The organism is Myroides odoratimimus (assembly GCF_030326305.1).
Lineage (GTDB): Bacteria > Bacteroidota > Bacteroidia > Flavobacteriales > Flavobacteriaceae > Flavobacterium > Flavobacterium odoratimimum_A.
In genome coordinates this window covers 57,672-156,926 of sequence record NZ_JACAKB010000001.1, presented here as the reverse complement: position 1 = coordinate 156,926, position 99,255 = coordinate 57,672, and the positions used below count along the sequence as shown (strand labels likewise).

Annotated in this window: 89 protein-coding genes and 3 tRNA genes (1 of these 92 cut by a window edge); 33 read left to right on the top strand and 59 right to left on the bottom strand. The window is 34.8% G+C overall.

Going from position 1 to position 99,255, the window contains the following annotated elements:
- Positions 1-546: 546 nt before the first annotated feature.
- From HX049_RS00740 to HX049_RS00715, 6 genes are all read right to left on the bottom strand, one after another.
- Positions 547-1,662: a Fic family protein gene (locus HX049_RS00740; RefSeq protein ID WP_006260539.1), complete on the bottom strand. Its 1,116-nt coding sequence runs from the start codon at positions 1,660-1,662 to the stop codon at positions 547-549.
- 195 nt (positions 1,663-1,857) lie between these two features.
- Positions 1,858-3,087: a site-specific integrase gene (locus HX049_RS00735; protein WP_006260538.1), complete on the bottom strand. Its 1,230-nt coding sequence runs from the start codon at positions 3,085-3,087 to the stop codon at positions 1,858-1,860.
- A gap of 240 nt (positions 3,088-3,327) precedes the next feature.
- Positions 3,328-4,140 carry an energy transducer TonB gene (locus HX049_RS00730; RefSeq protein WP_286413413.1) on the bottom strand — a complete coding sequence of 271 codons (813 nt, stop codon included), beginning with the start codon at positions 4,138-4,140 and terminating at the stop codon, positions 3,328-3,330.
- A gap of 174 nt (positions 4,141-4,314) precedes the next feature.
- On the bottom strand, positions 4,315-4,608 hold the full coding sequence (locus HX049_RS00725; protein ID WP_286413412.1) for a helix-turn-helix domain-containing protein: 294 nt from the start codon (positions 4,606-4,608) through the stop codon (positions 4,315-4,317).
- A gap of 36 nt (positions 4,609-4,644) precedes the next feature.
- Positions 4,645-5,103, bottom strand: coding sequence for a hypothetical protein (locus HX049_RS00720; RefSeq protein ID WP_286413411.1), 459 nt, complete (start codon positions 5,101-5,103; stop codon positions 4,645-4,647).
- A 26-nt stretch (positions 5,104-5,129) separates the two neighbouring features.
- On the bottom strand, positions 5,130-5,492 hold the full coding sequence (locus HX049_RS00715) for a hypothetical protein (RefSeq protein WP_286413410.1): 363 nt from the start codon (positions 5,490-5,492) through the stop codon (positions 5,130-5,132).
- A gap of 171 nt (positions 5,493-5,663) precedes the next feature.
- Between HX049_RS00715 and HX049_RS00710 the strand changes: the two genes are divergently transcribed.
- Both HX049_RS00710 and HX049_RS00705 read left to right on the top strand, forming a co-directional pair.
- Positions 5,664-6,701: a hypothetical protein gene (locus tag HX049_RS00710; protein ID WP_286413409.1), complete on the top strand. Its 1,038-nt coding sequence runs from the start codon at positions 5,664-5,666 to the stop codon at positions 6,699-6,701.
- Positions 6,698-7,252, top strand: coding sequence for a DUF7691 family protein (locus HX049_RS00705; protein ID WP_286413408.1), 555 nt, complete (start codon positions 6,698-6,700; stop codon positions 7,250-7,252). Before HX049_RS00710 ends, HX049_RS00705 begins: the two co-directional genes overlap by 4 nt.
- Before the next feature lie 262 nt (positions 7,253-7,514).
- Here the strand turns inward: HX049_RS00705 and HX049_RS00700 are convergent, their stop codons facing one another.
- Together HX049_RS00700 and HX049_RS00695 are read right to left on the bottom strand one after the other, a co-directional pair.
- Positions 7,515-7,802 (bottom strand): DUF7695 domain-containing protein, encoded by a 288-nt coding sequence (locus HX049_RS00700; RefSeq protein WP_286413407.1) that lies wholly within the window; start codon positions 7,800-7,802, stop codon positions 7,515-7,517.
- 721 nt (positions 7,803-8,523) lie between these two features.
- Positions 8,524-9,114, bottom strand: coding sequence for a cytochrome b/b6 domain-containing protein (locus HX049_RS00695; RefSeq protein ID WP_286413406.1), 591 nt, complete (start codon positions 9,112-9,114; stop codon positions 8,524-8,526).
- A gap of 329 nt (positions 9,115-9,443) precedes the next feature.
- Between HX049_RS00695 and HX049_RS00690 the strand changes: the two genes are divergently transcribed.
- The 3 genes from HX049_RS00690 (at position 9,444) to HX049_RS00680 (ending at position 10,806) form a co-directional block, all read left to right on the top strand.
- Complete coding sequence (locus HX049_RS00690; RefSeq protein ID WP_286413405.1) at positions 9,444-10,172, top strand: hypothetical protein; 729 nt, start codon at positions 9,444-9,446, stop codon at positions 10,170-10,172.
- Between the two features lie 137 nt (positions 10,173-10,309).
- Positions 10,310-10,684 (top strand): DUF983 domain-containing protein, encoded by a 375-nt coding sequence (locus HX049_RS00685; protein ID WP_006257459.1) that lies wholly within the window; start codon positions 10,310-10,312, stop codon positions 10,682-10,684.
- Between the two features lie 51 nt (positions 10,685-10,735).
- Positions 10,736-10,806 (top strand) — tRNA-Trp (locus tag HX049_RS00680).
- 65 nt (positions 10,807-10,871) lie between these two features.
- Here the strand turns inward: HX049_RS00680 and HX049_RS00675 are convergent.
- Positions 10,872-11,747: an AraC family transcriptional regulator gene (locus tag HX049_RS00675; protein ID WP_286413404.1), complete on the bottom strand. Its 876-nt coding sequence runs from the start codon at positions 11,745-11,747 to the stop codon at positions 10,872-10,874.
- A gap of 246 nt (positions 11,748-11,993) precedes the next feature.
- Between HX049_RS00675 and HX049_RS00670 the strand changes: the two genes are divergently transcribed.
- From HX049_RS00670 to HX049_RS00640, 7 genes are all read left to right on the top strand, one after another.
- Positions 11,994-12,287, top strand: a complete 294-nt coding sequence (locus tag HX049_RS00670; RefSeq protein ID WP_286413403.1) for a hypothetical protein — start codon at positions 11,994-11,996, stop codon at positions 12,285-12,287.
- 7 nt (positions 12,288-12,294) lie between these two features.
- Positions 12,295-12,678 (top strand): hypothetical protein, encoded by a 384-nt coding sequence (locus tag HX049_RS00665; protein WP_286413402.1) that lies wholly within the window; start codon positions 12,295-12,297, stop codon positions 12,676-12,678.
- 3 nt (positions 12,679-12,681) lie between these two features.
- Entirely contained in the window at positions 12,682-13,830 is a 1,149-nt protein-coding gene (locus HX049_RS00660; protein ID WP_286413401.1) for a glutathionylspermidine synthase family protein, read from the top strand.
- 82 nt (positions 13,831-13,912) lie between these two features.
- Positions 13,913-14,485, top strand: a complete 573-nt coding sequence (locus HX049_RS00655; protein WP_286413400.1) for a pentapeptide repeat-containing protein — start codon at positions 13,913-13,915, stop codon at positions 14,483-14,485.
- A gap of 67 nt (positions 14,486-14,552) precedes the next feature.
- Positions 14,553-16,883, top strand: a complete 2,331-nt coding sequence (locus HX049_RS00650) for a hypothetical protein (protein ID WP_286413399.1) — start codon at positions 14,553-14,555, stop codon at positions 16,881-16,883.
- A 24-nt stretch (positions 16,884-16,907) separates the two neighbouring features.
- A complete protein-coding gene (locus tag HX049_RS00645; RefSeq protein WP_286413398.1) occupies positions 16,908-17,657 on the top strand; it encodes an SDR family NAD(P)-dependent oxidoreductase in 750 nt (249 codons plus the stop codon).
- A gap of 72 nt (positions 17,658-17,729) precedes the next feature.
- A complete protein-coding gene (locus HX049_RS00640) occupies positions 17,730-18,380 on the top strand; it encodes a WG repeat-containing protein (RefSeq protein WP_286413397.1) in 651 nt (216 codons plus the stop codon).
- 171 nt (positions 18,381-18,551) lie between these two features.
- Here the strand turns inward: HX049_RS00640 and HX049_RS00635 are convergent, their stop codons facing one another.
- Entirely contained in the window at positions 18,552-20,429 is a 1,878-nt protein-coding gene (locus HX049_RS00635; protein WP_286413396.1) for a TonB-dependent receptor plug domain-containing protein, read from the bottom strand.
- 178 nt (positions 20,430-20,607) lie between these two features.
- On the opposite strand from HX049_RS00635, the gene HX049_RS00630 reads away from it, so the two are divergent.
- Positions 20,608-22,197 carry a L,D-transpeptidase family protein gene (locus tag HX049_RS00630; protein WP_286413395.1) on the top strand — a complete coding sequence of 530 codons (1,590 nt, stop codon included), beginning with the start codon at positions 20,608-20,610 and terminating at the stop codon, positions 22,195-22,197.
- Between the two features lie 59 nt (positions 22,198-22,256).
- Here the strand turns inward: HX049_RS00630 and HX049_RS00625 are convergent, their stop codons facing one another.
- Positions 22,257-23,000: a murein L,D-transpeptidase catalytic domain family protein gene (locus tag HX049_RS00625; protein ID WP_286413394.1), complete on the bottom strand. Its 744-nt coding sequence runs from the start codon at positions 22,998-23,000 to the stop codon at positions 22,257-22,259.
- Positions 23,001-23,192: 192 nt separating this feature from the next.
- Here HX049_RS00625 and gpmI point away from each other — a divergent pair, with 192 nt between their 5' ends.
- Positions 23,193-24,710, top strand: coding sequence for a 2,3-bisphosphoglycerate-independent phosphoglycerate mutase (gene gpmI / locus HX049_RS00620; RefSeq protein ID WP_286413393.1), 1,518 nt, complete (start codon positions 23,193-23,195; stop codon positions 24,708-24,710).
- A 53-nt stretch (positions 24,711-24,763) separates the two neighbouring features.
- Here gpmI and HX049_RS00615 read toward each other — a convergent pair whose 3' ends face one another.
- On the bottom strand, positions 24,764-25,342 hold the full coding sequence (locus tag HX049_RS00615; RefSeq protein ID WP_286413392.1) for a Crp/Fnr family transcriptional regulator: 579 nt from the start codon (positions 25,340-25,342) through the stop codon (positions 24,764-24,766).
- Between the two features lie 92 nt (positions 25,343-25,434).
- Positions 25,435-26,625 carry a pyridoxal phosphate-dependent aminotransferase gene (locus HX049_RS00610; RefSeq protein ID WP_286413391.1) on the bottom strand — a complete coding sequence of 397 codons (1,191 nt, stop codon included), beginning with the start codon at positions 26,623-26,625 and terminating at the stop codon, positions 25,435-25,437.
- 114 nt (positions 26,626-26,739) lie between these two features.
- On the opposite strand from HX049_RS00610, the gene rsmG reads away from it, so the two are divergent.
- Complete coding sequence (gene rsmG, locus HX049_RS00605) at positions 26,740-27,369, top strand: 16S rRNA (guanine(527)-N(7))-methyltransferase RsmG (RefSeq protein ID WP_286413390.1); 630 nt, start codon at positions 26,740-26,742, stop codon at positions 27,367-27,369.
- Between the two features lie 35 nt (positions 27,370-27,404).
- Here the strand turns inward: rsmG and HX049_RS00600 are convergent, their stop codons facing one another.
- The 8 genes from HX049_RS00600 to map form a co-directional block, all read right to left on the bottom strand.
- Positions 27,405-28,277 carry a universal stress protein gene (locus tag HX049_RS00600; RefSeq protein WP_286413389.1) on the bottom strand — a complete coding sequence of 291 codons (873 nt, stop codon included), beginning with the start codon at positions 28,275-28,277 and terminating at the stop codon, positions 27,405-27,407.
- 2 nt (positions 28,278-28,279) lie between these two features.
- Positions 28,280-29,869 carry a BCCT family transporter gene (locus tag HX049_RS00595; RefSeq protein WP_286413388.1) on the bottom strand — a complete coding sequence of 530 codons (1,590 nt, stop codon included), beginning with the start codon at positions 29,867-29,869 and terminating at the stop codon, positions 28,280-28,282.
- A gap of 367 nt (positions 29,870-30,236) precedes the next feature.
- A complete protein-coding gene (gene pruA, locus HX049_RS00590) occupies positions 30,237-31,862 on the bottom strand; it encodes an L-glutamate gamma-semialdehyde dehydrogenase (protein ID WP_286413387.1) in 1,626 nt (541 codons plus the stop codon).
- A gap of 783 nt (positions 31,863-32,645) precedes the next feature.
- Positions 32,646-33,041 (bottom strand): Co2+/Mg2+ efflux protein ApaG, encoded by a 396-nt coding sequence (gene apaG / locus HX049_RS00585; RefSeq protein ID WP_286413386.1) that lies wholly within the window; start codon positions 33,039-33,041, stop codon positions 32,646-32,648.
- A gap of 52 nt (positions 33,042-33,093) precedes the next feature.
- Positions 33,094-34,344, bottom strand: a complete 1,251-nt coding sequence (locus tag HX049_RS00580) for a DUF5103 domain-containing protein (RefSeq protein ID WP_286413385.1) — start codon at positions 34,342-34,344, stop codon at positions 33,094-33,096.
- 15 nt (positions 34,345-34,359) lie between these two features.
- Positions 34,360-35,040, bottom strand: coding sequence for a hexitol phosphatase HxpB (gene hxpB, locus HX049_RS00575; protein ID WP_286413384.1), 681 nt, complete (start codon positions 35,038-35,040; stop codon positions 34,360-34,362).
- A gap of 109 nt (positions 35,041-35,149) precedes the next feature.
- On the bottom strand, positions 35,150-35,914 hold the full coding sequence (locus tag HX049_RS00570) for a class I SAM-dependent methyltransferase (protein ID WP_286413383.1): 765 nt from the start codon (positions 35,912-35,914) through the stop codon (positions 35,150-35,152).
- A gap of 16 nt (positions 35,915-35,930) precedes the next feature.
- Positions 35,931-36,749 carry a type I methionyl aminopeptidase gene (gene map, locus HX049_RS00565; RefSeq protein ID WP_006257485.1) on the bottom strand — a complete coding sequence of 273 codons (819 nt, stop codon included), beginning with the start codon at positions 36,747-36,749 and terminating at the stop codon, positions 35,931-35,933.
- 142 nt (positions 36,750-36,891) lie between these two features.
- On the opposite strand from map, the gene HX049_RS00560 reads away from it, so the two are divergent.
- Together HX049_RS00560 and HX049_RS00555 are read left to right on the top strand one after the other, a co-directional pair.
- Complete coding sequence (locus tag HX049_RS00560; protein ID WP_286413382.1) at positions 36,892-38,163, top strand: acetyl-CoA hydrolase/transferase family protein; 1,272 nt, start codon at positions 36,892-36,894, stop codon at positions 38,161-38,163.
- Between the two features lie 92 nt (positions 38,164-38,255).
- Positions 38,256-38,987: a pirin family protein gene (locus tag HX049_RS00555; RefSeq protein ID WP_286413381.1), complete on the top strand. Its 732-nt coding sequence runs from the start codon at positions 38,256-38,258 to the stop codon at positions 38,985-38,987.
- 51 nt (positions 38,988-39,038) lie between these two features.
- On the opposite strand, the gene HX049_RS00550 is transcribed toward HX049_RS00555, so the two are convergent.
- The 11 genes from HX049_RS00550 to HX049_RS00500 form a co-directional block, all read right to left on the bottom strand.
- Positions 39,039-39,980: a pseudouridine synthase gene (locus tag HX049_RS00550; protein ID WP_286413380.1), complete on the bottom strand. Its 942-nt coding sequence runs from the start codon at positions 39,978-39,980 to the stop codon at positions 39,039-39,041.
- Positions 39,981-40,058: 78 nt separating this feature from the next.
- Positions 40,059-40,982: a geranylgeranylglycerol-phosphate geranylgeranyltransferase gene (locus tag HX049_RS00545; RefSeq protein ID WP_286413379.1), complete on the bottom strand. Its 924-nt coding sequence runs from the start codon at positions 40,980-40,982 to the stop codon at positions 40,059-40,061.
- A 66-nt stretch (positions 40,983-41,048) separates the two neighbouring features.
- Positions 41,049-41,987, bottom strand: coding sequence for a mevalonate kinase family protein (locus tag HX049_RS00540; protein ID WP_286413378.1), 939 nt, complete (start codon positions 41,985-41,987; stop codon positions 41,049-41,051).
- 72 nt (positions 41,988-42,059) lie between these two features.
- On the bottom strand, positions 42,060-42,413 hold the full coding sequence (locus HX049_RS00535) for a cysteine-rich CWC family protein (protein WP_286413377.1): 354 nt from the start codon (positions 42,411-42,413) through the stop codon (positions 42,060-42,062).
- 6 nt (positions 42,414-42,419) lie between these two features.
- The gene (locus HX049_RS00530; RefSeq protein ID WP_286413376.1) at positions 42,420-43,853 is read right to left on the bottom strand and encodes a COG3014 family protein; all 1,434 of its coding nucleotides are present in this window, start codon (positions 43,851-43,853) and stop codon (positions 42,420-42,422) included.
- 15 nt (positions 43,854-43,868) lie between these two features.
- Positions 43,869-44,462 carry a penicillin-binding protein activator LpoB gene (locus HX049_RS00525; RefSeq protein WP_041888725.1) on the bottom strand — a complete coding sequence of 198 codons (594 nt, stop codon included), beginning with the start codon at positions 44,460-44,462 and terminating at the stop codon, positions 43,869-43,871.
- Between the two features lie 41 nt (positions 44,463-44,503).
- Positions 44,504-44,905: a hypothetical protein gene (locus HX049_RS00520; RefSeq protein ID WP_235280504.1), complete on the bottom strand. Its 402-nt coding sequence runs from the start codon at positions 44,903-44,905 to the stop codon at positions 44,504-44,506.
- A gap of 60 nt (positions 44,906-44,965) precedes the next feature.
- Positions 44,966-46,051 carry a diphosphomevalonate/mevalonate 3,5-bisphosphate decarboxylase family protein gene (locus HX049_RS00515; RefSeq protein ID WP_286413375.1) on the bottom strand — a complete coding sequence of 362 codons (1,086 nt, stop codon included), beginning with the start codon at positions 46,049-46,051 and terminating at the stop codon, positions 44,966-44,968.
- A gap of 384 nt (positions 46,052-46,435) precedes the next feature.
- A complete protein-coding gene (locus HX049_RS00510) occupies positions 46,436-48,784 on the bottom strand; it encodes a TonB-dependent receptor domain-containing protein (RefSeq protein ID WP_286413374.1) in 2,349 nt (782 codons plus the stop codon).
- A 979-nt stretch (positions 48,785-49,763) separates the two neighbouring features.
- Positions 49,764-50,243: a PH domain-containing protein gene (locus tag HX049_RS00505; protein ID WP_286413373.1), complete on the bottom strand. Its 480-nt coding sequence runs from the start codon at positions 50,241-50,243 to the stop codon at positions 49,764-49,766.
- 1 nt (position 50,244) lies between these two features.
- Positions 50,245-51,468 (bottom strand): NAD(P)/FAD-dependent oxidoreductase, encoded by a 1,224-nt coding sequence (locus tag HX049_RS00500; RefSeq protein ID WP_286413372.1) that lies wholly within the window; start codon positions 51,466-51,468, stop codon positions 50,245-50,247.
- Between the two features lie 125 nt (positions 51,469-51,593).
- On the opposite strand from HX049_RS00500, the gene HX049_RS00495 reads away from it, so the two are divergent.
- Together HX049_RS00495 and HX049_RS00490 are read left to right on the top strand one after the other, a co-directional pair.
- Entirely contained in the window at positions 51,594-52,145 is a 552-nt protein-coding gene (locus HX049_RS00495; RefSeq protein ID WP_286413371.1) for a hypothetical protein, read from the top strand.
- Between the two features lie 9 nt (positions 52,146-52,154).
- Positions 52,155-52,565: a hypothetical protein gene (locus tag HX049_RS00490; protein WP_286413370.1), complete on the top strand. Its 411-nt coding sequence runs from the start codon at positions 52,155-52,157 to the stop codon at positions 52,563-52,565.
- Here HX049_RS00490 and HX049_RS00485 read toward each other — a convergent pair.
- The 10 genes from HX049_RS00485 to HX049_RS00440 form a co-directional block, all read right to left on the bottom strand.
- Positions 52,562-52,735, bottom strand: a complete 174-nt coding sequence (locus HX049_RS00485) for a hypothetical protein (RefSeq protein WP_006262708.1) — start codon at positions 52,733-52,735, stop codon at positions 52,562-52,564. The genes HX049_RS00490 and HX049_RS00485 overlap by 4 nt on opposite strands.
- On the bottom strand, positions 52,722-53,432 hold the full coding sequence (locus HX049_RS00480; protein ID WP_286413369.1) for a carboxypeptidase-like regulatory domain-containing protein: 711 nt from the start codon (positions 53,430-53,432) through the stop codon (positions 52,722-52,724). The genes HX049_RS00485 and HX049_RS00480 overlap by 14 nt, the downstream gene beginning before the upstream one ends.
- Positions 53,433-53,505: 73 nt before the next feature.
- Entirely contained in the window at positions 53,506-54,219 is a 714-nt protein-coding gene (locus tag HX049_RS00475) for a M949_RS01915 family surface polysaccharide biosynthesis protein (RefSeq protein ID WP_286413368.1), read from the bottom strand.
- Positions 54,220-54,230: 11 nt separating this feature from the next.
- The gene (locus HX049_RS00470; RefSeq protein ID WP_286413367.1) at positions 54,231-54,959 is read right to left on the bottom strand and encodes a YqjF family protein; all 729 of its coding nucleotides are present in this window, start codon (positions 54,957-54,959) and stop codon (positions 54,231-54,233) included.
- Between the two features lie 128 nt (positions 54,960-55,087).
- Complete coding sequence (locus tag HX049_RS00465) at positions 55,088-56,095, bottom strand: TQO small subunit DoxD (RefSeq protein ID WP_286413366.1); 1,008 nt, start codon at positions 56,093-56,095, stop codon at positions 55,088-55,090.
- 107 nt (positions 56,096-56,202) lie between these two features.
- Entirely contained in the window at positions 56,203-56,592 is a 390-nt protein-coding gene (locus tag HX049_RS00460; protein ID WP_286413365.1) for a hypothetical protein, read from the bottom strand.
- 80 nt (positions 56,593-56,672) lie between these two features.
- Entirely contained in the window at positions 56,673-57,173 is a 501-nt protein-coding gene (locus tag HX049_RS00455) for a hypothetical protein (RefSeq protein WP_286413364.1), read from the bottom strand.
- Positions 57,174-57,184: 11 nt separating this feature from the next.
- Entirely contained in the window at positions 57,185-58,126 is a 942-nt protein-coding gene (locus HX049_RS00450; protein WP_286413363.1) for a hypothetical protein, read from the bottom strand.
- A 468-nt stretch (positions 58,127-58,594) separates the two neighbouring features.
- Entirely contained in the window at positions 58,595-59,515 is a 921-nt protein-coding gene (locus tag HX049_RS00445) for a GYDIA family GHMP kinase (protein ID WP_286413362.1), read from the bottom strand.
- A complete protein-coding gene (locus tag HX049_RS00440; RefSeq protein ID WP_286413361.1) occupies positions 59,515-60,831 on the bottom strand; it encodes a hydroxymethylglutaryl-CoA reductase, degradative in 1,317 nt (438 codons plus the stop codon). The genes HX049_RS00445 and HX049_RS00440 overlap by 1 nt, the downstream gene beginning before the upstream one ends.
- A 213-nt stretch (positions 60,832-61,044) precedes the next feature.
- Here HX049_RS00440 and HX049_RS00435 point away from each other — a divergent pair, with 213 nt between their 5' ends.
- The 8 genes from HX049_RS00435 to HX049_RS00400 all read left to right on the top strand — a co-directional run bounded on the left by HX049_RS00435 (position 61,045) and on the right by HX049_RS00400 (position 75,504).
- Positions 61,045-63,210, top strand: a complete 2,166-nt coding sequence (locus tag HX049_RS00435) for a S9 family peptidase (protein ID WP_286413360.1) — start codon at positions 61,045-61,047, stop codon at positions 63,208-63,210.
- 83 nt (positions 63,211-63,293) lie between these two features.
- Positions 63,294-65,066 carry a peptide MFS transporter gene (locus HX049_RS00430; RefSeq protein WP_286413359.1) on the top strand — a complete coding sequence of 591 codons (1,773 nt, stop codon included), beginning with the start codon at positions 63,294-63,296 and terminating at the stop codon, positions 65,064-65,066.
- A gap of 38 nt (positions 65,067-65,104) precedes the next feature.
- Positions 65,105-66,643 (top strand): peptide MFS transporter, encoded by a 1,539-nt coding sequence (locus HX049_RS00425; RefSeq protein ID WP_006257525.1) that lies wholly within the window; start codon positions 65,105-65,107, stop codon positions 66,641-66,643.
- A 189-nt stretch (positions 66,644-66,832) separates the two neighbouring features.
- Entirely contained in the window at positions 66,833-67,627 is a 795-nt protein-coding gene (locus HX049_RS00420; protein WP_286413358.1) for a GLPGLI family protein, read from the top strand.
- Positions 67,611-70,244 (top strand): hypothetical protein, encoded by a 2,634-nt coding sequence (locus HX049_RS00415; protein ID WP_286413357.1) that lies wholly within the window; start codon positions 67,611-67,613, stop codon positions 70,242-70,244. Before HX049_RS00420 ends, HX049_RS00415 begins: the two co-directional genes overlap by 17 nt.
- A 368-nt stretch (positions 70,245-70,612) precedes the next feature.
- Positions 70,613-72,256, top strand: coding sequence for an MFS transporter (locus HX049_RS00410; RefSeq protein ID WP_041888673.1), 1,644 nt, complete (start codon positions 70,613-70,615; stop codon positions 72,254-72,256).
- 667 nt (positions 72,257-72,923) lie between these two features.
- On the top strand, positions 72,924-75,032 hold the full coding sequence (locus tag HX049_RS00405) for a peptide MFS transporter (RefSeq protein WP_286413356.1): 2,109 nt from the start codon (positions 72,924-72,926) through the stop codon (positions 75,030-75,032).
- A 19-nt stretch (positions 75,033-75,051) separates the two neighbouring features.
- Positions 75,052-75,504, top strand: a complete 453-nt coding sequence (locus HX049_RS00400; protein ID WP_286413355.1) for a thioredoxin family protein — start codon at positions 75,052-75,054, stop codon at positions 75,502-75,504.
- Between the two features lie 5 nt (positions 75,505-75,509).
- Here the strand turns inward: HX049_RS00400 and HX049_RS00395 are convergent, their stop codons facing one another.
- The 5 genes from HX049_RS00395 to surE all read right to left on the bottom strand — a co-directional run bounded on the left by HX049_RS00395 (position 75,510) and on the right by surE (position 80,495).
- Complete coding sequence (locus tag HX049_RS00395; protein WP_286413354.1) at positions 75,510-77,537, bottom strand: ComEC/Rec2 family competence protein; 2,028 nt, start codon at positions 77,535-77,537, stop codon at positions 75,510-75,512.
- A gap of 142 nt (positions 77,538-77,679) precedes the next feature.
- Positions 77,680-78,300: a C40 family peptidase gene (locus HX049_RS00390; RefSeq protein WP_286413353.1), complete on the bottom strand. Its 621-nt coding sequence runs from the start codon at positions 78,298-78,300 to the stop codon at positions 77,680-77,682.
- A 23-nt stretch (positions 78,301-78,323) separates the two neighbouring features.
- Complete coding sequence (gene lpxB, locus HX049_RS00385) at positions 78,324-79,448, bottom strand: lipid-A-disaccharide synthase (protein ID WP_286413352.1); 1,125 nt, start codon at positions 79,446-79,448, stop codon at positions 78,324-78,326.
- Positions 79,449-79,727, bottom strand: a complete 279-nt coding sequence (locus tag HX049_RS00380) for a hypothetical protein (RefSeq protein WP_286413351.1) — start codon at positions 79,725-79,727, stop codon at positions 79,449-79,451.
- Positions 79,728-80,495, bottom strand: coding sequence for a 5'/3'-nucleotidase SurE (surE, locus tag HX049_RS00375; protein ID WP_286413560.1), 768 nt, complete (start codon positions 80,493-80,495; stop codon positions 79,728-79,730).
- A 341-nt stretch (positions 80,496-80,836) separates the two neighbouring features.
- Here surE and HX049_RS00370 point away from each other — a divergent pair, with 341 nt between their 5' ends.
- The gene (locus HX049_RS00370; RefSeq protein WP_286413350.1) at positions 80,837-83,071 is read left to right on the top strand and encodes a carboxy terminal-processing peptidase; all 2,235 of its coding nucleotides are present in this window, start codon (positions 80,837-80,839) and stop codon (positions 83,069-83,071) included.
- A gap of 1 nt (position 83,072) precedes the next feature.
- On the top strand, positions 83,073-84,158 hold the full coding sequence (locus tag HX049_RS00365; RefSeq protein WP_286413349.1) for an ABC transporter permease: 1,086 nt from the start codon (positions 83,073-83,075) through the stop codon (positions 84,156-84,158).
- A 223-nt stretch (positions 84,159-84,381) separates the two neighbouring features.
- Here the strand turns inward: HX049_RS00365 and HX049_RS00360 are convergent, their stop codons facing one another.
- The 4 genes from HX049_RS00360 to HX049_RS00345 form a co-directional block, all read right to left on the bottom strand.
- Positions 84,382-85,272: a glycoside hydrolase family 25 protein gene (locus HX049_RS00360; protein WP_286413348.1), complete on the bottom strand. Its 891-nt coding sequence runs from the start codon at positions 85,270-85,272 to the stop codon at positions 84,382-84,384.
- A 66-nt stretch (positions 85,273-85,338) separates the two neighbouring features.
- Positions 85,339-86,178 carry a mechanosensitive ion channel family protein gene (locus HX049_RS00355; protein ID WP_286413347.1) on the bottom strand — a complete coding sequence of 280 codons (840 nt, stop codon included), beginning with the start codon at positions 86,176-86,178 and terminating at the stop codon, positions 85,339-85,341.
- A gap of 358 nt (positions 86,179-86,536) precedes the next feature.
- Positions 86,537-86,618: transfer RNA gene (locus tag HX049_RS00350), tRNA-Leu, on the bottom strand.
- A 185-nt stretch (positions 86,619-86,803) separates the two neighbouring features.
- Positions 86,804-86,885: transfer RNA gene (locus HX049_RS00345), tRNA-Leu, on the bottom strand.
- Between the two features lie 131 nt (positions 86,886-87,016).
- On the opposite strand from HX049_RS00345, the gene HX049_RS00340 reads away from it, so the two are divergent.
- Complete coding sequence (locus tag HX049_RS00340; RefSeq protein WP_286413346.1) at positions 87,017-88,405, top strand: dipeptidase; 1,389 nt, start codon at positions 87,017-87,019, stop codon at positions 88,403-88,405.
- Between the two features lie 66 nt (positions 88,406-88,471).
- Here HX049_RS00340 and HX049_RS00335 read toward each other — a convergent pair whose 3' ends face one another.
- Together HX049_RS00335 and HX049_RS00330 are read right to left on the bottom strand one after the other, a co-directional pair.
- Positions 88,472-89,182, bottom strand: a complete 711-nt coding sequence (locus HX049_RS00335; protein WP_286413345.1) for a hypothetical protein — start codon at positions 89,180-89,182, stop codon at positions 88,472-88,474.
- A gap of 169 nt (positions 89,183-89,351) precedes the next feature.
- A complete protein-coding gene (locus HX049_RS00330) occupies positions 89,352-90,275 on the bottom strand; it encodes a helix-turn-helix domain-containing protein (RefSeq protein WP_286413344.1) in 924 nt (307 codons plus the stop codon).
- 126 nt (positions 90,276-90,401) lie between these two features.
- Here HX049_RS00330 and HX049_RS00325 point away from each other — a divergent pair, with 126 nt between their 5' ends.
- Complete coding sequence (locus HX049_RS00325) at positions 90,402-90,707, top strand: cupin domain-containing protein (protein ID WP_286413343.1); 306 nt, start codon at positions 90,402-90,404, stop codon at positions 90,705-90,707.
- 44 nt (positions 90,708-90,751) lie between these two features.
- Here HX049_RS00325 and HX049_RS00320 read toward each other — a convergent pair whose 3' ends face one another.
- Positions 90,752-92,002: a glycosyltransferase gene (locus tag HX049_RS00320; protein ID WP_286413342.1), complete on the bottom strand. Its 1,251-nt coding sequence runs from the start codon at positions 92,000-92,002 to the stop codon at positions 90,752-90,754.
- Between the two features lie 199 nt (positions 92,003-92,201).
- Here HX049_RS00320 and HX049_RS00315 point away from each other — a divergent pair, with 199 nt between their 5' ends.
- Positions 92,202-92,783, top strand: a complete 582-nt coding sequence (locus HX049_RS00315) for a tRNA-(ms[2]io[6]A)-hydroxylase (RefSeq protein WP_286413341.1) — start codon at positions 92,202-92,204, stop codon at positions 92,781-92,783.
- Positions 92,784-92,836: 53 nt separating this feature from the next.
- On the opposite strand, the gene HX049_RS00310 is transcribed toward HX049_RS00315, so the two are convergent.
- The 4 genes from HX049_RS00310 to HX049_RS00295 form a co-directional block, all read right to left on the bottom strand.
- On the bottom strand, positions 92,837-93,301 hold the full coding sequence (locus HX049_RS00310; protein WP_286413340.1) for a hypothetical protein: 465 nt from the start codon (positions 93,299-93,301) through the stop codon (positions 92,837-92,839).
- Between the two features lie 43 nt (positions 93,302-93,344).
- Positions 93,345-94,139, bottom strand: a complete 795-nt coding sequence (locus HX049_RS00305) for a DUF4261 domain-containing protein (RefSeq protein ID WP_286413339.1) — start codon at positions 94,137-94,139, stop codon at positions 93,345-93,347.
- A 222-nt stretch (positions 94,140-94,361) separates the two neighbouring features.
- A complete protein-coding gene (locus HX049_RS00300) occupies positions 94,362-94,988 on the bottom strand; it encodes a DUF6266 family protein (RefSeq protein WP_286413338.1) in 627 nt (208 codons plus the stop codon).
- Positions 94,989-95,292: 304 nt separating this feature from the next.
- The gene (locus HX049_RS00295; RefSeq protein ID WP_286413337.1) at positions 95,293-96,372 is read right to left on the bottom strand and encodes a hypothetical protein; all 1,080 of its coding nucleotides are present in this window, start codon (positions 96,370-96,372) and stop codon (positions 95,293-95,295) included.
- A gap of 448 nt (positions 96,373-96,820) precedes the next feature.
- Between HX049_RS00295 and HX049_RS00290 the strand changes: the two genes are divergently transcribed.
- Positions 96,821-98,395, top strand: coding sequence for a hypothetical protein (locus HX049_RS00290; protein ID WP_286413336.1), 1,575 nt, complete (start codon positions 96,821-96,823; stop codon positions 98,393-98,395).
- 313 nt (positions 98,396-98,708) lie between these two features.
- Here HX049_RS00290 and HX049_RS00285 read toward each other — a convergent pair whose 3' ends face one another.
- Positions 98,709-99,255: the 3' portion of a hypothetical protein gene (locus HX049_RS00285; protein ID WP_286413335.1), read on the bottom strand. The gene runs 428 nt beyond the window's last position; the window shows 547 of its 975 coding nt (coding positions 429-975); its start codon lies off the right edge, out of view; it ends in the stop codon at positions 98,709-98,711.

The window sequence follows — 99,255 nt, the reverse complement described above, 5'->3', positions numbered from 1 at the left end:
ACTAACTACTTTGACTACAAAAAACAGCACTTTTATGTAAGCAAAAAATATTGATTACAATTTTTGAAGACTAACTACTTTGACTACAAAAAACAGCACTTTTATGTAAGCAAAAAATATTGATTACAATTTTTGAAGACTAACTAGTTTGATTACAAAAAATAACACTTTTATGTAAGCAAAAAATATTGATTACAATTTTTGAAGACTAACTAGTTTGATTACAAAAAATAACACTTTTATGTAAGCAAAAAATATTGATTACAATTTTTGAAGACTAACTAGTTTGATTACAAAAAATAACACTTTTATGTAAGCAAAAAATATTGATTACAATTTTTGAAGACTAACTACTTTGATTACAAAAAACAACACTTTTATGTAAGCAAAAAATATTGATTACAATTTTTGAAGACTAACTAGTTTGATTACAAAAAATAACACTTTTATGTAAGCAAAAAATATTGATTACAATTTTTGAAGACTAACTAGTTTGATTACAAAAAACAGTACTTTTATGTAAACAAAAAATATTGATTACAATTTTTATACTCTAACTAATTTCATTAAAGGTTCAAAAGAATACATCGCAGCTCTACGCCCTGATGATTCTTCTCTTAAAACTAAATAGCCATTATCAACTAATTTTTTAATCATTAGTACTGCTGTTGCATTCGGGATCTTTGTTGTACTAACAAATTTATTATTTCTAAATACTGGATAAGTAAATATAAAATCAAGTATCTCTATATTCCATTTTGAAGATAGTAACTCAGAGAATTCAGTTTTTGTAGTTTCGTACAAACTCTTTATACTCTCAGCTATTTCTAAATTTTTAATCGCTTGATTTTCTACTGCTTTTAAGAAAAAAAGAATCCATTCATTCCAATCCTTTGTTTTGGAAACATTACGCATTTGTTCTATATATTCATCTTTATTTTCTTCAAAATATCCACTAATATAAAAATGAGGTTCTGAAAGAATTTTTTCTCTCCATAAGTTCAGCGTAATTAACATTCTTCCAATTCTTCCATTTCCATCTTTAAAAGGATGCAATGCTTCAAACTCCAAATGCATAATAGCAGTTTTAATTAACGGAGGAAAATCACTATTTTCTAGAAACTTAAAAAGCTGCTCTAATCCATCAACTAGATTTTCAGGCCTAATAGGAATAAACTGAATTTCTCTTTTTAACCTATCTGCCAAATAATTTTGTTCTTTCTTAAATTCACCAGGAGATTTATTTGCTCCTCTACCTAAATATAACAACTGTTGATGCATTTGCTTAAGAAAGCTTAATGAAAAATCATAGCCACTTTCAAGTGCACTTTGAGCATTTTTCAAAGCACGTTGGTATAAGATAGTTTCTATTACATCGGTTTTAGCAGTAGTGATATCCTCACCTTCATGATCAGCCTCATATTGAAGTATCTCATCCATTGTGCTAATTGTACCTTCAATTCTAGAAGATATTACCGCCTCCTGATTTCTTAAAGGAGCTAATAAAATTTCAGTGTTATGTAGGTTTTTTAACATTTGATCAAAACGTGCCAATGCATCAGTAGCCCTCACTAATTCTTGAATAAAAAGAGCATAATCAATACTCTTTGGAGGAAAAACACCATAATGATAATCTACCGCTTTCTCTAAATTATAATCCATACATTTTTATTTTGATTACAAAAATAAAAATAAAAACAAAAACAAAGATGTTTGATTACATAAATATAGATATTATTGTAATCAAAATATTTTTTATTAAATTATAATGTAAAACAGAAACAGATAAATCTCTATTAAAAATCAAATAAGCTTCCCTCTTTACAAAACACGCTTTATCAGTCCCCACAAACATAGTTAAAACAAATTCTCAAATGCCTGATCAAGCTCTTCTCTATTAAAATCCTCTACATAAGCTTCAGTAGTTTTAATAGATTGGTGCCCAAAGGCCTGTTTAAGCATATATAAGTTCACCCCTTTTTTTAATGATAGAGTAGCGAAAGTATGACGAGCTGTATAAAAGGTAATCTTTGTTTTAATCCCACATTCCTTTGCAATGATATTTAACTGCTTATTATAATAATCCCTAACACTACTTTTTCGTGCTCTTAGTTCTTCTTTAGTATATAGGCTTAGATCTTTATCCAGGATTGAAAAGATGTAATCTGTATCAAATGGCCTATAGATTCTGAAATAGTTTAAGATAGTATCCAAGTCTTTATTCTCTGGTATCTTTACATTAATAGCCACGCCTGTTTTATTTCGGATATAACTAAAACGATTAGAATTTATATCATCCCATTTTAATTCAGCGATATCAGTAAAGTTCATTCCTCGACAAAAGAAACTAAATAAATAAGTATACAACACCTTAGCTCCTTCAGTATTTTCTGAAAAGTCATAATCAAGTAGCAGCTGTAACTCTTCTTTTGTAAGCGCTTTTTTTATCTTGGTAGATTTCAACTTAGAAATCACATAGTCTCTAAATGGATAATTCTCCAAAGATGCTATTTTTGATTTAATAGCAGAATTATAAATAGCACGTATATTACGCATATATATACCTATTCCTCCATTTGTACAGCCTCTTGATCTTAAGTCTGCTTCAAAGGCTACTAAAAAAGAATAATCAATTTGTGAAAACTCATATTTGATCACCCCAGGCTTAAAACGTTTTAAAGCCTTTAATGAATCATTATATGAACTTGCTGAACTAACTTGACCTGCTTCTTTGAATTGCTCAATCCTATTTTGAAAAAAAGCAACAAATTTTACAATCTCAACCTTCTCTGGTCGAAGTAGAGAATCAAATACTTCAAGTGTAAATTCTTTTTCTTGTTCAATCATCAAATCCAATACTTTTGACGCATCTTGTTTGAGCGTACTTAATATTCTATTGGCTTGTAAAAAATTCGGGAACTTAGAGGTAAACTCCCCCACTTTTGCATTCCAAAATTTAGGTGCAGTACTGTAAGGTGTTTTATAGAATTTAGACCTCCTATTAATAGTAACTCTAAGATTAATTGGGTAAGTTCCATCACTTAATTTTGTCTTTTTTAATACAATTTTTAAACTCGTTTTCATCATAAATAATTTTAAAGTACAACATACGTACAACAAATCGGTACTTATCGTGCAAATAGATGAAACAAAAATATTTTAAAAATTTTACAACTAACTAAAAATCAGTTAGTTTGAAACAAAATGCAATTAAATACAACATTCATTTCTCCGGCTCATAATCAGTAAGTCCCTGGTTCGAGCCCAGGTGGGACCACAAAATAACCCCTCATTACCTTGGTAGTGAGGGGTTTGTTTTTTTAGGGGTTAATTCCTTTCCATTCCTATCAACATATAGATATCATCTTTCACAGGTATACCATTCACCCTAGTCGGAAGCCATTTAGCTAGAGACTGTACCATCATGGTCAATTCCTTAGTACTGAGCTCTATCTCTTCCACTAAATTAGTAAGTATAATATTGCTCAACTCCCCTGACTCATCTATAGATATATCTAGTCTTAATGCATACTCTCTTCCTGCTACATAATACTTAGTCTTCATAAACGCTTCTCTAAAGAGCTCCTTAAAACTATCCGTACCACACTCTGCCATTGTATAGCTTATATATCCATACCCACTCTCATCCGCTAATTCACGCCATCTCATAGGCACCTCTGTCTTGCGCATTATAATCGGTAAAGTGAATCGACTGCGTACTTTATTATTATTCTGTATAGCAGGCTTCCACCTATTCACAGTACTCATCGTGCGCGCAGCCTCTACCCCTAAGCCATAGCCAGGATCACGTACAACCATAATATCAGAGAAACTCCCATCTGCCTCTACCACAAACTGAAGAATACACTGAAATGCCCTCTGCCTATCTAGACCTTCTATCGCCTCCTGTGATATCATAAAACGATTTGTAAACTCATATTCAAAACTGCCCATACCCCTTACAGGTGAAGCTCTCACTTGTACAGCTACATAAACATAGTTCGGATCCTGTTGCGGATTATTAGGCACAGTATTAGACTTAGATACTTCCGGGATTATGACCTCTGTTGTTGTATTCTCTTGAGCATACCCCATACAACTAAGACATAAAACACTTATTATCCATATTATATTCCTCATAAGCAATATTTTTTATACAGAGAATTACAAATAGCATAAAACTCTTCACTAATTTACTTAAATACTTCTAAAATACCACATTGACATTAACATTTTACTCCTCTACAATTATATACCTACTAGGTATAAAACATTATGTTTCTACCCTATCCCTAAACAATACTCTCTACCGATTTAATTACTATTATCTACAAAAAGACTTATCGTCATTCCTAACGCATTAAATACTTTCAACAAAACACTTATCTTCACATCAACAAAATCACTTTCTATTCTCTTAACTTGTGCTTTAGACACTCCTGCTAGATGGGCAAGTTCTTTCTTGGTCAAGCCTTTTGCTTTGCGCAACTCATATACCCTCACTCCAAGCCTCCCTATTTCTACTCGTGCCTCAAAAAGATCGCGCTCTTTTGTACCCTTTTTACCTATATGCTCATCTATGATTTGATCTAATGGAAATGTTTTCATCTGATTCAGAAATTAAACTTTTATACTTTTACTACTCTATCTCTTAAGCTCAGCTAATACTGCCACTTTAGCCAGGACAGTTTTACCCCATTCCACATCATCTGTATCCACTATTATGGTATTAAATCCATACTTATCTCCTTCTCTATGTACACCTAGAGAATCATCTACATGAATATCTATCCCAAACTCAGAAGGTAGTTTAGACACACTTTTGCTCTTACTTCCTAATCTTTTTTCATGTAGCTGTTGATTAATGATACAGTCTATAGATATTCCATAGCTCCAAAACATCAATCTTATTTTAAAGGCACTCCTATAAGATGTAGTATAGACATAAATCTTATGTCCGTTATTTCTCAGCTCTTTAAACAACGCTATAGTACCTAATCTTACCCTTTCCACACCGAGTATCTTTGCCCATATAGGTTCTACTTCTAAGGGGAACCTCACATTCGATATTATAGTATCGTCTAGATCAAATGATATTATCATTGGTTTTCTTTCTACATATTAACATTCTACCCATAACACACCACCGCAGTCGAATGACTGAAAGTCGCCTCATAATACTTAACTACACCACTAGATACTACCTTCAGATATAGCTTATTAAATACCATATTTTCAGCATGCATCCTACCTATATTTAAGAACTTGGGATCTCTGAAGTTATCATTATAATCCTTGAGTATAAACTCATCAAACTCTTTAACAGTAAGTGGTTGTATGCTTTGTATAGCAGGTGATATAAGCACCTCTTTCACTATCGTAAATTCATAAACATATATCTTATCTCCTTGCTGAAGTTTAAAGCTCCATACCTCACCAGAATCCATCGCTTTAAACTCTCCAAGCCCTTTTTCATTGACATCTATCACCATCGGTTTTTTTTATAATAGACTTCGCTTGCACACTTCCTATAGAAAGAATGAATATCAAAAAAAATATAAATCTTCTCATACTATATTAATTAGTAAGCAATTTAAGCAATTCTCTATTACAACAATCTTTTAATTATCACTACCTTTATTACTTACTAAAAAATTAAAACAGTGAAACAGTACTTATTCATTCTTCTAATAACACTCAGCTCTCATACAGCAATATCTCAAGATAAATATCCGGATCTATTAGAAAGAGATGACATAGAAATGTCTATTGATGATTATAAAAAATATTCAAAAAAAGAATACTACAGAGAGTACATATACATTTATAAACATACTATTTCCAAAAACAGTAAAGCGGATATAGGTGCTCCGAATGAAGTTGATTTACCTTGGAATCTTATAAAAAACTTTAATCCTCAAATCTTTTTTGAAACTGCAGTAAAGACAATATCTCTTACTTCATTAGAAAATGATAAATACACGTTTAACATCACTGTTCCTTTAACTCAATCTGAAAAAGAGGAACAAAGAAGGACAGGTGGAATTAAAACTAAGACCACTTTAGCAGATTTACTGTATATCAAAATATTATCTAGTAATCTAACAAATACAACCACTAAACAGACCATTGTATTAGATGATCATTTAATTCGATCTACAGGAAATTGGTTTCCTCAAACAAATCCTACCCATCAAAAGTATCTTTATTTTAATTATCTAAACAATATCAAAGACATTAAAGGCAACGTCAAAGTACAATTAATAATGCCTACTAATTATGAGATAACCGAAATAACAAAAGATCAAATAGCTAAAGAAATACAAGTCAATAAAGACCTAAGAATAAAGCTTCTTGCGTTTGAAGATAATATTATACACTTCGAAGTATTAGACAATAAAGAGTTGAATCTAGATATCACTTATAACAATGACTATGGTGGAGGGTCAAGTAATACTGTAATAGATAAACAACTATATGATTTTTATCGTCTGAATACAGGACTACCATACCCTGATTTTGAAAAAAAAGCTACAGAATACTACAACGATCTAGAAGATAAAGAAGTAGATGAAAACAAAGTATATATGTATCGTCTAACAAACAAAGTAGAAAAATTCTATCTATACCAAATAGATGAGGCAACTCAACTAATGAATGAGAAAGAACTAACTTTAAATTATAAAACTAACATACAATGAGTTATTCTGTACAAAGCTATCTAACAGACAAAACAAAAATACAACAAGTCTATGGTTGCAAGGATTTGACTTTATATAACGAGTTATGTGAGGCGTTCCAAGATCAACTAGACGAGCACTCTGACTACTTCGATAATGAACTAGAACCGCATAGTATCACCTTCGTAGACATACTACTCGACATCATCAATGGAGAGATTCAATACAATGAATTAACGTTTGCGTATGGTTATGTATACGAGCTGTTGTGTGAGCATTATGGAGAAGTGTTTTATCCTACCTCTGATGAATATTCCACACCTTACTATGAAACTGTGGAAACTGAACTAACAAGCAAAGCATTTATTCCGATTCCCTTCTCAGAGGACTTCCCTTCAATATACAGTATCGCTATAGAAGATTTAGATAAAGAAGTTACTCCATTCATCGAAAATTACAGAAGAAAAAAAGAGATTGATGAAGAGACATACACTCTTGAACAAGAAGACTTCCTATACGCCTTTGAGTTGGCAAAAAAACAAAACAAAGACTTAGTTTTCTTCTTATATTAAAAATAAAGAATATATACAATCTATCATATCAAAAAACAGAACCAATAATTCCAAACCATGCCGTGTTTTTTGTATCTTTGCGGTCTAAGGTGTCCCGTTATTCTGAAATACGCTTTAACGCTGCACTTAAAAAAAAGAAATCACAACCTCGGACTTGCTCCGAGGTTTTTGTTTTTTATACAACACTTTTCTATATCATTCCAAACTAATTTCTGTCTTGAATACTTTTAATAAATTAAAAGTCAAAACCTTAAAATTTATTTTACCAAAAAACTTGTACCTCAGTATAGTCTAATACTTCATCTATTCCAAGATAATCGCATTTACACTGAACAAAGTCATATTTATGTGTAGAAGTCATTACTTCTTCACACTTAGGACACATACGCTGATTCTTTGCTAAACCTATCTCTTGGTATATTCTCTCAACTTCCGCAAACTTAGCCTCATCTTCATCACTAAGCTTACTATTTTCTCTTAACAATTGAATAAAAGGGTCTATTTCAATTTTATCCTTAGTCATATAATCTTGAACACAGATATTTATCATTTCATCTACTGATGTATCTGAATATTTATTAATACCTCTCTCTAGGTTCTTTCAGATACATCCTATTTCACAACTTAAAGAACGCATTTCTTTATCAGTATAATATCTATTTTCCTACTGATAAAAACAATATTCTCTACCTATTTAATTACTATTATCTACAGAAAGACTTATCGTCATTCCTAACGCATTAAATACTTTTTAGCAATTCTCTATTACAACAATCTTTTAATTAATACATACCAACAAATTAAAATTTATAAACCAACACACCACTTTTGAATTCCATTCTTACCAATACAATAAGAATGTTCCTCTTGCACTCTCTAGGGGTTTGCTAGGAGATTCCTTGGGCTTTCCTTGCCCAAAAGGCGTTTTTGTCGAAGAAAGGTGCAAGAAACCCTCAAGCAATCCCCTAGCAAGTCTGAACAAAACTATCTTTAATACATCCATAAATATGGATAAGAAATAAAGTTACTACGTGATTCTTTTTAAATACGGCATCCCTTATCTACACTAGAAAACTTATTTTCAATTTAAGTTTTGTTCGGGGATGGTTCGGGTCATGTTCGGTAATCCTTCGGTAAAAAGGGTGTTTTTCCGAACAAAATCAAAACAAACCAATGATTTAGAATTATAAAAAAAGCATCTGTATGACTACAGATGCTTTTCAACAAAACACATTTACACTAACCTAATATATCATTAGACAGCTCTATAGTTATAGGTCGTACTTACTCTTCCCATTGATCATGCGAGAGACTATCCCATTATCTGAACTCAGCTCAGCGAATAGCACCCCGATAAAATGAATAACTAAATACGTTATAAAATAATATATAGAACCAAAATGAATACTCTTTATTTCATTATTATAAGCTGTCTCAATATCTAACTCTAAGACAAGACCTGTAACTAGCGAGATAACCACACAAACATAGAACAGCAAGTATATGATAGCTCTAATACGTAGATTAAGTGTAATACCTCCCTTAAATGGATTTAAGAACGGTACTCTACCCATCATCCCTAATATAATTCTGATGAACACTAATCCCATCAAGGCATAGCCTAGATACACATGCCACTCCCACAGAGGAGCACGTATACGCTTCGCCAGTACGACAGCCTTCTCCTTAGTCATATTTACATCCTGAGAAGTGGAGTACTCCATGATGATCTCACTCATCTCCTCTTTATTTAACCAGCTATATCGCAGCAGTATAGTGATAAGCATCCCTAACATTACGAATGCTATACTCCAGTGCAAAAACCGAAATGCCAAGCTATAGCAATCACCTCTCATTCTCATTTTAATATTTTTAATAAAATTAAATTACCAAATATGTTAATTTAAATTAATTATAATAATCAAATATAGAAATAACAATTAATATCTTCTAAACAAAAGTGAACATAATTTTAAAAAAGTAAAAAAATAAGTTTTCTATACAATATCAAATAATCCAAAACGTTATATAAATAGCTAATAGAATGCAGAAAAAATGGATTAACTCTATTATGTCTATTTTTTAAAGTATGTTTGTTAGTCTGCAATATTTTTTTGAAATAAAATATTAATATTTATCTTAAATTTGCAGAGTGAAAAACAAATTGTTATTGAATCAAAAATAAATTGGAATGAAAAAGATATTACTCTTGTTTGTAATACTAATGTCAATTAGTACTTCTTATGGTCAGCGAAAATCTAAAAAGCAGGAAGAACCTGTGAAAAAGATTGAGTACCTAGACATTGTTCAAATTCTATCAAATAAAGATGAGCTTAAATTAACTCAACAACAGGTAGGAGCCTTGACAATCAAAAATGAATACATTAAGCGTGACTTACAGAACCTGAATTCTAAAACAAAGATGCAGGAAGTAGAGAAGAACATGCACCAACGCCAACTATTCGCTGGTTATAACCACTTCGTGAATAGAACACTAAATGAAGATCAGTTAGAAAGTTGGAATGTAATTAAAAAAGAAATAGCTGCTGGTGAAGAAGAAAGCTCTGATCTAAAAACAGAGATGGCTGCACTAGACTCAGCTTATAAGGCAGAACTAAAAGAGGTATACAGAAAGTATAGTAAAGATCGTAAATTATACTACGCAAGTAGAAATATAGTGAGAAAGCAATACGATGCTGATAAGCTACGTATCTACAAAAAATACAATCAAGCAGTAGAAGAAGAAGGTGAAGAAGGTGATAAAGTATTAACACTAGAAGAAATCGCAAACTTATATAAAGAATACGACGATTACTACAATGAACCGACACAAGCTAATCCATTAGAATACTTAGATGTAAAAGAAGAATATTCTAATGAGACAGAAGAAATAACAACAGAAGAAGAAGGAGAGTATTAATCTCCTTCTTTTTTTTTGTACTATTTAAATACTTTAAGGTACTTTAACAGTCAAAATGTCTGAATAATACCAAAATACAAGTGTATTAAGCGTAAAGCTTTCAGTTTTTTTAAGTTACTTTGCATAAAAATTAAATTATGTCTTATATCAGCAAAGTTATTAGTGGAAAATGCCCTAACTGTGGTAAAGAGCACATATTCCATGACAAAGGAAATCCGATTACATTTAAGATGCCAAAAATGACGAAAGAGTGTGGATCTTGTGGGTATAACTTCCATAGAGAAACAGGATTTTATTTTGGGGCTATGTATATGAGTTATGCACTTACAGTTGCTGAAATGGTAACCGTGATGGTGCTTCGTCTTATCATCAATCACTTATTCGATTTGAATATCACAATGTTACATGCATTTATTGCAATTGTATTTGTAATATTTATTCTATGGACATTTAATTATCGCTTATCTCGAATCATGTGGTTAAATTTATTTTATAAAAAAGATGAGCAATAGTCTAGGTTTATTAAAATAAAAGTTATTATATTTGCGCCACCTAACAGAGAAACGGGTGTAGTTCAAGGGTAGAATAGCGGTCTCCAAAACCGTTGATGGGGGTTCGAATCCCTCCACCCGTGCAGCGTAAAAAAAGCTCCTTAATATTACATTAAGGAGCTTTTTGTTTTTATACTGTATTTATATTTTACACATACTTTTTAAGAAACTCTTTTGGAGAGATACCTGTTCTCTTTTTAAACACCTTAGAGAAGTATGAATAATCATCGTATCCTAGCATTGTAGCGATCTCACTAAAGCTCTTGCCGGTATAGATAAGCATGCGTTTAGCCTCTAAGACGATTCTGTCTATAATGATATCAGTAGTAGTCTTGTCTAATAATGTCTTACAGACGCGATTTAAATGCTTTTGTGTCATATTCATCCATTCTGCATAGACTGCGGCAGACTTCTCTGTCCGAAAATTCTTTTCTAATAAATTCTCGAAGTGATGTAGATGCTGATTATACTGCAAGTTGGGCACTGCTGTAAAAGAGTTTCCTTCTAATAATTGTCTATTGCATTCTATATAGAATAGTGAAGCTAGATTCACTAGAGAGAAGTTCTTCTTCCAGTTGGGTTGGCTCACCTCATCCGTCATTCTCTTCATCAGACTCTCTACTAGTACACTGCTCTCTTTATTCAATAAAAACCCGTTGGGATAGTATGCTGATCTAAATACAGGATATTCGCGTATCGTCTCTCGGACAAAGAACAAATCAAAATACTCTTGAGTGTGAAAAAAGATATAACCATCTATATCCTCTGATAAGATCCAACTATGCGTCTGCCCTGGCGCTAACATAAACACCATACCAGGCTGTATCTCATAGCTCTGAAAATCTATCTCGTGGGTTCCACTCCCCTTTGTAAAAATCATACAAACGTAGAAATCATGTCGATGTGGTTTTTCCACATGATCGTGATTTGTAATAAGGTGTTGTGGTATCGTATTAGCATAAAAATCAGCTCCTTTAACCTCCTCAGTCAAATCTCGCATTTGTAAAATAGTAATATCTTTCATCAATCAAATATATGGTCAAACAAAAATAGCATTTTTAGTTTACACTAAATAATTCTTATGCTAATGGCTTATGTCCTAGCTGCCACTCTACTCTATGTATTTAAAAAACAAATAGACTCTATAATGCGCTAGTATACACTTGATCAAGAGCTAAGCGTGAATAATATCCAAAAAGTCTACTGTACAACAAACAAAGTTTTGAGTAAACTTTACTATCTTTAGCACTCGTTAAAATAAATAATTGTTATGAAATATATTCTACCTATTCTTATGGTACTAGGACTAGCCTCATGTGGAGGTGGTGAATCTAAAAAAACAGATCTTGAGACTATCGATAAACAGTCTGCAAGAGAAGTAACGATCAAATCTGTAGTAGCAGGAGATAGTATCCTACATATCACAAGTCAAAAAATATGGGCGAATGGTCAACTAGTAACACAAAAGACGGACACAATCAAAACTGCAAAAGAAGTAAGCGCATGGGGAGATACTAAGCCTACTTCTCTAGTAAAAGTGCCGATTTATGTAACTGTAGAATAATAATATCATGAATAGAAAAAGTAGTAAAGCAGTGAGTCTAGTACTTATCACAGCAGCATTAGCTTCATGCTCTAAGACTCCTGATAAACAAGAAGAACAAGAACAAGCACAGAAAGTATATATGAGAGCAGATAGCTCTGCACCTTATACAGATGTGACTGAACAATATAATCAACAACGCCATCACAGTGGAGGTGGTATGGGTAGTGCGCTACTATGGTACATGGCCTTCAGACCACTAATGGGGGGAGGTATGGGATATGCTAGTAATGGATTATCTCACCAAGCTAATGTAGGTACGAATACGTCTAAATCTAATGCTGTAAAGACACATAAGTCAGCTAGAGGAGGTTTTGGGAATACTTCTAAGTCATCTACTGTTAGTTCATAATCTATGAGAATAAAATACCTAACAGCTGATGCAAATTGGCAAAAGAGATTAGAGGACAACGGATTTGGATTTCACACAGATGAGAACAATGTCCCTTATTGGATAGAACACTACTATTACAGTATAGAGCCGGCATTTGCTGACGAGATATACAATGCTACTACTGAGCTATGGCAGATGTGCTTAGAAGCAGTAGATCACGTGATCACACATAATCTATTTGATCAATTTCAGATTCCGATATTCTTTCACGATCATATAAAGCAGTCATGGGAGAATGATGCTCCAAGTATCTACGGTCGTTTTGACTTTGTCTACGATGAGAAAAAACAACAACTAAAAGTATTAGAGTTTAATGCGGATACTCCTACTTCTCTTTATGAAACAGGAGTGACGCAGTGGCAATGGATGCAACATTACTTCGGTGAACGCAAAGACCAATTTAATTCTGTACACGATCAATTAATCGCTTCATGGCGTGATCTAAAGCCTTATCTAAAAGGGGATACCCTGCACTTCAGTTGTATGCGTGAGACCTTAGAGGACCTAACGAATATAGAGTACCTAAGAGACACCGCTATACAAGCTGGTATCAACACGAAGCTAATCTTCATAGATGATATCGGATGGAATGGGGTAAACTTTACAGACCTAGAAGAAGAGACGATAACTGATATATTTAAACTATATCCGTGGGAATGGTTAGTATATGAGCCATTTGCGCTACATATACCGAATGACGAAGCACAGGCGAACTGGATAGAACCGTCATGGAAGATGATCTTATCTAATAAGGCTATCATGGCTGTACTGTGGAAGCTGTATCCTAACCATCCATTGCTACTAGAGACTTACTTCGATACACCTAACGGGATGCGAGACTATGTAAAGAAACCTTTACTCTCAAGAGAAGGTGCTAATGTAACGCTATACCAACACGGAGCTATCGTAGAGGCTACTCCGGGAGATTATGGAGAAGAAGGCTATATCTGTCAAGAGCTAGCTCACTTACACCAAGAATCTACAGGATATTCTATCATCGGGAGCTGGATCATAGGTCAAGAGTCATGTGGTATTACATTCCGAGAAAGCAACAATCGAATCACAACAGACAAAAGCAGATTTATACCTCATATCATAGAAGAATCATAAGGATAAATCTTTATAATATTATATCTTGCTACCGTATATGGATGAGTTCTATATACGGTAGCTAACTTTTAACACTAGACAGATGACACCAGAATTTATATACGACAAACAATACAGCAACACTGTATTTAACTATAATGATATCTCATTTAAAGAATTTGAGAATTGTAAGTTTAAAAACTGTGATCTGAGCGCTTGTTCATTCTTAGCTACTCTTTTTATAGACTGTGATTTTATAAACTGCAATTTTAAAGATGCAGAGGTAAACTATGTCGGACTGCGCAATGTCAACTTTACAGCTTGTAATTTTACGCGTGTAAACTTCGCCATGATAGACCAGACTATATTTGAATTTACCTTTACAGACTGTAACTTAGAATTAACTCAATTCTATGGTCTAAAGCTTAAAAAGCAACTGTTTTCTAACTGTAGTTTGATCAGTGCTGATTTCTCTGATACAGATTTGAGTATGGCACTGTTTGACAACTGTAACTTACACCGTGCAGTATTTCACAAAGCCAATGCTGAGAAAGCGGACTTCTACACGAGTTATAACTATGATATAGACCCGCAGTTCACTAAGATTAAAAAAGCAATATTCTCTATGGACGGATTAGCTGGTTTACTAACAAAGCATCAATTAGTCTTAAAGTAATTCATAATAATTACAAAAACATAAAGATAAATTAGTACTTTTAAGTATTAATTTATCTTTAATAAAAATGAAATTATCAAAACGTGTCAAAATCCTTTTAATAGTTGGTATCAGTCTACTAGGGCTATACCAGATAGGGAGGTATGCATTAAACCGTTTTATATATAAGCACTTACCAGAGATTATCGCAGAGAAGAATGATACTCCTTATGATCTAGCGTATGAGGACATCAGTTACTACCCTGCCTTAAGAAGACTAACTGTCTCTGGAATCACAGTGACTCCTAAAGATACTATCACTCACCCTAATCTTACTTATATCAGTGCAAGACTAGATAAAATAGTGATTCAAGGGGTAGCTATCAAAGAACTACTACAGAACAAGAATCTACGTGCAAACAAAATCAAGCTGAGTCATCCTAGTATAGTGATGATTAAAGGAGATAGTGTAGTACAAAAGCAAGCTAAAATAAAGGTAAAGAATGATATAGATATTGAATCTATTATCGTAGAGCATGCTCATGTCTTAATAAAAGACAGAAAGAGTAATACAAGACTAAATGAGGTCTATAACTTCAATGCAACAATCAGAGGAGTACATTTCGGTGAAGAGGTCATAGAAAAGGCTATTCCATTTAGTTATGACTCTTATGTGATGACTACAGACTCTATCTATAGCAAACTGAATGAGTGGCATAAGTTCACCATCGGTAAGATTATCATAGAACCGACTGCTTTAGAGATGCACCAGCTATCTGTAAAGCCCTTCTCAGAGACTATCGAGTCAAAAGAACTAGCTAAGAACTTGTTGTCTGTAGATATCCCACAGCTAAAGCTGACTGGGACAGACTGGGGGTATAGAAACGAACAAGACTTCTACCTCGACATTGCTTCTATAGAGACGGACTCTACAGCAATAAATATCAAGAATAATAAACTCAAACAAGATATCAAAGTAGCAGAAAAACAACCTGCTAAAAAAACTAAAAAGCAGAAAAAACAAGAGATAGCAGCGGTATATGATACATTACCTGCGCTTGTGCCATTTGCCTTAAAGATAGGTGATATTAAGATTAATAAATTATCACTAGACGCTTTAGATACTTGGAATACTTCTAAGACCAATATCGTCTTAACGGATATAAACAATAAGGTAGGAGAACAACTAAAAGTAGCTAAAATAGCGATAGACTCTCCTGTTATCACCTATACTCCTAATGATGTAAAAAGCAAGCCTAAGACTACTGCTAAGCTACTGTCTGACTATATCACATTAGATTCATTAGTACTGCGCAAGGCTGCTTTCCAAATACACGATAGAAAGACAAATAGCAGTAGCCTAAAAGTGAATAATATCAATGCTGTGATAACAGATATCCGTATTGATAAAAATACTGGTGGAAAGAAGATTCCTTTTACTTATGGCAAGACAACATTATCTTCTGGAGCGATTACATACGATACGAAGAAATATTATGATATAAGTGTAGACTCTCTATCTATCGACAATAAGGAGCTAAAACTGGCTAACTTCACTATGAAGCCAAAGTACTCTAGAAAAAAGACTGTAAGCATGTTTAGATATGCAGATGATATCTTCACACTGCATGCCAAAGAGATAGCTTTAAAGAATTATAACTATGACTTCGATGCCAAAGGAACTCTAATGTTTAAAACAGAACAGATCAACATCAATCAACTTGATGCTAATATCTTTAGAGATAAGGCTCCTACATTCAATATGAGTATCAAGCCCATGTTTAGTAAAAAACTAAGAGATCTAAAATTCGGGCTAGAAGTAAATAATGTTGCAATACGCAACTCTAAGTTAGTCTATGAAGAGACTGACCCTAAGGCAGTAGCTCCTGGTAAAATTATGTTCCACAACTTCAATGCGACTATTAAGAATGTATATAGTGGATATGGTGTGACTAAAGTACCTACTACTACGATAGCTGTCAATGCGAGGTTTATGAATGCTGCTCCACTGCGTGTGGACTGGTCTTTCAATGTACTTAACAGACGAGATAACTTCAATATACAAGGAAAGATTACAAACTTCCCTGCTAATTCTATGCGTCCGTTCTTACAGCCGTATGTCAAGGCTAATACAGAGGGTAGTATAAGTCTAGTTACTTTTAATTTCTCTGGTAATAGTACTTCTGCTACAGGAACCTATGGTATGAGATATGAAGACCTAAAGGTGACTATATATAGGAAAGATGGGCAGCAAAAGAAAAAGTTCTTATCTGCTGTAGGGAATATGTTTATCCGCAAGAGTACTAAGGATGAAATCAAGACAGTTAATATTAAAAAAGTAGATAGAGTTCAAGAAAAGTCTTTTTTCAATTATCTTTGGTTATGCATAATGCAAGGTTTAAAGCAAACCGTCTTATAGTACAACACCACAAAACAAAAAGATATGAAAACAGCATTCATTACAGGAGCTACATCAGGTATAGGAAAAGCAACAGCACGAGCGTTAGCTGCTAATCACAGACTAATCTTGTGTGGAAGAAATAAAGAGAACTTAGCAGCCATAGAGCGTGAACTAGCAGAGCAGACAGAAGTGATAACACTAATCTTCGATGTGAGTGATAAAGAAGCTACCTTTAAGGCAATAGCCTCTCTTCCTACTGCATGGCAAGATATAGATGTGCTTATCAATAACGCTGGAAATGCTCACGGATTAGCTACTTTCCAAGAAGCTTCTCTAGAAGACTTAGAGGCTATGATAGATATCAATGTAAAGGGAATAATCTATGTGACTAAAGCTATTGTTCCTCTTATGATCAAAAGACAGTATGGACATATCGTCAATCTATCTTCTATAGCAGGGAAAGAGTCTTACCAAAACGGTACAATCTACTGTGCTTCTAAAGCTGCTGTAGAAGCATTCTCTAAAGGACTGAGATACGATCTCCTATCAGATGGAATTAAGGTAACTAATGTAGCTCCAGGAGCAGTAGAAACAGACTTCTCACTAATCCGATTTAAAGGAGATAGCGACAGAGCAGCAAAGGTATATGAAGGGTATACTCCATTAGTAGCAGACGATATCGCGAATGCTATAGCCTATATCGTCAACCAACCTGAACATGTACAAATAGCTGATATTACAGTATTTCCAAAGGCTCAAGCTGGTGCAACAACCATTCATAAAAAATTGTAAAAATTATCATATTAATCATCCCAAAACTAATACATTTGCAGAGGAATTACAGTATGTTAATCTTCTATTAGAATGAAACAAATCTTAGCAATAAGTCTCTTATTAGGACTGAGTTGCACATCTAGTTGGGCTTATAAAAGTACCTACTCACACATCAATGTACAGTTAGAGGAAAGTGTAAAACTAGACACCGTCTATCTTGACTTAAAAAATGATCCAGACTTTAAGTTTCAAAACAACTTAAGATGGTATCAGGATAAGAAGTTAGAATTGTTCGGAATCAAAACCAATAAGAATGAAATTTTCATTGAGCCTCTTTTCTATCAGATAGAATCTTTTATAGAAGGAATATCTATCGTGTCTATGGACAACTTCCAAGGCGCTATAAATGATAAAGGAGAAGTGATTATTCCTTTTGCTTATGAAGAGCTACAGACAAGTAGTGAGTACAAAATAGCTTTCTTAGAAGGTGGTAAATGGGGATTCTTCAACACAGAAGGCAAAAAGGTTATTTCTGCCCAATATGATTATGTAGGAAGCTACTCTGATGGATTAGCCTTAGCCTCTAAAGACCAGCTGTTCGGTTATATCGATCATAAAGGAAGAGTCGTGATCCCATTTCAATACGACTACGCTAGTAACTTCGAAGATGGACAAGCACAAGTAGAACTAAAGTTTCAATCTTTTACTATTGATAAAAAAGGAACTAAGGTATCTTATTAAAATAAAAAACGGTAAGCTGTACAAGGCTTACCGTTTTTGTATACTAGAATTTCATAGCAAAAAAGCGTATTCTAAGTATTTGTAATAATTGATTCATACTATTGAAACTACCCCCACGATAATCAAAATAATATGTAGTCTTCTGAAAACTCTAACTAACCAATTTATATACTAAAGTCCATTAAACTTCACTCCTAACATAAACCATCTACCAGGCATAGGTACTGCACCTGCCTCTATATAAGTAGTATCAAATATATTCTGAGCATCTAAGTAAATACTATATTTCTTTAGATTATAGTTAACTCTTATGTCTGTAATCCAATAATTCTTATAACTGATACGCTCATTAAAGCGATTAGCCAGTGTAGCACTAAGGTTATTGTAAGTATAATTCACTGTTCCTACTAACTGGTGCTTTAAACTCTCTATCGCATACTTAGAGATCTTATCTTCTCCTTTATTCTCTACTTTAGGAGATAAATAAGTATATGATAATCCTAGATCCCAATAAGACTTCTCTGATCCTAGTTTATACTTTAATGCTGTATTAAATCCTTTAGTCTTATTCTTAGAAGCATTATATGGTTGATATGGCACTGTTGTATCTACTCTTATCCAATCGATAAAGTCATCAATATCTCTATAAAAAGCAAAAGCCTCTGCTCTAAATCCTTTATTGACATACTTCCCTCCTAATTCTATCTGATAAGCTTTTTCAGGTAAGAGGTCTGGATTACCAATATTACCAGGGCGCTGATCTAAATATAAATCTGTAAAAGAAGGTATTCTACTTGCTGTACCTGCATTAAACATGGCTTTCCAATGTTCGTTAAAAGTATAACTAGCGTCTATCCCTGGGAAAACTTCCCATCCATACTTCGTATTATAATTAACATAAGCCCCTAGATTTACATCTAGTCGATCAAAGAACTCACGTTGTATCTCAGCGTACAACCCGTAGTTACTCTTGCTGTGATCTCCGATATTAGTAGAGTTAATCTCTTCATACCTCATCTCTCCTCCAAAAGATATCTTACCAAAATCTGCTAAGTACTCTCCTCTAATATTACTAGTAATCGCATGTGAGTAATGACGGCTACGTGCCTTACTTAATTCATGCCTGAAGTAACGATAATCATCAAAGTTATATCTGTAAGCTACACTAGGCATTAATGTAAAACGATCACTTAAATAATGACGTGAACTCAGATTTATCATTGATGTAGATACTACTTCTTTTGATTCTTTATCTCCAGGAGCTGCGTAGAATCCATTTGCTCCAAAAGAACTTCTAGCATGACCTGCTAGTACCATAATAGCATTATTCTCATTAGGCGTGTAGTTCCCTTGATAAAAGATTTTATTATTGTGAAAAGCAGTGTTATAACGGGTACCATTACCTGAATCATGGCTACCGAATAACATATGATTGTCTTTTTTTCGTACAAGCGTACCTCCTAATTGAATACCTCGGTTATTAAACAACTCTCCATGATCGCCCTCTTTATCTTTCTTAAAACTACTTCCGATATATGCATTAGCAAAAAGACCGTCTTTCTTAGGGTTCTTTGTTACGATATTTACTACCCCAGTCAGACTGTTCACACCATATAGACGAGCAGAAGGTCCACGTACTATCTCTATGCGTTCAATCGCCTCTAGTGGAATTGGCACGTTAAGACTATTATGTCCTGTCTGTGGATCCGAAATCTTTTGTCCATTAAGCAACAATACATTCTGCTCAAAGCTTCCTCCGTCAATACTAAAGTCAGATTGTGTTCCAAATGGGCCTCTTTGACGAATATCAACACCAGTAGCATAAGTTAATAATTCATTAATAGACGATACAGGTAATTGTTTTATCTGTTCTTGATTAATAAATGTAATATTTCTATTCTTCAGCGAACTTGGCAATTGTAATCGCTGATTATAGATTACTATTTCTTCTATTTTATCTTCAAGGGGATTCTCTGTCTTAGTTTGTCCTTGCGCTTGTACAGTAAGAAAAGTACTTAACAAGGTTAAAATGACATAATTATTCTTCATTCCAGATAGTTTATTTATGCAAAACTATTCTTATTCCACTCATAGATGCTAGTCCACTTTTAAAATAACAGCTAGTCCGGCCTACAGTACTCTACAACACGGTTTCTAGAACATTTTAAGAATAAACAACAAATTATTCACTATATTATATTAAATTCGCATTATAATATATAAAAACATGAAAAATTTAATCTTCAGTTTTTTGAGTATACTCGTCCTTACCTCTTGTAAAAAGGCAGATACTATGGCAGGAACTTTGATTCTCAATGATACCATCAAGGTAGACCCTATTGAGGATCAAATAAAGATACACATCGATAGTGCATCGATAGTCAATCTTCCAAAGGACATTCAAAAGTTCTATGTAGAAAACCTATACCAAATCGGTTGGGGAAGAACAAGTAATAGAGAGCAACTCATAAAAGTACTTGACGAAGCGTACTTAGATGGAATCAATAACTCAAAGTACAATACTGAAAAAGTTCATCAATTACACAAAGAGTATAAGAATCTATCAGACTTAGATAAAATACAAGCAGACTTTCTGTTTACTAAAGCATTTTTTAATGCTAGTAAAGATTTGTATAACGGAGTACAGAACCCTAGAAGATTATACAATGACTGGGATATGTTTCCAAAAGATCTGAATACAGCTGCTACAATGCAACTCGCTTTAAGTAGAGGAACAATACAAACTACGTTTGATAGTTTAAGATCACCTCATAAAATATATGCTAATCTTAAAAACAAATTAGCAAGCTTATATAAACTGAATCAAGATACAATCAAAGCTGTCACAGCTAAGTATAAGCTAAATGACACAGTACCAGAATTAGTAAATATAAAGAAGCATTTAGATTTTTTAAACTACTATCCTGATAGCCTATCAAAAGATTTTATCAATAATGAGGGAGTCATAACTGCTTTAAAACAAATTCAGAAAAACAGTAAACTAGTAGAGAACGGTATTGCAGATAAAAAAACGATAGAAGCAATCTTAAAAGAAGAAGCTACTATAAAAGAAAAACTAATAGTCAATCTAGAAAGATGGAGATGGTTCCCTAGAGACTTAGGTGATAACTATATTTTAATCAATATCGCTGATTATAGTCTAGTTGCCGTAAAGTCAGGTGATACAATAAAACAACACAAGGTAATCGTAGGTACGACAGGTCGTAAAACTCCTATCCTAAGTTCTGTTCTAAAGACAATTGTGATCAATCCAACATGGACAGTTCCTCCTACTATTCTAAAGAATGACTTAACACCTAAAGCTAGTGCTAACTTAAGTTACTTCTCTAATGCTAGATTTACAATCTACGATAAAAGTACAGGAAAAGTTGTAGCTCCAGAGGATTGGGATTCTAGTAAGGCATCTTCATACAGATATGTACAGAAAGCTGGTGTAGGAAACACATTAGGTCGTATTAAGTTTATGTTTGACAACAATCATGCAGTGTACTTACACGATACACCTAATAAAGCAAATTTCAGCAGAACACAAAGAAGTTTAAGTTCTGGATGTATACGTGTAGAAGATCCTTTTGACTTAGCACAGTTTGTATTTGATATACAGCAAAATGAAATCTCTCAAGAAGAAATAAAAAAGATTCTTGATTCTCAAAACACTAAAAATATTACAACTAGTAAAGAGGCTGTACACATCCACCAACTATACTGGACTATCCAAGTAGCTAACGATGGTAAAATAACTCAATTTAGAGATGTCTATAAATTTGATAACGATTTATACACTAAACTACAATAACAAAAAAACACCCATTAAGATTTCACTCTTAATGGGTGTTTTTCTTTATATAAAAGGTCTTAAACAAATTTTGACTTTAACTCATACTGATTACTCGGATAATAAATAAACAATAGAGATTTATCTTTAATCATTTCGATTAAATCATCATTAACTTCAACAGGCACAGCTGGGCAACCATAACTACGTCCCAACTTTCCTTGAGCACGTACTAAATCAGGTGAAGCATAATCCGCTCCATGGATTACAATCGCTCTTTCTCTAGCTTTATCATTAATACCTGCCTCTAATCCATCTAGTCTAAGAGAGAATCCATTTCTTCCATTATACGTCTCTCCTGTTGTATAAAATCCTAAACTACTCATATGAGAATTAACACGATTAGAAAATGTAGTAGCGTATTCTTCTCCAGTCTTCTTGCCATGTGCTACTAATGATTGTAGTAAAACAGCATTCTCTTTCATATCAATAACCCATAGACGAGGCTTAGCTGATGATAAACTAAAGTCAACTATGGTTAACTTTTCGTTCTTAATCTTACCAGCCTCTAACATCTTATAATAGCCTTTCAGCGCTGCAGTATACACCGCTCTAGCAGGAGCATTATAATGATTTAACTCTAAACTAGAATACAAACTCTTAGCCGTACTTTCAAAACTATATTCTTCAGAATCTACTGTATTATCAACAGCTTTTTCAATAACATTTGTATAATCATTCGACGTTGGTAAAGTATTACTTCCTACTACATTCCCAAAAAATGCCATTGAGGCAAATAACCAATAAAAATTCTTTTGTTTCATATAACCTTCTCATTTATAGTCTTTAATTCTAATTTTAGAAACGTAAATTTAAAAAAAATATTATACGACCAAAGGAATTTTTACTAATAAAAGTATTATACCCCATTATTTCAAGAATCAAACATGGCCTTTTTTGAATAAGTATGCGTAAATTTGTATAACACAACTAATAATATTTAAAGTTTCACTATTATGAATAAAAAAGTAATATTAATGATTCTAGATGGCTGGGGACAGACTCAAGATCCTAATGTATCGGCTATCGAGCACGCAAATACACCATTTATAGACAGTCTATATACTAAATATCCAAACACTTTTGTTCTTACGGATGGACTAAATGTAGGTCTTCCAAAAGGTCAAATGGGTAACTCTGAAGTAGGCCACATGAATCTTGGTGCTGGTAGAATCGTCTATCAAGACCTTGTAAAAATAAATATGGCAGTAGAAGATCAGACTATTGCTAAAGAACCTGCATTACAAGCAGCATTCGAATACGCTAAGACAAATAATAAAAAAGTACACTTCTTAGGACTACTATCTGATGGTGGTGTACACTCTCACGAGCAACATTTATATGGGCTAGTAGATGCAGCATCTGCAGCAGGAGTAACGAACATCCGTGTTCATGCCTTTACAGATGGACGAGATGTAGATCCTAAATCTGGTGCAAAACACGTACAACAATTAGAAGATAAACTGAGCCTATCTAATGCTAAACTAGCTTCTGTAATTGGAAGATACTACGCAATGGATAGAGACCAACGCTGGGAAAGAGTAGCAAAGGCTTACCATCTGTTAGTAAATGGTACAGGTATTCACTCTACTGATGCAGTAAAAAGCATTGAAGCAAGTTATTTAAATAATGTGACTGATGAGTTTATTGAACCTATCGTAATGGTTGATGAAAACAATCAGCCTATAGGAAAGATTGAAAATGACGATGTAGTAATCTTCTTTAACTTTAGAACGGATAGAGGAAGAGAATTAACTCGTGTATTATCTCAAGAAGATCATTCAGATCATGACATGAAGAAACTTGACTTGTACTTTGTAACGCTTACGAACTACGATGATACTTATAAAAATGTACATGTAGTATATGATAAAGAGAACTTACACAACACATTGGGTGAAGTACTAGAAAAACATGGCAAAAAGCAGATACGTATTGCTGAGACAGAAAAATACCCACACGTGACTTTCTTCTTCTCTGGTGGTAGAGAACTTCCATTCGATGGAGAACAGCGTATCTTATGTCCTTCTCCTAAAGTAGCTACTTATGACCTTAAACCTGAGATGAGTGCTTATGACCTTAAAGATGCACTTATTCCCGAGCTTAAAAAAGGTGAAGCAGACTTCGTATGTCTAAACTTTGCTAACGGAGATATGGTAGGACACACAGGTGTGATGGAAGCTGCTATCAAGGCATGTGAAGCAGTTGACCAATGCGTAAAAGAAGTAATCACAACTGCTCTTGATAATGGATACACAACTATCGTATTAGCAGATCATGGTAACTGTGAGGTAATGATTAACCCTGATGGTACTCCTAACACAGCACATACTACTAATCCTGTGCCAATCATTATCGTAGACAATGATATCAAAGAAGTAAAAGATGGTGTATTAGGAGACTTAGCTCCTACTATTCTAAAACTAATAGGTATACCTCAACCAGAGGAGATGACTAGACACTCTCTAGTATAATATACAAAAAAGCCACTCGATGAGTGGCTTTTCTATTTTATATCAATAGACATTTACTTCCCTATAAGCATCTTTTTCTTCATTTTACTAAAAAACTCAGGAGTAACCCCTAGATAAGAAGCAATTTGCTTCTGTGGCAGACAATACTTTATCTCAGGGAAACGCTCTAAAAAGCGTGTGTAACGCTCTTCTGCAGGTAGCGATAAGTTATCCATCAGTCGTTGTTGTGTAGCTACTAGCGATCTCTCTATTAAAACTCTAAAATAACGTTCTATCTTAGGAACTCTATCAAATAGAGCTAACTGATGATCTCTACTCAAACTCATTACTATCGCATCTTCTACTACTTCTAGATAAGAGTTGCCTGGTTTTTGAGATAAATAACTATACATATCAGCTATCCACCATCCTGAAGCTGCAAAGCTAACAGTGTGTTCTACTGCTTGATCATCTAGACAATAGTTACGTACAATACCTGAAACTACAAAAAAAGAATTAACACATACCTCTCCTGCACTTAACAACTTTGTTTTAGCTGGATAGCGAGTAACTGTAAACGACTCTAAAACAATCTGTTGCTCCTCTTTAGTTAAAGAAACATGTTTTGCAAAACTCTGTAATAATATATCCACGATGATGAACTTTTATAAAGTATAAAAATAAGGAATAATGTTCATGATAACTAAAAAAGCCTTATTTCTAAGGCTTTTTTAACTATTATAACTTACGCTAATGCTTCTTTAATTCTTTTGAATGCTTCGATTAATTGATCTTCACTAGTCGCATACGACATACGTATACAGTCAGGATTACCAAATGCCACACCTGTTACAGTAGCTACGTGTGCTTTCTCTAACAGATACATAGATAGATCATCTGCATTATTAATCTTTACATCTTGAAGTGTCTTTCCGAAGAAAGAAGATACATCAGGGAACACATAGAATGCTCCTTCTGGTACATTAATCTTAACTCCTGGAATCTCTTTTAATAATCCTACTACTAAATCTCTTCTATTCTTGAATGCTGCAACCATATCTTTTAATACACTAGGGTCAGCTTCTACAGCAGTTATAGTAGCACGTTGTGCAATACTATTAGCACCAGAAGTTACTTGTCCTTGCATCTTAGTACACGCCTTAGCGATAAACTCAGGAGCACCGATATATCCGATACGGTATCCCGTCATAGCGAATGCCTTAGCAATACCATTTACAGTAATAGTTCGGTCAATTAAATTACCGATAGTTCCGATACTGCAGTAATTTCCAGTAAAGTTAATATGTTCATATATCTCATCTGACAAGATAAAGATATTTGGATATTTCTCTAATACTTTAGCTATAGCTTCGAATTCTTCTTTGCTATACACAGAACCACTAGGATTACATGGTGAGCAGAACCATATCATCTTCGTCTTAGGAGTGATAGCAGCTTCTAGTTGTTCAGGAGTAATTTTAAAATCACTCTCTATACTTGTAGACACTTCTACAGGAGTACCTTCAGCCATCTTAACAATCTCTGCATAACTCACCCAATATGGAGCAGGAATTACTACCTCATCACCAGGATTAATCATGACATGAGCTACATTGTATAATGACTGTTTAGCACCAGTAGACACAACGATCTGACTTGGTGAATAATTTAAATTATTATCTCTCTTAAACTTATTGCTTATTGCCTCTCTTAGTTCTTTATATCCTTCTACCGGTGGATATTTACTATAATTATCTTTTACAGCCTGAATAGCAGCTTCTTTGATAAACTCAGGAGCATTAAAATCTGGCTCACCTAGACTCAAACTAATTACGTCTACGCCTTGTTCTTTTAACTCTCTTGCTTTCGCAGCCATTGCTAATGTCTGTGAAGTAGTCAAATTGTTTATTCTATTAGATAGAAATTGGTTGCTCATCTTGTTGTGATTTTAATGAAACTTAATCCCAAAGGTAATTATTATATCTCTATTAATCTGTGTTATCTTTTATTTATTCACGATAAAAAGCCTACTTTTGTCAAAATTTACGACATGGAAGAAATCTTAAAATATTTCCCTAATTTAACTCCTGAACAGATTGCTCAATTTGAGAAATTGGAAGAAGTATATACGGATTGGAATGCTAAAATTAACGTTATTTCACGTAAGGATATACATGAGCTATATACGAAGCATGTATTACATTCACTAGGAATCGCTAAGGTTATGGAGTTCCTACCTGGAGCTAACATACTGGATGTAGGTACTGGTGGAGGTTTCCCTGGTATTCCTTTAGCTATTTTATATCCAGAAACTAACTTTTACCTAATCGACATTATCGCAAAGAAGATACGCGTAGTTAATGAAGTAGTAAAAGCCCTAGATCTAAAAAACGTTAAAGCAGAACAAAAACGTGCCGAAACTATAGACGAGAAGTTTGACTTCATCGTGAGTAGAGCTGTTACGAATATGCCTGACTTCGTAGAGTGGATTAGACATAAAACGAAGAAAGAAAACAAGCATGAGTTTGACAATGGTATATTATACCTAAAAGGTGGAGACTTAACAGAAGAGCTTAAAGATTTCCCTAAAGCTGTTCAGTTTGACCTAGCTAATATCTTCTCAGATGAATTCTTTGAAACGAAAAAAGTGGTGTACTTACCCTTAAAATATAAAGGATAAAAGAAAGGGCTGTCTTATAGACGGCCCTTCTTCTTTTATTTACTATGCTTAACGAATAATAAGCAAGTATTCGTATTTCTGTGTAGCAAATGGTTTGCCACACTACCTAAGAATATCTCTTTAAATCCTGTAGTACCCTTCACTCCTAATATCAGCATATCCGCTTTTTTACTACGCGCATAAGCTATCAAAGAAGCTGAGATATTGCGTTCTCCCGCAGGCACTATATCAATATCAGAATAAGTAGCGTACTTCTTATTCCACTTCTCCTGTTTTTCTTTAATATCATCCTTCGTTACCTTCTCTAATTCTCTATTTGTCATCGTTGGGTAGAATCCCATATAAGACTTAGAAATATGTACCGCAGAATGCTCTATCTTTTGCCCCTTCGAGTTGTTTTTAAAACGATCTGCCCACATCATAATATCATTAGTATATCGAGAGAAGTCTATCGCATCAATCACTGTAGTGATAGGCACTTTAAAAGTATCTGGCACTAATAATAGTGCTGAAGGGAATATACGTACCAGCTTATCAGCTAGTGCCCCGGTACCTTCTAGTTCTTGTTTATTACCTAAAACCATCAGATCATACGAAGATTTCTTAGCAATGTTCATAAAAGCAATCTCTGTATAACTTTCTACAGTAACTAAAATCTCAAAATCATAACTCACTCCTGCTTCTGTGAAATACTGCGTAAGCTTATTCTTAATCTTCTCCTTAATAACGACAATACTTTCTGGTTTAAGCAATTCTTTAGGTAACTCACCTACTTTAAGATTGTGTACATAGGTTACTCTATTTATATCTAAGATTTGGTCTAGTACCTGCATATACTGCAATAGATATTGATCCATTGTAGACAAGTCTAAACCAACTATTATATCTAATTTTTTATTTTTATCCATCCTTATTTGCTTTGAGGTTCATCTAATAGTTCTGCTATAATCTCTTTATAGCTCTTTTCTTCTTTTGACTTAGCCTTCTTAGACGATTTAGCTAACTCTTCTTTTAACCCTTTTTGTAGACTATAACACATCACTAGAAGTATCACTGCAAAAGGCAATCCTGTAATAATAACTGCTGTCTGTAAGGCATCAAGGCCTCCTCCCCATAATAATACGATAGCAATAATCCCTTGTGCAAAAGACCAAAACACTCTCTGCCATACAGGAGACTCTCCATTACTACCTGAGGTAATATTATCCACAACTAACGAACCTGAATCAGAAGAGGTAATAAAGAAAGAGAAAATCAAAATAATCGCTACAATAGAAAGGAACTTAGTAAAAGGGAAGTTCTCTAAGAATACAAATAATGCAGTAGATACATCAGCTTTAACCGCCGCTATCATCGTTACATCACCTGATAGAATAGTGTGTAATGCACTACCTCCGAATACATTCATCCATAATAAGGTAATCAACCCTGGTACGATCAACACCCCTAATACAAACTCTTTCACTGTACGTCCTTTAGAAATACGAGCAATAAAACTTCCTACAAAAGGTGACCATGCTATCCACCAAGCCCAATAGAATATAGTCCATACATTCTGCCATCCAGAGCCTAAGTAGGTATCATTCCATGTACTTATATCTATAAAATTAGCTAAGTATGCTCCTGTATTTTCTACATAGCCTTTCATGATAAATAGAGTTGGCCCTAGAATAAAAATTAGCAACATAAAACTGGCTGCTATATACATATTAGCGTTACTAAGTATTTTAACCCCTTTATCTAATCCTGAAAAAACAGAAATAGTAGCGATACCAATCACAAATAGAATAATCCCAGCTTGCATCATAGGACTTATCTCCCATCCATATAAGTATTCTAAACCTGCTGTAATCTGTATTACTCCTAATCCTAAAGATGTAGATAATCCAAATACTGTGGCTAATGCAGATAATATATCTATTATGTGTCCCCACCATCCATGTATTCTCTCTCCCCAGAATGGATAAAAAAGAGATCTAAATGTCATTGGCAATTTTCGGTTAAAAGCAAAAAAAGCCAAGGCCAAACCAACCATTGCATAAATACCCCACGCGTGTAATCCCCAGTGCAAACTCGTAAATTGCATCGCTTGTACAGCGGCTTCTATATCAGTATCTACTGGTCTAGGAGTATTAAAGAAATGAGATACAGGCTCGGCAATACTAAAGAACATAATACCAATTCCCATACCTGTACTAAACAGCATGGCAAACCAAGATGCCTTGGTAAACTCTGGTTCTGCATCATCCCCACCTAGCCGTATCTTACCGAACTTACTAAAAGCTAGATAAATAGCAAATATTAAAATAACATTCACTGTCACAACAAAGAACCAACCGAAGTTAGAAGTTACCGCTAATTGGGCAGCAGGAAACCACACCCCTACCTTTTCAGGAAAAAGGACACAGGTTAAGATTAAAGCTACTATTAATAATATTGAGGTAATAAAAACTGGTGGGTTAATCACCAAATTTTTGTTATCAAGTAATTTTTTAAACATGAGTTATACTATTTAAATTAATAATTATAACCCAGTACTTTAAAGATAAAAAAGGATCATTTTTCAGTAATCGAAAAATAATAAAAGCAAAAAGATAATAGTTTTTACTCAGTCGTTTTATAAGTGTTATTGGTAAATAGTGTTCTCTTAAAAACGATCCTAATAAAAAGGGACTTTTTTCTGCATTCGAAAAAAGATAAAAGCAAAATAGATAGTGTATTCTTACTTAGTAGTATATCCTGAACAACTCTTATCATGTCATTCATCATCGGTTATACATTCCCAATAAAAAGCACTGAATTGTATTCTAGTGTTAATTAAAAAAGGCGGTTAACTCTTTTGCAACCGCCTTTTTATTATAATTTGATTATCCTAAGAAAGGATATTTATAATCAGTTGCAGGAACGAAAGTTTCTTTAATCGTTCTTGGTGATACCCAACGAAGTAAGTTAAGGATAGAACCCGCTTTATCGTTAGTACCAGAAGCTCTAGCACCACCGAATGGTTGTTGTCCTACTACAGCACCTGTTGGTTTGTCATTGATATAGAAGTTACCAGCACAGTTTACTAATGCTTCTGTAGCCTCTACGATAGCGTAACGACATCCAGAGAAGATAGCCCCTGTTAATGCATAGATAGAAGTCTCATCCACTAATTTTAATGTTTCAGACCATTTAGCATCTTCATATACATAGATAGTTAATACAGGACCGAATAACTCAGTTTCCATCGTTGCATACTTAGGATTAGTAGTTAAGATAACTGTTGGTTCAATAAAGTAACCAATAGACTTATCATACTTACCTCCTAAGATTACTTCTGCATCAGCATCAGCTTTTGCTTGATCAATAGCTTTCGCTAATTTGTCAAACGAAGCTTCTGTAATCACAGATGACACATAGTTACTTGGATCTTCTGGAGAACCCATTTTGATAGTAGCTAAATCAGCAGTCATATATTCTTTCACTTGATTCCATAATGAAGCTGGAATGTAAGCTCTAGAAGCTGCAGAACATTTTTGTCCTTGGTATTCAAAAGCACCTCTTGTAAGAGCTACTGCTACCTCCTTAGGACAAGCTGATGGATGAGCTACAACGAAGTCTTTTCCTCCCGTTTCACCTACGATACGTGGGTAAGTTTTGTATTTATCGATGTTTTGACCGATTTGAGCCCACATACTGTTAAATACTCCTGTAGATCCTGTGAAGTGGATACCAGCGAAGTCAGGACTAGCTAATAACGTATCCGTGATCATTCCAGAGTTACCATATACTACGTTGATAACACCGTCAGGTAAACCTGCAGCTTTAAACACCTCTACGATTACTCTTGCAGAGTAGATCTGAGTAGCAGCTGGTTTCCATACCACTACATTCCCCATCATAGCAGGAGCAGAAGGTAAGTTACCAGAGATAGCTGTAAAGTTAAAAGGAGTGATCGCATAGATAAATCCTTCTAATGGACGGTGCTCTAATCTGTTCCATACTCCGTCTACAGAAGCTGGTTGCTCAGAATAGATTTGAGTCATATACTCTACGTTGAAACGTAAGAAGTCGATGAACTCACATGCAGAGTCGATCTCAGCTTGGTGTAATGTTTTTGCTTGAGCGATCATCGTAGCAGCATTAATCTTAGCACGGTAAGGTCCAGCTAATAATTCAGCAGCTTTTAAGAAGATAGATGCTCTGTGTTCCCATGGCATTGTAGCCCATTTTTTTCTTGCTTCTAAAGCAGTAGCGATAGCTTTCTCTACTAACGCTTTATCAGCTTCGTGGTAAACACCTAATTTATGTTTGTGATCAAATGGAGGGAATAAATCTTTTGTATTTCCTGTTCTGATTTCTTCTCCACCAATGTATAATGGAATATCAACTGTTGTGTTGTATTGCTCTTTGAACGAGTTCAAAGTCAATTCTCTTTCTTTTGTTCCTGGTGCATAAGACTTAACTGGCTCATTGAACGCAGTTGGAACTTGATAGAATCCTTTTGACATATTACGCGTATTATTTATGTAGTTTCTAAATGAATAAGTACAAATATAACGAAAAAAAATGAAACCACTTTTCTCTAAAGTCGTAAAAACATCTGCTTAACGATTTCAAAACATTGACTATCAATAGTCTTTTTATCACACTGCTTTCTTCTAACTATCTGTTATACTTTACACTGAATACAAACCTGAGTCTGATTAATAATTAATTAATATAACTACATAAGAAATAAAACAATATATTATTAAATAAATGATTAACAACCAATTAATATTCTTTAGAAAAAATTACAAGTAGATAGAAAATCTATTTCAATTCAGTATGTATTGATTTACTAACGTTGGTTTTGTACTAAATTGCTAGGGGATTGCTTGAGGGTTTCTTGCACCTTTCTTCGAGAAATACACCTTCTGGGCAAGAAAAGTCCAGGAAATCTCCTAGTAATCCCCTAAGAAGTGCAAGCAATAGGCTATTCTCTCATTCATAAATAGCAATCGTAATCAAAACTCGTGTATTCGTTTGAAAAATTCAATACCTATTTTCATTTTAATCTATTCATGTATAGTGATATCACGTTAAAAGAATACCATTATACACAAATATATGTTTTTTAAAATTAAACTGAAGTTCCAATTATAGTGAGATGAAAACCAACTAAATACCACCACTTTATATTACTTCTATTAACTTATAAAAAAACCACCTCTATGCTATTACATAAAGATGGTTTAAAGAATATATTTGTTATTATAATAACACTCTATAAGAATGTCATCAATCTATTTTTAGTTCAGTACAAAAGGCGCTACTAGCTTAAAGTTTGGGATTTCTACATTAAAATAAGTATTATTACTTAAGTTTAATACTTCGTAAAATCCTTGCATAGCCCCCATAGAAGAGTTTAGAATACATCCACTACTATACGAATATTTCATACCTGGTTCTATAATTGGTTGTTCACCAACAACTCCTTCACCTTTTACAATCTGTACGCTATTCAGAGCATCGTATATCTCCCATAACCTCCCTTTCACTTGGATGTAATCCGTAGAATTATTTTCAATGGTTATTTTATATGAAAAGGCATAACATATTTTTTTTGATTTAAAAAAATTGCCTTCATACTCAGTATTTACAGATATTTTAATTCCCTTCGTCGTTTGTGAAATCATCTTTTCCATCTTAATAATTTACTATAAAAAACACATTGAATTCTTTGTTTTATCACAGTGTCTAATACACTATGTTCTCTGCGCTCGCCTCTCCTATACCAATTACTCTATCATGCAAGTCATTATTGCCACGATAATAAACGAGTACTTGGTAGCGATTAGTTGTCATGGCATAGTTCCCATCTGGTGCAATGCTTGGATCAACAACACCATTTCGAACTGCTGTATAACTAAAATTAGTAAAACCTTGTTTCACTAAAATGATTTGTTCATAATATCCCTTCTCTTCATTATACTTCATTTTATTAGCAGGTACCAATGCATAATCATTAAATAATCCTGTCACATAATAATCTATCCCTTTCTGTACATCTTCCTCTGGACGGTAACTGAAGTATACCCAGCTATACTCTGCTTCGATATTAGGATTTCTACCATTAATATTTCGAGGATAGAAACTCCCATTGATATCTGGAAAATAAGTATATCCCTTACTTTTTCGACTCTCATTTGTGTACAAATACGTATTATATATACCGTTATCTGTAGTCACAGATCCGATCATATTATTCACTTGTTTAATATCACTATTATCAAAGTTTAAGAACTGATTCCCTGCCCAGAACTGAGTCTCATCTTCATACTTATAGATAAGATCATTCCCCATAGTATACTGAGGCTTAATATTCGTCAGATAAGAATCCCATCTTCCATTCTGAAAAATCGCTATCTTGATATTCTGAACTGGGTTTTGATATACAGCTTCCCCTAGTAATACACTAAACTCTACATTCTGCTTCGTCTCGATGACATCTAGATTCCTAGTTCTTTTAATCTGAATAGGTACATTGACTAAGCTCTCATATAAGACAAACTTCCTTCTAATTACTACTTCGTCATCTTCATTATATATTTCCAATACATAATTACCACTCTTCAATATTCTATAACGTTGAGCAGGAAGTGTCAATTGATAGTTTGTATAATTCTGCAAAGTATTAAACGAGTTTTCATACGTCATAATACGCTGTCTGTCTAATCCATCTATATACTCTATCTGCTTCAGTTTAGATGGAGTCCAGTCATAATTATAAGCCTTAACTCGATAAAAATAATTACTATCATCTCCGTATAAGTCATCAAAAGCAAGTGTAAACTGATCCCCTATTTGAAAGAACGGTGTAACTGCTCTATTATTACTCATAAATCCTACTGACTTAATATAATCTGCAGTATAGTTCTGTGGAGATTGTGCCAAAACGCACCCTATCCAAAGAAAAAAAAGAATAACAGACCAAACCTTATTTCGCATAATGACCATTTTAAACTAAACCGTTACTTCGTGCAAAAAAGATACAATATTTTCGTTTAAAAAAATCATACTTTTCAATTTAAAGTCAGTAATATCAAATCTTTCTTGTTCATACTGCAAATGATCTGGTATAGCTACTACAGTCATCCCTGCATTTTTACCAGCTGTAGCTCCTGTGAACGAGTCCTCTACTACTAGACACTCTCTAGGATCACTCCCTAGATTATGAGCTGCTCTTAAATACACATCTGGTGCAGGCTTTCCATGTTCTACATGATCTACAGAAACTATGGTTTGGAAGTAATCACGAATACCTAATCTCTTTAAAACAGTATTAATCAAAGATTCTGGAGAATTAGTAGCAAGACCAATCTTCACTTTTCTCTCTTTTAGAAAATCTAAGGTCTGAATTACGCCTTCTTTTATTTCTCCTTCTGTACTAATTAACTCATCGACTCTATCAATCACCATTTGCTCCACCTCCTCAATGCTCTTTCCTTCCCATGGAAACAGACTATACCACAGTTCAGTCACTGCTCTAGTCGTTTTACCTTGTGTTTGGATAGCGATCTCTTCATCCCAAGTAGCTCCCATAGAAGTAAACACTTCTTGTTCTGCTTGTTGCCAAAATCCTTCTGAGTCTATTAAAACTCCATCCATATCAAAAAGTACAGTAGTAATCAATGTATTCTTCATAATCTTGCTAAATAAGTACGAAGATACACAATAGGTTATAGATAGGGAAGCCCTTATAAGGATACTTTAACTAATTCTATCTACGTCTAAGAGAAATGTTATAGTCATTCTACTTAAAACAAACAGGGATAATCTCTCCTTCTGCTAAACAGTATTTAGTTACTTCCTCTGGAGTAAGTTTATGAATAAAATCTTCTTCTACTACAGTGAAACCAATCGCTCTTAACTTATCAAAATAATCACGTCCGTACACACGTACATGATCATATTGACCAAAGATGAGTGTACGCTCTTTAGGGTCTGTTATAGTATCATCTTGAAAAGTAGTTTCTCTAGACATATCTTGTGGGATTTGGAAGATTCCCATACCTCCAGGTCTAAGAATGCGATACAGTTCCTGCATAGCTTTCGTATCATCTGGAATATGCTCTAAGACATGATTACACAAAATCATATCAAAACTATTATCCTCAAAAGGTAGGTTACAAATATCCGCCTTTACATCTGCCAAAGGAGATTCTAGGTCTGTAGTTGTATAATCTAAATTGGGTTGTTTTCTAAAGCGTTTATAGAACGCCTGCTCAGGTGCGAAGTGCAACACTTTTTTTGGAGTGCTAAAGAAGTCGGTCTCGCGCTGAAGATAAAGCCATAATAGGCGGTGTCTCTCTAGTGAAAGTGTACTAGGAGAAAGGACATTATTGCGTTGCTTCGCATATCCATAAGGCAAGAAAGTCTTGAAGCTTTTACCATCAATAGGATCTGTATACACATCCCCTTTTAGGTACCATGCCATCATAGGTCGAACAACGTAACTCAACCGAATTAATATCGGTCGAGGCACAATGTTCAATATTGTTTTAAATAACTTCTTCATTAATAGAAATGAGTAATTACAGAACTAATGGTTTAGCTCTAAACTCATCTTCTTCATTACTAGTGATACCTAATGCTTGATAGATATATTGGTAAGTAGATAACAATTCTGGTTTACCATTTACTAATGCTACATCGTGTTCGAAGTGAGCAGAAGGTTTTCCATCGCGAGTCACGATAGTCCATCCATCATTCAGTTGTTTGATATTACGAGTACCTAAGTTAATCATAGGCTCGATAGCTACCACCATACCTTCTACGAACTTCTTACCTTTACCAGGTTTACCGTAGTTAGGCATTTCTGGAGATTCGTGCATCTTACGTCCTAGTCCATGACCTACTAGCTCACGTACTACCGTATACCCTTCTTTCTCACAGTAGCGTTGGATAGCACTACCTACATCTTCTACTCTATTTCCTAATTTGAATTCTCTAATACCTACGTATAAAGATTCTTTTGTAATCTGTAATAACTTTTTAGTAGCTGGATCTACATCACCTATCTCGAATGTATAAGCGTGATCTCCATAAAATCCATTCATCACTGTACCACAGTCCACAGATACGATATCTCCTTCTTCTAAAGGACGATCTGTAGGTAATCCGTGTACAATCTGATCATTCACACTTGTCAACAAGGTAGAAGGACAACCATAAAGGCCTTTAAATCCTGGTACTGCTCCGTGATCTCTAATAAATTCTTCAGCTTTTGCATCAAGCTCTAAAGTCGTTACTCCTGGTTTTAGCTCTGTAGCTATCATCCCTAATGTTTTAGAAACAAGCAATGCGCTCTGTCTCATCAACTCGATTTCTTCAAGAGTTTTTGGAATTATCATACCTTAAAATTTTATATCCTACAAAATTACACTATTACAGTTAATGAAAAAAATGATTAGCCACACTTTTTACTTGCCTTATAAAGACTAATACTTTACTTTTAAGGAAACATTTGTCTAAATACACAAAATTACACACAAAATGAATTACACAACAGCACAAGAAGCAGCTAAGCTGATCAAGTCGGGTGACAGAGTTTACGTACATGCAGTAGCCTGTACGCCTAATCATATCATTGATGCTATTGTAGAAAGATCGTCCGAATTAAGAAATGTAGAGTTCTGTCATATCCATACTTTAGGCAAAGCCCCTTATGCTGATCCAAAATATAGAGAAAGTTTCTTTGTGAATTCTTTCTTTACTGGTGGTAACGTGAGACACACTATACGAGAAGGTAATGGTACCTATACTCCTGTATTCCTAAGTGAGCTACCGATGCTGTTTGACAGTGGTCTTGTTCCCTTAGACGTGGCCTTAATACAAGTTTCTCCTCCTGATGAGAACGGCTTTTGTACATTAGGAACTTCTGTCGTTGCGGCACAAGCAGCTATTCGCACTGCTAAGATAGTTATAGCACAGGTCAATAAATTCATGCCTCGTACCTTTGGAGATGCGCTAGTACACATCTCTAAAATTAATATATTAGTACAGCATGACACACCACTTCTGACAGAATACAGTTCTGACTTTAGTGAGGTAGAAGATAAAATAGGGCACTACATCGCTTCTATGATAGAAGATGGCAGTACCTTACAGATGGGGATTGGTTCTATACCTGATGCCGTTCTTCAAAAACTGAAAGGGCATAAGAACCTAGGATTACACACAGAGATGTTTGCAGACGGTGTTGTTGATTTAATAGAGGCAGGAGCCTTAAACTGTTCTCAACAAACTACTTCTAATGGCAAAGCTATCTCTACATTCTTTATCGGAACGGAGAGGCTATATAACTATGTAGACAATAATCCATTCTTTGAACTTAGAGAATGTTCATATACGAACGACCCATTTGTGATCCGTCAGAATCCTAAGATGATAGCGATTAACTCTGCTGTAGAAATAGATGTTACAGGACAAATATGCGCAGACTCTATCGGGGCAAATATTTATTCAGGTGTAGGAGGACAAGTTGATTTTATGAGAGGAGCTACGCTGAGTAAAGGAGGGAAAGCCATCATAGCACTTTCTGCTACTACTAAAAAAGGAGGAAACAAAATAGTTCCATTCCTTAAACAAGGAGCAGGAGTGGTAACGTCTCGTGCACATGCTCAATACATCGTAACAGAATATGGAGTAGCAGATCTAAGAGGTAAGTCTATTATAGATAGAGTATACGCTCTTGCTAATATTGCTCACCCAGATTTTAGAGAAGATATTTTAAGAGAATACTTTGATAATACTAGAAAAAAATAACTGACATTCATAGATATAAGCCGTTCTTAACCTACATTAAGCAATAGGAATCAGCCTATAGCGTACCTTTGTAGTATTAAAATCATAAAGCTATGAACACAAAAATTATATACAAAGCAGATAGTAGAGGATATGCTAATCACGGATGGCTAAAATCTCATCATACCTTTAGTTTTGCTAACTATCGAAACAACGAAAGAGTACACTTCGGCGTGCTACGTGTACTTAATGATGATCAGGTAGCTGCTGGTATGGGATTCGGTACACATCCTCATGATAATATGGAGATTATATCTATTCCTTTATCAGGAAGTCTTTCACACAAAGATAGCATGGGCAATGGTACGATTATAAATGAGGGTGAAATACAGGTCATGAGTGCAGGGACAGGAGTTCAACACAGTGAGTTTAACCCTGATGAAAATAAAGAGAGTAAGTTCTTACAGATATGGATATTCCCTGATAAACTAAATGTAAAGCCGCGTTATGATCAACTAAAATTAAAAAAAGAAGATCGCGTGAATCAATGGGATCAAATCCTTTCTCCTAATCCTGATGATAAAGGAGTATGGATTCATCAGAATGCTTGGTTTCACATGGCTGATTTAGATCAAGGTAAAGAACTATCTTATGAATTAAAAGATAAATCTAACGGTATCTTCCTATTTGTTCTAGAAGGAGATGTTACTTTAGGTGAAGACATCCTACACAGAAGAGATGCTATTGGTTTTGACGGAGAAGACACTTTCACAATCAAAGCAAATGAAAAAAGTCAAATATTAGTCATGGAGATACCTATGGAACTACCAAGTTATCTTCAATAAATATCAACAAAAAAGCTCGCTATCATCTAGCGAGCTTTTTTAATATCTATATTAACCGTTTTTAAGGTTTCTTACTTCCTCATCCGTTAAATGTCTCCATTTACCTCTTGGTAGATTCCATTTTGTTAACTGTCCATACATCACACGGTCAAGTTTAATAACATTATATCCTAAAGATTCGAATATAGCACGTACCAACTTCACATTAGATGCTTTTAGCTTAATACCGATCTCTGTCTTAGGTTGATCATCTACATAAGATATTTCTTCTACGAATACACGACGCTCATCGATATAAACTCCTTTTTTAATCTTTTCTAGATCTTCATATTTAAGGTTTTTATCTATTGACACATGGTATAACTTAGAAGAACGAGAATCAGTAGAGTTTAACTTCTGTAATAAGTTAGTATCATTCGTGAATAACATTAGACCGATAGTAGTCTTATCCATACGACCGACAGGAGCTAAAGGATATTTAGAAGCTCCTTTTAATAAGCTTAATACATTCTCAGCTGATACGATTGGCTCATTAATAGTAGCGAATCCTTTCGGTTTATTTAATAATACATAAGTCAATTTCTCTGGTGTTAATACTGTACCATCAAAATTCACAATATCTGTTTTCTTTACCTTGTACCCTAATTCATTAACCACTACTCCATTTACAGTCACGTTTCCAGACACGATATAGATATCTGCCTCACGACGTGAACATACTCCAGAGTTACCAATATATTTATTTAGACGTACTTCGTCTGTTTCTTTAGGTGTATTTTTTACTCTTGGTTTACTATCAAATTTCTTTGTAGTATTAGCACCATGCGTTTTATTTCCTTCTTTATTATTGTCAAATGATCTTTTCTTGCTATCATTTCCCCCATAAGTCTTTTTAGCTCCATCCTTAGAACCAAAAGACTTCTTTCCCGCTGCATTTCTATTTCCTGAGCGATTCGATTTATTATTTCCTGAATTCGACCTACCGTTATTCATATCTAAAGATTTTTGCAAAGATAGTTTTATTCTATGCATTTATTAATATAACTCTAAAAGTTTACACAACTTTTAATACTATAAAGTTTCTTCTAGCAGTACTTTGCCACTAATTACCACATCTGGGTCTATTAGCATAATCGAGAATACTCCTAATAAAATCAACAGTTTTAAACTAATATGTAAACTGTGATACTGTTCTATTTCCTTGGATGTCCATAATCTGTATAAAAACAAGATTAATACGATAATACTTAGATAGAAGTAATATACCATATACCCAAGGTTCTCTTTATTGACTAAAAAATAGATCGGTATCAGTGTCAATACTGTCACGACTGTGATTACCTCTTTCGCTACTCTATCTCCAAATCGAACAGGGATAGTCTGATAATCATTTGCAAAGTCCCCTTTAATATTCTCCATGTCTTTTATCAACTCCCTGATTAGAATGACTAAATACAGAAAAGCTGCATGTAGAAAGATAGAAGGATAATAGAATCTGAAATGCATCAAGATACTAAAGAAAGGTAATATCGCTAGTAATGAAGCGGTAAGATTACCTATAATAGGATACTTCTTAAGCTTATGAGAATAAAACCACAACAGAAATATATAAGCAGAAAAGAACACAGACACATGCCAAGATACCGGAAACACAATCCCTACAGCCAAAAAGTTAAGCGCAAAGTAGACACGTAATTTTGTTGCCTGACTCACCAGTCGATCTAACATAGACTTAATTGGTCTATTGATTAAATCTTTTTCTGCATCATAAAAATTATTAATGATATACCCTCCTGCGATAGCTAAGGAAGATCCAAAGATAATTAGAAAGAGTTTCCAATCTAAAATCACGTCTAACGCCCTAAGTTCAGGTGCAAATATAAAGATAGACGCTAAGTACTGTGCTAGTACTATAATAAAAATATTATAACCTCTCACAACAGAGAACAAGCTGAATATTTTAGCTAAGAGTAGTTTATTTTTCCTAGATAACATTATCTCTTGTTTCAATTTTATATCGCTACTGCGAAAGGTTATAATATCTATTTTTTCATATCTGAATTAGAATTGATATACAACTTCTAATTTATAATCTTTTAAAGACTCTTTTGCCTTTTCGATATCGGCAGTAAATCCTAAGATATAACCACCTCCACCAGAGCCACATAATTTTAAATAGTAATCGTTAGTCTCGATTCCTTTTTGCCATACACTGTGGAACTGTTCTGGAATCATTGGCTTAAAGTGATTAAACACTACATTAGACAATAACTTCGTATTACTAAATAACGATTTCACATCCCCTTTTAAGAAGTTCTCTACACAAGCATCTGTATATTTCACGAACTGATCTTTTAACATCTGACGGAAACCTTGATCTTTTAGGTTCTCCATAAAGATCGTAATCATCGGTGCAGTCTCTCCTACGATACCCGAATCTATTAAAAACACAGCGCCTTTTCCATCTACGCTTTGAGAAGGAATACCTGCTGGCTCAATATTATCTTTAGAATTGATTAGGATAGGCAAGCTTAGATAACTGTTTAGTGGATCTAATCCTGAACTCGTTCCATGAAAGAATGCTTCCATTTTTCCAAAGATTCCTTTTAATACTAAAAGTTTATCCTTAGTCAAGTTCTCTAGAACAGTAACTTTATCATAAGCATACTGATCATAAATAGCAGCTACTAATGCTCCACTACTTCCTACACCATATCCTTGTGGAATACTAGAATCAAAGTACAATCCTTGCTCTATCTCAGCGTTTAGGCGCTCTAGATCGAACTGTACTAAAGTAGGTTCTTGCTCCTGCAAATCATGTAGATATGCTGCAAAGTTTTTTAAACTCTGATTAGACTTTAAAGATACTCCTTCTAGATTCTCTGCCATCTTTAATGCTCCCTTATAGAAATTATAAGGAATAGATAATCCTTTAGAGTCTTTAATAATCCCATATTCCCCAAAAAGAAGAATTTTTGAATAAAATAATGGTCCTTTCATAGCTGTTATTGTAAATTCACGTTGCAAAAATACACATAATATTCGCACACCGTCTTTTTTACTACTTTATTTTTATAAATATCTGTTTTTAAAGCCATAAACACAATGTCTACACCCATTTTGACAGCATTGTCCTTTCATTAAATGATACAATTCTGTGAACACAAAATACTCATTTTCCATATAATAATGCACCCCTTCTTCCATCTCACTTCTGCGTTTTGGAAAAGGCTTCCCCTTTGACGAAATCACCATTTCATCAAACTTAGACAAACAATTATTACATAAACATTTATGAAAAGAACCTGCTAAAAAAACACGTGTATCATTAGATATACTCACTTTAGTACAGTCACATTGTTTAATATCCTCCGTATTACAAATTATCTCTGTCTTACAATGTGTGCACACTCTATTCTCACTCATAATCTATTACTTCATTGTGGTGATATTAAAGAACTGCATCTCACCATTACCTTCTAATTCTACTACACCATCGACTACTTGCCCATTAGCTCGCTTCTTAGAAACCTTCACGCTGTTTTTACCCATTTCTAAAGGGATACGGACATAGTTTATTTGCGCAGGTAAGGTCTGCCAGTTACGTGTATCTGCTTTCTCTGAAAACAAGTTAAACAACTGTACTCCTAGTCCTATTCCTTCTAATACCGCATTAGCATCACTATCTTTACTAGTCGATCTTGCCGCCGCTTTTACCGCATATTCCGCAGATTTCTTAACTGCCATCCTCGTCAGTATCTTTCCCAATTCTTTACCTGCACGTTCTTTTAACGTCAATACAGCTAAAGCGTCTATATCCTCCGCTTTTTCGAACGGCAATACATACGTATCTTTTACTGTAACAGAAGCCTCTGTATAGGGCAATGGTTGAACAATATACTTAGGATAAGCGATGTTAACACTGTGTATATCACTCAAGTTAGTCTTTCCTGCGATACCAAAATCTAATGGAATCACAAATCCTAGAGCATTGGTAAAAACTAAAGATCCAGAGTCGCCTTTTGCTAAAGTGAAGAAAAGGTTCTCCTGTTCTTTAATCGGAGCCCTACCGTTCTCCCAGAACACAACCACATCTCCTCCATTACTTACAGGAACATCTTTTAACTTCAACTTAAACTCCTTCTCATACTTAGCAACATCACCTGCAAATCCCATTTTATCTGCCATACGCATAACATCGTATTTTAGAGCAGTAGGCATTTTCACACCATAATACACTCCTCCTCCAGACTGATAGGTCTCTACTGCGTTTCTATACGCTATAAAAGCATCGTTATAATTCTTGCTCTGTTCATAGATTAATCCTTGTAGGTTAAGGGAGAAAGCATCTTTCGAATAACGTTTTGCCTTATCATTATATTTATCACCTTGAGCATAGTTCTGTAGTGAGATACGTCTAGCCTCTACTATAGCCTCATTCGGTTGACCGAGATACATATAGTTTAACGCTTTATAGTAATGGATCATAAATATCTCAAACTCTTCTCCTTTATAATTCTGAGACATAGAGTTAAGGAATAATCCTACCGCTAAATCACCTGTAGTAGAAAGTCCGTCTTCTACCAATAAATCTGCTTGGTTAAAATATTTATTACTTGCTTCATAATCTCCTCTTAAGTGTGCCACTTTTCCCTTTTCCATATAAAAAAGCAATAGATTACGAGGCTTTTGTAATAAAGCATTTTTATCTAAAGCTTTGTCTGCTAGATCTAGTTCAGAAGCACCTACTTTCTGATAATAGTCTGTTATACGGTCATGATATGAAGCACATCCAAACACGAAAAACATCATTGCAAAAAGCAATGATGTTTTTATAACAGAATATATGGTTCTACTTGAAACCATCTATTTTACTTTAAATTAGTTTTTTACGTACTTAGCGATTTTCTTTTCACCAATCCAAACTACTTCATTTGTCTGAATATTTGTCAACTCTAAGTTAACTTGGTAATAAACCACTTTTTTCTTTTTGTGAGAATCTACAATAGAGTTGATAGAACCTTGTAACATAAAGTCAGCTCCTTGTTCTAAACCGAATTGTTTCATAGATGATGATGATGCATTCGTTTGTTGATCTGCACGTTCACCACGTAACTCCTCACGTTTTTTACCTCCTTGAACTAAACGTACTCTTTGAGAACGAATAAATGCTTGTTCCACATCTTTTACAAACGTCTCAGCTTCAATGTGCTCATGGCTCTTATTATAAACCATCCCTACAATAACCACAGGCTTCTCTCCTTTATTCTCTTCGCGGAAGTTAAAGATCCAAGGCTCTTCTAATATTTGCTGAGTCATTTGGTCAGCTACTTCTCTAGAGTCAGAGTTATTCCATCTTCCACTAATGTCGATCGTTTCTTCTGTGCTTACTCTAGTTACTTGACGTCCACATGATGTAATAGCCAGTCCTGAAACAGCTAATATTGCAGCTAATGCTATACGTTTAATTTGCATAATCCTTTTATTTGTTTTTCTTTATGTTTTTTTCCTAATTCTTAAATAGAGAACCACCAGTTACCAGTTCTAAAACCAATATTTGGTCTCCAAGTATTCCAGTTATTCCATCCAGAATAATAGCTATTATAGTTACCATAATACCCATTGTCATAGCTATAGTAACTTCTACCATATTTAGCACGAGCCATGCGTTCTTCATGTCTCCATTGCTTTTTCTGAGCTTTGCGCTCCATCTTAGCCTCGTACCAATCGTACGCTTTATAAGTATCCTGTACAGTAGTACTTAAAGTCGCAGTCAGAGAATCTTTCTGTGCCATATACTTTACCATACTTACTCTATAATTAGGGTTTTGATCTGGTGCTAACTCTTGTGCATAAGTTGCTTGACTAAATAGTAAGCTACCTAGTGCTAAACCAAAAATTGTCATTAACTTTCTCATATCTTCAATATTTATATTAGTATATGCAATTAGCATACCGTAGTATAAAGTTACAAAAAATTATTTAATTATTTCTGAACCGAATCCAACTTTATCATCTATATACTGTTCATTCTGACAGAACTGTGCTAATTCTTGTCTTATAAATGTCTGTACAAAGTCTTTATCCCCTTCTGGGTATAAAACGTGTACATTTGCCCCAGCATCAAGTGTAAAACACACATTGATTGATGTTTTTTCTCTAAATGCCCAAATTTTCTCGATGATCTGAAGCGTATTTGGCTTCATTAAGATAAAATAAGGCATAGAAGTCATCATCATTGCGTGTAGAGTCAATGCTTCGCTCTCTACTAACGCTACAAACTCCGTTAAATTACCTTCTATTAATATTTTTTTCAATCGAGCTAGATTCTCATGAGCTTGTTCAAAGCGTTGTGCTGCATAAGGGTGATTATGCATCAAATCATGCCCCACTGTACTAGACACTTTTTTCTCTCCTTTATCCACTAACAAGATAGTATCACAATACCCCTTAAAGATAGGGTGTACCTCAAAAGGAAAATTAACCCCATATAAATCTGTACTTCCAGGTATATCGCGTTGTTCTCCCCATACTACTACACTTCCCGCTATACTTCTACATGCACTACCTGATCCAAGGCGAGCTAAAAAAGAAGCTTTCTGGTCAAAATAGTCTTCTGTCATATCCGCATTCAACTTTCTTTCTAATGACATAATATTCACTGCCATCGCTGCCATACCAGACGCAGAAGAAGCTATCCCTGAGCTATGAGGAAATGTATTTTTAGTATCTATCGTGAAGTGATAATACTCGATATAAGGGCAGTATTTTAGAATTCTCTCAAAAAACTTCTGAATCTTTGGTTTAAACTCTTCTTTAGGCTGTCCTTCAAATAAAAGATCAAAACTGATGCCTTTATCTGACTTTGCTTTATACGTCATAGTCGTTTCAGTCTTACAGTTGTTTAAAGTAAAACTCAAAGACGGGTTAGCAGGAATCTGATTCTCCTTTTTACCCCAATACTTAACTAAAGCGATATTACTAGGAGAACTCCATGAGAATGTTCCCTCCTTTACTTGATTAACATCTATATCTTGGCTAAAAATAAAGTCTTCTATATTCATTGTTCATCGATTTCTAAACAACAAAAATAACATCTTTTATTAATTGCCCCTCTATTCTTTTAGAAACTTCTCTTTTTTTAGAACAACACTAAGATAAAAGAGCTAATGATTTACACCTATATTATTAGTTCTTTACTTCCTTCTACTGTAAGCAAAGTGTAATAAATTTAACCTTCATTCTCTCAACAGAATAACATTATTCAAACACTATAGAAAAACTCCTAAGTAATGATGTTTAGGAATTAAATGTCACATCAGTAATTAGAAACCTCTACATTATACTTTTCTTCTAAGCTGTATTAACTTCTAAAAAAACAAAATTACACTAATCACTAAAGATTAGTTATTATACAAGCAAAAGCTCTATTACAACTTCCATCCTATTTAATTCAGTCGTTCATTTTGTCCTTTTGAAGTTACATTCTTTATTCTCTTATTACCTAATGTATATCTCATATTTATAAAATAGCTCTTAAAATATTCTTGCTTTTTATTAAAGCTATAGGCAGAATTACTGAACCTCATATTAGTATCTGGCCTTAATAAATCGTACGCCCCAATACTTATGTAGAAATCATTAAACGATTTTCCAAAATCAACACTTAGAGAATGTTGAGCATTTACTTTACCGAATACATCTTCGAAACCATTGTCATAACCGTAAGTTAAAGTTAAAACTGTGTTCTTTTTCTTATCAAAAAACAGATTGTTCTTGATGTTGAAATAGAAGTTCGTATTGTCTATTTTTATTGGAATATTATTATACTCTCCTTTAATTTTAGACATTTCTAAAGACATACTGAATGAAAAACTCCAATAGTTCTTAAAGAGATTCTTATTAAAATAGAAATTACCTCCATACCCATCTCCATTTCCATAATTATCTATTGTATTCACAATGACGTTATCAATTACAGCATCAAAATTATTAAATAAATTATGGGTTTTCGCATAACCTAATTCTAAATTATAATCATCAAAAAAGGTATAAGTCAAACCTATAAATGATTTTTTAGTATTTTTAAGGTAAGGATTATTCACCCTAATTGAATTCGGTGAGTTTATATATATAAACGGATTAAGATTACTATAAGGTGTGCGAGTTATAGAACTAGCAAAATTTAGAGTAAATTGATGCTCATCACTTATTCCATACAAAAGGGCTACAGATGGAAACAAGTTAGAATTACTAATTTTTACAGTTTCTGAGTCTGATTTTAAAGTACCGTCTGCCGATAAATATTCGTAGCGCAAACCAATAAGCACTCCAAAAGTCTCTGAAAACAACTTACGGTAATTCGCAAATAAAGCAAAATAGTCTTCTTTATATTTAAACACATTAGTTTGCCTATCATCAGATACATATTCAACACCATTATAATTCCCAAAAAAGTTATCACTTTTAATATTACTCTTTGAATAATTAATCCCTGTAGTCAGTTTACTACTGTCTTTGAAGTTTTTCTCATATTCTGTTTTAAACTCTATTAGTTCTGCAGTATTGTCAGGATTTTGGATAAACCTCTTTTCTTTGCCATTCGCGTAAGCGAATACATTAAACATATCTCTATTATTCCTAGAATTATAATAGTTAAAATCTGAGTTTATACTACTATCTAAAGTATCTAATATAATCTTATGGTTTAAGTTATAATACACTACATGGTAATTACTTATTTTATCTTTATTTTTTGCAATATTCAAGGAATCTAATTGGTTGGTTGTTACATTGTAATAAGAACTAACAATATCTCTATTGGCTTCGTTATTACTGAACCTAGAGCTAAAACTCATACCTATAGTCTGATTTTTGCTAAGAGTATAATCAATATTTACATAAGGAGTATAATTTGTTCCTTTTGTAATAGCATTACTTTCTATTTGCGTTTCCTCATTACTTTTAAAGTCAGTATAAGAATCATATCTATGTGCTTTATATTTAGAATTTTCCAATTTGACTCCAGAAGTGACCGCCCATTTATTTTTAGAGAACGCTAAGTAAGCTGAACCGTCTTGTGTATTATAAAATGATTGTGTAGACTTAGCATTTAATACTACTTTAAAAGGCTGTTCCTTTGTTTTGTTTACAATCACATTGATAATACCATTATCACCTGTCCTATAACCACTCCCAGGATTCTCTATCACTTCTATTTTCTTTATATCTAATGCAGGGATAGATTGTAGCATACTCATCGCTACATCATTACCCCCTACATTTCTACCATTGATAAGAACCAATACACTCTTGCTATTTTTAATCTTGATTGATTTTCCGTCAGGAGTAACATTGACAATAGGAACAGTATTTAAAAACTCTAATGTAGATTTATTTTTAGCTAATACTGAGTTAGAAATATTAGTTACTTCATATTTATCGAAGTTTCTTTTCATTTTAAGCTTCGACTCTATCATTATTTCTTTCAATTCTATTCCGTAGTCGATGGTAATCTTTCCTAAGTCTACATCGTCTATTAAGCTTATCTCTTTCTTAAAGAGTTCATTCCCTAAATAAAAAATTTTAAATAGGTATTCCCCTTGTTCTTTCTCTATCTGAAAAAAGCCATTCTCATCAGAAACATCAGATACTAATAAAACTCCATCTTTGGTTTGTAATTGTATTGTTGCAAATTCAATAGAATTACCGTCTGAAGTAAGGACTTGTCCTTTTATTTTAGTTTGTGAAAACAAAAATAAAGGCAACAAAAAAAAGACTAAGATATACTTGAACATCTGACAATATATTTACTTAAATACAAACTGATCTACTGTAAACAGAAGGATTGTAAAAACTTTTAAATTATACAAAAACTAAGAACTGGTCTTAGGACTCTTTCTAGATTATCATAAATAATTTGAAACTATTAATATTATTTTTAACAAGAAAATTAAACAGCTCTTCATACTGAGTACCATTACAAGCTTATGAGGTAACATGCCACTCAATAGAGCTAAACACTAATATATTTGCTAATTATAATGGTACCTTTTCACTATTTAGATATACTTTCTGAGTCATATTCTATTCGTCTACAATATATTTTAATTATTTTGATTACACTAACAAATAATCACAACAAAACAACTCATATCATAACAAAATATTTACTTATATAACAAAATAAACATCATGTCACATTAAACAATAATAAAGTTAGAAAACATTAACTTTAAATTAACTTAAAAAACAAATATAGTAAACACAGTTCAATGTACAACATACGAATTGTGTTTTTCAATAAAATAAAAGCATCTGCTAATAGCAAACTCTTTTATTTCATTGATTTTCCGTAAGTATTTATAAGATGATTCTTTCTACTAATTTATAGCTCACTATTTACTTAGCCATAGTTTAGCAACACTCTTTATGCACCCCCTAATCGTATAGACGTATACATAATAAAACAATATAGGCTTTACTATGACCTCTACTTTCTCCTTTAGGTCAGTAATCTCCAGTATAAAAAATCAAATAGTTAAAAATAAGCATGTTACAACAAAAACCAAACCTCCTCCCTCCCCTTAATCACAATTAAATAGGATAGTGTTCTCATAGTGAAAGCATTAAAAACAGCCTTTATTATGTGAGCACTATCCCATAACTATGCGACCACTATGCGATAAATCAAAAATAAACCAACGAAAAAGGCAGTAAAACCGTGGTTTTACTGCCTTCTCTCATATTTTATATTTTTGTTTAAAACGATTGTTTCTATTTTCGATATTGTGCTATTGCCTTCTGTATAGCAGGTCTAAACTGTACGCTGATATAATCTTCACTAGTAGGTGCACTAAACATAAACATAGGATTCTCAGGAAACCCCTCTGTCGTTCTAAATAAGACGAAATAACTCTTACCTGCTTTACCCGCATTCATCCATTCGTCAAATTTATAATAATCAGCTACAGAGCGTCTCTCTCTCACCACAATCAGTACATCGTTTATCTCATTCCACTTGAGTTGCTTCTCTTTGAGCAGACTTTTATACGTCACTCCTTCTGCGTCTATACTTACTTTGATAAAAAAACATTTATAGACAAAAACGACAAATAGAAATAACATAACAGCACTAAGAGACTTAGCTAATCCATTGCCTACTTGTAGAAAGAAAATAGACATCCCTAAAAAAGGAAGTAAACAAAACACGAATAGCAATATCTTACTCGTCAAATTATAATAACTAAACTTCATCTTATTTATGCTCTATTTTAGTTGTTATCGCTAATGCAGCAAGGTATCCGTTCGTCCATGCATTCTGAAAATTAAACCCTCCTGTGATGGCATCTATATTTAAAATCTCTCCTGCAAAGTACAAATTATTGTGCAATTTACTTTCCATGGTTTTAAAGTTAACCTCTTTTAGGTCTACTCCTCCAGCAGTAACAAACTCGTCTTTAAACGTGCTTTTACCATTGACTTGATATTCTCCTTGAGTCAACTCCCCACATAGTATATCTAACTGCTTATTAGTCACATCTGCCCATTTGGTATCTTCTGCTATCCCTGATATCACGACCATGCGCTCCCATAATCTATTAGGCAAGTCTAATTCTATACGCTTAATCACATTCTTTTTTGCATGATCTTTACGGATGCGTTGCAATTCTTCTTTTAGAGACTCGAAGCTGTGCTGTGGCATCCAATTTACTGTGATATGAAACTGATATTTCTTGTCTGCTAATATTCTAGCACCCCAAGCAGAAAGGCGTAATATACCAGGTCCACTCATTCCCCAATGGGTAATTAATAAAGGTCCTGATGCTTCTAGCTTAGTCCCTTTTACACTTACCTCAGCAGGTGTAGCTACTCCCATCAAATCTTTGATGCGTTTATCATTGATATTAAATGTAAATAATGAAGGTACTGGCTCTACAATCTTATGCCCTAATTCGGCTACTGTATTCCACATCTTAGGATTACTCCCCGTAGTCATGATTAGATAAGTAGATTCGTAGTTACCTGTTGTAGTATCAAGCTTCCAACTGCTCTCTTTCTTAAAGATGCCCTGTACACTACTACTCGTGATGACTTCTATCTTAAGCTTCTGTACTGCCTTCATAAAACAGTCTATAATAGTCTGAGAAGAGTCTGTATCAGGAAACATTCTACCATCCTCTTCTATCTTTAATGTCACGCCATGTCTATCAAACCATTCAATAGTGTCTCCTGAACAAAACTGATGAAAAGGCCCTAATAGCTCTTTTGCACCGCGAGGGTAGAACTGCGTTAATTCTTTCGGATCAAAACAAGCATGCGTTACATTACATCTTCCTCCTCCTGATATTCTTACTTTAGAAAGCACTTCTTTTCCTCTCTCGATAATCGCTATTTTTAGTCCTTTATTTTGTTCTGCAAGATTAATTGCAGTAAAAAAACCTGCTGCTCCACCTCCGACTAATATGACATCATAATTCATTGAAAAACCTATTTTAACGTTTAAGACTCTCTTCTAGAGTTTTTTTATTGAGTGTAAAAAATTATCTTTACGCCAACAAAGATACTTACTTACGATCGCACCACTATCATTGTTAAATTAAGAATATGAAAAAATTACCTTTCTTAGCTTTAATTGTCTTGTTCTCTATGTGTAAATCTGCTTCTCACGTAGCGACTAAACCACCTAAAGAACTGACAGTAGATGAGCGTATCGAAAAAATCAAAGAGGAAGACAGACTTCCTGAAGAAGATGATGTAATGGACCTACCTGATTATGCTCAGGTGAGAGACGACTTTAGATCTGTAACAGACAAAACTAGAGATAATTACCTTAGAGGTATGAATGCCTCTGCTGATAACTACTCTGTAGTGATCTTAACTAAAGGCTTCAAAGGAGAAAATATCTCTATCAAAGGAAGTAGCAAGACCTATTACTACGCCATGACCATGAGTGACCTACGCTCAGGTATAGCTAAGTCTATACGTGTAGACAACACTCAGAATATAGTATTAAAAGACAGTTATACAGGAGGCTCACTGACGATAGAAAGTGACCATGCTAAAATGTTTAAATTCATCTATGTTATGAAAAACAACGCAAATAAGGAAACTCCTTTTAAAGTGACATTTAGCAATACGCTGCGTCCTGTTAGATAATCTTCAATAATGGAAAAAAGAGACCTTGTCCTTAGAATGATACAACAAACGGCTCAATTACTTAGAGCCGTTTTTAATTCGCTTCCTATCGATGACTTCGAGACCGAACAGCAAGTACAAGACTTCACCTCCTCTCTTAAGGAGAACTTACACCTAGATATAGACAGATTTATCCTTCATACAGATGAAGAAGCTTTAGCATCTTTATTAACCATAGAGGGAATGGATATAAATAATATAGAATCACTTGCTAATATCCTAAGACTACTAGCTCTCAAAACTCAAGATGCTTTAAACGAAAAAAGTGCTCTCCTAAATAGCAAAGCACTCCTGTTATTTCAATATGTATCAGATACATCTAAGACCTACGATTGGGGAAGAGAGAATAAGATCAATACCCTAAAAAGTCGTCTAACTTAGTTCTTAGAAGCTCTCTTTTCTTTAGCTCCGATCACTAAGGCAAACAACAATACTACTACTGCCGAAATAAGCAGAAATAGCCCTATCCCAAAGTTTTGCATTGCTACTAGACTTGTACCTATAGATATCATTAATAATCCTACTATTAATAACCCTTTACTTCTCTTCATATTTCTTTTTGTTTCTACTTTTTTTATACGCTTTTACTACTACTTCTCCTATTAATGACTCATTACTTACTTCTAAATGAAAATCAATATTATTTGTTGATCTACCAACTTTGATTTTATTATCTTCAAATCCAATAAATGAAGCTACTAAAGTAAGCCTTTTAGTATTATATTTTTTAGGAATAACTAACTCATACTCTCCTTCCATATTACTTTGAGTACCAATATTAGTTCCTTTAATCATAATAACCGTACCAGGTAATTCAAGGTTTGACTCATAAGCTTTTCCTCTAATCACTCTCGTGTCTTCAGACTTAATACTAACCTGAACTAACGTTGGTAAAGGAGTACTTATCTTAGTATCTTGACATACAGATTCCACCTTAGGATTCTCTTGAGCTACAGCTGTACTTATAGTTGTTAGTGCTAACAAATTTACCATGGTAGCCACCATACCATTCAGCCCAAATGACTTGCTGATCTTCTCCTCTCCTAAGTCTGTACCTATATACTGACGTGGAATACGCCCGCATATCTTTCCTTCTTTCTTTATGATAGCAATGATGTCTTTCTTACTTGCTTTAGAGAAGTCAACGACTACTTTATCACATACAGCACAGTGTCTCCCTTTATCTTGAGGAGTCATTTTATCCCAATCTTCATGACAGGGTTCTGGTATTTCGATTCTGTATTTCATAGTTACTATTATAGCGAATGATAACACAAACATAAATAATAAAAAACGCATAGATACCACTATGCGTTTTTTATTATTTAAAACTATTTGCTATTTTCTTCCAGCCTTCTTCTACCGACTTAGAGAATACTTTCTTCGTTTTGTCTGCCTTTTCTATCACAGGCTTATCTACTATGCCCTCGCTAGGTGTAAATGCTCCTTTAGCTAGAATATTCTCATCACCATTAAACAACATGACTTTTAGATCATATTCTCCTTTCTCACCATCATTACAGCTCGTCACATAAGAAACAATCACTTCAGTCACTCCATCATTATCTAAATCAGTCACCACTGTCCCCATAGGCACATATCCTATATATGGAGCAGGGCTTCCTTCACCACAGGGTACCACATCATACATCTTCATCGTCATCACATAGCCGTTATCATCATCTTTATTCGTGAACATATACATATAGATTTCACCTTTCGTTCCAGAAGAGTACTGACCAAAGCCTTTCTGTGATAAATCTCTATAAGGGAAATAACCAGTAGTCGTTAGTATCAATATTTTCTCTCCTTCTTTATCTTTCCAACTAATAGATTCCATTACAGTTCCTCTAAAATCAAAGGTCTTCGGAATATCGTTATACAATAGCGTCTTTGCCTTAACAGGAGATTCCTTATCGTATATCTGCATCTTCCATTTAGGTTGTAAGGTACGCTCTAAGTTTCTTGTGTTTTGTCCCATCACAACAGAGGAGATAAACAAAAAACTACAGCACAAAAAAAGTAATCTTGACATTATATACATTATTAGAGTTTGATTTTTTCTTTATCCCATGACACTACTACAACACCTTTAGAATAATGTTGTGCAATTACATCAGCTTCTGTCAAATGCAGATCGCCTATACTATAATCAAACTCCATTGTATCAAATTTTATTGTTCTAATAGGCCATTCTTTATGGTGTATCTGGTATCGAAACAGTTCTTCATGTACATATACATAGAGACAGTAACGCTCTGTCAACCAAAAATCTAATGTAGTCTTATTTTTAACTTTCTCCCCTTTCTGATACTCAAGCTTTAGAAAGAAGTTCTTCTTCTCGTTTAAAGATAAATAAGCATTTTTCTCACGAATTATATCTGACTTTTCATAAGGCAACCCAGATATCGTACGAGATACAAATGCAGATAGGCTCTTCCCTACTTCTATATTGATAAAATAAACTCCAGGTTTTCCATCTACCACAACATAAGTACGTACGTTGATCTCATCAAAATCAGATACCATACTCACCGCAGGTAAACGACGTGGGCGAATATTCTCCATCGTGAATGGCACGATAGATACATAGTACTTCCCATCTAGACTATCCAGTTCTAAATCTTCTGCCACTAAGGGTCTCAGTACCTCTAGAGGCACTTCAAAATGTAAAAAGATAGCTCTATTCCACTCTTGATAGAACTTCCAAGGTCCTTCAGGCAATGCCCAAGGGCGATGGGATACTGAACTTAACACATCATCTATTTGGCTCATATTGTATTTTTTACTAAGCAATTTACATAAATAAATACAACCTTCTCACTATTTAAAGATAATTAATATCAATCAAATACCCTCAAACCATCAAGAGCTGAATAGAAGCTACCTTATCACTATATTCATTAATTCACTTCCGCTGTCCACTCAATCCCACTGATATCTATCAGTCGAAGAACAACACTCTGTTTAGGATGCTCAACACTTGGCTCAAAAGTAATATCTGCCTTTGCGCCTAAAGGAATAATCAAACTGTGCTTACCAGGAGCTATCTTAGCTACATAGCGATTGCTGATTTGTTCTTTATTTAGTTTAGACAGTGCTTCACCATCCCACTTTTGGATAACTTCTCCATCCATAGTTTCTAATTGCACACCTATAAGGAATGATCCATATACATCTGCACCTTCTACGCGATATACTTCAAACTTCAACTGTCCTTCTCTCCAAGTCACATCTGCCAATTCTAGCTTAGGCTTAACAGATTTATTGTGTAGCGTACCGAATACACCTCCGTGGAAAACTTGATTCGTATATAAGGTCAATAATAACACCGCAAAAGATCCTATGAATACCACAGGCTTAAGATTCTTAATAGGTAATTCACCAGAGCCTAAGAAACCAAACCATTTCTTAGTAGTAAATGCCTTGCCTTTCTTTGCAAAATAATAGTCTAGAGATCCATATCCTCCCCCTGTCAAGAATAACATAAACCCTGTTGCTACACCTAGTACTCCGATCTGCCATTCGTCTAGACATGTTGTCCCTATCCAGCCAGAACCTAATAAGATTCCCATCGCCAAAAAGAATACTCCTACAGACATCAGCCTAGTGAATAGACCTAACATGATAAACAATCCTACAATAGCCTCTACTATTGTAAAAATAACCATCGCCCACCATAGCATATCAGGATTACTCACTAGATATTCTATAAGCGGTTTTATCCCTAAAGCATTTGGCAAAAAGTGATTAAACTTTGCGCCAATATATCCCGCTTCTTCTTCTATTAATTTGTTCTCTAATATTAACCTACGCCAAAAAGCAGAAAAATAAGTCCACCCAACTACTAAGCGAATTCCAAGTGTAAAAAATCCAGCCGTTGTATACGACTGCTTATTAAAAATTTGCATGATTTTAAATTAAAATAGTGTAATCAATTTGTTTTAACTCATTAAAATACACACCTATCTATCGTTCATTCAAGAGAATAACAACACTTAGGCAAGTATATAATTCCTTACGCTATAGCTAATTTAAACTGCTGATATAATATATATTTAGGAGGATCTGTTCCTGCTATACTAAGGATATAGTCTAGTTGTACCCCCTTACTGTGATGAAATAATGCCAAGTCTACTCCCGCTGTATAAGCTAACGAACTCAACGATATTCCTTTTACTTTTTGTTTTAACTGCTTTGAAGAAACAGTTACAGATGAAGTCTCTACATCACAAGAAACCTGATTAATACCCAGTGCTTTATTTGCATTCAAAGGACGTTCCATCTGAAGCCCAGACACCTCAAAAAAAGCCTTCTTGGCAGAACAGCCAACTGTAGTAAACATCAAGAGTGCTATCCATAGATAACACTGTATTTGTACCGCTACTTTCTTTTTCAAGGTTAACATCTAGTTTATAATCTCATCATTAAAGGCTCAAAAATAGCCTTTTAAGTTTAATTTTAACAATTACAATTGACAAAGTATTGTTAAACTAAGATTGTCAACAACACGAGAAAGTTCTCTTCATCTATCCCATCTACCTTAAAATGAGCTTTTGTACCAGAACACATTTTCTCTCTAGACAATACAGACAGGCACTGACCATAATCTGCTAAACCATAAAAAGAACTTCCTAGATACACCATGACACCTTGTGGATAAAAACAGACTATCTCTCCTTCTACATAATCACTTATTTCTTGTTTAAACAAAGTCCAAGACTCTTCATAAGGCATTTTACTCTGTAACCATTGAGCTAAAAATTCCTCCTGAGTTATTTGGTTCAGAAACTCTTTATCTTCCTCTTCCAATAACGTTTCTGGCAAAAAGAACTCTTGATTTCTTATCTCAATATAGCTATTCGTCCTAAGACCGTTATGATTGGTCACACTGCGCAGATAATAGCCTTCAGCAGATATTTCATAATAACTGATACAATCTTCTACTCCTTCGAGTTTTAAATGATTATAACTATAATATACATTCATATTTATTACAATTAATGAGGTATAAACTCAGAAGGTATACACAATACCCTTTCTAATTTTCGCATTAGCTCTTCTTCTGTATCTACATAAATAGTATGATGCTCTACTATATTATTGAAGTGAACAAGGATTGCCCCTTTAGCAATAGGGTGTTTAACCTTACCTAGCGATATTTTAAACTGATTATCTATCCAGATCACCTCTATAAATAGTTTATCATTACTAGCGAAGTATAGTAGCTCATTGGATTGATAACTCTTCGTCCCTCTTATCAGTTTATGAATAACAACATACCAATACCCATACTGAACAAACTGTAGCAAATCCCGATCTGTCTGATTCAATAACTTTTGCACAACCTCTTTCACAATCTCCAAGTCATGATTCTGACAAAGGACTTCATACTTTCTAAACTCACCTTCATAATCCCAACTGCCCAGTACACGATTATACTCCATATATTCTACTTCATACCCCACCTTATCATTTCTATACATCACATACACACCTACACCATCCTTTACATTCTCAGCTGTAAATAATAAAGTATCTTCTAGATATCCTTCTCCTATGGGATTATTAATACCTACAGACCAATGCTCTGATACCACTAATGCCCATGACCACTGTGTGTGCTTTTCTATTTTCTCTATAATTTCCTTCTGACGCTTATAAAGTTGAGCTAAGTACTTACCATCACGTCCTTTCTTCTCATCTTCTTCTATATACACTAACCAATCTTTTAAGATATCCATGAACACCAACTTCCCTTCTGCTGTTAGATCATCTTCATATAGAACTACTTCACGCTTCAGCGCTCCATATTCATCAAAATTACTTGAAGAAACAAGACGCTTATTCTCAGCAAAACTCAACAAGGTCACAATCCCTTCCACCAAACTTCCCTTATGTCCTGCTAAATATTCATCGATGTCTAATATGATTCTTCTCATGGTATTCTTTTTATTATGCTAACCGATCTAATCTTTTATCATTCTTATACAGTGTCAAAAATACGAAAGCCTATAATAATACTTTCTACCTGTGGCGATATTGTATACTTATGCCTATTAATGAACACTTATGGTCACATAAAATGGGACACTACACTACAAAAAAAAGAGGCTATCCTACAACAGATAACCTCTCCAGATTGTCATTCTCTCCAACTTGCTCATAAAGATTCAGACTTTCTTTACTTAAAACCTACATTAAGCATTAGTAAAGCCTAATTGTTAATATCGCTATTTAATTAAATCAATACTCAAAACATAGCACTTATGCCTCTTCTTTAATTAACGATAGTCTCTTTGTGATATCAACTTAAGTATCACTAATGAATCCAATAGATTTTGTTTTAAAATACTATATTATGAAAGGATAAATATAAAGCTTTAAAATCAAAAATAGTAGTTAAACTTCTAAAAAAGAATCATATTCTCAAAGTTTACTATTATTTCGTAGCCTTTAGAATTAAAATACTCCAAAGGGTCATTTTTAGAAACGACCATTACAAAATCTCCTCCCCAGCCTCCTAGACTCTTGATCGATCCGTCGAAGTCCGCAAATAAACCTTGCTTCACAGTAGCGACTCCTAATACCTCACTCATAATCTGCTCATGCTCATCCATTAATTGACTAAACTCTTCTAATGTAGTGCTCACAGACATCGCCTTACTAATCTCTGAAATACGCTCTACCTGATGGCGAATACCATGGCGCTTCGCTTTAAAATTAGCAATAGCCTCTTTACTGCTCTTCTTCTGATTTAGGTATACAAAATATAAGTGCTCTTTAAAAGACGGGTTAAATGACACCAGCTCTACTTGTGGATGGTTTACATCAGTCAGGGTATAAAACACTCCCTGATTATGACGCGCACAGGCAATATCATATCCACTACCACCAAAAGATTCTTGTAATAATTGATATGGGTTGATATTGAACCACTCCGCTACATTATTAATCCAAGTAGAGGAAGTCCCTAATCCCCATAAGCGAGGAAAAGTTAACTCAGATACCACCTCATATCCTGTTCCTTCTACTAGGATAGAAGGGTTCTGTCTATGTGCAGCACGCAGTACATCTACTAGCGTTTTATAATACTCCGATTGATGTTCGATTTCATGTGTACCTAGTACATCTTGCAGAGGCACTACCTCACTCATCCAGATACTACCGTCCACATCGTAGCTCGTCCAATGAATACAGTCACCTTCCTTCTCCTTCACCTTCAGTGACTGTCCATACTTAGTAGGCAAGGCAAAAGCCTTAGCCCCTTCTAGCACGACATACTCTCCTGAGATAAGTAGCTTTCCGTTGCTATAATATTCTTTCACCATTATTTACGAAGGCTTTCTAGCAGTTCTACTACTGCACTATGAGATACCACATTCTTTTCGAAATGAGCTACTACTTTTACTCTTTCTGCATCTGTTGCCTTGAACTGGTTTAGGATATTCATTAAGTGCATCTTCATGTGTCCTTGTTGAATACCTGTCGTTGTCAATGATTTCACAGCAGCGAAGTTCTGTGCTAATCCAGCTACTGCTATGATTTGCATTAACTCAGTAGCAGAAGGACTCTGAAGCATCTTTAAAGCCACCTTTACCATAGGATGTAATGAAGTCAGTCCTCCCACAGTTCCTAGTGCTAGTGGTAAATCAATCCAGAACTTAAAGATACCATTCTCTATACTCGCATGAGATAAGCTGCTATACTGACCACTGCGAGCCGCATAAGCATGTACTCCTGCCTCGATAGCTCTGAAGTCATTCCCTGTAGCTAGTACCACAGCATCTACCCCATTCATCACTCCCTTGTTATGTGTTACTGCTCTAAAAGGTTCTACCTCTGCGATACGCACAGCTTGTACAAATTTCTCTGCAAATAACTGTGGTTCTTTGATATCCTTACCTTTTAGGTCTTCGATAGGACAGCTAACTTCTGCTCTCACCACACAGTTAGGTACATAGTTAGACAGAATACTCATCACCACATCTATTGCTTTCTCCTCTTCTGTAAACGCTGTACAGTTCATCGCCTCAGCTTTTAGCGTTTTAGCGATTTGCTCTAGACAAGAGTTGATGAAGTTTGCCCCCATACTGTCTTTTGTCTCGAATGTCACATGCAGTTGATAATAATTATCCACATCAGCAGTCTTATCTCTTAGCTCGATCGCTGAGATACCACCTCCGCGTTTCTGCATATTCTGCGTGATAGAGTTCGTATCTTCATAGAACTTGCTATCTATATCTTTAATAAACTGAACTAGTTTACTCTTCTCTCCTTTATATATAAAGTGTACTTGTCCTATCTTCTCTGTCCCTAGTATAGTAGTCTTAAACCCTCCGCGCTCTGACCAGAACTTAGCAGCCTTAGAAGCTGCCGCTACTACAGAGCTCTCCTCTATTACCATCGGAATAGTGTACCATCTATCGTTAATTCTAAAGTTAGGTGCTACACCAAAAGGCAAGTAAAAATTCGTGATTGTATTCTCAATAAACTCATCGTGAAGTTTCTGTAATTCCTCATCTGAATTCCAATATTGTTCTATCAATTCTACTGTATCAGCAGAATTAGAAAAATAGGTTTGTGCTATCCAATTGATTTTGTCACGTTTACTCAGCTTAGAGAATCCATTAATATTACCTTCCATCTTTATTTTTGTTTATGCCACAAAGATAACTCATTCTTACAAGGTTAAAAAAACTAAAAAAACAGCTATTAGTACTTTTTGTTTATGATATTATGATTTTTATTACCAAAATAGCTTCAACAGAATTAGACTTTTTTTGGTTTATTCGAAAAATAAATTGGTGTAAATCATATTTTTTCATTAAAATTGGAAGTTTTTTCGATTAAATAGATAATGAAACACCTTAACCTAACCCTACTATTTTGTATCATAGCTACCCAAATTGGGTTAGCGCAGAAACAAATTGCACAAGAAGAAATTTGGAACGGCACATTTAGAACGAAAGTAATGCAATCCGTTAATTCGATGGAAAAATCGAATCAATACTCACGCATTGAACGCGTTGCTAAAGACCACCAAGAAATAAATCTTTATAACTTTGAAACACTAGAAAAAGCAAAAACAATCTTTTCTACTAGTGCGTTTAAAGATATTAAATCGATCGATACTTATATCTTCGATCATAAAGAAGAACAATTATTAATAGGGACGAACACCACTCCTATTTACCGCCGTTCTGCTTTAACTGATTTTTATTTGTTCAACCCAACTAAAAATTCATTAGTTAAAATAGCAGATCACAAAATATCTGAACCTACATTCTCTAATGATGGTTCTAAAATAGCTTATGCATATCAGAACAACTTATATATCTATGATATCGCTTCTCAGAAAACACAACAGATAACGAATGATGGTAAAAAAAATCATATCATCAACGGTATCTCTGATTGGGTATACGAAGAAGAGTTTGGTATCGTACGCATGTTTGATTGGAATAAGAATGGAGACAAGATAGCTTATATCAAATTTGATGAGACTAACGTTCCAGAATATTCAATGGATGTATACGGAACAGGACTTTATCCTACTCAAGACAAGTTTAAATACCCTAAGGCAGGAGAAAAGAACTCTCTAGTATCTATCCATATCTACGATGTGAAGTCTAATCAAACAAGTAAAGTAGACTTAAGCGAGTTTAACGATTTCTATATTCCTAGAATCAAATGGACAAATGACAATCAATACTTAAGTGCTCAAATCATCAACAGACATCAGAATGACTTAAAAGTATTCTTCATCGATGGAAATACATTAAGCAAAAAACTGATTCTAAATGAGACAGATAAGGCTTATGTAGATGTAGCTACCCTTAGCTTCTTAGACAACAACGATTTCGTATGGCTGAGTGAGAGAGATGGTCATAACCACCTATACTACTATAACAAAGAAGGTAAATTAGTAAACCAAATCACAAAAGGGAATTGGGAAGTAACAGATTACTACGGTATCGATACTAAATCTAAGAAACTTTATTTCCAGTCTGTAGAAGAAGGTTCTATCTATAGAGGAGTGTATTCTATAGACCTTAATGGAAAAAATAAAAAGAAACTATCTGAGAAACTAGGAACGAATAGAGCTATATTCAGCCCTAACTTCGAACAGTTTATCAATGTGTACTCTTCTAGTACAGTAGCTCCTACTTACACTTTACAACAATCTAAAACAGGTAAAGTGGTAAAAGAAATTCTAAACAATAAAGAATTAGAGAGCAAATTAGTAGACTATAACTTGCCTACTAAAGAATTCATACAGATTCCTACAGTTAACGGATTACAGCTTAACGCTTGGGTGATGAAACCTAAAGACTTTGATCCTGCTAAGAAATATCCTGTGTTTATGTATCAGTACAGTGGTCCTGGATCACAACAAGTAGCTGATAAATGGCTAGATTCTAACGACTACTGGCATGCTATGCTTACTCAGAAAGGGTATATCGTGGTGACTGTAGATGGTAGAGGAACAGGATTCAGAGGAGCTGAGTTTAAAAAAATGACACAAAACCAATTGGGTAGATATGAAGTAGATGACCAAATCATCGCTGCTAAATACCTAGGTCAACAATCTTATGTAGATGCTAGCAGAATAGGTATCTGGGGATGGAGCTACGGAGGGTTTATGTCTTCTAATGCTATCCTACAAGGAAACGATGTATTCAAACTAGCTATCGCTGTAGCACCAGTGATTAACTGGAGATACTATGACAGTATCTATACTGAGCGCTATATGACTACTCCACAGGAGAACCAAGCGGGATATGATGATAACTCACCTATCACACATGCTTCTAAGCTAAAAGGTCGTTACCTTCTAGTACATGGTACTGCTGACGACAATGTACACGTACAGAATGCTATGACTATGATAGAAGCGTTAGTACAAGAGAACAAAGACTTCGACTGGCTAATCTATCCAGATAAGAATCACGGTATCTCAGGAGGAAATACAAGATTACAATTATATACAAAGATGACTAATTTCATCTTAAACAATTTATAAGCCAAAATAACCTTACAACCAAAACCAACCAAAGTACTATATCACCAAAAAGTACGAACTAAAACAAACTAATAATTACTTAAATGTCAGCAGAAACAGCTACAAACTCAAACCTGTTTAAATCTAATGTGCTTGGGCACCCAGCAGGGTTATTCGTTCTTTTCTTTACAGAGATGTGGGAGCGATTCTCTTTCTACGGAATGAGAGTATTGTTAATTCAATTCTTAACAGCTAAAGTCATCTTTGGCGATGCATTCTCAGGATGGGGATGGTCAGCAGAACAAGCAGGTGCACTATATGGTACTTATGCCATGCTATTATACTTAACACCTATCTTAGGTGGAGTGATTGCAGATAAATATATCGGTTCTAGATGGGCTGTGATTATCGGAGCTATCATCATGACACTAGGTCACGCATCGATGGCTGCAGAAGGAATTTCTAAACTATGGTTCTTCGTAGGACTTGCATGTCTTGTGATCGGTACAGGTTTCTTTAAACCAAATATGCCTTCTATCTTAGGAGAAATGTACAAATCATTACCAGACAAAAAAGATGCTGCGTATACCATCTTCTACATGGGTGTAAACTCAGGTGCTTTCTTCGGAATGATGCTATGTGGATACTTAGCAGAAACTAAAGGATGGCACTACGGATTCGGATTAGCAGGTATCTTCATGCTATTAGGTACGATCCAGTTCTGGTTAGCTAAACCTTTAATGGGAGACCTAGGTGAACTTAAAAAAGTAGACACTACTGTAGAAAAAACACCAGAGCAAATCAAAGAAGATCAAGATACTAAAAACCCTTACACACTAGTAGATTATATCTTAATCGCTATCGTATCTGTAATCGGTTTATTATATGCATTCAATGATCCTTTATCTAAAAACGGAGTACTAGATCTATTTGCATCCTTAGACACAGAGGTATTAAGAGGACAGAACATCATGGCTATTCTAGCCCTTATCACGTTCTTATACTTAGTGATCTCACGTATCTTGCGTTATGGAAAAGTGATTAGAGACAGAATGTTCGCTGTAATCTTATTGGCGTTCTTCTTAATGTTCTTCTTCATGAGTTTCGAACAAGGGGCTACATCGTTAGTACTTGTAGCGAGAGACTATGTAGACAGATCATTAGAAGGAACTGCATTAATGGCTTTCAACATTATCAATACATGTCTTACAGTGATTCCATTGTTAATCATCTCATGGGTACTTGTATTATTAGCAAAAGCTACTTGGTCAAAAATCGCGATGTCTAATATTATTTTATTCATCTGTTTTGCTGGTATCTGGGCTATGGCTATCTATATGTTGAACGCAGAGTTTAATAAAGAAGTATCTGAGATCACTGTATCTTGGTTCTCTATCTTGAACTCATTCTTCATTATTTCGTTAGCATCTACAGTGTCTAAACTGTGGGATTCTAAGTATAATCCATCAGCTGCATTTAAGTACGGTATCGGATTAATCTTCGTAGCTATCGGGTTCTTAATCTTAGGTTTAGGATCTATGGGAGCTACTGACGGAGTAAAAATGTCGATTATATTCTTAATATTAACGTACTTATTCCATACCTTAGGGGAATTATTTATCTCACCTGTAGGACTGTCTTATGTTTCTAAACTAGTACCTGGCAAAATGCTTGCATTCATGTTCGGTATGTGGTATTTAGCCTTAGCTATCGCTCAGAAATTTGCAGCCATCTTAGGGGGACAAATCGAAAATATTAAAGAAGAGTACTCACTTAGTCACTTCTTCTTCCTATTCACATTAATACCTTTTGCAGCAGCAATCATGGTAATGCTAGTGAACCCATTATTGAAAAAACTAATGCACGGTGTTCGTTAAGAACACAGTGCATTGCACAATAATAAATAACTAAAAAAATGAGTCAACAACAGACATTAGAAGAGATTCAGAATTTCTCAGGTAAATACCCTAAGCAAATCTGGAGCTTATTTTTCTCAGAGATGTGGGAGCGTTTTAGCTTCTATGGAATGAGAGGAATGTTGGTTTTCTTTATGATCGACCAACTACACTTTGAAGAAGCACAAGCTAACTTACAGTATGGAGCTACACAAGCATTCGTGTACGCATTCACATTCTTAGGAGGTATTTTCGCTGACAAAATCTTAGGTTTCCGTAAATCTCTTTTCTGGGGAGGCTCGATGATGATCTTAGGTAGTATTATTCTAGCTATAGATCCACACGCTTACTTTTTCGTAGGTATTGCATTTACTGTAATTGGTACAGGATTCTTTAAACCGAATATCTCTACTATGGTAGGATATTTATACAAAAAAGGGGACGAACGTACTGATGCTGGTTTCTCATTATTCTATGCAGGGATTAACTTAGGAGCACTTATCGGAGGATACTTATGTATCGCTATCGGTAAAGGACACTTATTCCAAGACTCTATCGCTGTAGAGAACCGTTGGAGTGTAGCTTTTGGTTTAGCTGCTTTCGTGATGTTAGTGAGTTTAATCAACTTCATCTTTACAAAACGTCATTTAGGACCTATCGGACTACAGCCTATGCAAGTAGCTAAAGATGGTAGTGAGACTAAAATGCCTTTATGGAAAGAAGTAGGAACATACATCCTTACGTTTGCGATGGTACCTGTTATCGTATTCATGATTGATAACACAGACTATACTGCATACTTTATGTACACAGTAGGACCATTAGCATTGATCTACTTATTCTATGAAATGACGAAGCTGACTAGTGCGGAGCGTAAAAAGATTATCGCTGCCCTAGTATTTATCTTCTTCTCTATTCTATTCTTCGGTATCTATGAGCAAGCAGGAGGATCATTAAGCATCTTCGCAGCGAAGAACTTAAACTCAGATTTACTAGGTATGCACTTAGATCCTAACGGAGTGAATAACTCAGGAGGAGCTTTCTTCATCATCTTCATCGCACCTATCTTAGGTCTATTATGGATCTGGATGGCTAAGAAGAAAATAGAGCCAAATACGGTAATGAAGTTCGGTTTAGGATTTATCCTATTAGGAGCTGGATACTATGCATTATTTGCTACACGTCTATTCGCTGATGCAGCAGGTATGACATCATTAGACTTCTTTACTTTTGCCTTATTGATCATTACTTTAGGGGAGCTGTGTTTATCGCCGATTGGTCTATCGATCATGACTAAACTTTCTACAGCTAATCTACAAGGGATGATGATGGGTATGTGGTTCTTAGCTAGTGCTTACGGACAGTATGTAGCAGGTATCTTAGGAGCTGCTATGTCTAAGAGTCGTTCTGAAGTAGCTACTGGTAACCATCCTAACTATGATGCTCTATTAGCGTATACTGATGGGTATAAAGATTTAGGATTATATGCAGTAATCGCAGGGGTAGTGTTAATCGCACTTTCTCCACTTATGAAAAAACTTATGCAAGAAGTTAGATAATTATCTATTCTATCATATTAATCAAAGCGTCTTAGGTAACTAAGGCGCTTTTTTTGTACAATACTTTCAATAAACAAACAAAAGCAATGAAACGAACCTGCTTTCCTTTCTTAGTTTTTAAGATTTAATTAACAATACTTACAATATCTGATCTATACACAACGTTCTAACAAGAACTAAAACTTAGATATGTATAAATCAACCTATTACTTATTTATCACTTTATTCTTATGTGTTATTGGATATGCTCAAGATACCAATTACACTATCACTTATCTAAAGACTACAACGTCTGATGCTCATATCATCTCAGCAGAAGACAAACTATACATTAGCCCTAAAGAAGATAAAAGTCTATACATTAATGGCAAATACAAATTCACTAAAGAGCCTCCCAGAGAGCCAAATGTAATAGTGATTTACGATAAACAAGAATTTGAAGAGTTCTTCTACTTTGACTTTAAGAAGAACCTCCTCTATTCAAGAATAAAGCCTTCCGAAGCGCGATACTTTATCAAGGAAGATATTCCTCAAATGGATTGGCAACTATACGATGAGACCAAAACCAATGCAGAACAGATAACCCTTCACAAGGCTACACTAAGCTTTAGAGGGAGAAACTATACGGCATGGTACTCTACCGACTATCCTGTACAAGTAGGTCCTTGGAAGTTCAATAACTTACCTGGTTTAGTATTTGAACTCTATGATGATGAAAACAGATACCATTGGAGCATACAGAATATAGAAGTCAATAAATTCAAGATATTACCTTTTAGATATGACGTTAGTCGTGCCAACGAGTCTATCCGATCATTTCAAGAGAAATACTACAAAGAACTTGATAGAATGGTCTATGGCCCTCAACGCAATCCCTTTAGCAATATACCTGGCGTAGAGATACTCGAGGTCATGACAGATCCTAATCAATTTGAACGTTTAAAAAACAGTGACCTCGAACGAAAATATGAGTGGGAAGAGTAACATAATTATCCTATTAACACTCCTGTGTACTTACCTAAGTCAAGCACAGCATATCTCTACACGACTACTAGATAGTCAGGGTGTAGAGATAATCCGTGCCACAGTATTTCTACAAGACAAAAACAATAAAACCTTAGCGTATACCTCATCTAACAATGAAGGACTAGTAGAGTTTAAGAATGTAGTGAACCACCCTACTGCCTCTCAACTTACTATACAAAAAGTAGGAATAGAGAAAACAACTATCGCCCTAGATGCTACTAAAAACAACTATGGTCTAAACAACCCCCTATACCTGCTCTCTTCTGCTGAAGTACTCAACGAGATCACCATTAAGGCTACTTCACCTATCACAGTGAAGAAGGATACCGTAGTCTATAATGTCAAACAGTTCTCTAAAGGAGATGAACGCGTCATAGAAGACCTACTCAAGAACCTACCAGGGCTAGAGATTAGTACTGATGGGAAGATCAGTGTCAATAATCAAGAAGTAGAAAAGGTCATGGTAGATGGCACAGACCTCTTCGATAGAGGATACAGAGTGCTGACTAAGAACATGCCTGTCAGTCCAGTAGAAGAAGTAGAGCTACTACAAAACTATTCTGAAAACAAACACCTGACAAATCTAAACCCTGCTAAGAAGCTAGCACTTAACCTTAAACTCAGTGAAGAGGCTAAGCGGGTATGGTTTGGCAATGTAGAGGCGGGAGCTGGTATACGTGATAAGGAGGTACATAGTGCAAGATCAAACATCATGAACTTTGGCAAAAAGACGAAGTTCTACTCTATCTTACAGTCTAACAATATTAGCTATGATGCTACGGGTGACCTTAGCTCGTTTCTAAATAGTAATAAAGGGGAAATAACAACTCCTACTGCTCTATCTAATCCTATCAATATTGACAATATCTCGCTAAACCTCAGAAACCATCGATATAAGGATAACAATAACCAATTTGCTTCTATTAACACAGCTGTGACTCTATCTCCTAAAGTAGAAGTGAAGATATCAGGACTGTTTAATAAAGAGACTCTACTAGGCAAAAGGGCAATGGATCAGACCCTATATACTCCTGATCATTCCTATCACAATATAGAAATGATGAACAATAAAAACAGAAGTAACTTCTCATTTCTAAAAGGAGATATGGTCTACGATATCAATAAAACCTCTACACTGAAATATGATCTAAAAGGCAATATCTCAAATAGTAAAATCAATAGTGATGTATACTACAACGATATTACAAATGATCAAGCTCTAGACAATGAGAACAAAAGAGTAGAACAAAATCTAGAATACACCACTAAGCTATCTGATAAACAAGCTTTAGTGCTTAGCTATAAGAATATCTATGAGCAGAACACTCAGGATTATATCAATACGCCTAATATCTATATACAGGATGCGACAGCCCCATTCAGTCAACTCGTTCAGAATAAAATGAACTATCACACTGTACAGGCTAGTTATAAAGGAATGATGAAAGGTAACCACCTCCTTCATCTCACGCTAGGGAATACGAATACGAACACACATCTCTACAGTCTAAACAACTTAGCAGATAATAACACCTATACTAACAAGAATAACTCAACCTTAAAAGTAAACGAACTTTATGCAAAGGCATTGACGAAGATGACATGGGGTACGTGGAGTATGGGGACAAGTATCTCTGCTTCCTTATTTGACAATAAGCTCAAATCAATAACTACGGATAACAGTCTTCAGAAGTTAGTCATAAGCCCACACTTCTCTATCGAAAAAAGAATTAATGACAAGAACAAAATAGACATCTATTATAAATACGGTTATACCAATATCAATGCTGCCAAAACCTATGATGGCTATATACAGACATCGTATAGAAGCTTCTTAAGAGGAACTACTAACCTAGATCCTTTCACAAATAATGCAGTAGGTCTGACTTATACATTAGGCAACTACCACGATAGGTCATTCTCTACGGTAACGATATCGTATAATAAGTACAACGACTTTTATACACAGAATAACTATATCTATCCTAATCATACGAAGAGCAATATATCTACCATAAAGAACAATGAGAGCTACTTCATATTAGCCTCTACAGAATATTATTTCCAAAAGCTAAAACACAACCTGAAGTTGAATCTAAATGCTAATCAAGCTGACTTCTATAACACGCTAAATAATTCTGACACAAGACGGGTCAGAAGCACATCACTTACCTATGGAATAGAGTTGAAGTCTAACCTTAGATCAAGATTTAACTATGCCGTAAGTACGAATTGGTTTACTACGTATATGAACATCATTAGCACTGAGCGTTTTATAGATACAGAGACTAAACTGACTGCAAAATATAAACTAAAAGACGTATTCTACCTAAACCTTATCAGTGAGTTATATTCTTTCGATAAGGTGGCACCTAGTCGTAAGTATTACACCTTTTTAGACTTTAATATTGCGTATATACCTAATAAGTCGAAGTGGAACGCACGTCTAGAGTTAACGAACCTCTTTAATACCAAGACGTATGCAAACTACGCCTTAACAGACTACAGCAATACCTCTACAACCTACAAGCTCTTAGGAAGACAACTACTACTCAGTGTTAACTATTCATTTTAAACTTAATAAAAGCGTCTTAGTAGCCTAAGACGCTTTTTCATTTCACTATGTCAAAGAACGTATGAGAATAATCTCAAGACAAACTTATCACATCCTTCTACGTTGATTTTAAATACTGATTATTTTGACTCTTGATGACTACTATTGCCCTTATATGGTAGCAGAAAGTGGGACACTCTGCTAACTGTATATAGTTCTTTTACATTCCATATTTAACAGAGATACACTGTATTCTATCCCTAATCTATAACCTAAGACATGGGCATAAATACAGCTCAAAACCACAGCCAAACAAAACACAAAAAAACATTGGCTAACTAAAATTTACCCTTTAACTTACACTCCTCAATTAAACTACCCTAACAATTATGTCTGAGAATAATAAATCATTCGTTCAAACACTACTGTCATTCAAAAAGAATTTCTGGATAGCCAGCTTTATGGAGTTGATGGAACGCTGGGCATGGTATGGGATATACACCCTATTAGGGTTATATCTAGTAGGTTCTACTGATACAGGAGGACTGGGCTTTGACCACGTACAGAAAGGAAATATCATGGGGAATGTAGTAGGTATATTATACTTCCTTCCGCTCCTATTCGGTGTGATAGCAGATCGTATAGGATATAAACTATCCCTGATGATTTCCTTCATCATCATGATCACTGGATACTATCTACTAGGAGAAGTAAGTAGCTACTGGAGTGTATACCTAGTATTCCTGCTAGTAGCAGTAGGTGCAGCCTTCTTTAAGCCTGTAGCCTCAGCTATCATCGCTAGAGATACGGATAAGTCTACGGGTACACTAGGTTTCGGTATATTCTACATGATGGTTAATATCGGAGGGTTTATCGGACCTGCGATGTCATCAGGCTTACGTACTACGTATGGATGGAGAATCATCTTTATCCAAGCTGCTATCGTGATCGCGATCAACCTAGTAATCCTATTACTATTCTATAAGGATCCTAAAGTAGAGAAACCAAAAGATTCTATCGGTAAAGCGATTAAAGATTCTGTATTAGGAATCTTCGAAGCGCTAAAAGATGTACGTCTAGGAATACTATTATTATTAATGATTGGGTTCTGGACGATGTTTAACCAGCTGTTCAACACACTACCTAACTTCATCGAAGACTGGGTGAACTCATCATCTATCAGTGATTGGTTAAACGAAAATATCCCATTCTTAGGTACTCTTATGACTCAAGATGGGCAGGTAAAACCTGAGTGGTTCACTAATGTTGACTCATTCATGATTATCATTTGTCAGGTGACGATCTCATTCTTTGTGACGAAGATGCGCCATATCAACGCAGTAATCAGAGGTGCGATAATCGCGAGTATAGGGGTAGGACTTACGTTCTATACACACAATCCACTGTTTACTATATTAGGTACAATGATCTTCTCTATCGGAGAGATGATGTCTAGCCCTACTGTATCATCATTCATCGCGTTAATTACTCCTAAAGGAAAAGATGGATTATACCAAGGGACTTACTTCTTACCTGTGGCAGCTAGTTACTTCGTGACAAGCTTTATCTCAGGAAGTTTATACCAATCATGGTCAGACAAGCTATCACTGTTAAAACGTGAGATGGCTACTAGAAGCATCGAAATGCCTGAAGTAGTAACACACGAACAGTTCATGGAACAAGGATCAAAGACTCTAAATATGTCTCTATCTGCCTTCGAAAAACAGTTTAACCTTAAAGCAGACAGCGTAGATTGGTCGCAAGTAGCTACTTCTTTTAAAGAATACGCTATCAATAAAGGTATTGACATTAGCCAAGTACACTTCCCATTCTCTAAGAATGAGTACTTCGCTTTAGCAGAACAGAAGTTGAGTATGTCTCACTGGGAGATGGTAGATATGCTATGGAGCACTTATAATCCTAACAAGATATGGTATGTGATATTCGGTATCGGGATGTTCTCAGTGATCACGCTAGTCATCTATGATAGATTAGTCATCAGACCTCTAGAACAGAAAAAAGCAAATCAATAAATATATACACAAACGCCTTAGATCACTAAGGCGTTTTTTTATGCCTTTATTTTTCCTACTTACCTCCTGCTCCACTATACTGTAGTATAACACAGATATCTTTCTATATACATTTTTACAGTTATTCTCCCATCATGACCTTATTTGGAGTTAATGACTCCATAATCCCTTAATGACCTATTCTGCACTTTTAATCAGAATATAACAACCTCATATTCAATCATTATCATTACACAAGATGAATTGGCTTCGGAAGTTATTCGATAATAACCAATATCTATCAGGGATAGAAGGTATTTTACCAAATGATATACTATCTCTACCCGAATAATCTATGTAAAAGAAGAAAACATAATTCTATACCCTATTCTTAATAACACATATCTAATAAAATAAAAATTATTTTAATTCAAAACAATAACTTTTTTATCTATAAAATCAAAACTGATCATCATTAGTACTAGCATATCGCAATATGTACATAAATATTTAAGAATAGTGAATAATAAAGTGATAAATACAAATCATACACTAAAAACTATTTATATTTTTTAGTAAAACAATTAATCTTAAGTTTATTTTACTATTTTTAGCCTTTATGACATGAGATTATGTATTAAACACAATCTTTATAACTAACCACAAACTAGACTTTTAAAATTAAATTATGGAAAACTCTACTACTGACCGGCCGAACTTCTTCGACAGTAAAGTTCTGGGACATCCTTCAGGATTATTCGTTCTCTTCTTTACAGAGATGTGGGAGCGATTCTCATTCTACGGAATGCGCGTATTATTGATTCAATTCTTAACTATGTCTGTAATAGGGCTCAACCCTGGATGGGAAATGAGTGTAGTAGATGCAGGAGCTATATTCGCTACTTATGCTATGTTACTATATATCACGCCTATCTTCGGAGGTATCTTAGCAGATAAATATATAGGTTATCGCTGGGCTGTAGTAATTGGTTCGCTGATTATGACCTTAGGTCACGCTTCTATGACCCTTGAGACAGAGTTCTTTATGTACTTGGGATTACTATTACTAGTAGTAGGTACCGGGTTCTTTAAACCAAATATGACATCTATCTTATCTGAGATGTATAAATCATTCCCTGAGAAAAAAGATGGGGCTTATACGATTTTCTACATGGGAGTTAACGCAGGAGCATTCTTCGGAATGATGCTATGTGGGTATATTGGTGAGCGTATCGGATGGCATTATGGATTCGGGCTAGCTGGTGTATTTATGCTACTTGGAACATTACAGTTCTGGCTTGCTAAACCAATCTTTGGGAATATAGGTGATGTGCCAAATAAAAATATAGAAATAAAAGTTGAAGAAACTGAGAATACTAAAGACCTTACTGTAGAAGAAAAAGAAGAGCTTAAACGCAATCCTTTTACTACATTAGATTATATACTTATCGTGATTACTTCTATTATTGGATTTTTATACGCCTTCAGTGATGTATTCTACATCGTAGGAGAGATAAGGTTATTCCCAGCCCAGATATTTGGTATAGATGGTAAAACAGTAGTGGTAGTTACAGGACTGCTTATATTAATGTGGTTGATAATATCACGTATTATTAGATATGCTAAAGTAGTCAGAGACCGTATGATAGCAGTTATTATATTTGCTTTCTTTACGATATTCTTCTGGATGTCATTTGAACAAGGAGCGACATCACTGATTATCTTTGCCCGTGATAATACTCAGAGAGTACTGTCTGGTGATAAGGCCTTGCTATTTAATATCTTTAACTCATTACTAACTATAGTACCTTTGTTGATCATTACTTGGGTATTAATCTTATTAGCTAAGCAAACTATTAAAAAAGCGTTCTTATCTAATATCATATTAGCTGTAACATTCTTAGGTGTATGGGGATCTGCCTTATGGATGCTAAATAGAGAATGGTCTCTACATGCGTATGAGGTAACGTATGATGCTGTACAAATACAAAAGGTAGACAAAGAAGGTAAGCCTATCCTAGATAAGCATAATGAACCTATCTATGAGTATAAAGCGATACATGCTGCTAACATACCTAATGAGGGTGATAATATAGTAAAACATACAGCTATCGTATCTCAACTAGATATATTAACAAAAGGGGATAAAGTAGAAATCTATGAAGAGTTAGGTAATTTTAATATTCTTGATTCTAAACAGAAAGAACATTTAGTAACTGAATTTAAAAAGGCAGATAGACCTACAGAAATAGTCCAAGCAGAAATAACAGAGATAAAAGATAACCAAGTAGAAATAACAGCTTCGTGGTTCTCTATCTTGAATTCTTTCTTTATAATTGCATTAGCTTCATTGGTGTCTAAGCTATGGGATTCTAGATTTAACCCGCCTGCTTCTATTAAGTACGGACTAGGGTTAATCATTATGGCCATCGGATTTGGAGTATTAGCATATGGATCACATGGTATCACAGAAGGTACTAGAGTGTCTATGATGTGGCTAGTATTCGCTTATTTCTTCCATACATTAGGAGAGCTATTCTCTTCGCCAGTAGGATTATCTTATGTTTCTAAGCTAGTTCCTGCAAGAATGATTGCACTAATGTTTGGAATGTGGTATCTTGCAATCGCAATTGGAAACAATTTAGCTGCAAAACTTGGTGGACAAATAGAGACAATTACAGAACAATACTCATTGTCAGTGTTCTTCTTAATCTTCACTGTAGTGCCTATTGTAGCAGGGTTGTTAGTTATTGCTCTTAACCCAGTGCTGAAGAAATTAATGCACGGGGTCAAATAATAACAATATTAAAAGAAATATGAAAAAACTGTTTTTATTACTTACCATTACTTTCTTAGGATTAACAGCTAATGCTCAAGAAATAAAATGGATGTCGTTTAATGAAGCTATCGCAGCACAAAAGAAAGAAGCTAAGCCTATCTTTATGGATGCTTTTACTGAGTGGTGTGGCCCTTGTAAAATGCTTGACAAAAACACTTTTAGCGATGCTAAAGTAATCGAGCATATCAACAAAAATTACTATGCAGTAAAATTTGATGCAGAAGGTAATGAAGAAATAAACTACAAAGGAACGAAGTATACAAACCCTGGATACAACAGTGAAAGAAAAGGTAGAAATGCTACGCACGACTTCACTATGTTCTTAAGAATACCTGGATATCCTTCTATGGTTATCTTCGGTACGAAAGGTGATGTGAGTAAAGTTATCGTAGGATACCAAACTCCTCAACAACTATTACAACAGATTTAAGATCATTATAATAAAGAAGACCAATATCCCTTTTCATACATATCGTGAAAAGGGATATTCTTTTTTATACACATATCGATACACTTTTTCTTTAACCAAAAAGGTACTGAATTATGAAAGATCACTAATTTGGGTAACCTAACTTCTAGCATACGTTCAAAGTTTATCTTAGGTTGCCCTGAAAATAATACCACCGAAGCATCTAATAGCATATCATACACTATTCTATCACTATCTATAATTAGTACTTTCTCTTGAGAGTTAAGCACCATTCCCTCTAATGGATGATACACAACTTTATCTATACTATACTCTTGCAGATATTTATCTAAGTCACGTAGATGTCTATGGTCAGTACTATCAATAAGATTCATTAGTACATGTACAGTATTGTAGTCTCTAATCCATATTGTCCTATTGTGATTATTAGATACATATGGAACAACAATCTCTGTATCCAAAATAGATTCTCTACTGGATGCTAAAGTATTGCCCAGTTGTAAACCACAACATATCAATATCATTGCTACTATATATCTCAACTTCTTTTGATAATAAGAAAGTACGATGCCTCCTATAAGAATGAAGAGTATAGTCATCTGTACAAAATTTATCTGTGCATTCTGAAAAGAGAAATAATGCAAACGATGTACTAATTCTATTAATCGGTACAATAGATCGGTTAATACATTAAGGCAATAACTTATCACTATAGATAAACTATCAATCCACATCGTAATCAAATAGACTATTCCTATAATAATGAGCACTGTTATTAAAGGTATGACAATTAGATTAGCTAATAAAAATAGAAAAGAAAACTGCTGAAAATAATACAACTGAATTGGTATCAAACCGATTTGAACACTTATAGACACATAAGTTATACCCTGTATGTATTGTATTATTCTATTTTTAGAATAGTATCTCTTAAATAATGGTAGAATATATACAATACTGATAACGGCCAAGTAGCTTAACTGAAAACCAATATCATATACCCAATAAGGATGTATACATAGACTTATGAACAAGGCAAGTCCTATACTGTGCTCCAAGTCTTGCTCTCGCCTTAGAAGTTGACCTATAAGGAAAATAGTAAACATTAAGACAGCTCTAAATACTGAAGCTGAGAATCCTGATAAAAAGACAAAGAACCACAGTAATACAAGAATAACAATACTCCTACTCTTTCTTGATAAAAAAAATAAACCGCGAACAAACACTAAATAGATCAGCCCTACATGTAATCCCGAAATAGCCAAAACATGCATAACACCTACTTCCTTAAACTGATTAATAACAGTCGAGTCTATATACGACTTCTCTCCTAACAACAATGCCATTAATAGACCTTGAACACCCTCATTCAGTACATTAGAGCTACTATTTAAATTATTGATTAAAGAACTCCTAATCTTTAATATTTCATAACGCCAATGCACATCATGCCCTACTACAAAGTAATCGCCTATATAGCTTTGAATAAAGATTCCCTTCCCTTGCATATACTTTTTATAGTCGAACTGTCCTAAATTCTTTGGTTGTTGGATATTGCCTATTCTGCCATAGTAACTAATAATATCACCTACCTCAAGTAAGTTTTGACTTTCATTAAAATAAAGAGCTATCTTGTTAGCACATACTGTGTCACCAATTCTTATCAGTTCTCCTATAAATCGTTTGTTCGTTTTATTACTAAGTGCCTCCGTTATTTTTATATCTATCCTATTATTTATAGGGGTATTAAGATACATCTCTATTCTTTGTAACTCAGACCCATATTTATTCTTAACCAATCCTTTTATCCCAATACCTAAAAAGAAAAATAGGCTAGCAAATAATAAAATATCTTTATTTCTTGTCCCCCTAGAAGGAAGAAGAACAAACCTATTTAACTGAGATGGTATCAGACTAACCAGAAGAGTAATCACTATAACTGAAATGACTAACTCACTAACAGACACATCAATATATATCCCTAAAAAAAGAAAGAGAGAATAAAATAAAAAAGAGAGTTTGATAGGCTTCATAGTAATAACAAGCATCAAAACTCACTCCAAAATAATAGATTATTTGATTTATATCAGCAATTGTAAAAAGAATAGAAAGCTAATAAAAAAGCCCTATCCTGATGGATAGAGCTTAATATTATTTTTTTGAATTCTTATTATCTTAATTCATACTTTCTAGAACAACACGGTTAATCTGTGCGAAAGTTCTACTATAGTAATTTTCTTTTGTTGAAGATACTATCACTCCTTTGCTAGTTGAAGAATGGATGAACTTAATTTCATCGTCTAATACCTCAGTGATAATTCCTACATGACTAATTCTATTGCCACGAGTTTTAAAAAAGATCAAATCACCTATTTGTGCTTCGTTTTTTCTAACTCGTTCACCTACTTGAGCCATTTCACTTGACGTACGTGGTAGATTTACACTAGTATCACCGAAAGCTGTCATTACTAAACCAGAGCAATCCATACCCTTTCTACTCATTCCACCATATCTGTAACGAACTCCTTCATAGTCAAAAGCAGTATTCAGTACTTGACTAGTCAGATTATCGAAGTACTCCCCCTTTGCTTCTTTTGCCTCCTCAATAAAATCACCTAATAAAGCATCTAATTCTGCTTGTATTTTATCATCTACATTTTTACTCTCAGCGATAACGGCTGTAGGTTTCTTTTTAACAGGGCTACTATAAACAGATTTACTTGTTGTCTTCGCTTCTATTGTATGCAAACCAGAAAGGCCCAAAACACTGATTAATAATAATGTAAACTTTTTCATAATGTTTTTTTTGTGGTGGTTGATTAACTTCTTTTTGTCATATGATTTTTTAGTATTTCGCCTGCAACATAATCACTTGCTCCTTGACCGCCTAAATTACGAATTAATTCTTTATATTTTAACAATATTTCATTTCTTTTTTCTCCTTGTATGATTTTTGCGAATTCTTGTTCTATTCTTACAGCATTACAATCTCCTTGTATAAGCTCTACTACCACATCATCATCCATAATTAAATTAACTAAAGAGATATATTTTAATTTAATAATGCGCTTCGCTATTTCATAAGATACTTGGTTTCCTTTATATAATACTACCTGAGGAACATTGAACAAGGCAGTTTCCAGCGTCGCTGTACCAGAAGTCACTAAGGCTGCATGAGCTATATTTAACAAAGCATAGGTTTCATTAAATACAAAAGAAATATTCTTATCTTTTATAAAAGTCTCATAGAATGAAGCATCCTGTCCTGGAGCACCAGCAATCACAAACTGATACTGTGGGTAATGATGTATTACAGAAAGCATTTCATTTAATAATCTACTGATCTCCTGCTTTCTACTTCCAGGTAATAAGGCTATAATAGGTCGTTCATCTAAATTGTGCTTTGCCTTAAAATCTTGATGTTCTTCTGCTCTATAGCGCTCTATAGCATCTATCAATGGGTGCCCTACAAAGGTTACAGGGTAATTATGTTTCTTCTCATAAAAATCCTTTTCGAATGGTAGAATTACATACATAAAATCAAAATCTCTTTTGATATCATTGATGCGGTTTTCTTTCCAAGCCCATATTTGAGGTGAAATATAATAATGTGTTTCTATACCTACTTTCTTTGCCCACTTAGCTATGCGCATATTAAAGCCAGGATAATCTATAAACACTAATACATCCGGATTAAAAGATGCGATATCTTTTTTACAGAATTTAATATTGCGCAATATTGTTCCTAGATTTTGTACCACTTCAACAAATCCCATAAAAGCAAGATCTTTATAATGCTTCACAAGCTTTCCTCCTACCTGCTGCATTAAATCTCCTCCCCAAAAGCGTATCTCTGCATTAGGGTCTTTCTTGTATATAGATCGCATAAGATTAGATCCATGTAGATCCCCTGATGCCTCGCCTGCTATTATATAATACTTCATCTACACTAACTGTGTTATTATGGTTAAAATAATTACGGCTAAAATACAACCTCTAGCCATAAAATCTAATCTGCGATTAATAAAAAATGTAAATAACAGCAAATTAAGTAAGCTCCCTATCGCTGTTATTCTTCCTACTAATCCTATATTATTAATGAAACCAAAATCACTAAACAACTCGTAGTTAGTAAATAACAACAAATAAAGCTCTATACCCACTACAGTAGCCACTACACCTCCAACAAAACCGATTAGAATATGAACAATCTTATCTTTCATCTACAGATCCCATCTATTAATACGTTCTAAAACTTGATGTGCAGTTAGATCAAACTGCACAGGTACGATAGAGATATAGTCATTTCGCAATGCCCACTCATCTGTATCCTCACCTTTATCTTGATTAACAAATTCTCCTACTAACCAATAGTACTCTTTCCCATGAGGACTAACTCGTTTATCGAAGTTCTCTACCCATGTAGCTTTGGCCTGTCTACATACTTTTACTCCTTTAATATCTTCGGTTGCCAGCTTTGGGAAGTTTACATTCAGCACCACATCTTTTGGGATTCCGTGCTTTAGTGCTTCTGTTGTAATTTTTTTTATAAAAGGTTTTATTTGTTCAAAATCTGCGCTCCAGCTAAAGTCTAATAATGAGAAACCTATTGCAGGTATTCCACTCATTCCAGCTTCTAATGCAGCACTCATTGTTCCTGAATAGATAACATTAATAGAAGAGTTAGAACCGTGATTTACTCCAGACACACACAGATCAGGTGTTCTGTCTAATATCTGTCCTAATGCTATCTTTACACAGTCCACAGGTGTACCTGAACACGCATATTCTACTTCTATCTCTGGATCAATATTTACTTTTTCTAGTGTAAGTGTGTTGTTTATCGTTACAGCATGCCCCATTCCAGACTGAGCACTATCTGGGGCAACTACCACTACTTCTCCTATCTCTTTCATCACACTTATCAGGGCTCTCATACCCGGTGCTGTGATACCATCGTCATTTGTAACAAGTATTAAGGGTCTTTGCATCATATATTTATTTTAATTACATTCGCTAATGTAAGGATTATATGTTATTTTAGTTGTGAATTTACTTAGTTTTAACCGAAAATACGTGATAGACATATAAACGAAAAGTGATTATACAAAATAGATCATAAGTTAGTGATACAAGCATACAATACTATGGGTTTAGTGCTAATAGAGGAGCTATGAAATAGAACTACTTTGCAGTATTTTGCTAATGCGGATTTTGGGTTTAAGCACCTAACAACTACGGATTTTTATACGATTATGTGTTTTAACAAATAATTATCGACCTTATCGTATAAATATTTACTTTTTTAACTACTTTAGTTCAAAACTAATTAATGAATACTTTTAAGCTATTTATGAAAAGAAATTATAAGGTTATACTTCTACTTATCGGAGTGTCTGCTCTGCTGTGGAGTTTTATGCCTAAACAGCAAAAAGATACGCCTGAAAAAGATCAGCTTCTTTTAGAATTAGTAACGTATATATTAGAAAACACACATTATAACCCTGCAAAGATTGATGACAAATTCTCTGCTACTGTATATAAAGAATATCTAAAAGCATTGGATCCAATGAAGAGATATTTCTTACAATCAGATATTGATGAGTTTTCTAAATATGAGTACTTGATTGACGACATGATTCAGTTAAAGGAACTTTCTTTCTTTGACCTGACTTATGAGCGCATTACTCAACGTATGAATGAGGCTAAAGGTATTTATACAGAAGTACTTGAACAGCCTTTCGAATTCGAATCAGATGACGTACTAAACGCCGACTATGACAGTATCGGCTATGCTAAAGATGCTGAAGAATTAAAAGAGCGTTGGAAAAAACAACTAAAACTTAATGTCTTATCTACCATTACTGACAATCTTAAAATACAAGAAGGCAAAGTAGAGGAAGAAGAAGAGTTTGACGAGTTCGGAGAACCTATCGTTAAAGAAGAAAAGAAATCAGACAAAAAAGCAAAAGACAAAAAACCTGTTGAAAAGAAATCTTTTGAACAACTTGAAAAAGAAGCTCGTGAAAGTGCTTTAAAATCGTATGATGAAGTTTTCGAATTCATTAAAGATCTTGAGAGAAAAGACTGGTTTGCTATCTATCTAAACTCTATTGTAGAGCGTTTTGACCCGCATACTTTCTATTTTGCTCCTGAAGATAAGGAGAAGTTCGATGCCAGCATGAGTGGTAGCTTCGAAGGAATTGGTGCTGTTCTACGCAAAAAATCTGAAGGTGTAGAGATCAATGAGCTTGTACCTGGTGGACCTGCTTGGAGAGGTAAAGAAATCGAAACTGGAGATATTATCCTTAAAGTTGGTCAGACTAAAGATGAAGAGCCTATCGATATCGTAGGTATGCGTCTTGACAATGTTGTAAAACTGATCAAAGGGAAAAAGAACACTACAGTATTCTTAACGATTAAGAAAATAGACGGAACGATCAAGGTTATCCCTGTTATGCGTGAAGTTATCGAAATGGAAGAAACTTATGCTAAGTCAAGTATTATCCAAGACGGTGATAAAAAATACGGTATTATTCACTTACCTAAATTCTACATTGACTTTGAGAACAAAGACAGTCGTAACGCATTTACAGACGTTGAAAAAGAGATTAAAGAGCTAAAACAGCAGAATATAGACGGTATCATTATGGACCTTAGAAACAACGGTGGAGGTTCATTAGAGACAGTTATCAAAATGGTTGGATTATTCTCTAAAGAAGGTCCTGTAGTACAGGTAAAATCTTCTAGAGGAAAACAAAAAGTATTAGATGACAAGGATACTCCTATCGTATGGGAAGGCCCACTAGTTGTATTAGTAAATAACTTCTCTGCTTCTGCCTCTGAGATTTTTGCTGCCGCTATCCAAGATTATAAGCGCGGAGTGATCATCGGTAGTAAACACACCTATGGTAAAGGAACTGTACAAAACTTAATAACACTTAATGACCTATTAAGAAAACAACCTTATGGAGATCTAGGTGCTTTAAAAGTGACACTACAGAAGTTCTACCGTATCAATGGTGGTTCTACTCAACGAGAAGGAGTACTAAGTGATATCGTATTACCAGACAGATATTCTTATATCGATATGGGAGAAAGAGATATGGATAACGCAATGCCATGGGACAAGATAGAAAGAGCTGCTTATACTCCATATAACAATGATTTCTCTGCTGTAATCAAGTCAAGTAAAGAGCGTATTGCACTAAATGAGCAATTCAAACTGATAGACGAGAACGCACAATGGATCAATGAAAGAAAAGATGAAAAGCAAGTTCCATTAAATCTTGAGAAGTATCGTGCAAAACAAAAAGAAGTAGAAGAAAAAGCTAAAAAATTCAAAGCTATTTCTAAGTATAAAAACGACTTGAAATTTACTTCTTTGCCTAGTGAATTAACTAGAATCAAGAATGATACAATACTTGAAAGCAAAAGAGACAGATGGCATGAAATGCTAAATGGTGATGTCTATATCGAAGAAGGTGTTAAAATCTTAAAAGACCTAGACACAAAGAAAATATATAAAGTAAGTGGTGATAAAAACAACGTAAGTTCTAAATTATAGAATGTCTCACACTAGCAAATCATATACACAGATCGCGCTCCAAAAATTCAAACAAGATTTTTGGGGCGTTTTGTGTTTTTGGATTATTATAAGTATTGCTGTAGTAGCAGCCTTTGCTTACTTCATTATCCCTGACAACTCTAAGAATGCTAATGCAGGTGACCTTGCCCTTCGTTCTCAGAGCCCAGGCTTTACCGTATCTACTATTGCTATCCCTTCAGACACTGATCGCACTTGGAGTGAGTTTTGGTTTGGAAGAGAAGAACCTGCTAGATTCATACCTATTAGTGAATATCACATTGCTAATGACACTCTATTTTATAAAGGGTATAGTAATCAACCTCAATTAGAAGAAACTAAAAGCATCGCTCTGAGTACTTTAAACAACGCTAAAGAAGCCGAGATTATCAAACAGAAAAAATACTGGCTAGGTACGGATAACCAAGGAAGGGATTATCTAAGTAGACTAGTCATTGGCGCACGTGTATCTCTATCTATAGGCTTTGTAGCAGTATTAATATCCCTGGTGATTGGTATCACGTTAGGCGCTATAGCTGGCTACTTTGGCGGAAAGATAGATGCCTTTATTCTTTGGTTGATTAATGTGTTTTGGTCTATACCTACCCTACTATTAGTGATTGCCATTACTTTAGCTCTAGGCAAAGGTTTTTGGCAAGTTTTCATCGCTGTTGGACTAACGATGTGGGTAGAAGTAGCTCGTGTAGTCAGAGGACAAGTAATCAGTGTAAAAGAACAACAATACGTAACTGCAGCCCATGCTTTAGGCTATTCTAACTACAGAATCATTACTAAGCACATCTTGCCCAACTGTATGGCTCCAGTCATTGTAATTTCGGCTGCTAATTTTGCTTCTGCCATTTTAGTAGAGAGTGGGTTAAGTTTCTTGGGATTAGGAACACAAGTACCTACACCTAGTTGGGGAGCCATGATTAAAGAGAACTATAACTATATCTTATTAGGCAAATCTTATTTAGCCTTATTGCCAGGCTTTGCTATGTTTGTACTTGTGATAAGTTTTATGCTGATAGGCAATGCACTTAGAGATGCCCTTGATGTTAGAAAATAACATCCCATTCTTATTTTTATCTCTTATATACACAATGTCAAAGAACATACTATAAGCCATTACTTACAGTGTATCAGATCTCTATCAGATACAGCACAAAAGTAAATAACCTTATTTATGTTCTTTTCGTTATTGCTTATAATGACCTATTATGACGATAATGAGTGTATATGGTAGCAGAAAGTGGGACACTGTACACCTTAGTCTAGAAGATTAAAAAACTTTAAGGCACAAGTAATTCTCGTATATCTGCCTTATTCCCATTGTAGATATTTAAGTCCACCTTGCCATCTATACCATTGACAACTCCTTTTTCTGTAAATTGCCAGAAATGCCATTCTGCCTTTATTTCTTCGACAAAGAAGTTGTAATTAGCGATCCATAATACATGATCAGGAAACCAGGCCTTAAGGTGATGCGTATAATAATTCTCTCCTGAGTACAAGATCGGTTTTACCTTATAATGCGCTTCCACCAGCTTGATCCAGTTCTGTAGCCCTTTTCTAAGGTTTTCCATAGACTGCTCTTTAGGCATATCTTCTATATCTAGTACAGGAGGAAGGTCTCCTTCTGATATTTTTACTAACTTAATAAAGTTTTCTGCTTGCTCTGTCGAATTTTCATCAGGGCGATAATAGTGATATGCTCCTCTAATAAAGTGATTTGCTCTAGCACCTTTCCAGTTTAGATGAAAAGCCTTGTCCTTGCCATCTTTACCCATAGTCGCTCTAATGAACACAAAGTCAAGAGAAGCTTTACCAGCCACAGAATCCACTACCTTCCAATCGATCACCCCTTGATAATGGGACACATCGAAACCAACTAACATACTGTCATGTCTATTCAACACCTCTACAGTACGCACATCATAGATAGACTTACCTTCTGACTTGTCATCAGAGCTAAAGAAATAACGTATTCCCTCTCTAAAATGGAGTCCAAACCAAATACCTATTCCCACTAATACTACGATGATGACCACCCACTTCACAGTAGTCCATGTAGATGATTTAGCACTCTTCTTTCTAGAAGATTTTCGTTTTGTTGGAGGTTTTCTCTTTGGTCTTGCCCCCACAGCAGACATAGGATTTGAATTAGTTTTATTAGAAGCCATCTCTCTTTAGAAAAAAGCAAAATTAATCCTTTTATTGATATTGAATACTTCTAGAATCCATAACTTTTACACAGACACTACACCTTGTTTTAACTTCAGCACAGGCACAGGCAGTTCTATATTATTCGCTTTGAATTTCTTGTCTATTTCGAAGCGGATCTCACTACCTATACGATCGTTATCAAAAGCGTTATCTATAAAATAATATAAGATAAAACGGATTGAAGATTCTCCGAACTCATCTATAAACACTATAGGTTTAGGCGATTTTAATACCTCATCATTATCCTCTACACATGACAATAGCACCGATTTGACTAATTCTACATCAGTCCCTATAAAAGCACCTACATCGATCCTTGCACGTATCACAGGGTCTTCATGCGTCCAGTTATTCATAATATCGTCTATCAGTTTTCTATTCGGAATCACGATATCTTTTCTATTACGCGTCTCAGCGATAGTACATCTAAGATTAATGACCTTCACACGAGCTACTTCACCTCTGATCTCTACTACATCACCAACATTTAATGTCTTGTCAAACAAGATGTAAATACCTGCTATCAAATCTCTAAAGATATCTTGTAGTGCAAACCCTAAACCAACAAACAGAGCAGCTGATGTAGTCAAAAACATACTGATATTTATCCCAACTACATTCAGGATAAAGAAAATCATGATCAGGTAAATAAAGTAATTAATGAAATTAAAGACACTCCCTAGCCTAGCCGCTACATCAGGAGTAGCCATACGTATAAATGCTTTTTTCAACAGCCTCACCCCTACATTAGTAATCATAAGCGTGAATGCGATGAATAATAATGTACCTATCGTAATACTGATAGACTTACTCGTATATAATTCAAACTCTAATACAGTTGCTAGCAAATTTTTTAATTCCATTCCTATTTCCTTGATTAATCCTTAGACATTATAATTTAGACTCCACTTCACACAAAAGTCACACCATTCCTCTAAATTCAATATTTAAAGAATGAAATTTACAAAAAAAGATGATACATAATTTCTAATCAATGATAATATCAAGAAACATTTTTTCTCAAAGTAGACACTAATAAAAGTAATCTAAATCAAAATGATGGAGAGAATCGTGTATTTGATGATTGTATAGCCACAGAACAATCAAATTAATTGTTAATCTTACTGCCGAAGGAGAATTAATAGATATCTATTAGAAAAGTTTATTAAGCCATAACTTTACATCAATAAAAAAGCCTCTTCGTTTGAAGAGGCTTTCTTGTGCGGGTAAAAGGACTCGAACCTTCACACCTTGCGGCACCAGATCCTAAGTCTGGCGTGTCTACCAATTTCACCATACCCGCGAATCAGTGGAACATCCTGTTCCTTTAAGACGTGGCAAATATAATAGATTTTTTTACTTAAAAACAAATCTTAAATAATAAAAAAATCATTTATTTTTAATGATCTCTATATAAGAGATTTAAAAATGAATCATTCCTAAAATAATTCCATAAAAAAAGCCTCTTCAAATGAAGAGGCTTTCTTGTGCGGGTAAAAGGACTCGAACCTTCACACCTTGCGGCACCAGATCCTAAGTCTGGCGTGTCTACCAATTTCACCATACCCGCGTAATCAGTGGAACATCCTGTTCCTTTAAGACGTTGCAAATATACAACAGGTTTTTTTATCTGCAAGAAAAAAATTGTATTTTTTTATTCTTAGCTTTGTGAGTAACAAAATCAATGTATCCTTTTATATTATGAAAGATTCAAAACAATTTGTTCAAGAAAACAAGCAACGTCTTTTAGATGAGCTAATTGAACTATTAAAAAAGCCGTCTATCAGTGCTGATAGCGCTTATTCTCAAGATGTAATCAACACTGCTGAAGCAGTAAAAGAAAGTTTAGAAAAAGCAGGATGTGATATAGTAGAATTATGCGAAACACCTGGTTATCCTATCGTTTATGGTGAGAAAATCATCGATCCAACTCTTCCTACGGTATTAGTTTATGGGCACTATGATGTGCAACCTGCTGATCCTATTGAGTTATGGACTTCTCCTCCATTCGAACCTGTAATCAAAACAACAGATCTACACCCAGACGGAGCAATCTTCGCTCGTGGAGCTTGTGACGATAAAGGGCAAATGTATATGCACGTAAAAGCGTTCGAATACATGATTGCTAACGATGCTTTGCCATGTAACGTGAAGTTCATGATCGAAGGAGAAGAAGAAGTAGGTTCTGTAAGTTTAGGATGGTTCGTAAAAAGAAACCAAGAGAAACTTAAGAATGACGTAATCTTAATCTCTGATACAGGAATGATCTCTAACGAGCAACCTTCTATCACGACAGGATTAAGAGGACTGAGCTATGTAGAAGTAGAGGTAACTGGTCCTAACAGAGACTTACACTCAGGACTATACGGAGGAGCTGTAGCGAACCCTATCAATGTATTGACGAAGATGATTGCTTCTCTACACGATGAGAACAACCATATCACAGTACCAGGATTCTATGATAAAGTAGAAGAGTTATCTCGTGAAGAAAGAGACGAAATGGCTAAACGTCCATTCTCTTTAGAAGACTACAAACAAAAACTTGATATTGATGATGTATACGGAGAAGCAGGTTATACGACGAATGAGCGTAACTCTATCCGTCCTACATTAGACGTGAATGGTATTTGGGGAGGTTATACTGGTGAAGGTGCTAAAACAGTTATCGCTAGTAAAGCTTTTGCTAAAATCTCTATGCGTCTTGTACCAAACCAAGACTGGGAAGAAATCACTGAACTATTCAAAAAACACTTCGAAAGCATCGCTCCTGCAGGAGTACGTGTAGAAGTAAAACCTCATCACGGAGGACAAGGATATGTGACTCCTATCGACTCTATCGGATACCAAGCTGCTGCTAAGGCATATACAGATACATTCGGAGTAGCACCTATTCCTGTGCGTTCAGGAGGAAGTATTCCTATCGTAGCGTTATTCGAAGAAGAATTAGGTTCTAAATCAGTAATGATGGGATTCGGATTAGACACTGATGCAATCCACTCTCCTAACGAACACTTCGGAGTATTCAACTACCTAAAAGGTATTGAGACTATTCCATTGTTCTACAAATACTATACTGAAATGATGAAATAATCCATCAAATATATAAGTCTTTTATAAAATAAAACCCCAGCCTTATAAAGCTGGGGTTTCATTTCCTCATTCTTTTGATCCTCCTACAGAACTTGCTGAATGACCATGACCATTATCAATAGTTACAGTAATAGCTCTTGGAGCTTTGGCATTCCCATAACCATGATTTCCTTCTTTAAATACTAATGGAATTGGTTTTTTTAATACAAAATGAAATATTCCGTCTTTATCCTTTGTAACTTCTAAAGCATCAGCATAAAACCCTTCATCCACATATATATATTTTGCATCATTTTTTCCTTCTTTTTGCCCCTCTTCATTTTCAATACCTAAACTAACTTGTAGAGTTGCCAATTTACTTTTTCCAGCAGGTTTATATGCAAATCCTCTGGTAATTGTAAACAAACCTTCTACTGGTTGACTAAGTGATACAATAAGATTTCCTCCTCTTAAATCTCCATACTTTTCTATTCTTTCTTTAGTTATAGCCTTTTTTTCTTCTTTAGATTCATAAGCTACCATATCCTGCATGATAAGATAAGTTTTTCCAAGTTTTGGACTAATGTAAGTTAGAGGGCTATAATTCCAATACTTATAAGTTACATCTTTTTCGTTTACCTTCGTATTCACAGTAAACGAACCATATGTTTTTCTTTTAACTACTTCACCTCCACCATCTGTTCCACCATTACCATTGTTTACATTTCCACTGTCTTCACTACTACAACCAGTAAAAGCAAGTGCAAATAACACAATCATTGCTGTCCATTTTTTCATAATTTGATTTTGATTTAATTTATAAAAAGTAAGGTGAGTTTTCAATTTATCAAAATTACACATTTTTTAAACAAAACAACATAAACAATACAGTGTTTTTAAAATATACACACTACAAAAAAGAGAAGTCTTCTTAATTTTTTTCTTTTTACATCATTCTCAGTTTACATTACATAAATGCACTTGGCGATACACCGAACTTCTTTTTAAACATCGTAGAGAAGTGTGCATAGTTCTTATAGCCAACTGATCTAGCTATCTCTTCTATACTATGGGTTCCCTTAGCGAAAGACGTTAATAAACGATATGCTTCTTTCATGCGTATATCTAATACATACTCGTGAATAGTCATCCCAAAACACTGCTTAAATCCTGCTTGCAACTTCGTACGATTCATTCCTATGCGTATCGCTAGTTCTTCTATGGTATGTTTTAGATGACTTTCTTCCTCTAATATTGTCTTTAGGTCATGCAGCATGCTTACATCTTGAGTGTGTATAGACAGAGCTGCTTTTTGGTCTACATCAGATTGCGCCTGATTTAACTGTAATGCCAGAAGCAACATTACTTTGCCCTCGATAAACAAATCTTTTACCATACCTGTATAAGCACACGTATTGATCTCATAAATGAGTTGTTTCATCTCAGGAGTAATTGTGAAGCTACCTTCTCCTAACACAGCTATTTCACCGAGAGACATCTTTTTTAAGAATTGATAGCTCTCCTTAGACTCCTCTTTCAAGTTGCGGCTTAACCAACTTTCTCCTATTTCGATCTCACAGCTTATAGCACTATCACATACAGGATCATATAGATAACCATCTAGTACAGGCAGATAAAATAAGGTACACTTCCCTACTTCTGTATAGATAGATGACTTATGCTGGTATCGTGCCTTGTACTCCGTATATCCCTTATCTAGCTCATAATGGAGTTGTATATAAGGCTGTTCATTATACACATACGTCTTACTCTCTGTCTGTTGAGTACTCTGATAGAAGTGCAGATCCAAATCTCTTGTACACAATTGTCTATGCAGTTGTACATATCCTTCTCCAGTTCTACAGTCGTCAAATCCTAATCCTACTCTCATACACGATTTTATTATTGCAAAAAACGAACATCTTACTGCAAAAACCAGACGTATACCTCTTTAGCTTTGCTTAGTTGTTTTTACTAATTCTAAATAACAAATATAATACATCTAAAATAGACTCAAATGGATAAAATAAACTTAGCTCAAGAATCCGATTCTTTAAAAGACTTTTGGCAATTAAAGAACTTAGGAAATATCAATGATCACACCATCAATTTAATTAAACTACAAGGAGAATTTGAATGGCATTCTCATGACCATGAAGACAAACTGTTTATGGTAGTAGATGGGATCTTAGAACTTCACTTTAGAGATAAAGTCATTACACTTCACCCTAACGAATGCATTATTGTCCCAAAAGGAGTAGAAAATAAACCTGTGGGAAAAGAAGAAGTTACTCTAATGCTTTTTGAACCTAATAGAAAGTAATAGATAGCGAGTCGTTGTCGCGGGTTTTTATAATCCGTGACACGCTATCTACTCGTTTTCTCTTGTATCCACATCCCAAAGAATTTACTACTCTGTACACTGTGATGTCTTAGTACTTCACATATAAAGTTGGCTCTACGCATCTCTTTTAGATTGCTAAACATGGTATTGACAGCACTATAAAATAAGTCTCCATAATACTCACTATCATAATTAGCCTTGATAAGCTTCACTCCATATTCTTGCTTCTCCTTCCATAAAGATTCCGTTGTATAAAGCTCTACTGCTCTATTGACGAATTCTTCTACATCATCCGTGATAAAACCATTCCATTCATATTCCCCAAGCATAGCCTCTCCGCCTACAGACGAAGACACAGAAGGCGTCCCCACTCTCATAGCGTCAATAAACTTCCCTTTAATCCCTGCTCCAAAGGGTATAGGAGCTAGCATCACTCTAGCGGCACTAATGACCTCTAGAGCATCATCTGCTCTACCGTGTACTAAGAACTTCTCGCGCTCATTGTGTAATTGCATCACTTTAGGAGAAGGATAAGCTCCATAAATATGCATCCTGGTCTGTGGTAGCTTCTTGCGCAACAGCGGCCATATTACCGTCTTTAGCTTAAGCACAGTCTGCCAATTCGGCTCGTGAATAAAGTTCCCTATAAACACAAAGTCCTCTCTCTCCTCATAGCCTTTCCAATTACTGATATCCTCAGATGTGATCTCTTTTTCCATAAAGGGGATAAACAACAACGCATTCGGAAGGATATGGAACTTCTCTACTAATAACTTATATTCATACGCTGAAATAATCAAAGTCAAATCACAACGCAATATACTTGCCAATTCGCGTTTAGTACGTTCACTGTATAAATACTCCTCTATATCCTTACCTCCTTTTTTTTGCATCTCCTGACGAGCAAATCGTAGGAAGTGTAAGTCTTCTGTATCTAATATTGTCATCGCATCAGGACATTGTTCTGTCACACGCCATCCAAACTGCTCCTCTATCATAAAACGGTCATACATCACTACATCAGGCATCAGATCAGCTAACACCTCATCTGTACGGGCATCGTTAAGCCATAGCTCTACCTCAGTCACCCCATAACAAAACAAATCATCACTCACCTCAGACTTCTTAGCTGTACTTCCGAAGTAAATCTGCATCCCCCAATCTTTAAAACATTGCAATAGCTGAAGCATGCGCTTCCCTGCTGCAGATGATTTGGACTCTGGCCATACAGGTCCTATGACTAATACTTTCTTTCCTGATAAATTGTGTTTCATTCTACAAAAATACTTGTTCTTAAATCAATACGACACAAAACTATATGCAATAACATATAATCTCCCCTTAAAACATCATTTTATATGCAATAACGTATAATACAGATAAAAACAACTCCGTTATAACGATAGGATAATCCAATAATACAGTATGTTACTATCTAATAATTGCTATTTTTGCATAAAACGAAAAGGAATTATGCTTGGATTAAAACTATTAACAGACCCTCGATGGGCAGATATCGCTGAGTCTAACTTAGAAGAGATATTAACAGATCACTGCTGGTGTGAACAAAAAGCAGCTACTAATGCCATCACACTGATTACGTATAACTCAGAGCACGAAGATTTAGTGACTGCGATGACGGAGATTGCTATCGAAGAGATGCAACACTTCCAGATGGTACATAACATCATTAAAGAACGTGGATACACACTAGGTAGAGAACGCAAAGATGACTATGTAGGTCAGCTGTACAAGTTCTCTAAGAAAGACGGTAGCCGTAATGAGTGCTTTATTGATAAACTATTATTCGCTGCGATGATAGAAGCGAGAAGTTGTGAACGTTTTAGAACACTATCTCAAAACATTAAAGATAAAGAGCTAGCACAGTTCTATCATGAACTGATGGTATCAGAAGCAAATCACTATACTACATTCTTAAAGTTCGCTAAAAAATACACAGAGAAAGTAGATGTAGACAAGCGTTGGAAAGAATGGCTTGAGTTCGAAGGAGAACTAATCCAGTCTTATGGAAACAAAGAACACATACACGGATAATAGTAAAGAGCTTCAGCTAATAAACTGAGGCTCTTTATCATTTATATAATATCCTAAAAGCCTATTTTTAACTTTGGATATACACTATCATTACCACTAAGGCGTATTTTGATATTCAGATTAAAGCCTTTTATGACGGGTATCTTATCCTCGTTAAAAGAGATACCGTATCCCAATCCTATATCCATCAGATTTAATAATGATATCCCTACTTGTGGCTGTACATGTTTGGTAGAGGCTTTTGCGCCATAGAACAATAACCCATTACTCTTTGTAACATCCAGATATGGCAACCAATACCATTCCTTGTGATAAGGAGTAGCCAATACACCACCTCCTATGAAGAGCCATCTCTCATCAGAACTCAATATATCATACTCCATCCCTAGCTGGATCATGCTATGCGTCCCTTGATTATACCCTACATTAAATATAGGCTTATAATCAGAATTACTGCGCTGCCCCCAGCCTAATACCGTCATAAGGCAAACTCCTAAAACAACACTTAACTTCTTCATAATAGTCCCTTATTATTAACATACTTAAAAATAACGAACCTTATTACAAGCCTAGCTTTAGTGTCTGTCCATCTAAATTTATTCCCTCAGATAAGACAATTTTAATCTTTTGCTCTGCAGTATAACCAAATGTTTCTCCATCATTAAACACAACATTATTTTCAAGAACATAACAACATACATTACACAAAAAACTAAATGCGTCCTCAGTATCCATTTTTGTCTTAATAATCTCGAGTTCTCTAAAACCAAATTCTTCCATACCGTAAGTGTACAGATTAGTACCGTCATCCTTCATTTGTATACCTATATATACCCAGAGTGTTAGTGGAGTATCTCCCTCTTTTAGCATATCATAGTAACTCAAGTATTCTTCTCTAGCTATTAATAATGTCTGTCCTCCTTGATAGACTCCTACTGCATTAGATGTCGCTAGTATACTATACAATATCTTAGACAGTAAAGTATATCGATCGTATGTGCTCTTATCACTTACCATTACACTCACGATTACATGGCCTGTCATCCCCTCTAGATCATCCATCACAGTAGGCCAACTATATGTATATTTAGCAGTAGCTTGTATATCTTCATTAGGTATAGCTGCGGGCATATATGCTATGGCGATCATACTTCCATCCACAGTCAATATAGCTGTATCATCACTATAATCTTCTGCTTCTACAGTCATGTTCCACTCTTCTTTCAGATGCTTAATGATAAGCTCTATACTATATCTGTCGCCATTCTTAAACATTGGCATTGACAAGAGTAACTTACTTTCAGTTTCTCTTTCTTGTATTACATCTTTTTTCTTAAAGAAGTCAAATAGTCCCATACTTACTCAATTAATTACATATCAACAAATATAACTACTAAAAAGTAAAATAGAATATCCCTCTTTACACTAAATATTTCAAAATATACTGACTCAATATATGCTAATGTGATGAAGAATAACCTGAGCATATACAAAACACAAATGCATAAAGTCCTCTATAGTAAAGTTAAAGAGAGCCTGAGTTATCCCCAGGCTCTTCTTCATTCATCCTCACACAGTCTATCCTATTTTTAAGAAAGCACTCGTACTACTATACTTCTTAGTCTCATCTACTATGACTAGCCACACTGAGTTATTCTTAGTCCAGTCTGCAGGAATATTAGCAGAGATAGTACCCTCCTTGCGATTAGCCTGATCCTCTATCACATAGAATTGGTTAGCATCTTGATTATACACCACGAAGATCATCTCATCTTTCTCCTTTGCTAATCCTATCCCTACATCAGATCTCCAATTTACAGTAAGCTTAGCATTCTCTATCTTCACATCACTTACGATAGGCACAGGCAATACCCCTTTAGTGATGACTACCTTAGCATAGTCTATTTCTAACATGCCATCTTTCTCCACTACTGTCTCTAATAACTGATAAGACATCGCTAAGTTAGTTCTAGACTTAGCCCCTTGATACTCTCCGAAGTACTTCCCAGTCAATTTATTCAATGGAGATAAAAACTCTGCTACTAATTTAAACTTCGCACGTTGTTTTAACTGTCCTTCCGTAGCTACTTTACCACTCTTTTTTGGCAAACTTCGAATGATGTTTTTACCTCTCCAGTTTACCCCTACTACAGTACCTACTTTTCCTTGTACTCCTCCTAAAATTCCTTTTTTAATTTCTGCCATGATTCCTAATTTTTTAAAATGGTTATTACTTATAATATCAGATTATTACTCAGTAGCTACTCTATCGCTTAATCTTCTGATACAAATCTATTTCAATTCAAAAACTTTATTTTTAATCATGACTTTTTTGACCACCGATGACCTATTCTAGTCACTTATGGTCGCATATAGTGGGACACTATACACCTGTTCTAACATCAGATCTATATCCTAAACACAGAAAAGCCTTACTAGTATAAAACAGTAAGGCTTTTCTTCCCTTTAAAAAAATGTAAACAATTCTTCTTTTTATAAAATAATTCTCTTAGAATTTACTAACAAATTCAGTAGTGACAAAGGCTCCATTAAACAATAACTTCATTTCTTCATCTCCGAAAGCACTGAAGTTAAACTCACCATGACTCACAACACCATATTTCCCAGCACCTATACCATTATTTGGTATCATTAGTTTTTTAGTACTAAGCTTGACGTTTGTCAACTCCTTATCACGTACTGTGTACAGTTTTGACTCTTCATCAGCCCTCATAACAAAGACTTCTCTTACCACCCACTCATTTGAGTTGCTCAAAGAAACACGCTGACCAAAATCAGTAATTTCATTCTTACTATTTATCTTAATCGTTGGATTTGGAATCCAAATGGTGATATTCAAATTATTAATCGCTTCTCCATTGATATTCCAAGCATTAATCTCTACTGCATTCATCGCCTTACCATCCAGGATATACACTCTATCTCTTACCACAGATCCATAAGTGTACTGAACGATATCAAAAGTCATCTCTTGAATCTCATATTTCTTATCTCCTATCTTGAAGTTATTTGTATTAGCGATCACCTCTACAGTGACGATGTTACTTTCTTTATAGCCATTGCCATTCTTAGTGAAGAAAGTGTGCGTACCCACTTCTGTCGGAACATACTCAGTACCCTCTATCGTTTCTCCACGCTCTACATGATATATTGTAGCAGGCACAACCTTTTTTGCTCCATTCACCACCTCGAACACAATCTTATCCCCTAGCGCTACTCTACTTTCTTTTACAGACAGCATTACGCGCTCTCGCGGTTTAACTGTAATATCAATAGCCTTACTAGAAGTATACCCCACCTTCTTCGCTACTACTTTAAAATCACCTACAGTAGCTAACTCGTATAGCGCATTCACCTGCTTCTCATCTATGAATATAGTAGCATCTTTAATCTCTTCACCATTTTGACTTTCTACTTTTATCGACACCTCATCACCTACATAGTACTCTTTCTGTTCGATCTTCACGATTAACTCACCTAATTTACCATTCTCTACCACAGCATTATCATCACTACTACATGAGGCTAATAAAGATAGTCCTAGAAATAAAAATAAAATTCTCTTCATAACTTTTTTAAATAAATAATTTTAATTACAAATTAACAAAATTCACTTTTTATTAACTAAAACAAATCAAATACACCTCATACTAATCATTTATTTTTTAAACAAACACCCCTAATTGATAGAATTTTAACTAAAAAGAGCACCTCTAGCAGATAATAAATAATAACACTCATCACATATATTGAAACAATTAATTATACTATTCAAATATTCTATACTCTGCTCGTCACTGTCAAGTACTCAAAACCCTCTTTACAAAAAGAACACTACCCACTACTAATCAACTAATTAACAACCAAAAAAACATCGTTAAACCCTATTTTTAATCATTGTACTTATTATAACTACTTTCATTAGAAAATACAGAAGATAATTAGTATATTCATCTAACTATAGAGCCAATAATTACTTACTTTTGCTATAATAAAACATTACTAATTCACCGATTATGAAGTTTATCCCTCTAGCAGAGATAAAGCACTTGTTACCAGATGACTGTTGGTATAAGCATGAGAATCTAGACTTGCCGATCTTATATTACGAAGGGCACCAGCAGTGGGAAGATCCACTAAACCTAGATACCATCTCAGCCCAACATTACACTGATGATCTTATCCCGTTTATTCTTATAAATGGTAACCTTACTGTACCCCAAATTTTCAATGCTAATACAGAGATTTCTACCGGCCTAGTCGTACTAGGAAGCCTGACTACTAATAACATCACAGTAGGAGGACAGGGTATCTATGTCAAAAGAAACCTAAATGTAGCAGAAGTATTCTGGGGAGATTATAATCATGGAGAGCTTATCGTAGGTGGTACTATACGCGCCAGACTGTTTATCAATACGGACTATAATGTAGATGACTATCGCTTCAGTATGAAAGACCGTATAGAGATAGACTTCTTACTGAATCATGATTTAGAAAGAGATGTAGCAGAGCCTACAGTACTATTCCATTTGATTAAACCAGAATTCTTACATACACGAGAAGAACTAGACGATACCATATATTCTTGGGCGAATTGGCTACGTACAGACGCTATCTTACACGCATTGGCACAGAATCAATCCATTCTATTAGAAACGCCTAATCCTGTCTATGCAGATGAGAAGTACCCATTTGCATTTGCGAATAAAGACGTGAACCTAGACAACCTAATGAAGCTAGCAGGGGGTAGCATCTTTAATCAAGACCATATCCCTACTGGTGAAGAGATCATCATAGACTACGCAGAAGAGGATATGTATAAGCGTATCTCATTCACGAATGGCAACTCGTACACTACCTCTGTGTACTTCCAGTACCAAGACTTGTACGCTATGCTAGTCACGATAGAGAAGAAGAAATCATTACTTCCATTCTCTAAAGACTACGCCATACAGACCTTCTATAGATACCCTACAGAGCAGGATCAGACTTGGCAACCGATGGTGAATACCAGTATAGCCGAATCATTGACCATAGAATGGGAGAAGCTATTAGTAGAATACAGTGACATGATCGGTATCTATAATAAGAAACAGAAGATCATCACCGTAGCCAACTTTAACGATATCATGAAGCGCCCTGTCGTACAGCGACTAGGTCAGCGATACTATGAGCAGGAAGACTCTACGATATACTACTGTGGACAGCAGTGGAGATTCAGACTAGAGGACAGAGCTGCAGGACATGCCCCACGTATCACGATACAGAACTACCTCGGCAAAGGCAAAAATGGAGAGAACCAATACGAGTACTTCCACTATGAGCTAGAGCAAGACCCTAGCCCAAAAGGCAAGCCGTACATACAGCTGTATTACCAACGTGAGATCAGCCCTGAGGCAGATGTATTCTTCTTAGAAGTATCTACACGCAGACGTATGCTAAAAGCGATTAACTACTTCGTCTACCTACAGAAGTACATCGAACGCGTATGGATAAAAGAAGAGGTCATCCCCACTGAGGAAGAAATAAAACTACGCGAAGCTAAAGAGAAAGGTAACACCTATCTTAAAAGCATCCTAGGACACCGATAACAAAAAACGAGACCAGTGGTCTCGTTTTTTTTGTTATATCAGTTACAATATAACTTCTTTTATCGTGTAGTAGCCATTGACAAAACCTAATACTTTAACCTACGATATGAAAACATCTAAATTATAGTGATTTGTTTGCTGTAGAGAAAAATCGGAATTTCCGATTTTTCACAATGTATCTATTACCTCACAAGCATCCCTCACCACTAAATAAGATCATAATAAAGAAACTCTCTAGTACAATAAAACCGAACTGCATAGGTATAAATATCATTAGTGATTTAAATATACATCTCCTAGTTATTCTATAATTTTAATGATTATTTACACATGATACTTTGATCACCTCTCCTTCAAGAGTGAATACTTCTGGACATCCAAAACTATAACTCTGTACTCCCCAATAAATAGGTGGTTTATCTTTCATAAAAGTACCTATCCTTATTCGATCATACGCATCAGTATATCTAGTCATATCTGTCCAATCTGGATTGATTTGATTTAAATACTTTGATTCACTGTCTTGAAAAAATCGAGTATGTACAACCTTATCAGTTCCTCTCTCTGTTATTGTTATTAAGTAACCATAACAGCCTCTTTCACCTATTAATTCATAACTATACAAATCATATTGAATATAATGACTTTTAAATGCTTTTTGTATCTTCCAATGCTGACTACCACAATATGAACTTTCATTTGCATAATCTTCCATTACACTTAATGATAATACCAATTTTTCATTCGTTATTTCAGTCCATTCCACTACCTCTACATCTCCTTTTACTTTAAAAGGATTTACCTTCCCTACAGCGATATAAGCATACCCATAATGTGAATATATATTCGTTAATAAGGAT

Excerpts from the sequence above, each read along its gene's own strand:
- HX049_RS00740 (WP_006260539.1), bottom strand. The coding sequence starts at position 1,662 with ATGGATTATAATTTAGAGAAAGCGGTAGATTATCATTATGGTGTTTTT.
- HX049_RS00735 (WP_006260538.1), bottom strand. The coding sequence starts at position 3,087 with ATGATGAAAACGAGTTTAAAAATTGTATTAAAAAAGACAAAATTAAGT.
- HX049_RS00730 (WP_286413413.1), bottom strand. The coding sequence starts at position 4,140 with ATGAGGAATATAATATGGATAATAAGTGTTTTATGTCTTAGTTGTATG.
- HX049_RS00725 (WP_286413412.1), bottom strand. The coding sequence starts at position 4,608 with ATGAAAACATTTCCATTAGATCAAATCATAGATGAGCATATAGGTAAA.
- HX049_RS00720 (WP_286413411.1), bottom strand. The coding sequence starts at position 5,103 with ATGATAATATCATTTGATCTAGACGATACTATAATATCGAATGTGAGG.
- HX049_RS00715 (WP_286413410.1), bottom strand. The coding sequence starts at position 5,492 with ATGGTGATAGATGTCAATGAAAAAGGGCTTGGAGAGTTTAAAGCGATG.
- HX049_RS00705 (WP_286413408.1), top strand. The coding sequence starts at position 6,698 with ATGAGTTATTCTGTACAAAGCTATCTAACAGACAAAACAAAAATACAA.
- HX049_RS00700 (WP_286413407.1), bottom strand. The coding sequence starts at position 7,802 with ATGATAAATATCTGTGTTCAAGATTATATGACTAAGGATAAAATTGAA.
- HX049_RS00695 (WP_286413406.1), bottom strand. The coding sequence starts at position 9,114 with ATGAGAATGAGAGGTGATTGCTATAGCTTGGCATTTCGGTTTTTGCAC.
- HX049_RS00690 (WP_286413405.1), top strand. The coding sequence starts at position 9,444 with ATGAAAAAGATATTACTCTTGTTTGTAATACTAATGTCAATTAGTACT.
- HX049_RS00685 (WP_006257459.1), top strand. The coding sequence starts at position 10,310 with ATGTCTTATATCAGCAAAGTTATTAGTGGAAAATGCCCTAACTGTGGT.
- HX049_RS00675 (WP_286413404.1), bottom strand. The coding sequence starts at position 11,747 with ATGAAAGATATTACTATTTTACAAATGCGAGATTTGACTGAGGAGGTT.
- HX049_RS00670 (WP_286413403.1), top strand. The coding sequence starts at position 11,994 with ATGAAATATATTCTACCTATTCTTATGGTACTAGGACTAGCCTCATGT.
- HX049_RS00665 (WP_286413402.1), top strand. The coding sequence starts at position 12,295 with ATGAATAGAAAAAGTAGTAAAGCAGTGAGTCTAGTACTTATCACAGCA.
- HX049_RS00660 (WP_286413401.1), top strand. The coding sequence starts at position 12,682 with ATGAGAATAAAATACCTAACAGCTGATGCAAATTGGCAAAAGAGATTA.
- HX049_RS00655 (WP_286413400.1), top strand. The coding sequence starts at position 13,913 with ATGACACCAGAATTTATATACGACAAACAATACAGCAACACTGTATTT.
- HX049_RS00650 (WP_286413399.1), top strand. The coding sequence starts at position 14,553 with ATGAAATTATCAAAACGTGTCAAAATCCTTTTAATAGTTGGTATCAGT.
- HX049_RS00645 (WP_286413398.1), top strand. The coding sequence starts at position 16,908 with ATGAAAACAGCATTCATTACAGGAGCTACATCAGGTATAGGAAAAGCA.
- HX049_RS00640 (WP_286413397.1), top strand. The coding sequence starts at position 17,730 with ATGAAACAAATCTTAGCAATAAGTCTCTTATTAGGACTGAGTTGCACA.
- HX049_RS00635 (WP_286413396.1), bottom strand. The coding sequence starts at position 20,429 with ATGAAGAATAATTATGTCATTTTAACCTTGTTAAGTACTTTTCTTACT.
- HX049_RS00630 (WP_286413395.1), top strand. The coding sequence starts at position 20,608 with ATGAAAAATTTAATCTTCAGTTTTTTGAGTATACTCGTCCTTACCTCT.
- HX049_RS00625 (WP_286413394.1), bottom strand. The coding sequence starts at position 23,000 with ATGAAACAAAAGAATTTTTATTGGTTATTTGCCTCAATGGCATTTTTT.
- gpmI (WP_286413393.1), top strand. The coding sequence starts at position 23,193 with ATGAATAAAAAAGTAATATTAATGATTCTAGATGGCTGGGGACAGACT.
- HX049_RS00610 (WP_286413391.1), bottom strand. The coding sequence starts at position 26,625 with ATGAGCAACCAATTTCTATCTAATAGAATAAACAATTTGACTACTTCA.
- rsmG (WP_286413390.1), top strand. The coding sequence starts at position 26,740 with ATGGAAGAAATCTTAAAATATTTCCCTAATTTAACTCCTGAACAGATT.
- HX049_RS00600 (WP_286413389.1), bottom strand. The coding sequence starts at position 28,277 with ATGGATAAAAATAAAAAATTAGATATAATAGTTGGTTTAGACTTGTCT.
- HX049_RS00595 (WP_286413388.1), bottom strand. The coding sequence starts at position 29,869 with ATGTTTAAAAAATTACTTGATAACAAAAATTTGGTGATTAACCCACCA.
- pruA (WP_286413387.1), bottom strand. The coding sequence starts at position 31,862 with ATGTCAAAAGGATTCTATCAAGTTCCAACTGCGTTCAATGAGCCAGTT.
- apaG (WP_286413386.1), bottom strand. The coding sequence starts at position 33,041 with ATGGAAAAGATGATTTCACAAACGACGAAGGGAATTAAAATATCTGTA.
- HX049_RS00580 (WP_286413385.1), bottom strand. The coding sequence starts at position 34,344 with ATGCGAAATAAGGTTTGGTCTGTTATTCTTTTTTTTCTTTGGATAGGG.
- hxpB (WP_286413384.1), bottom strand. The coding sequence starts at position 35,040 with ATGAAGAATACATTGATTACTACTGTACTTTTTGATATGGATGGAGTT.
- HX049_RS00570 (WP_286413383.1), bottom strand. The coding sequence starts at position 35,914 with ATGAAGAAGTTATTTAAAACAATATTGAACATTGTGCCTCGACCGATA.
- map (WP_006257485.1), bottom strand. The coding sequence starts at position 36,749 with ATGATAATTCCAAAAACTCTTGAAGAAATCGAGTTGATGAGACAGAGC.
- HX049_RS00560 (WP_286413382.1), top strand. The coding sequence starts at position 36,892 with ATGAATTACACAACAGCACAAGAAGCAGCTAAGCTGATCAAGTCGGGT.
- HX049_RS00555 (WP_286413381.1), top strand. The coding sequence starts at position 38,256 with ATGAACACAAAAATTATATACAAAGCAGATAGTAGAGGATATGCTAAT.
- HX049_RS00550 (WP_286413380.1), bottom strand. The coding sequence starts at position 39,980 with ATGAATAACGGTAGGTCGAATTCAGGAAATAATAAATCGAATCGCTCA.
- HX049_RS00545 (WP_286413379.1), bottom strand. The coding sequence starts at position 40,982 with ATGTTATCTAGGAAAAATAAACTACTCTTAGCTAAAATATTCAGCTTG.
- HX049_RS00540 (WP_286413378.1), bottom strand. The coding sequence starts at position 41,987 with ATGAAAGGACCATTATTTTATTCAAAAATTCTTCTTTTTGGGGAATAT.
- HX049_RS00535 (WP_286413377.1), bottom strand. The coding sequence starts at position 42,413 with ATGAGTGAGAATAGAGTGTGCACACATTGTAAGACAGAGATAATTTGT.
- HX049_RS00530 (WP_286413376.1), bottom strand. The coding sequence starts at position 43,853 with ATGGTTTCAAGTAGAACCATATATTCTGTTATAAAAACATCATTGCTT.
- HX049_RS00525 (WP_041888725.1), bottom strand. The coding sequence starts at position 44,462 with ATGCAAATTAAACGTATAGCATTAGCTGCAATATTAGCTGTTTCAGGA.
- HX049_RS00520 (WP_235280504.1), bottom strand. The coding sequence starts at position 44,905 with ATGAGAAAGTTAATGACAATTTTTGGTTTAGCACTAGGTAGCTTACTA.
- HX049_RS00515 (WP_286413375.1), bottom strand. The coding sequence starts at position 46,051 with ATGAATATAGAAGACTTTATTTTTAGCCAAGATATAGATGTTAATCAA.
- HX049_RS00510 (WP_286413374.1), bottom strand. The coding sequence starts at position 48,784 with ATGTTCAAGTATATCTTAGTCTTTTTTTTGTTGCCTTTATTTTTGTTT.
- HX049_RS00505 (WP_286413373.1), bottom strand. The coding sequence starts at position 50,243 with ATGAAGTTTAGTTATTATAATTTGACGAGTAAGATATTGCTATTCGTG.
- HX049_RS00500 (WP_286413372.1), bottom strand. The coding sequence starts at position 51,468 with ATGAATTATGATGTCATATTAGTCGGAGGTGGAGCAGCAGGTTTTTTT.
- HX049_RS00495 (WP_286413371.1), top strand. The coding sequence starts at position 51,594 with ATGAAAAAATTACCTTTCTTAGCTTTAATTGTCTTGTTCTCTATGTGT.
- HX049_RS00490 (WP_286413370.1), top strand. The coding sequence starts at position 52,155 with ATGGAAAAAAGAGACCTTGTCCTTAGAATGATACAACAAACGGCTCAA.
- HX049_RS00485 (WP_006262708.1), bottom strand. The coding sequence starts at position 52,735 with ATGAAGAGAAGTAAAGGGTTATTAATAGTAGGATTATTAATGATATCT.
- HX049_RS00480 (WP_286413369.1), bottom strand. The coding sequence starts at position 53,432 with ATGAAATACAGAATCGAAATACCAGAACCCTGTCATGAAGATTGGGAT.
- HX049_RS00475 (WP_286413368.1), bottom strand. The coding sequence starts at position 54,219 with ATGTCAAGATTACTTTTTTTGTGCTGTAGTTTTTTGTTTATCTCCTCT.
- HX049_RS00470 (WP_286413367.1), bottom strand. The coding sequence starts at position 54,959 with ATGAGCCAAATAGATGATGTGTTAAGTTCAGTATCCCATCGCCCTTGG.
- HX049_RS00465 (WP_286413366.1), bottom strand. The coding sequence starts at position 56,095 with ATGCAAATTTTTAATAAGCAGTCGTATACAACGGCTGGATTTTTTACA.
- HX049_RS00460 (WP_286413365.1), bottom strand. The coding sequence starts at position 56,592 with ATGTTAACCTTGAAAAAGAAAGTAGCGGTACAAATACAGTGTTATCTA.
- HX049_RS00455 (WP_286413364.1), bottom strand. The coding sequence starts at position 57,173 with ATGAATGTATATTATAGTTATAATCATTTAAAACTCGAAGGAGTAGAA.
- HX049_RS00450 (WP_286413363.1), bottom strand. The coding sequence starts at position 58,126 with ATGAGAAGAATCATATTAGACATCGATGAATATTTAGCAGGACATAAG.
- HX049_RS00445 (WP_286413362.1), bottom strand. The coding sequence starts at position 59,515 with ATGGTGAAAGAATATTATAGCAACGGAAAGCTACTTATCTCAGGAGAG.
- HX049_RS00440 (WP_286413361.1), bottom strand. The coding sequence starts at position 60,831 with ATGGAAGGTAATATTAATGGATTCTCTAAGCTGAGTAAACGTGACAAA.
- HX049_RS00435 (WP_286413360.1), top strand. The coding sequence starts at position 61,045 with ATGAAACACCTTAACCTAACCCTACTATTTTGTATCATAGCTACCCAA.
- HX049_RS00430 (WP_286413359.1), top strand. The coding sequence starts at position 63,294 with ATGTCAGCAGAAACAGCTACAAACTCAAACCTGTTTAAATCTAATGTG.
- HX049_RS00425 (WP_006257525.1), top strand. The coding sequence starts at position 65,105 with ATGAGTCAACAACAGACATTAGAAGAGATTCAGAATTTCTCAGGTAAA.
- HX049_RS00420 (WP_286413358.1), top strand. The coding sequence starts at position 66,833 with ATGTATAAATCAACCTATTACTTATTTATCACTTTATTCTTATGTGTT.
- HX049_RS00415 (WP_286413357.1), top strand. The coding sequence starts at position 67,611 with ATGAGTGGGAAGAGTAACATAATTATCCTATTAACACTCCTGTGTACT.
- HX049_RS00410 (WP_041888673.1), top strand. The coding sequence starts at position 70,613 with ATGTCTGAGAATAATAAATCATTCGTTCAAACACTACTGTCATTCAAA.
- HX049_RS00405 (WP_286413356.1), top strand. The coding sequence starts at position 72,924 with ATGGAAAACTCTACTACTGACCGGCCGAACTTCTTCGACAGTAAAGTT.
- HX049_RS00400 (WP_286413355.1), top strand. The coding sequence starts at position 75,052 with ATGAAAAAACTGTTTTTATTACTTACCATTACTTTCTTAGGATTAACA.
- HX049_RS00395 (WP_286413354.1), bottom strand. The coding sequence starts at position 77,537 with ATGAAGCCTATCAAACTCTCTTTTTTATTTTATTCTCTCTTTCTTTTT.
- HX049_RS00390 (WP_286413353.1), bottom strand. The coding sequence starts at position 78,300 with ATGAAAAAGTTTACATTATTATTAATCAGTGTTTTGGGCCTTTCTGGT.
- lpxB (WP_286413352.1), bottom strand. The coding sequence starts at position 79,448 with ATGAAGTATTATATAATAGCAGGCGAGGCATCAGGGGATCTACATGGA.
- HX049_RS00380 (WP_286413351.1), bottom strand. The coding sequence starts at position 79,727 with ATGAAAGATAAGATTGTTCATATTCTAATCGGTTTTGTTGGAGGTGTA.
- surE (WP_286413560.1), bottom strand. The coding sequence starts at position 80,495 with ATGCAAAGACCCTTAATACTTGTTACAAATGACGATGGTATCACAGCA.
- HX049_RS00370 (WP_286413350.1), top strand. The coding sequence starts at position 80,837 with ATGAATACTTTTAAGCTATTTATGAAAAGAAATTATAAGGTTATACTT.
- HX049_RS00365 (WP_286413349.1), top strand. The coding sequence starts at position 83,073 with ATGTCTCACACTAGCAAATCATATACACAGATCGCGCTCCAAAAATTC.
- HX049_RS00360 (WP_286413348.1), bottom strand. The coding sequence starts at position 85,272 with ATGGCTTCTAATAAAACTAATTCAAATCCTATGTCTGCTGTGGGGGCA.
- HX049_RS00355 (WP_286413347.1), bottom strand. The coding sequence starts at position 86,178 with ATGGAATTAAAAAATTTGCTAGCAACTGTATTAGAGTTTGAATTATAT.
- HX049_RS00340 (WP_286413346.1), top strand. The coding sequence starts at position 87,017 with ATGAAAGATTCAAAACAATTTGTTCAAGAAAACAAGCAACGTCTTTTA.
- HX049_RS00335 (WP_286413345.1), bottom strand. The coding sequence starts at position 89,182 with ATGAAAAAATGGACAGCAATGATTGTGTTATTTGCACTTGCTTTTACT.
- HX049_RS00330 (WP_286413344.1), bottom strand. The coding sequence starts at position 90,275 with ATGAGAGTAGGATTAGGATTTGACGACTGTAGAACTGGAGAAGGATAT.
- HX049_RS00325 (WP_286413343.1), top strand. The coding sequence starts at position 90,402 with ATGGATAAAATAAACTTAGCTCAAGAATCCGATTCTTTAAAAGACTTT.
- HX049_RS00320 (WP_286413342.1), bottom strand. The coding sequence starts at position 92,002 with ATGAAACACAATTTATCAGGAAAGAAAGTATTAGTCATAGGACCTGTA.
- HX049_RS00315 (WP_286413341.1), top strand. The coding sequence starts at position 92,202 with ATGCTTGGATTAAAACTATTAACAGACCCTCGATGGGCAGATATCGCT.
- HX049_RS00310 (WP_286413340.1), bottom strand. The coding sequence starts at position 93,301 with ATGAAGAAGTTAAGTGTTGTTTTAGGAGTTTGCCTTATGACGGTATTA.
- HX049_RS00305 (WP_286413339.1), bottom strand. The coding sequence starts at position 94,139 with ATGGGACTATTTGACTTCTTTAAGAAAAAAGATGTAATACAAGAAAGA.
- HX049_RS00300 (WP_286413338.1), bottom strand. The coding sequence starts at position 94,988 with ATGGCAGAAATTAAAAAAGGAATTTTAGGAGGAGTACAAGGAAAAGTA.
- HX049_RS00295 (WP_286413337.1), bottom strand. The coding sequence starts at position 96,372 with ATGAAGAGAATTTTATTTTTATTTCTAGGACTATCTTTATTAGCCTCA.
- HX049_RS00290 (WP_286413336.1), top strand. The coding sequence starts at position 96,821 with ATGAAGTTTATCCCTCTAGCAGAGATAAAGCACTTGTTACCAGATGAC.